Source organism: Methylosinus sp. PW1, from assembly GCF_000745215.1.
In the GTDB taxonomy this organism is placed as follows: domain Bacteria; phylum Pseudomonadota; class Alphaproteobacteria; order Rhizobiales; family Beijerinckiaceae; genus Methylosinus.
This window is the reverse complement of the sequence record NZ_JQNK01000009.1, coordinates 1968708-2084050: the sequence shown is the minus strand read 5'-3', so window position 1 is coordinate 2084050 and position 115343 is coordinate 1968708. Positions and strand designations below refer to the sequence as shown.

99 protein-coding genes, 2 tRNA genes and 1 pseudogene (2 of these 102 cut by a window edge) are annotated in these 115343 nt (G+C 64.8%); 66 read left to right on the top strand and 36 right to left on the bottom strand.

The window, feature by feature from the left end; all coding sequences use genetic code 11:
- Both K369_RS19495 and rpsA read left to right on the top strand, forming a co-directional pair.
- A protein-coding gene (locus K369_RS19495; RefSeq protein ID WP_036293465.1) for an outer membrane protein crosses the window boundary here: on the top strand, positions 1-298 show its final stretch. Its footprint begins 338 nt before the window's first position; the window shows 298 of its 636 coding nt (coding positions 339-636); the start codon falls outside the window, past its left edge; its stop codon occupies positions 296-298.
- 266 nt (positions 299-564) lie between these two features.
- Positions 565-2292, top strand: a complete 1728-nt coding sequence (gene rpsA / locus K369_RS19490) for a 30S ribosomal protein S1 (protein WP_036293463.1) — start codon at positions 565-567, stop codon at positions 2290-2292.
- A 221-nt stretch (positions 2293-2513) separates the two neighbouring features.
- Here the strand turns inward: rpsA and K369_RS19485 are convergent, their stop codons facing one another.
- Together K369_RS19485 and K369_RS19480 are read right to left on the bottom strand one after the other, a co-directional pair.
- The gene (locus tag K369_RS19485) at positions 2514-4232 is read right to left on the bottom strand and encodes an ATP-binding protein (protein ID WP_036293461.1); all 1719 of its coding nucleotides are present in this window, start codon (positions 4230-4232) and stop codon (positions 2514-2516) included.
- Entirely contained in the window at positions 4229-5839 is a 1611-nt protein-coding gene (locus K369_RS19480; protein WP_198033163.1) for a SagB/ThcOx family dehydrogenase, read from the bottom strand. The genes K369_RS19485 and K369_RS19480 overlap by 4 nt, the downstream gene beginning before the upstream one ends.
- A 212-nt stretch (positions 5840-6051) precedes the next feature.
- Here K369_RS19480 and K369_RS19475 point away from each other — a divergent pair, with 212 nt between their 5' ends.
- From K369_RS19475 to K369_RS19460, 4 genes are all read left to right on the top strand, one after another.
- A complete protein-coding gene (locus tag K369_RS19475) occupies positions 6052-6369 on the top strand; it encodes a hypothetical protein (RefSeq protein WP_036293458.1) in 318 nt (105 codons plus the stop codon).
- 303 nt (positions 6370-6672) lie between these two features.
- The gene (locus tag K369_RS19470; RefSeq protein WP_036293456.1) at positions 6673-8244 is read left to right on the top strand and encodes a 2-isopropylmalate synthase; all 1572 of its coding nucleotides are present in this window, start codon (positions 6673-6675) and stop codon (positions 8242-8244) included.
- Between the two features lie 231 nt (positions 8245-8475).
- Positions 8476-11202, top strand: a complete 2727-nt coding sequence (acnA, locus tag K369_RS19465) for an aconitate hydratase AcnA (RefSeq protein ID WP_036293454.1) — start codon at positions 8476-8478, stop codon at positions 11200-11202.
- 294 nt (positions 11203-11496) lie between these two features.
- A complete protein-coding gene (locus K369_RS19460; protein WP_036293452.1) occupies positions 11497-12411 on the top strand; it encodes a LysR substrate-binding domain-containing protein in 915 nt (304 codons plus the stop codon).
- A gap of 17 nt (positions 12412-12428) precedes the next feature.
- Here K369_RS19460 and K369_RS19455 read toward each other — a convergent pair whose 3' ends face one another.
- Positions 12429-13013 carry a L,D-transpeptidase gene (locus K369_RS19455; RefSeq protein WP_036293450.1) on the bottom strand — a complete coding sequence of 195 codons (585 nt, stop codon included), beginning with the start codon at positions 13011-13013 and terminating at the stop codon, positions 12429-12431.
- Positions 13014-13253: 240 nt separating this feature from the next.
- On the opposite strand from K369_RS19455, the gene mepA reads away from it, so the two are divergent.
- Entirely contained in the window at positions 13254-14168 is a 915-nt protein-coding gene (gene mepA, locus K369_RS19450; RefSeq protein ID WP_036293448.1) for a penicillin-insensitive murein endopeptidase, read from the top strand.
- A gap of 11 nt (positions 14169-14179) precedes the next feature.
- Here the strand turns inward: mepA and msrA are convergent, their stop codons facing one another.
- Both msrA and K369_RS19440 read right to left on the bottom strand, forming a co-directional pair.
- Positions 14180-14761 carry a peptide-methionine (S)-S-oxide reductase MsrA gene (gene msrA / locus K369_RS19445; protein ID WP_156967985.1) on the bottom strand — a complete coding sequence of 194 codons (582 nt, stop codon included), beginning with the start codon at positions 14759-14761 and terminating at the stop codon, positions 14180-14182.
- Positions 14762-14834: 73 nt separating this feature from the next.
- Positions 14835-15170, bottom strand: coding sequence for a hypothetical protein (locus tag K369_RS19440; RefSeq protein WP_245278246.1), 336 nt, complete (start codon positions 15168-15170; stop codon positions 14835-14837).
- 170 nt (positions 15171-15340) lie between these two features.
- Between K369_RS19440 and K369_RS19435 the strand changes: the two genes are divergently transcribed.
- The 5 genes from K369_RS19435 to K369_RS19410 all read left to right on the top strand — a co-directional run bounded on the left by K369_RS19435 (position 15341) and on the right by K369_RS19410 (position 21001).
- Positions 15341-15430 (top strand) — tRNA-Ser (locus tag K369_RS19435).
- Between the two features lie 165 nt (positions 15431-15595).
- Positions 15596-16651, top strand: a complete 1056-nt coding sequence (locus tag K369_RS19430; protein ID WP_036295935.1) for an acyltransferase family protein — start codon at positions 15596-15598, stop codon at positions 16649-16651.
- 340 nt (positions 16652-16991) lie between these two features.
- Positions 16992-18407 carry a site-specific integrase gene (locus tag K369_RS19420; protein ID WP_036293441.1) on the top strand — a complete coding sequence of 472 codons (1416 nt, stop codon included), beginning with the start codon at positions 16992-16994 and terminating at the stop codon, positions 18405-18407.
- Between the two features lie 507 nt (positions 18408-18914).
- Positions 18915-20357 (top strand): sigma-54-dependent Fis family transcriptional regulator, encoded by a 1443-nt coding sequence (locus K369_RS19415; protein ID WP_036295932.1) that lies wholly within the window; start codon positions 18915-18917, stop codon positions 20355-20357.
- A 200-nt stretch (positions 20358-20557) separates the two neighbouring features.
- The gene (locus K369_RS19410) at positions 20558-21001 is read left to right on the top strand and encodes a hypothetical protein (protein WP_198033162.1); all 444 of its coding nucleotides are present in this window, start codon (positions 20558-20560) and stop codon (positions 20999-21001) included.
- A 369-nt stretch (positions 21002-21370) separates the two neighbouring features.
- Here the strand turns inward: K369_RS19410 and K369_RS19405 are convergent, their stop codons facing one another.
- Positions 21371-21601 (bottom strand): hypothetical protein, encoded by a 231-nt coding sequence (locus K369_RS19405; RefSeq protein WP_036293437.1) that lies wholly within the window; start codon positions 21599-21601, stop codon positions 21371-21373.
- Positions 21602-22320: 719 nt separating this feature from the next.
- On the opposite strand from K369_RS19405, the gene kdpA (K369_RS19400) reads away from it, so the two are divergent.
- Entirely contained in the window at positions 22321-24030 is a 1710-nt protein-coding gene (gene kdpA, locus K369_RS19400) for a potassium-transporting ATPase subunit KdpA (protein WP_036293434.1), read from the top strand.
- A 14-nt stretch (positions 24031-24044) separates the two neighbouring features.
- Here the strand turns inward: kdpA (K369_RS19400) and K369_RS19395 are convergent, their stop codons facing one another.
- Positions 24045-24731: a response regulator gene (locus tag K369_RS19395; protein WP_036293431.1), complete on the bottom strand. Its 687-nt coding sequence runs from the start codon at positions 24729-24731 to the stop codon at positions 24045-24047.
- Positions 24728-27430 (bottom strand): sensor histidine kinase KdpD, encoded by a 2703-nt coding sequence (locus K369_RS19390; protein WP_036293429.1) that lies wholly within the window; start codon positions 27428-27430, stop codon positions 24728-24730. The genes K369_RS19395 and K369_RS19390 overlap by 4 nt, the downstream gene beginning before the upstream one ends.
- 236 nt (positions 27431-27666) lie before the next feature.
- On the opposite strand from K369_RS19390, the gene K369_RS19385 reads away from it, so the two are divergent.
- The 6 genes from K369_RS19385 (at position 27667) to K369_RS19360 (ending at position 35272) form a co-directional block, all read left to right on the top strand.
- Complete coding sequence (locus K369_RS19385) at positions 27667-28863, top strand: sodium:proton antiporter (protein ID WP_036293427.1); 1197 nt, start codon at positions 27667-27669, stop codon at positions 28861-28863.
- Positions 28864-29782: 919 nt separating this feature from the next.
- On the top strand, positions 29783-29872 hold the full coding sequence (gene kdpF, locus K369_RS25720) for a K(+)-transporting ATPase subunit F (protein ID WP_084570744.1): 90 nt from the start codon (positions 29783-29785) through the stop codon (positions 29870-29872).
- Between the two features lie 34 nt (positions 29873-29906).
- Positions 29907-31616, top strand: a complete 1710-nt coding sequence (gene kdpA / locus K369_RS19375; protein WP_036293422.1) for a potassium-transporting ATPase subunit KdpA — start codon at positions 29907-29909, stop codon at positions 31614-31616.
- Between the two features lie 17 nt (positions 31617-31633).
- Positions 31634-33754, top strand: coding sequence for a potassium-transporting ATPase subunit KdpB (kdpB, locus tag K369_RS19370; protein WP_036293420.1), 2121 nt, complete (start codon positions 31634-31636; stop codon positions 33752-33754).
- Positions 33755-33766: 12 nt separating this feature from the next.
- Entirely contained in the window at positions 33767-34366 is a 600-nt protein-coding gene (kdpC, locus tag K369_RS19365; protein ID WP_036293417.1) for a potassium-transporting ATPase subunit KdpC, read from the top strand.
- 159 nt (positions 34367-34525) lie between these two features.
- Positions 34526-35272 carry a response regulator gene (locus K369_RS19360; protein ID WP_051949551.1) on the top strand — a complete coding sequence of 249 codons (747 nt, stop codon included), beginning with the start codon at positions 34526-34528 and terminating at the stop codon, positions 35270-35272.
- A 13-nt stretch (positions 35273-35285) separates the two neighbouring features.
- On the opposite strand, the gene dapA is transcribed toward K369_RS19360, so the two are convergent.
- Positions 35286-36272 (bottom strand): 4-hydroxy-tetrahydrodipicolinate synthase, encoded by a 987-nt coding sequence (gene dapA / locus K369_RS19355; RefSeq protein WP_084570743.1) that lies wholly within the window; start codon positions 36270-36272, stop codon positions 35286-35288.
- 607 nt (positions 36273-36879) lie between these two features.
- On the opposite strand from dapA, the gene istA reads away from it, so the two are divergent.
- The 5 genes from istA to K369_RS28310 all read left to right on the top strand — a co-directional run bounded on the left by istA (position 36880) and on the right by K369_RS28310 (position 40775).
- Entirely contained in the window at positions 36880-38409 is a 1530-nt protein-coding gene (gene istA / locus K369_RS19350) for an IS21 family transposase (RefSeq protein ID WP_156967678.1), read from the top strand.
- Positions 38399-39181, top strand: a complete 783-nt coding sequence (istB, locus tag K369_RS19345) for an IS21-like element helper ATPase IstB (RefSeq protein WP_036286363.1) — start codon at positions 38399-38401, stop codon at positions 39179-39181. The genes istA and istB overlap by 11 nt, the downstream gene beginning before the upstream one ends.
- Positions 39093-39941: an alpha/beta fold hydrolase gene (locus K369_RS19340; protein WP_084570742.1), complete on the top strand. Its 849-nt coding sequence runs from the start codon at positions 39093-39095 to the stop codon at positions 39939-39941. Before istB ends, K369_RS19340 begins: the two co-directional genes overlap by 89 nt.
- A gap of 160 nt (positions 39942-40101) precedes the next feature.
- Positions 40102-40422 carry a hypothetical protein gene (locus tag K369_RS26680; protein ID WP_036293410.1) on the top strand — a complete coding sequence of 107 codons (321 nt, stop codon included), beginning with the start codon at positions 40102-40104 and terminating at the stop codon, positions 40420-40422.
- Between the two features lie 14 nt (positions 40423-40436).
- A complete protein-coding gene (locus tag K369_RS28310; RefSeq protein ID WP_371033329.1) occupies positions 40437-40775 on the top strand; it encodes a hypothetical protein in 339 nt (112 codons plus the stop codon).
- 17 nt (positions 40776-40792) lie between these two features.
- Here the strand turns inward: K369_RS28310 and K369_RS19330 are convergent.
- Positions 40793-40867, bottom strand: a tRNA-Gly gene (locus tag K369_RS19330).
- A gap of 220 nt (positions 40868-41087) precedes the next feature.
- On the opposite strand from K369_RS19330, the gene K369_RS19325 reads away from it, so the two are divergent.
- Together K369_RS19325 and mfd are read left to right on the top strand one after the other, a co-directional pair.
- On the top strand, positions 41088-41378 hold the full coding sequence (locus K369_RS19325; protein WP_024878041.1) for a succinate dehydrogenase assembly factor 2: 291 nt from the start codon (positions 41088-41090) through the stop codon (positions 41376-41378).
- Positions 41379-41435: 57 nt separating this feature from the next.
- Positions 41436-44957: a transcription-repair coupling factor gene (gene mfd, locus K369_RS19320; RefSeq protein ID WP_036293407.1), complete on the top strand. Its 3522-nt coding sequence runs from the start codon at positions 41436-41438 to the stop codon at positions 44955-44957.
- Positions 44958-44996: 39 nt separating this feature from the next.
- On the opposite strand, the gene K369_RS19315 is transcribed toward mfd, so the two are convergent.
- Entirely contained in the window at positions 44997-45716 is a 720-nt protein-coding gene (locus K369_RS19315; RefSeq protein WP_036293404.1) for a hypothetical protein, read from the bottom strand.
- An 80-nt stretch (positions 45717-45796) separates the two neighbouring features.
- Positions 45797-46966 carry a diguanylate cyclase gene (locus K369_RS19310; RefSeq protein ID WP_036293401.1) on the bottom strand — a complete coding sequence of 390 codons (1170 nt, stop codon included), beginning with the start codon at positions 46964-46966 and terminating at the stop codon, positions 45797-45799.
- A gap of 84 nt (positions 46967-47050) precedes the next feature.
- Here K369_RS19310 and K369_RS19305 point away from each other — a divergent pair, with 84 nt between their 5' ends.
- Positions 47051-48340 (top strand): dicarboxylate/amino acid:cation symporter, encoded by a 1290-nt coding sequence (locus K369_RS19305; protein ID WP_051949550.1) that lies wholly within the window; start codon positions 47051-47053, stop codon positions 48338-48340.
- Between the two features lie 8 nt (positions 48341-48348).
- On the opposite strand, the gene K369_RS19300 is transcribed toward K369_RS19305, so the two are convergent.
- Positions 48349-49209 carry a CoA ester lyase gene (locus K369_RS19300; RefSeq protein ID WP_036293397.1) on the bottom strand — a complete coding sequence of 287 codons (861 nt, stop codon included), beginning with the start codon at positions 49207-49209 and terminating at the stop codon, positions 48349-48351.
- Between the two features lie 307 nt (positions 49210-49516).
- Between K369_RS19300 and K369_RS19295 the strand changes: the two genes are divergently transcribed.
- The 3 genes from K369_RS19295 to K369_RS19285 are packed head-to-tail and all read left to right on the top strand — an operon-like array spanning position 49517 to position 51652.
- Complete coding sequence (locus K369_RS19295) at positions 49517-50236, top strand: carbonic anhydrase (RefSeq protein WP_026599717.1); 720 nt, start codon at positions 49517-49519, stop codon at positions 50234-50236.
- Position 50237: 1 nt separating this feature from the next.
- Positions 50238-51116 (top strand): TIGR01459 family HAD-type hydrolase, encoded by an 879-nt coding sequence (locus tag K369_RS19290; protein ID WP_036293395.1) that lies wholly within the window; start codon positions 50238-50240, stop codon positions 51114-51116.
- 59 nt (positions 51117-51175) lie between these two features.
- Positions 51176-51652, top strand: a complete 477-nt coding sequence (locus K369_RS19285; RefSeq protein WP_018267432.1) for a MaoC family dehydratase — start codon at positions 51176-51178, stop codon at positions 51650-51652.
- Between the two features lie 22 nt (positions 51653-51674).
- Here the strand turns inward: K369_RS19285 and tam are convergent, their stop codons facing one another.
- Positions 51675-52448, bottom strand: a complete 774-nt coding sequence (gene tam, locus K369_RS19280) for a trans-aconitate 2-methyltransferase (protein ID WP_036293393.1) — start codon at positions 52446-52448, stop codon at positions 51675-51677.
- 264 nt (positions 52449-52712) lie between these two features.
- On the opposite strand from tam, the gene K369_RS24915 reads away from it, so the two are divergent.
- Positions 52713-53345, top strand: a complete 633-nt coding sequence (locus tag K369_RS24915) for a hypothetical protein (protein ID WP_051949417.1) — start codon at positions 52713-52715, stop codon at positions 53343-53345.
- A gap of 2 nt (positions 53346-53347) precedes the next feature.
- Here K369_RS24915 and K369_RS19270 read toward each other — a convergent pair whose 3' ends face one another.
- A complete protein-coding gene (locus tag K369_RS19270; protein ID WP_051949416.1) occupies positions 53348-54244 on the bottom strand; it encodes a polysaccharide deacetylase family protein in 897 nt (298 codons plus the stop codon).
- A 94-nt stretch (positions 54245-54338) separates the two neighbouring features.
- On the opposite strand from K369_RS19270, the gene mgtE reads away from it, so the two are divergent.
- The 3 genes from mgtE to K369_RS19255 all read left to right on the top strand — a co-directional run bounded on the left by mgtE (position 54339) and on the right by K369_RS19255 (position 57189).
- Positions 54339-55751 carry a magnesium transporter gene (gene mgtE, locus K369_RS19265; RefSeq protein ID WP_036293390.1) on the top strand — a complete coding sequence of 471 codons (1413 nt, stop codon included), beginning with the start codon at positions 54339-54341 and terminating at the stop codon, positions 55749-55751.
- Between the two features lie 83 nt (positions 55752-55834).
- A complete protein-coding gene (locus tag K369_RS19260; RefSeq protein ID WP_036293389.1) occupies positions 55835-56794 on the top strand; it encodes a GH25 family lysozyme in 960 nt (319 codons plus the stop codon).
- Positions 56791-57189 carry a hypothetical protein gene (locus K369_RS19255; protein WP_051949415.1) on the top strand — a complete coding sequence of 133 codons (399 nt, stop codon included), beginning with the start codon at positions 56791-56793 and terminating at the stop codon, positions 57187-57189. Before K369_RS19260 ends, K369_RS19255 begins: the two co-directional genes overlap by 4 nt.
- 172 nt (positions 57190-57361) lie before the next feature.
- Here K369_RS19255 and K369_RS19250 read toward each other — a convergent pair whose 3' ends face one another.
- Positions 57362-58261 (bottom strand): AraC family transcriptional regulator, encoded by a 900-nt coding sequence (locus K369_RS19250; RefSeq protein WP_084570741.1) that lies wholly within the window; start codon positions 58259-58261, stop codon positions 57362-57364.
- A 103-nt stretch (positions 58262-58364) separates the two neighbouring features.
- On the opposite strand from K369_RS19250, the gene K369_RS19245 reads away from it, so the two are divergent.
- Both K369_RS19245 and K369_RS19240 read left to right on the top strand, forming a co-directional pair.
- Positions 58365-59198, top strand: a complete 834-nt coding sequence (locus K369_RS19245; protein ID WP_036295910.1) for an SDR family oxidoreductase — start codon at positions 58365-58367, stop codon at positions 59196-59198.
- Between the two features lie 533 nt (positions 59199-59731).
- Positions 59732-60130 (top strand): hypothetical protein, encoded by a 399-nt coding sequence (locus K369_RS19240; RefSeq protein ID WP_156967981.1) that lies wholly within the window; start codon positions 59732-59734, stop codon positions 60128-60130.
- A 101-nt stretch (positions 60131-60231) separates the two neighbouring features.
- On the opposite strand, the gene K369_RS19235 is transcribed toward K369_RS19240, so the two are convergent.
- Complete coding sequence (locus K369_RS19235) at positions 60232-62097, bottom strand: alkaline phosphatase family protein (RefSeq protein WP_036293387.1); 1866 nt, start codon at positions 62095-62097, stop codon at positions 60232-60234.
- A gap of 390 nt (positions 62098-62487) precedes the next feature.
- Here K369_RS19235 and K369_RS19230 point away from each other — a divergent pair, with 390 nt between their 5' ends.
- The 3 genes from K369_RS19230 (at position 62488) to K369_RS19220 (ending at position 65010) form a co-directional block, all read left to right on the top strand.
- Complete coding sequence (locus K369_RS19230; protein WP_036293386.1) at positions 62488-63300, top strand: uridine kinase; 813 nt, start codon at positions 62488-62490, stop codon at positions 63298-63300.
- An 8-nt stretch (positions 63301-63308) separates the two neighbouring features.
- The gene (locus K369_RS19225) at positions 63309-64142 is read left to right on the top strand and encodes a molybdenum storage protein subunit alpha (protein ID WP_036293385.1); all 834 of its coding nucleotides are present in this window, start codon (positions 63309-63311) and stop codon (positions 64140-64142) included.
- 238 nt (positions 64143-64380) lie between these two features.
- Entirely contained in the window at positions 64381-65010 is a 630-nt protein-coding gene (locus K369_RS19220; protein WP_036295907.1) for a hypothetical protein, read from the top strand.
- A gap of 8 nt (positions 65011-65018) precedes the next feature.
- On the opposite strand, the gene K369_RS19215 is transcribed toward K369_RS19220, so the two are convergent.
- Positions 65019-66452: an MFS transporter gene (locus tag K369_RS19215; RefSeq protein WP_036293383.1), complete on the bottom strand. Its 1434-nt coding sequence runs from the start codon at positions 66450-66452 to the stop codon at positions 65019-65021.
- Entirely contained in the window at positions 66449-67579 is a 1131-nt protein-coding gene (locus K369_RS19210) for a cobalt-precorrin-5B (C(1))-methyltransferase (RefSeq protein WP_036293381.1), read from the bottom strand. The genes K369_RS19215 and K369_RS19210 overlap by 4 nt, the downstream gene beginning before the upstream one ends.
- A gap of 95 nt (positions 67580-67674) precedes the next feature.
- Here K369_RS19210 and K369_RS19205 point away from each other — a divergent pair, with 95 nt between their 5' ends.
- From K369_RS19205 to K369_RS19195, 3 genes are all read left to right on the top strand, one after another.
- Entirely contained in the window at positions 67675-68226 is a 552-nt protein-coding gene (locus K369_RS19205; protein ID WP_198033161.1) for a YbhB/YbcL family Raf kinase inhibitor-like protein, read from the top strand.
- Between the two features lie 3 nt (positions 68227-68229).
- Positions 68230-69207, top strand: coding sequence for an adenosylcobinamide-phosphate synthase CbiB (cbiB, locus tag K369_RS19200; RefSeq protein WP_084570740.1), 978 nt, complete (start codon positions 68230-68232; stop codon positions 69205-69207).
- 167 nt (positions 69208-69374) lie between these two features.
- Positions 69375-70637 carry a polyhydroxyalkanoate depolymerase gene (locus tag K369_RS19195; RefSeq protein ID WP_084570739.1) on the top strand — a complete coding sequence of 421 codons (1263 nt, stop codon included), beginning with the start codon at positions 69375-69377 and terminating at the stop codon, positions 70635-70637.
- Between the two features lie 53 nt (positions 70638-70690).
- On the opposite strand, the gene K369_RS19190 is transcribed toward K369_RS19195, so the two are convergent.
- Positions 70691-71368: a DUF938 domain-containing protein gene (locus tag K369_RS19190; RefSeq protein WP_036295897.1), complete on the bottom strand. Its 678-nt coding sequence runs from the start codon at positions 71366-71368 to the stop codon at positions 70691-70693.
- A gap of 43 nt (positions 71369-71411) precedes the next feature.
- The gene (locus K369_RS19185; RefSeq protein ID WP_036293375.1) at positions 71412-72455 is read right to left on the bottom strand and encodes an alpha/beta fold hydrolase; all 1044 of its coding nucleotides are present in this window, start codon (positions 72453-72455) and stop codon (positions 71412-71414) included.
- A gap of 212 nt (positions 72456-72667) precedes the next feature.
- Here K369_RS19185 and K369_RS19180 point away from each other — a divergent pair, with 212 nt between their 5' ends.
- The 20 genes from K369_RS19180 to K369_RS19085 all read left to right on the top strand — a co-directional run bounded on the left by K369_RS19180 (position 72668) and on the right by K369_RS19085 (position 93909).
- Complete coding sequence (locus K369_RS19180; RefSeq protein ID WP_018267453.1) at positions 72668-72976, top strand: YdhR family protein; 309 nt, start codon at positions 72668-72670, stop codon at positions 72974-72976.
- A 246-nt stretch (positions 72977-73222) separates the two neighbouring features.
- Complete coding sequence (msrB, locus tag K369_RS19175) at positions 73223-73627, top strand: peptide-methionine (R)-S-oxide reductase MsrB (protein WP_036295894.1); 405 nt, start codon at positions 73223-73225, stop codon at positions 73625-73627.
- A 661-nt stretch (positions 73628-74288) separates the two neighbouring features.
- Complete coding sequence (locus K369_RS19165) at positions 74289-76013, top strand: formate--tetrahydrofolate ligase (RefSeq protein ID WP_036293369.1); 1725 nt, start codon at positions 74289-74291, stop codon at positions 76011-76013.
- An 87-nt stretch (positions 76014-76100) separates the two neighbouring features.
- Positions 76101-77294, top strand: a complete 1194-nt coding sequence (locus tag K369_RS19160) for an aminotransferase class V-fold PLP-dependent enzyme (protein ID WP_036293367.1) — start codon at positions 76101-76103, stop codon at positions 77292-77294.
- 117 nt (positions 77295-77411) lie between these two features.
- Positions 77412-78353, top strand: a complete 942-nt coding sequence (locus tag K369_RS19155) for a D-2-hydroxyacid dehydrogenase (protein ID WP_036293365.1) — start codon at positions 77412-77414, stop codon at positions 78351-78353.
- A 197-nt stretch (positions 78354-78550) separates the two neighbouring features.
- Complete coding sequence (locus K369_RS19150; protein WP_036293362.1) at positions 78551-79411, top strand: NADP-dependent methylenetetrahydromethanopterin/methylenetetrahydrofolate dehydrogenase; 861 nt, start codon at positions 78551-78553, stop codon at positions 79409-79411.
- Between the two features lie 20 nt (positions 79412-79431).
- Positions 79432-80061, top strand: a complete 630-nt coding sequence (gene fchA / locus K369_RS19145; protein ID WP_036293360.1) for a methenyltetrahydrofolate cyclohydrolase — start codon at positions 79432-79434, stop codon at positions 80059-80061.
- Positions 80062-80109: 48 nt separating this feature from the next.
- Positions 80110-81279 carry a malate--CoA ligase subunit beta gene (locus K369_RS19140; protein WP_018267461.1) on the top strand — a complete coding sequence of 390 codons (1170 nt, stop codon included), beginning with the start codon at positions 80110-80112 and terminating at the stop codon, positions 81277-81279.
- A gap of 22 nt (positions 81280-81301) precedes the next feature.
- Complete coding sequence (sucD, locus tag K369_RS19135) at positions 81302-82189, top strand: succinate--CoA ligase subunit alpha (protein WP_018267462.1); 888 nt, start codon at positions 81302-81304, stop codon at positions 82187-82189.
- A 70-nt stretch (positions 82190-82259) separates the two neighbouring features.
- Positions 82260-85007 (top strand): phosphoenolpyruvate carboxylase, encoded by a 2748-nt coding sequence (locus K369_RS19130; RefSeq protein ID WP_036293358.1) that lies wholly within the window; start codon positions 82260-82262, stop codon positions 85005-85007.
- A 27-nt stretch (positions 85008-85034) separates the two neighbouring features.
- Positions 85035-86009 carry a CoA ester lyase gene (locus K369_RS19125; RefSeq protein WP_036293350.1) on the top strand — a complete coding sequence of 325 codons (975 nt, stop codon included), beginning with the start codon at positions 85035-85037 and terminating at the stop codon, positions 86007-86009.
- A gap of 181 nt (positions 86010-86190) precedes the next feature.
- Positions 86191-86625 (top strand): endonuclease domain-containing protein, encoded by a 435-nt coding sequence (locus tag K369_RS19120; RefSeq protein ID WP_084570738.1) that lies wholly within the window; start codon positions 86191-86193, stop codon positions 86623-86625.
- Between the two features lie 212 nt (positions 86626-86837).
- Positions 86838-88115 (top strand): glycerate kinase, encoded by a 1278-nt coding sequence (locus K369_RS19115; RefSeq protein WP_036293347.1) that lies wholly within the window; start codon positions 86838-86840, stop codon positions 88113-88115.
- A 49-nt stretch (positions 88116-88164) separates the two neighbouring features.
- A complete protein-coding gene (locus K369_RS26675; RefSeq protein WP_156967980.1) occupies positions 88165-88338 on the top strand; it encodes a hypothetical protein in 174 nt (57 codons plus the stop codon).
- 11 nt (positions 88339-88349) lie between these two features.
- Complete coding sequence (locus K369_RS19110) at positions 88350-89108, top strand: metal ABC transporter ATP-binding protein (RefSeq protein WP_036295888.1); 759 nt, start codon at positions 88350-88352, stop codon at positions 89106-89108.
- On the top strand, positions 89098-89967 hold the full coding sequence (locus K369_RS19105) for a metal ABC transporter permease (RefSeq protein ID WP_036293345.1): 870 nt from the start codon (positions 89098-89100) through the stop codon (positions 89965-89967). Before K369_RS19110 ends, K369_RS19105 begins: the two co-directional genes overlap by 11 nt.
- A gap of 3 nt (positions 89968-89970) precedes the next feature.
- A complete protein-coding gene (locus K369_RS19100) occupies positions 89971-90906 on the top strand; it encodes a metal ABC transporter substrate-binding protein (RefSeq protein WP_051949412.1) in 936 nt (311 codons plus the stop codon).
- Between the two features lie 89 nt (positions 90907-90995).
- Positions 90996-91544, top strand: coding sequence for a DUF3617 family protein (locus K369_RS19095; RefSeq protein WP_051949411.1), 549 nt, complete (start codon positions 90996-90998; stop codon positions 91542-91544).
- A gap of 11 nt (positions 91545-91555) precedes the next feature.
- A complete protein-coding gene (locus K369_RS19090) occupies positions 91556-92686 on the top strand; it encodes a GTP-binding protein (protein WP_036293344.1) in 1131 nt (376 codons plus the stop codon).
- A gap of 173 nt (positions 92687-92859) precedes the next feature.
- Positions 92860-93909 carry an alpha/beta hydrolase fold domain-containing protein gene (locus K369_RS19085; RefSeq protein ID WP_051949410.1) on the top strand — a complete coding sequence of 350 codons (1050 nt, stop codon included), beginning with the start codon at positions 92860-92862 and terminating at the stop codon, positions 93907-93909.
- 12 nt (positions 93910-93921) lie between these two features.
- Here the strand turns inward: K369_RS19085 and K369_RS19080 are convergent, their stop codons facing one another.
- The 3 genes from K369_RS19080 to K369_RS19070 all read right to left on the bottom strand — a co-directional run bounded on the left by K369_RS19080 (position 93922) and on the right by K369_RS19070 (position 97406).
- Positions 93922-95544: an ABC-F family ATP-binding cassette domain-containing protein gene (locus K369_RS19080; protein ID WP_036293342.1), complete on the bottom strand. Its 1623-nt coding sequence runs from the start codon at positions 95542-95544 to the stop codon at positions 93922-93924.
- 114 nt (positions 95545-95658) lie between these two features.
- Positions 95659-96066 (bottom strand): bacteriohemerythrin, encoded by a 408-nt coding sequence (locus K369_RS19075; RefSeq protein WP_036293338.1) that lies wholly within the window; start codon positions 96064-96066, stop codon positions 95659-95661.
- A gap of 284 nt (positions 96067-96350) precedes the next feature.
- Entirely contained in the window at positions 96351-97406 is a 1056-nt protein-coding gene (locus tag K369_RS19070) for a hypothetical protein (protein WP_036293336.1), read from the bottom strand.
- Positions 97407-97562: 156 nt separating this feature from the next.
- Here K369_RS19070 and K369_RS19065 point away from each other — a divergent pair, with 156 nt between their 5' ends.
- Both K369_RS19065 and K369_RS19060 read left to right on the top strand, forming a co-directional pair.
- Positions 97563-97751: a hypothetical protein gene (locus K369_RS19065; RefSeq protein WP_036293334.1), complete on the top strand. Its 189-nt coding sequence runs from the start codon at positions 97563-97565 to the stop codon at positions 97749-97751.
- A 115-nt stretch (positions 97752-97866) separates the two neighbouring features.
- Positions 97867-99207: an IS1380 family transposase gene (locus tag K369_RS19060; RefSeq protein ID WP_036289779.1), complete on the top strand. Its 1341-nt coding sequence runs from the start codon at positions 97867-97869 to the stop codon at positions 99205-99207.
- 262 nt (positions 99208-99469) lie between these two features.
- Here the strand turns inward: K369_RS19060 and K369_RS19055 are convergent, their stop codons facing one another.
- The 3 genes from K369_RS19055 to K369_RS19045 form a co-directional block, all read right to left on the bottom strand.
- A complete protein-coding gene (locus K369_RS19055) occupies positions 99470-99982 on the bottom strand; it encodes a CAP domain-containing protein (protein ID WP_036293326.1) in 513 nt (170 codons plus the stop codon).
- A gap of 50 nt (positions 99983-100032) precedes the next feature.
- The gene (locus tag K369_RS19050; protein WP_051949409.1) at positions 100033-102684 is read right to left on the bottom strand and encodes a DUF3772 domain-containing protein; all 2652 of its coding nucleotides are present in this window, start codon (positions 102682-102684) and stop codon (positions 100033-100035) included.
- A 61-nt stretch (positions 102685-102745) separates the two neighbouring features.
- Positions 102746-103879, bottom strand: a complete 1134-nt coding sequence (locus tag K369_RS19045) for a lysine-2,3-aminomutase-like protein (protein WP_084570737.1) — start codon at positions 103877-103879, stop codon at positions 102746-102748.
- Between the two features lie 75 nt (positions 103880-103954).
- Between K369_RS19045 and K369_RS27780 the strand changes: the two are divergent.
- A pseudogene (locus K369_RS27780) lies at positions 103955-104863 on the top strand (acyltransferase family protein); the annotation flags it as partial.
- A gap of 62 nt (positions 104864-104925) precedes the next feature.
- Here the strand turns inward: K369_RS27780 and epmA are convergent.
- Positions 104926-105963, bottom strand: a complete 1038-nt coding sequence (gene epmA / locus K369_RS25705; protein WP_084570736.1) for an EF-P lysine aminoacylase EpmA — start codon at positions 105961-105963, stop codon at positions 104926-104928.
- 187 nt (positions 105964-106150) lie between these two features.
- On the opposite strand from epmA, the gene efp reads away from it, so the two are divergent.
- Positions 106151-106720, top strand: a complete 570-nt coding sequence (gene efp / locus K369_RS19030) for an elongation factor P (RefSeq protein ID WP_036293319.1) — start codon at positions 106151-106153, stop codon at positions 106718-106720.
- 84 nt (positions 106721-106804) lie between these two features.
- Here efp and K369_RS19025 read toward each other — a convergent pair whose 3' ends face one another.
- The 8 genes from K369_RS19025 to K369_RS18990 all read right to left on the bottom strand — a co-directional run.
- Positions 106805-107206 carry a very short patch repair endonuclease gene (locus K369_RS19025; RefSeq protein WP_036293317.1) on the bottom strand — a complete coding sequence of 134 codons (402 nt, stop codon included), beginning with the start codon at positions 107204-107206 and terminating at the stop codon, positions 106805-106807.
- A gap of 5 nt (positions 107207-107211) precedes the next feature.
- Positions 107212-108363: a DNA cytosine methyltransferase gene (locus K369_RS19020; protein ID WP_036293315.1), complete on the bottom strand. Its 1152-nt coding sequence runs from the start codon at positions 108361-108363 to the stop codon at positions 107212-107214.
- An 89-nt stretch (positions 108364-108452) separates the two neighbouring features.
- Positions 108453-108950, bottom strand: a complete 498-nt coding sequence (locus K369_RS19015; RefSeq protein ID WP_036295870.1) for a cytochrome c-type biogenesis protein — start codon at positions 108948-108950, stop codon at positions 108453-108455.
- A 167-nt stretch (positions 108951-109117) separates the two neighbouring features.
- Positions 109118-111079, bottom strand: coding sequence for a heme lyase CcmF/NrfE family subunit (locus K369_RS19010; protein ID WP_036293313.1), 1962 nt, complete (start codon positions 111077-111079; stop codon positions 109118-109120).
- 40 nt (positions 111080-111119) lie between these two features.
- Positions 111120-111566 (bottom strand): cytochrome c maturation protein CcmE, encoded by a 447-nt coding sequence (gene ccmE / locus K369_RS19005; protein WP_036295868.1) that lies wholly within the window; start codon positions 111564-111566, stop codon positions 111120-111122.
- A 1-nt stretch (position 111567) separates the two neighbouring features.
- On the bottom strand, positions 111568-112674 hold the full coding sequence (gene ccmI / locus K369_RS19000; protein ID WP_036293312.1) for a c-type cytochrome biogenesis protein CcmI: 1107 nt from the start codon (positions 112672-112674) through the stop codon (positions 111568-111570).
- A gap of 57 nt (positions 112675-112731) precedes the next feature.
- Positions 112732-114153, bottom strand: coding sequence for a deoxyribodipyrimidine photo-lyase (locus tag K369_RS18995; protein ID WP_036293310.1), 1422 nt, complete (start codon positions 114151-114153; stop codon positions 112732-112734).
- Positions 114154-114157: 4 nt separating this feature from the next.
- Positions 114158-115343: the 3' portion of an amino acid permease gene (locus tag K369_RS18990; protein ID WP_036293309.1), read on the bottom strand. 290 nt of this gene lie beyond the right edge of the window; 1186 of the gene's 1476 nt are visible here — the last part of the coding sequence; its start codon lies beyond the right edge, outside the window; the stop codon is at positions 114158-114160.

Genomic DNA, 115343 nt, shown 5'->3' with positions numbered 1-115343 from the left:
GCTGCCCTGGTTCGGGACGTTGCGCGGGCGCTTCGGCGTCACCGGCTTCGATTCCCGCGTGCTGTTCTACGGCACGGGCGGCTTCGCCTATGGCGACGTCGGCGGATCGGTTCGCGAAGGCTGGACCGCGGGCGGCGGCGTCGAATGGGCCTTCGCGCCGCGCTGGTCGGTCAAGACCGAATATCTCTTCACCGATCTCGGCGAGAACGGCGGCGGCGATCCGGGCGCCGCGCGCGGCGCGAATTTTCACACCGTCCGCGTCGGCGTGAATTATCATTTCGATCTGCCGTCGCGGTGATCAGACGCGTTCGCGCGGCTTGCTCGCGGCGCGCCGAATTGCTAGATAAGGCGTGGATGGCTGGCGGGGTTTCCCTTCCAGCCTCTCCGTTTTTTAAAAACACGGGCATTTTCGATCGGGCCGCGCCGGCCAGTTCTCTGAGCAGAACTCTCGTTTCCTCCAGGCCTCGCTTCGGCGGCGGGAGGGGACTTCCGATCGAGGAGGCCCGATCCGCAACGCCAACCCTATGCCGGCGCCGCGCCCGAAAGGGCATTCCAGGAGAACTCATGTCAACTGCAGCTGAGCGCGCCCCGTCGCGCGAGGACTTTGCCGCCCTGCTCGAAGAAAGCTACGGAGAAAACGAAGCTTTCGAGGGTTCCGTCATCAAGGGCCGCGTGGTCGCCATCGAGAAGGACGTCGCCGTCATCGATGTGGGCCTCAAGACCGAGGGCCGCGTCGCCCTCAAGGAATTCACTGGCTTCGGCCGCGACCCGGCCCCCAAGGTGGGCGAAGAGGTCGAGGTCTATCTCGAGCGCATCGAGAACGCGCTCGGCGAGGCCGTCATCTCGCGCGACAAGGCGCGCCGCGAGGAGAGCTGGGTCAAGCTCGAGAAGGCCTTCGAAAGCAATGAGAAGGTCGAAGGCGTCATCTTCAATCAGGTCAAGGGCGGCTTCACCGTCGATCTCGACGGCGCCGTGGCCTTCCTGCCGCGTTCGCAGGTCGACATTCGTCCGATCCGCGATGTCGGCCCGCTGCTGAACGTGCCGCAGCCCTTCCATATTCTGAAAATGGACCGCCGCCGCGGCAATATCGTCGTGTCGCGCCGCACCGTGCTCGAGGAGAGCCGCGCCGAGCAGCGTCACGAGATCGTGGCCAACCTCGAAGAGGGGCAGGTCATCGAGGGCGTCGTCAAGAACATCACCGATTACGGCGCCTTCGTCGATCTCGGCGGCATCGACGGCCTGCTGCATGTCACCGATGTGGCCTGGCGCCGCGTCAATCATCCGAGCGAGGTGCTCACCATCGGCCAGACCGTGCGCGTGAAGATCATCAAGATCAATCACGAGACGCATCGCATCTCGCTGGGCATGAAGCAGCTGCTCGAGGATCCGTGGCAGGGCATCGAGGCGAAATATCCGATCGGCGCCAAGTTCCACGGCCGCGTCACCAACATCACCGACTACGGCGCCTTCGTGGAGCTGGAGCCGGGGATCGAGGGTCTCGTCCACGTCTCGGAAATGTCCTGGACGAAGAAGAACGTGCATCCCGGCAAGATCGTCGCGACGAGCCAGGAAGTCGACGTTCAGGTGCTCGAGGTCGATCCGGTCAAGCGCCGCATCTCGCTCGGCCTCAAGCAGACGCTGCAGAATCCGTGGGAGGCCTTCGCCGAGAAGCACCCGCAAGGCTCCACCGTCTCCGGCGAGGTCAAGAACAAGACCGAGTTCGGCCTGTTCATCGGCCTCGATGGCGATGTGGACGGCATGGTCCATCTCTCCGATCTCGACTGGAACCGCCCCGGCGAGCAGGTCATCGAAGAGTATAAGAAGGGCGATGTCATCACCGCTCAGGTGCTCGACGTCGACATCGAGAAGGAGCGCATCTCGCTCGGCGTGAAGCAGCTCGCCAGTGATCCTTTCGCCTCGGTCGCCGAAGAGGGCGCAGGGGGAGAGGTGAAGAAGGGCGCTGTCGTCACCACCGAGGTGCTCGAGGTGAAGGAAGCCGGTCTCGAGGTGAAGATCCTCGGCACCGACCTCACCACCTTCATCAAGCGCAACGAGCTGGCGCGCGACCGCGCCGACCAGCGTCCCGAGCGTTTCGCTGTCGGCGAGAAGGTGGATGTCCGCATCACCCTCTTCGATCGCAAGGCGCGCAAGGTCGCCGTGTCGATCAAGGCGCTGGAAATGGCCGAGGAGAAGGAGGCGATCGCCCAATACGGCTCCGCCGATTCGGGCGCCTCGCTGGGCGACATTCTCGGCGCGGCCCTCAAGGCCCGCGAGGAAGCGCCGAAGAAGTAAGACGACGCGTAAACCTTCTCCCACTCGTGGGAGAAGGTGGCCCTCGCGTCAGCGAGGGTCGGATGAGGGTCCGTCGTGTCTCGTGGAAATCATGAGGACACGACGGATGCAAAGAAAAGGCGAAGCCGAGGTCGGACCCTCATCCGACCTCGCTTCGCGAGGCCACCTTCTCCCACAAGTGGGAGAAGGAAGCGCCCTTCCTCTCGAGACCTCGCCCGTTTCTACTCCGCGGCGGTCTTCAATTCCTCCCCGCGCACCACATCCAGCCCGCGGAAGATCGCGCAGCGCTGGAACACGGCGATGTCCGGCGAGACTTGCTTCTGATGGCAGAATTTCGCCGTCAGCTTGGCGAGGCCCTTGATGTCGCGGCCCGTCGCATAGGGGAAGACGGTGACGAGATCGTCGATCAGCGCATCGGCGAGCTTCAGCTCGAACTGATCCGACATCACGCGCCAGATGCGGCGCTTCGCGTCATCGTCCGGCGGGCTGTATTTGATGAGCGCGATGCAACGGGAGACGATCGCCTCGTCGATATCGTCGACGCGATTGGTCGTCAGGAACAGCAGGCCGTTGAAATATTCCAGCACGCGCAGGAACACGCCGACCACGGCGTTCATGGCGATATTGTCGTCGCGCCGCTTGATATAGACGTCGGCCTCGTCGATCAGCATCACCGCGCCCCAGCGTTGCGCGCGGGTGAGGATTTCCTTCAGCGCGGTCTCCATCGTCGCGACATTGAGGCCGAGCTGGCCGGAATGCACGCGATAGAGCGGCCGCTGAATGATCTCGGAATAGACTTCCGCCGTGAGCGTCTTGCCGACGCCGGGCGGGCCGGCGCAGAGCACTGTGGTGCCGCCCGACTTGCCGGCGACGATGTCGTCCATCAGCACGTCCATCTCGGCGGTCAGAATGTCGATGAGATCGGTCTGCTCGGCCGGCAGCACCAGCTTCTGCTTCAGCGCGGGCTTATATTCATAGAGCTTCATCTCGTCGACATGCACCCAGACATGGTGATGAAGATCGAGATGGAACATCAGAATGTACGGATGCACCGGAATGCGCTTGAACAAATGTTCCGGAATCTGCTGCTGCATCACAGCCAGCTCGTCCTCGACGGTGAACTTATTGCTCTTCGACGCTTTGCGAATGAAATTGCCGAGCACGTCGCCGGGCGATTCCAGCGTCAGGCTGCGCGCCGAGAGAATGGCCTCGTCATTGACGAGGCGGGCGTCGCCGCCGCTGGTCGACAGCACCACGACATCCTTGCGCGACCAATCCGTGTCGCGATGCGAGGCGTTGGGGTCCTCCGCGTGAAAGCCGGTGCCGCGGCCGGTGAACTGCTGGCCATAGCGGCCGCGCCAGTCGAAATAAGTCTCGGTGGCCGCATCGAAGGCTTCGACCAGCTCCGGCGTCTCGCGAATATAGCCCTTGGCGGCGAGGATCTCGTTGATCGTGCGCCCCGCGACCTCCGCCGCCATGATGCGGATGGCGTTGGTGGTCAGCACGCCCTTGGCGTTGGATTTCAGCTCGATCATCACCTTGCCCGCCTCGTCGTTGGAGGCCGGCACATAGTCGAAGCGGGTGATGACGTAAGGCAGAGGCTTGGAGGCGACGCTCGCCGTGAACAGCCAGCCGCGAATGGCGTCGGCGGTCAGATAACGCACCATCGCCGGCAGCACCTGCTCGAGCTCGGTGGCCTCGAAGCGCTTGCCGCCGGCCTTCAGCGCGTCGCGCAGCGTCGCGAGCTGCGCGGCGCGGGCGCGCATGTCCGGGCCGGCCGCGCGATAGAGCTCCTCGAGGAAGGTCAGCTCCTCGTCGGAGAGATGGGCGAAGTCGATTTCGACCCTGTCGCTGAAGCGCAATTGCTCGGCGAGCCCGGCGCGGGCCGGGAATCGCGCCATCAGCGATTCGACATATTGGCGTTCGATCTGAATATTCATCGCCGCTCTCGTCTGTCATCGGGATAGGGGGGAAGCGTCAGAATGCGCGTGTCTTCGACAGGCCCTCCGACGGTGAAGTGGTAGACGTCCTGGAACTGCATATCGCCCGGCGTCAGGCCCAGAAGCTCATGGACCGTGTCGTCGAAGAAGCAGCCGATGCCGGTGCCGGCGATCCCCGCCGCGGTGGCCCAGAGATAGAGAGCCTGGCCGATGAGGCCGGCCTCGAAATGCAGGCGCCGATAGGCGAAGGCGCCGTCCGCCGCCAGCGCGCGGTCGAATTCCGCGATCATCGCGACGCTGAAGCAGCCCTTGCCGGAAATGGGCTGGAGGCAGGCGAGCTTGGTCGCCTCTTTTTCCACCGAGCCGGCGTAGAGCCGATAGAGCGGCAGGCCTTCCAGCTCGACCAGCGACCATTCGAAGTCCTTGCGCGAGGCTTCGCGCAGCCGCGCGGCGACGTCGCTGTCGCGTTGCAGCGCATAGAGTCCGGGCTCCAGGCCATCGACGCGATGCACGAAGAGAATGAGCGTGATCGCCGCGCCCCAGGGGAAGGCGGAGAGCAGAGTGGATTCGCTCGGCAGCGTCGAGGCGATGAGCGCGGCGAAGGCCTCTCGCGAGATGGAGGTGGTTCCGTCCATCTTCTGCGCGCTGCGGCGCTTGCGCACGGCGGCGCCGATGGAGACGCCTTCGAAACCGGGCGCCGGCCATTGCGCGCGCGTCGGCGCCGGGGGCTTGGGCTGGCGTGGCTTGCGGCAGAATTGCCCGGCGAGATCGATGATCGGCCAGCCGTCGTGATCCTCGCTCAGCCGATTGGCCTGGCCGCGAAACTCGCGCGGCGCGTCGATGAGAGCGAAGAGATCGAGCGGCGTCGCCGGCCCCGGCTCGGTCGCGATCCACAACAGCAGATCGGGATGCTCCGGCTCGCGTCTGTGCCAGGCGTCGTCACGATCGAGGCCGATGAGCGCGGCGATCTCGCCGTCGGACGGATCGGCCAGCGCCTGCGCCCGCCAGCCGAGCGCGGCGGCGGCCTGAGCGACGGCGCCGATCGCATGGCCGGCGTCGAGCTGGCAGTAGCGAAAGGCGCGCTCGCCATATTTCCACGCCTCGCGCCAGGGAATGGAGGAGAGCGCGAGCAGAAAGCCGCCCTTGGGCAGCACGCGCGGCGCCGTATAGGTCGCGCGCTCCTCGAGCGCATGCAGCAGCGGCGCATAATGATAGAGCGCGGCGCCGGCCCCGAGCCCCTCCACCGCATCCAGCAGCACATAGGATTCGGTGGGATGCAGATTGCCGGAGGAGGGATTGTTGCGCAGCGCCCAGGTCGAGCCCTCATAGCTCTTCCACGCGCTTATGCCGAAGGACAGCTCGAGGAACAGGCCGAGGGCGCGAAGATCGAGCGCCGCCGGCTGCGGCGCCGGGCCGGGGAAGGCGGGTGTCTCCTCGATGATGGGCAGAGGCGTCTGCCGCACGCCCTCGAAGAGGCGGAAGGGCGAGGGCTGCGACGTCCAATCCAGAAAGCCCGGACCCATCGCATAGCGGTTCGGCGCATGCTTGGTGCGCCTATGGTAGCCGCGAATATCGGTCGGCATGGCGTCGCGGTCGTCGAAGCTCATTTGCGCTCCCGCTCCCCGCCGCAGGAGGCGGGGAAGGTATGGATTTTGATTGTCGGACGCTCGATCGGATCCCGACACGTGGCTTCGAGGGATTCAAGGATCGTGCCTTGTTCGCTGCGCCGCAAAAAAATGATCGGCGCCAGCAAAATCAGTCTGATAGTTAAATGCAGCCGTGTCGGTTTGGGAACGGCTCGAACAATAGGAGCCTACCGATGTCGCAAATTGTCGAAGTCGCAGCCGCCGATCATCGGCATTTTGGCGCATTGGTGACGATTCGCGTGGGCGAGCAGCCGCTGCGGCGGCTGACCCCGAACGAGGCCGGCATTCTCTCCCGCGCGCTGGCGGCGGTCGCCAATGGCTCCAGCGCGGAAAAGACCATTTTCATGAGCCCGATCGCCAGCGATCACGAATTCGAGGCGCAGGTCCAGGACGATGGCGTCACGGTGAAGGCCACGGACGGGCCGGAGATATTTCTGGACTGGACGCAGACCCGCATATTGGCCGAAGCGCTGGCGAAGCTGGCGGGCTGAGGCGGGCTTCGACCCGCTCGCGCGCTCATGCTTGCAACTCGAGCCGAAGGCGCGTATTTTCATGCCCAGATCGGCGCAGCGCCGATGAGACCGAGGAACTGAGCTTTGGCGGCAACGGCCACCATCACGAAAGACGCGGCGCGCTCCTCGGCGCTCGCCTCCGCGCGTCTTCTTTCGAGCCTGCTGCTTCTTAGTCGCCCCTGAACGCCCCCAGGGCCGCCCGGCCCAGGCATTCAGGGGAAGCCGAGCTAAGACGAAACGAGAGCGCCCGCGAGCTCGGGCCGAGCAGTTCAGGACGAAGCCATGACCGACAATAATCCTTCCGCCGCCCGCGACGCCGATCGCGTCGTCATTTTCGACACCACTCTGCGCGACGGCGAGCAATCGCCCGGCGCCTCCATGACCTTCGAGGAGAAGCTCGAGGTCGCCGATATTCTGGACGAGCTGGGCGTCGACATTATCGAGGCCGGCTTCCCCATCGCCAGCCAGGGCGATTTCGAATCGGTGTCCGAGATCGCCAAGCGCGTGAAGAACGCGACCATTGCCGGCCTCGCCCGCGCCGCCGCCAAGGACATAGACCGCTGCGCCGAGGCGCTGCGTCACGCCCGCAACGCGCGCATCCACACCTTCATCTCCACCTCGCCGGTCCATATGAAATACAAGCTCCAGATGGAGCCGGAAAAAGTATTGGAGATGATCGCCTCCTCCGTCTCGCGGGCGCGCAATCATGTCGCGGACGTCGAATGGTCGGCCGAGGACGGCACGCGCACGGAACATGATTTCCTGTGCCGCTGCGTGGAGACGGCGATCAATGCGGGCGCGACGACGATCAACATTCCCGACACGGTCGGCTATTCCACGCCGCAGGAATATGAGGCGCTGTTCCGCATGGTGCGCGAGCGCGTGCCCAATGCCGACAAGGCGATCTTCTCGGTCCATTGTCACGACGATCTCGGCCTCGCGGTCTCCAACTCGCTGGCCGGCGTGCGCGGCGGCGCGCGGCAGATCGAATGCACCATCAACGGCATAGGCGAGCGCGCCGGCAACGCCGCGCTGGAAGAAGTGGTGATGGCGATGCGCACGCGTCCCGACGCGCTGCCCTATCGCACCAATATCGACGCCAAGCTGCTGACGCGCGCGTCGAAGCTCGTCTCGGCGGTGACGTCCTTCCCGGTGCAATACAATAAGGCCATCGTCGGCCGGAACGCCTTCGCGCATGAGAGCGGCATCCATCAGGACGGCATGCTCAAAAACGCGCATACGTACGAAATCATGACGCCGGAGAGCGTCGGCGTGTCCAAGACCTCGCTGGTCATGGGCAAGCATTCCGGCCGCCACGCCTTCAAGGAGAAGCTCAAAGAGCTGGGCTATGAGCTGGGCGAGAATGCGCTGGAGGACGCCTTCAAGCGCTTCAAGGATTTGGCCGATCGCAAGAAGCTCGTTTATGACGAGGATATCGTCGCGCTGGTCGACGACGAGATCGTGACCGCCAACGACCACATAAAGGTCGCGGCGCTCACCGTCATCGCCGGCACGGCCGGGCCGCAGACGGCGGCGCTGACCTTGGACATAGACGGCGAGAAGAAGACGCATCAGGCGACCGGCAACGGACCCGTCGACGCCATCTTCAACGCCATAAAGGCGCTGGCGCCGCATGAGGCCGCGCTCGAATTGTTCCAGGTGCATGCCGTAACGGAAGGCACCGATGCCCAAGCGGAAGTCTCCGTGCGTCTTTCGGAGGACGGAAAATCGGTGACGGGCCGCGGCGCCGATCCCGATACGCTGGTCGCTTCGGCGCGCGCTTATGTCGCTGCGCTCAACAAGCTGATCGTCAAGCGCGCCAAGACCAAGCCCGAGGCCATGAAAGCGGGCTGAAGGCGGCGCATTCATCTTGTTCGAGGGACGCGGCGACGCGTCCCTCGTTTCGTTTTGCCGGCTGGCCCGAAATTCTCTACAAGGTTCGCGGATGGCGCGACGTCCCGTCATTGCGAGGAGCGAAGCGACGAAGCAATCCAGAGCCGTGGCCCACGGCTCTGGATTGCTTCGCTTCGTTCGCAATGACTTCTGTCCGCGCCTGTCATCGACTCCAAGCGAAGGAAGCGCGAAATGCCGTCACTCGACAGTTTCAAAGCCCTAGAGACGCTAAAGGTCGGAGACGACGCCTATCACTTTTTCTCGCTGAAGGCGGCCGAGGCCAATGGTCTCGAGGGCGTCTCGCGCCTGCCCTATTCGCTGCGCGTGCTGCTCGAGAATCTGCTGCGCAACGAGGACGGCCGCTCCGTCACCAAGGAGCATATCGAAGGCTTCTCGAAATGGCTGACCGAGAAGGGCAAGGCCGAGCGTGAGATCGCCTTCCGCCCCGCGCGCGTGCTGATGCAGGATTTCACCGGCGTTCCCGCCGTCGTCGATCTCGCCGCCATGCGCGACGCTTTCGTCGCATTGGGCGGCGATCCGCAGAAGATCAATCCGCTGGTGCCGGTCGATCTCGTCATCGACCATTCCGTCATCGTCGATGAATTCGGCACGAAGAAAGCGCTCGACGCCAATGTGGAGCTCGAATACGAGCGCAATGGCGAGCGCTATCGCTTTTTGAAATGGGGCCAGTCCTCCTTCGATAATTTCCGCGTCGTGCCGCCCGGCACGGGCATCTGCCATCAGGTCAATCTCGAATATCTCGCCCAGACCGTCTGGACGAAGAAGGAGAAGATCAAGACCGACGGCAAGAAGGAGACGATCGAATACGCCTATCCCGACACTCTGGTCGGCACCGATTCGCATACGACAATGGTGAACGGCCTCGCCGTGCTCGGCTGGGGCGTCGGTGGCATTGAAGCGGAGGCGGCCATGCTCGGCCAGCCGCTGTCCATGCTCATTCCCGAGGTCGTCGGCTTCGAGCTCACCGGCGAGCCGAAAGAGGGCGTCACCGCCACCGACATCGTGCTCACCGTCACGCAAATGCTGCGCAAGAAGGGCGTCGTCGGCAAATTCGTCGAGTTCTTCGGCAAGGGTCTGCCGCATCTCTCGCTCGCCGATCGCGCGACCATCGCCAATATGGCGCCGGAATATGGCGCGACCTGCGGCTTCTTCCCGGTGGACGAGGAGACGCTGGATTATTTGAAAATGTCCGGCCGCTCCAATTCGCGCATCGATCTCGTCGAGGCCTACGCCAAGGCGCAAGGGCTCTTCCGCGAGGCCGACACGCCCGACCCGGAATTCACCGACACCATCTCGCTCGATCTTTCGACCGTGGTTCCGTCGCTCGCCGGGCCGAAGCGCCCGGAGGGCCGCGTCGCGCTCGAGGATGTCGGAACCGCTTTCGCGAGCGCGCTCGCGAGTGAATATAAGAAGCCCGGCGATGTGACGCAGCGCTTCTCGGTCGAGGGAACGAATTACGATCTCGGCCATGGCGATGTGGTGATCGCGGCGATCACCTCCTGCACCAACACCTCCAATCCCAGCGTGCTGATCGGCGCCGGCCTGCTCGCCGCCAACGCCCATGAGCGCGGGCTGAAGGTGAAGCCCTGGGTTAAGACCTCGCTCGCGCCGGGAAGCCGCGTCGTCGCCGAATATCTCGACAAGGCCGGCCTGCAGAAGGATCTCGACAAGCTCGGCTTCAATCTCGTCGGCTTCGGCTGCACCACCTGCATCGGCAATTCCGGCCCGCTGCCGGCGCCGGTCTCCAAGACGATCAACGATCATGACATCGTCGCGGCAGCTGTGCTGTCGGGCAATCGCAATTTTGAAGGGCGCGTCAACCCGGACGTGCAGGCGAATTATCTCGCCTCGCCGCCGCTGGTCGTCGCCTTCGCGCTGGCCGGCTCGGTCGCCAAGGATTTGACCAAGGAGCCGCTCGGCCATGACAAGAAGGGCGAGCCGGTGTTCCTGCGCGACATCTGGCCGAGCAACGCCGACATTCAGAAATATATCCGCAAGAATGTCACCCGCTCGCTGTTCCGCGACACTTATGCGGACGTGTTCGAGGGCGACAAGCATTGGCGCAAGGTCGATGCCCCCTCGGGCGAGACCTATAAATGGTCGGGCGGCTCCACCTATGTGCGCAATCCGCCCTATTTCGAGGGGCTGACCAAAGAGCCCAAGCCCATCACGGATATTGTCGAGGCGCGGATTCTGGCGCTCTTCGGCGACAAGATCACCACCGACCACATCTCGCCGGCGGGCTCCATCAAGGCCGCCTCGCCCGCGGGGCGCTGGCTCACCGAGCGCCAGGTTTCGCCGGCGGATTTCAACCAATATGGCACGCGCCGCGGCAATCATGAGGTGATGATGCGCGGCACTTTCGCCAATATCCGCATCAAGAACCATATTTTGCGCGACGACGCCGGCAATGTGCCGGAAGGCGGCGCCACCAAGCATTTCCCCGATGGGGAGACGCTCTCCATCTATGACGCCGCCGCGAAATACGCCGAGGAGGGCGCGCCGCTAGTCGTCTTCGCCGGCGCCGAATATGGCAATGGCTCCTCGCGCGACTGGGCGGCCAAGGGCACAATGCTGCTCGGCGTGCGCGCGGTGATCGCGCAGAGCTTCGAGCGTATCCATCGCTCCAATCTCGTCGGCATGGGCATTCTGCCTCTGACCTTCGAGCCGGGAACGAGCTGGGCCTCGCTCGGCCTCACCGGCGCGGAGAAGGTGACGATCCGCGGTCTCGCCGGCGACACGCTGGCCCCGCGCCAGACGCTTCATGCGGAGATCGTCTATCCCGACGGCAAGCAGGTGAGCGTCCCGCTGCTGGCGCGCATCGACACGCTAGACGAGCTCGAATATTTCAAGAATGGCGGCATTCTGCCCTACGTGCTGCGCCAGCTCGCCGACTGACAAAGGCGGCGCCTCGACGTTCTCTCCTTCTCCCACTCGTGGGAGAAGGTGGCCCTCGCGTCAGCGAGGGTCGGATGAGGGCTCGAGGGACCGCTCGAGCTGCGGAAAAGCGCGAATGCTGCGAGGACCCTCATCCGACCCCGCTTCGCGGGGCCACCTTCTCCCGTGAACGGGAGAAGGGATCGTCTGTCCTGACAGATGAAATGAATTCATTCATCATCTTACGGCAAAGCTTTTGACAACCAGCGCATTCGCCTCCATGAGATGAATAAATCTCATCCATGAGAGGCGGCGATGCGGGCTCTGCCCTCGCTTGTGTCCTTGCGCGCTTTCGAGGCGGCCGCGCGGCGGGAGAGCTTCAAGCTCGCCGCCGCCGAGCTCGGCGTCACGCCGACGGCGATCAGCCATCAGATCAAAGGTCTCGAAACCGACCTCGGCCTGCGTCTCTTCACGCGCAAGGCCCGCGAGGTCGCGCTGACGCCGCAAGGTCTGGCGCTCTATCTCGATCTGCGCGTCGCCTTCGATTCCATGGCCGAGGCCATAGATCGCGCGCGGCGCCCGACCGAGCGCAAGCAGGCGGCGACCCTCTCCGCCACGGTCGCCTTCACCTCACGCGCGCTGGCGCCGCGCGCCGAATCTTTCCGCGGCCAGAATCCAGGCTGGGATTTGCGGCTGCACGCCTCCGACCGTCCGGCCAATCTGCGCGCCGGCGAGGCGGACGCGGCGATCCGCTGCGGCGTCGGCCAATATTCCGGCCAGGTGGCGACGCCGCTGTTCACCGATCGCTATGCGCCCGTATGCAGCCCGCGGCTCGACATTCGCCGCCCCAAGCATCTCGCCGGCGCGACGCTCATTCACCGAGAATGGGGGCCGCACGCCAATGGCCCGCGCCTGGCGAGCTGGCGCCGCTGGGCCGATGAGCGCGGCGCGAAGAGCTTCGACCCGGAGGTCGGAACCGTCGTCGCCGACGAGGAGAGCGCCATACGCGCCGCCGTCGCCGGTCAAGGCGTGGCGCTGGCCAGCCTGCCGCTGGTCGCAGCCGAGCTCGCCTCCGGCGCGCTGGTGCAGCCCTTCGGCCCCGTGCTCGACGGCCTGCAATATGACTTCGTCCATCCCCTCGGCGCGGAAGACCGGCCGGCGGTCGCCGCGCTGAAGGATTGGGTCGTCGCCGAATTCGCCGCCGAGCCGTCCAGCCTGTCGCGCGGCTGAAAATCAGCCGCGAAGCGTCAGTTGCCGAAGGGGCTCGTCATCGGCGCCGACTGCCAGCTCTTCACGCTGGTGACGGAGCGATAGCGCTGTCCCGGACCATAGGCGAGCGCATGGGAGCGATGCGGCCGATGCAGGCTCGCGACATTGGTCCGATGCGGCTTATGGGCGGCGTAGCGCGTCGCCGGCGAGGAGCCGGTGATGGATATCTGCGCGCCCTCCTCCTGCACCAGCTTGTAGAGCGTCGCGGCGTTGGCCGGGGAGACGCGCACGCAGCCATGCGAGGCGGGACGGCCCAGCGCGCCGGTCGCATAGGTGCCGTGGATCGCATAGCCGCCGCTGAAGAAGATCGAATGCGGCATGGGCGACATGTGATATTTGCGCGAATAATGCATTTTCTGCAGGCCGGTGGGCGCATAGGTGCCGCGCGGCGTCACATAGCCCGCGCGAGCGGTCGAGACCGGCCAGCTATAGGAGCCCTTGGAGGACTCGACCTGCATTCTCTGGGTGGAAAGATCGATATGGATTTGCACGGTCGCCTGCGCCGCGCCGATCGATGCGAACATCGCAACGAGAACGAGCCCGAGGGCTTTGAAACAACGCATCACAACACTCCCCCACGAACACGAGACACACGCCGCACAGTTAGGGCGGCATAAAATGGCGCCTCCTACCTAGGGGCAATCTATATCCGACGGTAAGGTTGACGCGAAAGCCAAAAAACGAGGCGAATCGATTCGCCTTCTCTTTCCGATGCTGCGCGGACTGGCGAAAAGACCGAAAAGCGCCCAGAATCTGTCCGATTCTCGCTTCCGCTCCCTCACTTCGCCACGAAAGCCGCAGAAATGATCCTGCAAAGATCGGCCGCACTGGTTCTCTGGCTCGCCGCGATCGCCCCGGCCTTCGCGCAGGACAAGGGCACGCTGGACCCCAAGCCCTTGCCGCCTCTCGCCCATCCAGACGATCCCGCGACGCCCGCCAAGGAGCTCTTCGGCCGCGCGACGAGCCCCGCGCCGCTCGATCCCGATCCGATCGGCTTCTATTCGCACGGCTGCCTCGCCGGCGCCGAGGCGCTGCCCGTGAACGGCCCGAATTGGCAGATCATGCGCCTGTCGCGCAATCGTTTCTGGGGCCATCCGGCGCTCATCGGCTTTCTGCAGCGCCTCGCCCCGGCGGCGTCGCAGGCCTCCGGCTGGCCGGGCCTGCTCATCGGCGATATTTCGCAGCCGCGCGGCGGCCCTATGCTCACCGGCCACGCCTCGCATCAGATCGGCCTCGACGCCGATATTTGGCTCACCCCCATGCCGCAGCGGGAATTGTCCCGCGCCGAGCGGGAGGAGACGTCCGCCACCGACATGGTGCGCGAGGATCGGCTCGATATCGATCCCAATGTGTGGACCGAGGGCCATCTCGCCGTTCTGCGCACGGCGGCGCGCGCGCCGGAGGTGCAGCGCATCTTCGTCAACGCCGCCATCAAAAGGGCGCTGTGCCGGCAGGCGACGGGCGATCGCTCCTGGCTCGCCAAGGTGCGCCCCATGTTCGGGCACAATTACCACTTCCACATCAGGCTCTATTGCCCGAAGGACGCGGAGAGCTGCAAGGATCAGGACCCCGTGCCGGCGGGCGACGGCTGCGATTCATCCCTGGCCTGGTGGTTCACCGACGAGGCGCTGCACCCCAAGAAATCCACAAAGACCTGGCCGCCCATGACCATGGCCAAGCTGCCCGGCGAATGCCGTGAGGTGTTGAAGGCGCGATAGATGAGCTGAATTCAGCCCGGATCGACGCCGAGCCCCACGGGGCAGGCGACGCCCGTGCCCCCCAGGCCGCAATAGCCGTCGGGGTTCTTGGCCAGATATTGCTGGTGATACTCCTCGGCGTAATAAAAGCGCGGGGCCGGGGCGATCTGCGTCGTGATCGGCCCGAAGCCTCGGCCCGCCAGCGCCTCGCCATAGGCGCGCTTGGACGCCTCGGCGATCCGCAGCTGCTCGTCGGAATAGCAGAAGATCGCCGAGCGATATTGCGTGCCGACGTCATTGCCCTGCCGATTGCCCTGCGTCGGGTCGTGGCTCTCCCAAAAGACGCGCAGCAACTCCTCATAGGAGATTTTCGCGGGGTCGAAGACGACGAGCACCACTTCCGCATGGAAGGTGCGGCCCGTGCATACCTCTTTATATGTGGGGTTTTCCGTGGTCCCGCCGGCATAGCCGACCGCGGTCGTGTAGACGCTCTCGCCGAGCTTCCAGAAGCGACGCTCCGCGCCCCAGAAGCAGCCGAGGCCGAAGACGGCCTGTTCCAGTCCCGGCGGAAACGGGCCTTCGATCGGATGATGATTGACGAAGTGATCGGTCATTTTTGTCGACCTTTCGCTCGAGATGGGCCGAGACCCCGATATGGCGCCCGCGGCGCCGGCGGCGAAAGGGCGTTCAGCGGAGCGGATAGTCGATCGGCCGGCGGCGCTTGCGGCTCAATGCAATGAGCAGGCCGCCGAGGCCGGTGAGCGTGAGGCTCAAAGGCGCGAGCAGCAGAGCGAAGACGACGGAGCCCCAGATTTGCGGGGCTTTCTGCTCCAGCGCGATACGAAAGGCCTTCATCTGCGCCGGAAAAAGATCGGTTGCGCCTTCGCTGAGCGGGGTGACATGCAGCCCGTCCCCGGCCAGCGAGCGTGTGCCGTCGACGATGAGGGCCGCGAATCCGCCGGCCAAAAGGAGGAGACCGAGAAATCGGACGATCAATCGCAGCATGGCGCTTTCGAGCCCCAAGGGAAGGCTCCTGAATAGAATGCGCCGGGCCGTCTGTCCACGCCGGGCCGCCACGAGGCGAGAGAATGTCGCTTCGGCGTGGATTTCCCTACGGAAAGATTTGCACTCTGGCCGCTTGTGAATATAGTGCGCGCCGATCCAGGGCCGATTCCGAGCCGGCCAGGGTCGTTGGAGGGGTGGCCGAGTGGTTGAAGGCGCACGCCTGGAAAGTGTGTATACGGGAAACCGTATCGCGGGTTCGAATCCCGCCCCCTCCGCCATTTCTCGTCGCCCCTGATCGCCCTTCGCCGAATGAGCGCGTCGCCCGCGGGCGAGCTGCGCCTTATGCGGAGACTTCCGTAACTTTCCTCGGCTATCCAGCGAATTCGCTCCGCGAAGCGCGCGCATTTCTGCTGCGTCCGCCAGCGGCGTGGAGGTGGGCGCCGATGAGAGAAGCTCGGATCGCGTGGATCGATAATGCGAAAGGGATCAGCGTCATCCTCGTCGTCATGATGCACTCCGCGCTCGGCGTCGGGGAGGCCATGGGGGGCGAGGGGCTGCTGCATTGGCTGGTGGCTTTCGCCAAGCCGTTTCGCATTCCCGGCTTCTTCTTCATCGCCGGGCTGTTTCTGTCGCGCGCCATCGATCAGGACTGGCGGAGCTATCTCGACAAAAAGGTCGCGCATTTCGCCTATTTCTATTGTCTTTGGCTTTTCATCCAATGGCTGTTCAAAAGCGCGCTGCGGCCGGGCGCCGATCCGCTGACCGCGCTCGGGCAATTGGCGCTCGCTTTGGTCGAGCCGTTCGGAACCCTGTGGTTCATCTATCTGCTGCCGATCTTTTTCGTCGCGACCAAGCTGCTGCGCTTCGTTCCGCCGCCGCTCATGCTGCTGGCAGCCGCTGCGCTGGAGGCGGCGCCGATCGAGACCGGCTGGGCCGTTCCCGACGAATTCGCCGCGCGCTATCTCTATTTTCTGTCCGGCTATCTTTTCGCGCCGCGGGTCTTCGCTCTGGCCGAATCGGCGCGGCGTTATCCCCGCGCGGCGCTGTGCGGGCTGCTCGGCTGGGCGATGGCCGATGCGGCTCTCGCCTTCTCGCCCACGCCCTTCGCCGATTATCCGACGCTCGCCTCGCTGCCGCTGATGAGCCTCGCCGCGGGCTTCGCCGGCGCGGCGGCGGTCGTCGCCGCAGCCGCTCTGCTCGCCGATCTTCCCTCGATGGAATGGCTGCGATATTGCGGCGCCAATTCGCTGGCCATTTATCTCGGCTTCTTCCTGCCGATGGCGGCCGCCCGCAAGCTCATCGTCGATCGTGATCTCGTGGCCAGCGTAGGCCTAGCCTCGCTGATCGTCACAGTGGCCGGCGTCGTCTTCCCGCTGCTGCTGCATCGCGTGACCGAGCAGGGCCGATTCCGCTTTTTGTTCGAGAGGCCCCGGTCTTTCCGGCTCGCGCCCCTCGAGACGCGCGCGGCCGAGCGTTCCGCGCAGCAGAAGGCGGCCTAGAGGCGGAAGTTTCGATATGTTGGGAGAAGGACGCTGTCGGCCTCGAGGCAGACAGCGAGAAAGCGCCCAGAGGGCTTCGCCTATCATCTGAAGCGATGATTTCTGGAGCGGGCGAAGGGATTCGAACCCTCGACCCCAACCTTGGCAAGGTTGGGTGTATCCTACGACGAAGCCACCTCGTCTTCTCCTGATTGCGATAAGCATATGTAATACGGCTATTTTTATGAAAGCGCTCTCGCCGGGCTACGCTCCGCTGCGCCTGAATTTTTCATCACGGTGGACACCATGTGGACACCAATATAATCTCGCACTCACGAGAAAGTGCGAACGGAGGCGTGTGATGGACCGATCATCCAGCGTCCGGTTGACCAAGCTGGTAGTCGAGAAGGCGGACGTCCGCGACGCCCGGTATGACCTGTGGGACCTTGAGCTCACGGGTTTCGGGGTGCGAGTCGAGAAGAGCGGCACGAAGACGTTCATCATCCGTTATCGCACCGATGGGGGCGGCCGCTCCGCGCCGAGGCGGTTTCTGACTGTCGGGCGCTTCGGAACGCTGACGGTCGAGCAAGCGAGGAAAAAGGCGAAAGTTCTGCTAGGCGCCGCCGCCAGCGGAAATGACCCCGCCGGCGCGGTGCAGGAGAAGCGTCGCGAGAAGACGATGCGGGAACTGCTCGACTTTTATGAAAGGAATGGCTGCTTTATCCAACGCGGCATCCACAAGGGTAAGCCTATGAAGCCGCTTACCAAGCAGTACACAATGGCGCGGCTGCGCAACCACGTCGAACCTCTTCTCGGCCACCGGCGAGCGAGCGAGGTCACGTCCGGCGATATCGAAACGTTCGTGGCCGATGTTACGTTGGGCAAGACGGCCAAGGACGAAAAAGTCGGCCCTCGTAAACGCCTCAAAGTGCGCGGTGGTGAGGGTGCGGCTCGAAAGGTCGTACGCGACCTGTCGGCGGTGTTCAGTTTCGGTGGCCGGCATGGCTTCGTGACAAAGAACCCTGTCGAAGACGCATCCGTTAGAAAGACAGATAATCGACGCGAGCGATTTCTGACGCTGGACGAGGTCTCTCGCCTGGGCGAAGCGTTCGACACCGTCGAGAAAGAAGGCGCCAATCCGAAAGGAGTGGCGATCGCCCGCCTATGGGCGCTGACCGGCTGCCGCCGGAACGAGATCGCTGCCCTCAAGGCTCACGAGGTCAAACTCGAGAGCAACCTCTTCGAGTTCGATGATACCAAGACGGGGAAATCGATCCGCCCCTTTGGCCCGGCGGCAGCGGCGCTGTTGCAGGAACTCTTGAACGTTCGCAAGGAAGGCTATCTGTTCCCGGCCGAAAGAGGCGACGGCTATTATCAAGGTACGCGTAATGTCTGGGCAGAGGTGACCAAGCTTGCCGGCTTACCGGGGGTCACTCCGCACACGCTTCGACACACGCTCGGATCAACTGCCACGTCGAGCGGTGAGGCATTGGCATTGACGGGCGCAATCTTGGGACATGCGAATCTCAGGTCGACGGCCATTTACGCCCATGTCCAACGCGACCCTTCGCTCGAGGCGGCCAAGCGCGTCGAAAAGCTGCTAGCGGCTGCATTGGAGGGGAAGGCCATTGAGGCGCAAGATGCCGAGAGCGGTGAGGCTCTCCCGGAGTTCGACGCCGACTTGATCCGTGTCCTGGCTGAACGACTGTCGAAGGAGGATTCAGATGCGGTCCGCCTTCGTGCGATTATAGCCCAGGTCGTTGCGCTCAACACGTGAAGGTCGGCGTCAGCCGCTTGCATCCTCGAAGCGGTCGGAATGGCGGTTTCATCACAGGACATCGAAACTCGAAGATGCTCCGCCGAAACACACACCTCGGACCGGAGCAGTTGCACACCAGGAAGAACGGAATGGCTGCATAGAGCTTCCGCTACAATCCGCACGGCCAAAGCCATCGAGTTGTCCAATTCTCGGTTCGCCTTGCAGAGGACGAGTCTCCTTTATGCTGCCCTTATGGGCGAGCGATCAAAGACATATGGAATCTTTATCCCATTTCGCCGCAGTTTGCGCCTCGCGTCGAACGAGGGACAGCATGAGCATGTTGCAGCCACAAAGGCATACGGCTGGGCCGTATAAGGCGCATGGGCGAGGGCTGACATATGATCTGCTCGGAGTCGCCTCCGCCATTCTGATTCTAGCGTTGTTACTGATAGTCCTCGAATTTGGCCAGGAAGAAACGCCCATCTTGTGGTGAAAGATCTCTCTCCGATATTCGAGGGCGGCGGAATGGCTCAGGGCGAAATTATCATTGCCGACGATAACGCCGCGGACCGGATCGCCGTAGCGCAGGCGCTCTCGAGCGCGGGTTACGAAGTGCGCGCGACTGCAGCGGCGGCGACCTTGTGGCGGTGGGTGCAATCGGGTGAAGGCGATCTCGTGGTGACCGACACTGCCACGCCAGAGCAGAGCGCCTATGAGCTGCTGCCACGCATCAAGAAGCTGCGGCCAGACCTCCCTATCATCGTGACGGGCGCGCAGAGTGATCTTGTGACCGCAATCCCCGCCTGCGAGCACAGCGCCTATGGCTATCTGCCCAAGCCGTTCGATGCAAAAGAACTGATTGGCGTCGTAGGTCGCGCTATTGCCGAGCCGCGCGAAAAGAACGAGCTGCGCCTTTACGATGAGATCGCGGGGATCCCGTTAAACGGATGCTCGCAAGCCATGCAGGACATTCATCGCTTGCTCGCCCATCTCGCTCGGACGGATTTCGCGGTAATGATCGAGGGTGAGTTCGGCACGGGCAAGGAGGCGATTGCGCGCACCCTTCAGGCGCAAGGCAAACGCAGCGGAGGCCCGTTCGTCGGCGTCAATTTGGCGGCTATTCCGCAAGAGCAGATCGAGAGCGAGTTATTCGGGCACGATCCGAGGGGATTCGGCTGCACTGAATCCTGCTGGGGCGGCCGTTTCGCGGAGGCCGAAGGTGGCGCCTTGTTTCTCGACGAAATCGGCGAATTGCCGATGGAGGCGCAGGCGCAACTCTTGCGCGTTCTCGAGCGGGGCGAATATGTGACCCTCGGCGGTCGTGCGCCCGTCAAGACGAGTGTCCGTATCGTCGCCGCTACCAGTAAGGACCTGCGCGCGCTCGTTCGGCACGGTCTGTTTCGCGAGGATCTATATTTCCGATTGAACGTAGCGCCTCTGCGCGTACCGCCTTTGCGCGAGCGCACAGAGGACATTCCGGATATCGTCCATCACTTCCTGAAAATCTTGGCCAGAGAAGGATCAGCGCCGAAACATGTCGATCCACGGGCCCTCGATTGCATGAAGCGCTATCGCTGGCCAGGGAATATACGCGAGCTGGAAAATTTCATTCGTCGCATCGCCATTCTTCATCCGCAGAGCATCATAACGGAGCAACTTGTCGAGCAGGAACTGCAATACGAGCTCGGCGGCGCTGTTGTTCGCTCACTGGTTGGCGAAGAACCGCCGTTCGCTGGCGCGGTCAAACCCGTCTTGAGAAAGCTATTTGAGGACTGCGGCGATCGCCTGCCCAGGCCAGGCCTGTATCACCGTGTCATCCGCGAGATTGAAGCGCCACTGATCACGGAGGCGTTAGCGGCCACTGGCGGTCACCAGATCAAAGCCGCCGAATTGCTCGGTCTCAATCGCAATACGTTGCGAAAGAAAATGATCGGCCTCGATGTTCATCCTAGGCTTTCCAAGCTCTAGTCGCTCGTGCGGAGCAGCCTGATAATTGTCCCCAGAAGCGACCTTTTTTATGCGGCTCTTATTTCGAGCGTCCATTTTCTGAATGGAACGTTTATGCGCGTTCGTGACAATGATCGCCATCGTCATCGCGGATGACGATGAGACGTCGATGGTCACATCGCGATCGTCTCTTCCTCAGCTCGCATTCAACAGGTGATGTCATGGCTGGTGTTCGGGTCGCTTCTGGTCACAGAATTATTGATCCGATGCTTGCGCTCGGCGACTGCACGAAGCAGCATCGCATCCTCATGGCTGGGTCGAATAGCATAGCTATGATGATCGAGCTGCAACGACGCGGCTACGCTCGAACGGCATCTAGCGGAAATTGCGGGTGCCCGGCGGGTCAATACGACATTGCGCTTATCGATTGGCGCGGGCGCACGCTTCATGATCTCGAGACGACGTTGGACTGGCTCCGCAAGTTTCTCAGCCCCGCTGGAGTCCTGGTCGTCTGGGTCGATGCTCAGAAACCAGCAGCCAATCAGAGCCTTCGCATGTTGCTGGAGACGCGGCGTTACGTGATCCAGCAGGACTCGATCCATGAGTGCGGCCGTGCGCTCGTAGCGCGGAGACTTCAACCCAATCCGCTAAAGAAGGCGGCGTGATGCGCCATCACGTGGGGAATGCGGCGTCGCAACATGACGCCGCATCCCATTGTGAGCCTTCCCGTCACCTCGACAATGGAGAGTCAGATGGCCCAATCGAATCCGAGGCGCACGATTATTCGAGAATGGACTTCGCTTGCGCGTGAGAAACGACAAACGATCCAGCAGGCGGCTGCTTTTGCGACGGTAGCCCTGCAGCGCCACAGTTTGCCTCGCAGCAGGCGAGAGCCGTACGATATCGTAATGGCATGGCTGCGGCCGCGTATCGGTCGGGCTTGAGAAATATGCAAAGTTCCTGACCGCCGACGAGCAAGAGTTCAAACGAACGCTGGCGCTCGTCGGCGGTTCAGAGTCGGATAATCATGAACACTACGCCGTCTCATGCTCGAGCGCCTCTATGAGCCGAGCGTGCCAGTCGAACAGCTTCTTTAACCACTCGTCAGACCTGTGGACGGATACGGTTCTCACCTGAATTGCGCCTTCCACCAGCTCGATCTCTTCGGCGAGCGCTTGCCGCATGGCGTTCCGACAGCCGGACGCCTCTTTCACTTTCATGGCGATCATGCCATCCCCCTCTTCGGCGCCGGCGCCTTTGGCCAAACGTCAGCCCTGCGTCGAGTTGCAGGGTACGAACAATATGCCTCATCTCGAGGTAAAGGATCGATACGAACCGAGGCCAGAGCGCGCAAGGATCGTATAAATGCGACCGCGCTTACCAACCCGCATCGATGAGTGGAAGCGCAGGAAATGCCGTCGTATGGCGAGTTGTCGCGTATTGGGCCGAATATTTTTGTCGAGCCTCGGTATGACCGAACCGGGATCTCTTGCTCGGCCGCAATGGTAGGGTCGTTGAGGCAACGCACCCGCTCCATCGTCATCAACTGGAGCGTGACAAAATCCGCGCTTCCAACTCATGCTCGAGGTCGGGCGCGGGGTGAGATCGAGGTCACGCTGAACGCCTAGAGCGACGTGGCGCATGGCGAAGTCGCCATACATCGGGCGCGAAGCTTTATGTGGTCCTAACGTCCGGGGAGCACATTCGGAATGGCGCCTTTACGAGGCCATCCAACATAGTTTGTCAGCTTCAACAGCGATAGGAGACGGACATGTTGGAACTGGTTCAATCGGAGCTGGGCGCTCTCGGTCAGCCGATCATTGCTCTCGGCTTCGGGGCTCTCTTGGTTCTCGCCGGAGCAAATGCGATATCCGGTCACTCTTATCCGTTTCGGGCTTGGCGCGTGCGGCCGCGATGCAACTCCGCCAAGCGAAGAATGTCCTGACGCGTCTATGAATGCAGTGCAAAGAGAAGCGAGGACATCATGAGCGCCTTCGGCTGGCTCGAAATCATCATCGTCTTGGCGCTCGTCGTCGTATGCGCCATTCCTCTCGGAAGCTTCATGGCGGCAATATTCGAAGGCCGTCGGACGTTTCTCAGTCCCATTGTCGGTCCGTTGGAGCGAGGTATTTACCGACTGTCCGGCATCGATCCAGATGAAGAACAAGATTGGTTGCGATACACGCTTTCGATGCTGACTTTTGTCGGCGGCTGCTTTCTCTGTCTATATCTGACTTTGAGATCGCAAGCCGTCCTTCCTTTCAATCCTCAGGGCCGCGACGGGCTTGCGCCTGACCTGTCGTTCAATACCGCGATCAGCTTTATCACCAACGCCAATTGGCAAGCTTACGCTGGCGAAACGACAATGAGCCATTTCGCTCAAATGGCCGGCCTGACCGCGCACAATTTTCTCGACACGGCCGTTGTCATGGCCCTCGCAATCGGATTGACGCGCGCCTTCGTTCGCAACGAATCCACGACGATCGGAAATTTCTGGGTCGACATGACACGTTCAGTTCTCTACGTGCTTCTGCCGCTGTCGATCTTCACGGCTCTGCTCTTCGTCGCTCTTGGCGTTCCGCAGACTTTGTCCGGATCGTTCGAGGCGATGACGCTCGAAGGCGCGAGACAGACGATCGCGATAGGACCTGTGGCGAGCCAGGAAGCGATAAAGTTGCTCGGGAACAACGGTGGCGGATTCTTTAACGCCAATTCGGCGCACCCATTTGAAAATCCGAGCGCATTGTCCAATATGGCCGAGAACTGGAGCCAGCTCGTGCTTCCGGTTGCCTTCATTTTCGCCTTTGGTCGAATGGTGGGCGATCTACGCCAGGGGCGTAGCCTCCTGATCACCATGTCGATCATTTTCTTCGTCAGTCTCGTGCTTCTCTATCGGAGTGAGGCGGCCGGTAACCCGCTCCTGACCGAGCTGGGCGTCGACGCTGCGGGCGGCAACCTCGAGGGAAAGGATCTGCGTTTCGGACTAGCGGGCGCTGCGCTCTTCGCCGCCGCTACGACGGGAACGGGAACAGGCGCAGCCAATGCCGTGCTCGATTCATTGACGCCCATCGGCGGGCTCGTGCCGATGCTCAATCTGCTGATGGGATGTATCGCTCCCGGCGGAGTAGGAACGAATCTCTACGTCATGCTTCTGCTCGCTATTCTCTCGGTCTTCATCGCCGGTCTCATGGTAGGCCGCACGCCGGAATATCTCGGCAAGAAGATCGAGGCGCGGGAAATTCGCCTCGCAATGTTGTCGCTGTTGCTCACTCCCGCATTGGTGCTCGGCTTTGCCGCTGTATCGGTCAATCTCAAAACCGCGCTCGACAGTCTCGGCAACGCAGGACCACATGGATTCAGCGAGCTCCTCTATGCTTTCGCCTCGACGAGCGCCGACAATGGCTCGATTTTCGGCGGGCTTTCGGTGAATACGGTTTGGTTCAATTCGTCGACCGGCGTCGTGATGTTGATCGGCCGTCTCGCGAGCATCATACCGATCATGGCGATCGCCGGGTCACTCGCCCCAAAGAAAAAGGCCAAGCCGTCAGCCGGCACATTCCCGACGGACGGCCTGCTGTTCTCCCTCCTTCTACTCGGTATCGCGCTGATCATCACGCTGCTCGATTTTTTTCCTGTGCTGACCCTCGGCCCGCTGGCCGAACAGGCGGCGATGTCGCACGGTCGGACGTTCTGACGAACTGCGAGCCGTCATGCCGTGACGAAACGATATCCGACGCCGGGCTCGGTCACGATAATCTTCGGCGCCGCAGGGTCATCCTCGATCTTTGCGCGCAATTGACCGACGAAAACTCGCAGGTATTGCGTATCTTGCCGATGGGCAGGGCCCCAGACCGCGGAAAGGATCTGACTATGCGTGAGCAGGCGGCCAGGATGCCGCGCGAGAGCCGTCAGGAGGTCGTATTCCTTGGGCGTCAATTTGATCGGTTTGCCATTCTTCGTCACGAGCCGCTTGTCCATATCGACACGGAGGCCGCAGCTCTCGACTTCTCGGAAGGCGCCCTCGGTCTTGGATGTGTGACGTAAGGCGGCGCGCAGACGCGCCAGGAGCTCGCCGATCGAGAATGGCTTTTCGATATAGTCATTCGCGCCGGAGTCGAGCGCGGCGATCTTCTCGGTCTCTCGTTCGCGGGCCGAAAGGATCAAGATCGGAACCTGCGAAAAGGCGCGCGCTCGCGCGAGCACGTCTTTTCCATCCATATCGGGAAGACCGAGATCGAGCACGACAATGTCGGGCGCGGAGGCTGCGATCGCCTCGAGGGCGTCTCTGCCCGTCGCCGCTTCGATGACTTCGTAACCGCAGGCGGCGAGAGCGGGTCGCAGGACCCTGCGAAGCTGCGGTTCGTCATCGACAAGGAGAATGCGAGGGCCGCTCATGCGAGCGCCCCTTGTCGCTGCTCGTCGGGAATGGGGAAGCGCAATATGAAGCGCGTGCCGCGCCGGCGTATTGCGGGGCTTTGCGCGACAATTGTTCCGCCCATCGCTTCGACGAGTCCTCGGCAGATCGATAGACCGAGGCCGGTTCCGGCCTTCCGTCCATCGACGCGTCCTCCGCGATAGAATTTTTCGAATATGCGCTCGAGGTCTGTGGGCTTCACGCCGGGCCCTTCGTCGGTGACGGTGAGGACGACTTCATTTCCGTCGGTTCTAGCGTAAAGGGAGGCGGAATCGCCGCCATATTTATGCGCATTGTCGAGCAGGTTGAACAGGATCTGGCTCAATAAATTAGAGTCGCCGCGAATGAGCGGCAAGTCCCGCGCCAAGCTAGCCGAGATTACGAGTTGCGGAAACTCCTTGCGGCTTCGTTCGACTGCATTGTGGACGACGTCGCCGATATCCATCAGCTCGCGGCGGGGCTTGAGAGCGCCCGCTTCGATGCGCGACATGTCGAGCAGATTGACGACGAAGCGCGAGAGGCGTCCGGATTCTTCCTCGATCGATGCCAATAGATCCTGACGATCAGCCGCCGTCATCCTATCTCCGAGCTGCCGCAAGCTCGTGACAGCCCCTGTGATCGAGGCGAGCGGCGTGCGCAGGTCGTGCGAGAGCGAAGCGAGGAGCGTCGTGCGGAGCTTCTCGTTTTCCTCGAGGGCGGCCGCTTTCACGGATTCGCCGACCAAGAGAGAGCGGTCGATCGCGATCGCTGTCTGCTCGAGGATCGAGGTCAGCATCCGTTCCGTTTGAGGCGACAGCGGCTCATCGGGCTTTTCCGGTTCGATGCCGAGCACGGCGACGACGCCCCTAGTCGTCGCAAGCGGACGAAATTGAAAACGGACATTCGGCAAGGTCGCGGTCCGCCATCCCGCGGGTTCGGCCTTTTGGTAGGCCCATCGGGCCGAGCTGGACTCACCGGGGTCCAATTGATCGATAGGAGGCCAAGCGGCGGATACGCGCAGCTCGCCATCGTCGGGCAAGAGCAGAACAGCGCATTTCGCGTCCAGCGCTTTTTGTGCATCGACCGCCGCGGCCCATAGCACATCATCGAGCTTGGGGGCGCTGGACAGCTTGCGCGAAAATTCGAACAGGGACTGAGCCGCCTGCGTCCGCATTCGCATATACTGGGCCTGCTCGCGCACGCGACCTGCGAGCGCCCCGATAATGATCGCCGCGACGAGGAAGACGAGCAACGAAAGGAATTCGACAGGCTGTGAAATCGTCAGCTGGTAGCGTGGCTCGGAAAAGAAGAAGTCGAAAGCGGCAAATGAGAGAATCGACGCTGCGATCGCGGAGGTCGTTCCGAAACGCAGCGCGCAAAGCGCGACGGAAATGAAGAAAAGGGTCGAACGAGCCGGCAGCGCCAGCCACAATTCCAATAGCCGCACGGCGCCGACCGCGCATGCCACCGAAGCCGCCGCGGCTCCCATGCCCACCCAAAATTCGGATCCGCGTAAGACGCGCCGTTGCATGCCGCCTTCTGCTTCCGGCTTTACTTGGCTATCCGGAATGACATGCACGGCGATGTCTCGCGAGCGCCGTACGATTTCTTCGGTCAAAGACCGATGCAGCAGCCTGGAGACGAATCCGGCGCGTGAATGGCCGATTACAATTTGCGTAATATTCTCGCGGCTCGCGAAACGAAAAACCTCGGTCGGCAGATCGGGACCGGAGAGCCGCTCGATCGCGCCCCCCAAGCGCTCTGCCAGCTTCAATACGTCGTCGATGCGCTCGAGGCGCTTGGGGCTTCGTTCTTCCTGTCCGGAGCGTTCGACGTATAGGGCGATCCAGGATGCATTGAGGCCGGTCGCGAGGCGTGCGCCCGCGCGGACGACGATCTCCGATAGTGTGTCGGGTCCGACGCATACGAGCAATCGTTCGGAGGTCGCCCATGGGCCTTCGATGGCGCTCTGACGTAGATAATCAACCATCTGGTCATCGACGCGCTCGGCCGTCCGGCGCAGAGCCAGCTCGCGGAGCGCGGTCAGATTACGGGTCGTGAAAAAATTCTGGATGGCGCGCTTGGCGGTTTCAGGAACATAGACCTTCCCTTCCTTCAGTCTTTGAAGGAGGTCGTCTGGCGTGACGTCGACCAGGATGACATCTGACGCATCCTGCAGCATGCGGTCGGGCACGGTCTCTCGCACCGCGACGCCCGTAATATTGGCGACGACATCGGCCAGGCTCTCGAGGTGCTGGATATTGAGAGCGGTCCAGACGTCGATGCCGGCGCCGAGGAGCTCCTCGACGTCCTGCCAGCGCTTGGGGTGCCGGCTCTCGGGCGCGTTGGTATGCGCGAGCTCGTCGACGACGATGAGCTTCGGTCTGCGCGTCAGCGCTGCGTCGATGTCGAACTCTTCGAGCTCGCGCCCGCGGTATTCGATCTTACGACGGGGGAGGATCTCAAGACCTTCCAGCAGCCCTTCTGTTTCGCACCGACCGTGACACTCCACGAGGCCGATCACGACGTCGACGCCGTCCATCTTCAGCCCCCGCGCCCGGGCCAACATGGCGTAGGTCTTTCCTACGCCGGGAGCCGCGCCCAAAAAGACGCGCAGCTTGCCGTCCTTTTCCTGGTCCGCCAGCGCGAGAAGCGCGTCGGGGTCAGGGCGCCGTTCGAAGTTCCTTTCCGTTTCGGCCATTCGTTCTACGAGTCCAATTGCTGTGCCGCTTCGAGTGGAAGCCAGATTGAACAACGGGCGCAGCGTGTGCAAGAACCACGAGACCTTCATGCCCGTCTCGGGTGAAGCATAGCTCCTGGCCATCGGGGCCGGCGCCGATTTTCGATGCTCGGCTTCGATTTTGGATGAAGGCGAGAGGACGAATCCTTATCATGGCCGAGGCAGAGCTGGAACTTCCCTCGCGGCAGAATCGCTAAATGGACAACTCGGTCGAACAAATCATCGGTGTGCTCGCGGTCGCGATGATCGTCGCGATAGCCGCGCGGCGATTCGAGCTCCCTTACACTGTCGGACTCGTCGCGACGGGGGCCGTTCTGGCCTTGTCGAAAGCGAATTTGGGCGTTCCGCTCACGCATGACCTCATTTTCCATTTGATACTTCCGCCGCTGCTGTTCCAGGCGGCGCTCACCCTGTCGGGCCGCGATCTGTTGCGAGACGCCCCGCCGATATTCGTCTTGTCATGCCTTGGAACGGTCATCGCCATGGGCGTTGTCGCGTGTGGAATGGCGCTGGCGCTTCATTGGCCGGCCCCGACCGCGCTCGTCTTCGGCGCCCTGATAGCTGCGACCGATCCGGTCTCGGTCATTGCGATGTTCAAGGATCAGGGGCTGAAGGGTCGCCTCCGAGTTCTCGTCGAGAGCGAAAGCCTATTCAATGACGGGGTCGCGGCGGTTCTCTTCGTCGTCGCGCTCGCGTGGGCGCAAGGCGATGGAGAGCCTGTGAGTCTTTCGACCGTGGGCGCTCTGGCGCGCATTGTCTTGGGCGGCGTCGCCGTTGGAGTGGTCTGCGCAGGCGCTGCTATGCTGGTCGCTTGGCGCACGTCGGAACATATGATCGAAGCCGCTCTGACCACCGTCGCCGCCTTTGGATCATTTTTCCTCGCCGAGCAATTGCATGTTTCTGGCGTGCTCGCCACTGTCGGCACCGGCTTTCTCATCGGCAATTTCGGGCCGCGGCGGGCGGACAGAAAGGGCTTTTTGAGCTCGAGGGGGCGAGCGTTCATTCTCCTGTTCTGGGAGTTCGCCGCTTTTCTCGCCGATTCCGTGGTTTTTTTGTTGATGGGCGCGGCCATCGCGAGCACGGCGTTCGAATCGAGAGAATTGGCTGCGCTGCCGATCGCCGTCATCCTGGTGCTCGTTGCGCGCGGGTTGACCGTCTACCCGCTGAGCCTGATGTTCTGTGGTTCGAATTGGGCGATATCGCTCCGCGAGCAACATGTGTTGTGGTGGGGCGGGTTGCGTGGCGCTCTGGCTCTCGCTCTGGCCTTGTCGCTTCCGGCGAGCCTGCCGCTGCGCGAGGAGGTCGTGGTCGTCACCTTCGGCGTCGTGGCGTTCTCTGTCGTCGTGCAGGGACTGACGATGCCGATCTTGCTGAAACGTCTGGGTCTTCGCTAGCGTGACCGCTTTTGCCTCGTGGGCGCGAGATCAGCCTTTCGATTATGTGATCCTTATGCGAGCGGGCGGCAATTCGTATAGCCTCTTTATGCCGGCTCGCGGCATTCTCCTGCTCGTACATCCAGAGTGGGAGGTGGACGTGCTCGGCTATATGGAAATCGCGGTCGCGTTGATCGGGCTGCTGGTCGCCTACGCTTTTGCTTGGCGAATTTATAGGGGCGCGTGGGATTCGGCGCCGGAATTGGAGTGGGAGCTCGCCAAGGATGAATGGCGCGCGCGGGCCTCGGCTCGGCTGAGGCGTCGTCGACATGCGTTCGAGAGGATGGGGCGACCCAGCGTCGATAGCCGCAGATCCGTGGAGCTTCTCGGCGATGTATATTCCACGAGATGGGTCGAGCGCCACCACTGATGGCGGTCTCAAGCTGCCTCTGGCGTCATTCTTTAGAGCGCTGCGGTTCTTCATCCTCCGCGGAGGATTATCCGCTCTGCGGGTGGATTTGCTACATTGGTCGCGCCGAGAGGCTGCGGACGTAACATTCGCTGATCGGGCTTGCAGCCGGAGCATTGTTCATCGTGATGGTGCGACGCGTCGACGTCGGCGCCGCGCAAAGGCGCGCTTCCGCGATGCCGGACTGCACAGCTCACGCGCTCGGCCATTATCTACTGAAATAACAAATATTTCTGCTTCGATCGATAACCCGGGCCTATGGCGGGGCGCGTCGATTTTTTTATGCCGTCCTTATACGCAAAGGCGCAAATCCGAATAGCGCCTTTATGTGCTTTGCGGGCATATCCCGACGCATTGTCGATATGGAGACAGACTATGCTCGACCTCGTCTATGTCGGCCTCGGCGCCTTTCTGTTCGTGCTGATGGGCCTTTACGCGCGCGCCTGCGGGCGGCTCTGAAAAAAGGAACGAATGATGTTCGAACCGATCGTCGGCTTGGGCGTCGCGCTGCTGCTCGGCGCCTATCTCGTCTACACGCTCCTTCATCCCGAAAAGTTCTGATCCGAGCATTTCGGGTTCCGCAAAGGAAAATATCATGAACGCCATTGGCCTGGCGCAAATCGCCTTCGTTTTGGCAGCCGTCATCGTCGCGGCCGTGCCGCTCAGCGCCTTCATCGCTCGCGTCCTCGCGGGCGAGCGCACATTTCTGACGCCCGTTCTCCTTCCGGTCGAGCGCGCGTTCTACAGGCTTTCCGGCGTGGATCCTGCGCGGGAGCAGAGCTGGTTCGTCTATACGATCGCCATGCTCGCCTTCAGCGTCGCGGGCTTTCTGTCGCTCTATGCGCTACAGCGGCTGCAGAACGTCCTGCCGCTCAATCCGCAGGGCTTCGATGCGGTCCCGTCCGATCTCGCCTTCAACACGTCGATCAGCTTCATCACCAATACGAACTGGCAGAATTACTCCGGCGAGACGACGATGAGCCATCTCGTGCAGATGCTCGGTCTCACCGTTCACAACTTCCTCTCGGCGGCGACCGGCCTCGCCATGGCCTTCGCGCTGGTGCGCGGCTTCGCGCGGGCCGAGTCGCCGACGGTCGGCAATTTCTGGGTCGATCTCACCCGCGGCACGCTCTATGTGCTGCTGCCCCTGTCGATCGTCGTTGCGCTCGTGCTCGTGGCGCTCGGCGTGCCGCAGACGCTTCTCGGCTCCGTCGAGGCGACGACGCTCGAAGGCGCCAAGCAGGTCATCTCGATCGGCCCGATCGCGAGCCAGGAGGCGATCAAGGAGCTCGGCACCAATGGCGGCGGCTTCTTCAACGCCAATTCGGCCCATCCGTTCGAAAGCCCCAACGCGATCTCCAATATGCTGGAGATCTGGTCGCTGCTCGTCGTCCCCTTCGCGCTCGCCTTCGCCTTCGGCCGCGCCGTGCTCGACTTTCGTCAGGGCCGCGCGATTGCGATCACTATGCTCATCGTGCTCGTCTCGGGCGTGCTCATCGCCTACTGGGCGGAAGCTGGCGGCAATCCGCTGCTGGCGTCGATCGGCGTCGATCCTTCGCCCGGCAATATGGAGGGCAAGGAAGTGCGCTTCGGCGTCGCGACCAGCGCGCTCTTCGCCGCGGCGACGACCGGCACCAGCACAGGCGCCGTCAACTCGATGCATGATTCGTTCATGCCGATCGGCGGTCTCGTTCCCTTGTTCAACATGCTCATGGGCTCGATCGCGCCGGGCGGCGTGGGCGCCGGTCTCTATGGCTTCCTGGTGCTCGCCGTCGTGGCCGTCTTCGTCGCGGGCCTGATGGTCGGCCGCACGCCGGAATATCTCGGCAAGAAGATCGAGGCGCGCGAGATGAAGCTCGCCATGCTGGCCGTGCTGATCTACCCGCTCTGCGTGCTCGGCTTCTCCGGGGCTTCGGTGTTGCTGCAGAGCGCGCTCGCGAGCCTCAACAATGCCGGCCCGCACGGCCTGTCGGAGATTCTCTACGCCTTCGCCTCGACGACCGACAATAATGGCTCGGCCTTCGCGGGCCTTACCGGCAATACCCCTTGGTACAACACCACGCTCGGCCTGGCGATGACGCTCGGACGCTTCGCCTATGTCATTCCCGTGCTGGCGATGGCGGGTTCCTTCGCCGCCAAGAAGAAGGCCCCGGCCTCCAGCGGCACGTTCCCGACGCATGGACCTCTGTTCGTCGGATTGCTGATCGGCGTCATCGTCATCCTCTATCTGCTCCAATATTTCCCGGCGCTCGCGCTCGGTCCCGTCGTCGAGCATCTGCTGCTCGCGGCCGGCAAGACCTTCTGATCCGGAGATCCACGCAAATGTCGTCCAAAGTCGCAGCTCCCGGCCTGTTCGATCGGGCCATCGTCGGCCGCGCGGCAATCGACGCTTTCAAGAAGCTCGATCCGCGCAGGCTGGCGCGCAATCCGGTGATCTTCGTCACCGAGGCCGTCTCGGCCGTCGTCACGATATTGTTCGTTCGCGATCTCTTCGCGCATGACGGAACCGCTCTGTTCTCGGGCCAGATCGCAGCCTGGCTGTGGTTCACCGTGCTCTTCGCCAATTTCGCCGAGGCGGTGGCGGAAGGGCGCGGCAAGGCGCAGGCCGACGCTCTGCGCCGCACGCGCACAGACACCAAGGCCAAGCGGTTGAAGAGCGGCTCGCGCGACGCCTTCGATCTCGTTTCGGCCCTCGATCTGAGGGTCGGCGATGTCGTGCTCGTCGAGGCGGGCGATCTCATTCCCGGCGATGGCGAGGTCGTCGAAGGCGTCGCTTCCGTCAACGAGTCGGCGATCACCGGCGAATCCGCGCCGGTCATTCGCGAGGCGGGCGGCGACCGCTCGGCCGTCACTGGCGGCACAACGGTCTTGTCCGACTGGGTGCGGGTGACGATCACTGCCGCGCCGGGCTCGACCTTCATCGATCGCATGATCGCGCTCGTCGAAGGCGCCGAGCGGCAGAAGACGCCGAACGAGCTCGCTTTGTCGATCCTGCTGTCGGGTCTGACGATCATCTTTCTGATCGTCTGCACGACGCTGTGGCCGCTCGCCAATTATTCGGGAACGGTGCTGTCGCTGACCGTGCTGATCGCGCTGCTCGTCTGCCTGATCCCGACAACGATCGGCGGCCTCCTGTCGGCAATCGGCATCGCCGGCATGGATCGTCTGATCCGCTTCAACGTCATCGCCACTTCCGGCCGCGCGGTCGAGGCGGCGGGCGACGTCGACACGCTGCTGCTCGACAAGACCGGCACGATCACTTTCGGCAATCGTATGGCCGACGAGTTCATCCCCGTCGGCGGCGTCGGCGAGCATGAGCTGGCGGAGGCGGTGCTGCTCGCGTCCCTCGCGGACGAGACGCCCGAGGGGCGCTCGATCGTCGCTCTCGCCAAGAGCCGCTACGGCCTCGCGGCCCCGGACCTCGGCGCCGACGCGCGCGTCGTTCCCTTCTCCGCTCATACGCGGATCTCGGGTCTCGATCTGCCCGGCCGCTCGCTGCGCAAGGGCGCGGTCGACGCGGTTCTCGCCCAGACGCAGCCTTTCGCCGGTCATGCCGATTCCGGAGCCGACCGGTCTGGCGGCGCGGTCGCCGGGATTCTCGAGCGCGCCGGCCTCTCGACCTTGCGCGCGCCGGAGGATTTCACCCGCGCGGTCGAGCGCATCTCGCGCGCCGGCGGCACGCCGCTCGCCGTGAGCGAGAACGATCGCCTGCTCGGCGTCGTGCATCTCAAGGACATCATCAAGCCCGACATCAAGGCCCGTTTCGCCGAGCTGCGCGCCATGGGCATCAAGACGGTGATGGTGACGGGCGATAATCCGGTCACGGCGGCGGCGATCGCTTCGGAAGCCGGGGTCGACGATTTTCTCGCGCAGGCGACGCCCGAGGACAAGCTCACCTATATTCGGAGAGAGCAGCAGGGCGGACGCCTCATCGCCATGTGCGGCGACGGCACCAATGACGCGCCGGCGCTCGCGCAGGCCGATGTCGGCGTCGCCATGCAGACCGGCACGCAGGCGGCGCGCGAGGCCGGCAATATGGTCGATCTCGACAGCGATCCGACCAAACTCATCGAGATCGTCGCCATCGGCAAGCAGCTGCTGATGACGCGGGGCTCGCTCACGACCTTCTCCATCGCCAATGACGTCGCGAAATATTTTGCGATCATTCCGGCGCTGTTCATCGTGACCTATCCCGAGCTCGGCGCGATCAACGTCATGAAGCTCGCCTCGCCGCAATCGGCGATCCTCTCGGCGGTGATCTTCAACGCGCTGATCATCATCGCGCTCATCCCGCTGGCGCTGAAGGGCGTCGCCTATCGGCCGATCGGCGCTGCGGCGCTGCTGCGGCGCAATCTGCTGATTTACGGCCTCGGCGGCGTCATCATTCCCTTCGTCGGCATCAAGCTGATCGACATCATCGTGTCGATTCTGCATCTCGCTTAAAGGAGCCTATCGATGCTCTCCCAAATTCGTCCCGCGATCGTCATGATCGTTCTGTTCACCCTTCTCACGGGGCTCGCCTATCCTCTGGCGATCACCGGCCTCGCGCAGATCGCTTTCCGCGATGAGGCCAATGGCAGTCTCGTCGAGCGCAAGGGCGTCATCGTCGGCTCGCGGCTGATCGGTCAGAACTTCGCCGCGGACAATTATTTCCACGGTCGCCCCTCGGCGACGAGCGCGCCCGACCCGAATGATTCAAGCAAGACGGTCGACGCGCCCTATAACGCCGCCAATTCGTCGGGCTCGAACCTCGGCCCGACCTCGCAAAAGCTCGTCGATCGAGTGAACGCCGCGATCGAGGCGGAGTTTGCGGCGGGCCGCGTCGACATGGTGGCCGCCGACGCGGTGACGACGTCGGCGTCCGGTCTCGATCCGCACATCTCGCCCCAATTCGCGTTGGCGCAGGCGCCCGCCGTCGCCGCCGCGCGCAAGCTTCCCGAAGCCCGCGTCCGCGCGCTGATCGAGAAGCAGATCGAGCAGCGTCTCGCCGGCTTCATCGGCGAGCCGCGCGTCAATGTGCTGGAGCTCAATCTGGCGTTGGACGAGCTTCATTGACGATTGTCGAGCGCCGGACTGGGAGCGCGAACAGCGTTTTCCGGCCCGGCGCGCATCGATCTATTCATGCACAGCTGGATTGCCTTTTCGGGCGAGCGCCCGAAGGCCGAGGAGTCCAGAGAGGCGGCAGGTCAGATGCCATACAATCACGGAGCTTCGATGGTCGGAGATGGGGAGGGAGAGGACGCGCGCCGATCGCGCCAAATTCGCGTTCTCGTTGTCGACGATGAGCCGGAAATCCACCGCGTTCTTCGTCCGGCCCTCAAAGCGTGCGGCTACGAACCGTTGAAAGCAATGACCGGCGGAGAGGCTCTGAAGATGATTGCAGCTTCGGCTCCCGACGTCACAGTGCTCGATCTCGGCCTGACCGACATGGACGGAAAAGAGGTTCTACGGGAGGCGCGGATCTTCTCGGATGCGCCGATCATCATATTGTCGGCGCGTGACGACGAGGCCGAGAAGATCGCTGCTTTGGACGCCGGCGCCAATGATTATGTCGAAAAGCCGTTTGCCATCGGAGAACTGATGGCGCGGGTGCGCGCAGCGCTTCGGCATACGCCCTGCAAAGAGCCGCCGCCGTCTCGAATAGAGGCGCTCGGCCTCATCGTGGATACCGTCAAGCATCAGGTAACGAAGCACGGGATCAAGATAAATCTGACGCCAAAAGAGTATGACCTTCTCCTCGTTCTGGCGCGTCGTCCCGGCCGTCTCGTCACCCACAACGAGATATTGAGGTCGGTGTGGGGACCGGCGCATCAGAACGATCTCCAGTACCTGCGCGTTTTCATCGGAAAGCTGCGCGCCAAGATCGAAGACGATCCGGCTGTGCCCCGCATCATCGAGACCGAATTGGGCGTCGGCTATCGATTTTTGGAGTCAGAAAAGCCGTTGTCTCGGGAGGAGTAGCGGTCTCGTTTGCTCAATCGATAAGCTCTAGCTCTCTGAGCGCCGCGACAACGGCGCTTCCGGTTTCATATTTGACCGGAACGAGCGGCAGTCTCACATTCGGATTGAACCAGGGGCGTAAATAGGACAGGGCGTATTTGATCGGCCCCGGACCGGCTTCCATGCGAAAGGCCGAAAGCAAAGGCAGCAGCTGTTTCTGGATCATCGCGGCGCGAGCCCAGTCTCCGCGCGTGCTCGCCTGTTGCATTTCTGACCAGATTTTCGGAACCGCGTTGGCGACGATCGAAACTGACCCATGCCCGCCGGCCATGCGAAACATGAGGCAGGCGTGGTCGTCACCGGAGAGCCGGGCGAATTCGGAGCGCAACGAAAAGGCGTGGCGCGGGAAGCGGTCGAAATCGCCGGTCGCGTCCACGAGCCCGACGATATTCTCTATCTCCGCCAGTCGCGCGAGCGTATCCGGGCCGATGTCGACGCCTGTCCTCACCGGATCGATCCCGACGATCAGGGGAATGTCTACAGAGCGGGCGATTTCGTAATAGTGTCGGAAAAGTCCGGCGGGACTCGGCTTGTTATAGGATGGGGTGACAATGAGCGCGGCCGTGGCGCCTGCGGACTGCGCCGCTCGCGTCAGAGAGACGCTTTCGCGGGTGCAGTCGGTTCCAGTGTCCGCAACGATCGAAGCACGATTTCCGGCGGCTTCAGTTGCGAGCCGGAGGACTTGAACCCGTTCTTGAGGCGTAAGCGTCCGCCCTTCGCCCGTCGCGCTGCAGACAACCAATCCCTGGACGCCTTCATCGATTTGCCAGGCGACGAGATCGGCGAATGTTTTTTTCGCGACGCCGTCATTGTCGAAAGGGGTCACGAGCGCCGTAAACGAGGCGTGGAACGCTGGCGGCGCTTCGAGTTTAGGGCCAGCGCTCGCCTCGGGCGTCGTCCGACTGTCTTGGACAGGGGACGACAGGCGGTCCAGCTCGTTAGATGGAATCACGGGCCACATCGACCTAGCTCCTGAAGCTCAGGCGTTTGTTCGTGAAGTGGACGGACTCCGGTGGCTGGCCGGTTTCGGAGGCGACGTATTGAAGAGCCGCCAGCCGACTGACGAAAATGCCTCCCCCGCGCCCGAGATCTTCGACGGCTATCCAGCGTCCGTGTCGATCTTGGCCGACGACAAATCGCAAGTCGGAAGCAATTCGTCGAAACGGCGGTTCGATCGGGGTATTCGGAGAAATAGTCATAAGTGCGCTCACGATGCCGCGATCCGGGGTATGGACCGCGAGGACAATGTGGATCGGCTCCAAGTAAAGGGTCGATGCGGAAGAAGGCTCGTGTTCGTAAGGATCGCATAAATGCGAAGAGCGGCGCCGATCGGTCTGGGCGCGCCGCTCGCTGCACGGCCTCGGGGAAACGTCGCCGACGTCTGCGAGGCGCGTCGGGCGAGCGCTTTCAGCGCCCTGACACTTTGAGGCGCTTGTCGCAGTCGATCCAATATCGGTGTTGATTTCCACTGAGAGCTGACCCAGGCAGCACGAGTTTTTCCACCGAGAACTGACCCATGTTCGAACCTTTCCCCCTCGACCGTCGTGGGGGACCTTGGAGTGATCGACATGGAGTTATTGAGCGTCATCCGACGCTGGCGATATCGGCAGGAGTTTTCGATCCGGGAGATTGCGCGACGCACGGGGCTGTCGCGCAATACGGTGCGCAAATACCTGCGCTCGGACAGCGTGGAGCCGGGGTTCGCCACGCCCGATCGACCGAGCCGGCTCGATCCGTTCGCCGACAAGCTGGCGCACATGCTGCGTCAGGAGGCCGCAAAATCGCGCAAGCAGAAGCGGACGGTCAAGCAGTTGCACGCGGATCTGGTCGCCCTCGGCTACGACGGCTCCTACAATCGCGTGGCGGCGTTCGCGCGCGAGTGGAAGGCGGCGCGGCATCGGGAGCAGCAGACCTGCGGGCGCGGCGCGTTCGTGCCGCTGACGTTTCTGCCCGGCGAGGCGTTCCAGTTCGACTGGTCGGAGGATTGGGCGATCATCGCGGGCGAGCGGACGAAGTTGCAGGTCGCCCAGTTCAAGCTCTCCTACAGCCGTGCGTTCTTCCTTCGCGCCTACCCGCAGCAGACGCATGAGATGCTCTTCGACGCCCACAACCACGCCTTCCGCGTGCTGGGCGGCGTGCCCCGGCGAGGCGTCTACGACAACATGCGCACCGCGATCGACAAGATCGGGCGTGGCAAAGAACGCCAGGTCAACGCCCGCTTCGCCGCGATGGTCAGCCACTTCCTGTTCGAGGCCGCATTCTGCAATCCGGCCTCCGGCTGGGAAAAGGGGCAAATCGAGAAGAACGTTCAGGATGCTCGTCATCGCCTCTGGCAGCCAATCCCGAGCTTTCCGTCGCTGGCGGCGCTCAACGACTGGCTGGAGGCGCGATGCCGCGAGCTGTGGGCCGAGATTCCGCACAGCGCGCAGCCGGGGACGATCGCGGAGGCTTGGCGCGAGGAGGTTCCGCAACTGATGCAGCCTCCGCGGCCATTCGACGGCTTCGTCGAACACACCAAGCGGGTCACGCCGACGTGCCTGATCCATCTGGACCGCAATCGCTACAGCGTGCCGGCTTCATTCGCCAATCGCCCCGTCAGCGTGCGGGTCTACCCTGAGCGCGTCGTCGTCGCCGCCGAGGGGCAGATCGTGTGCGAGCACGCCCGCGTCTTCGCCCGGTCGCATGACGACAAGAGCGTGACGGTCTACGACTGGCGGCATTATCTCTCCGTCATCCAGCGCAAGCCGGGCGCGCTGCGCAATGGCGCGCCCTTCGCGGAACTGCCGGTCGCCTTACGGACGCTGCAACAGCGCATGCTCGAGAAGCCGGGAGGCGACCGTGAGATGGTCGAGATTTTGGCTCTGGTCCTACAGCACGACGAGCAGGCCGTGCTGACCGCCGTCCAATTGGCGCTGGAGGCCGGCGCGCCGACCAAGACGCACATCTTGAACCTGTTGCATCGCTTGGTGGACGGCAAGCCGGTCGACGCGCCGCCCGTGAAACCGCCCAACGCGCTGACGCTCACCACCGAGCCGCAGGCCAATGTCGAGCGTTACGACGCGCTGCGCAAGGGTCGGGAGGCGCGCCATGCGTCATAATCCCGCCGCCGGCGCCATCGTCATCATGCTGCGCAGTCTCAAAATGCACGGCATGGCGCAAGCCGTCAGCGAGCTGACCGAGCAAGGCTCCCCGGCCTTCGAGGCCGCGCTGCCGATCCTGTCGCAACTCTTGAAGGCGGAAACCGCCGACCGGGAGGTGAGATCGATCGCCTACCAGCTCAAGTCCGCGCGGTTCCCGAACTATCGCGATCTCGCCGGCTTCGACTTCGCCAGCAGTGAGGTCAACGAGGCGCTCGCGCGCCAGCTTCATCGCTGCGAGTTCCTCGAGGATGCGCATAACGCCGTCCTGGTCGGGGGACCTGGCACGGGCAAGACGCATCTGGCGACAGCGATCGGCGTCCAGGCGATCGAGCATCACAGAAAGCGTGTGCGGTTCTTCTCCACCGTCGAGCTCGTAAACGCGCTCGAAGCCGAAAAGCACCAAGGCAAGTCGGGCCAAGTCGCGGCGCGGCTCGTTCATTCCGATCTCGTCATCCTCGATGAGCTCGGCTACCTGCCGTTCAGCGGCTCCGGCGGGGCGTTGCTGTTCCATCTGCTGAGCAAGCTCTACGAGCGAACCAGCGTCATCATCACGACGAATCTGAGCTTCGGCGAATGGGCCGCCGTCTTCGGGGACGCCAAGATGACGACGGCTCTGCTCGATCGCCTCACTCACCGCTGCCATATCCTCGAAACTGGAAACGACAGCTTCCGGTTCAAGGACAGCTCGGCGAAGGCGGACAAACCTGCAAAGGAAAAGACCAAAACTTGACGACCGACTGAGCCGCAAGCCATCTTCAACCCGGGTCACTTCTCAATGGAAATCCCGGGTCAAATCTCGACGGAAATCTACAGCCCTGGCGTTGGATCGTCCGGTGGTCGCGTTCGACAACGCCGGCGTCGGCCGTTCCACGGGCGAGACACCGGACAATGTCGCGGCCATGGCCCGCGACGCCGTGACATTTCTCGACCTTCTCGGCTTCTCGAAAGTCGATCTGCTAGGATACTCGCTCGGCGGCTGCGTCGCTCAGCAGATCGCGGCCGAACACGGCTCGCTCGTCCGGAAGCTGATCCTCGTCGGCACAGCGCCACAAGGCGGCGAAGAGCATTTGCTGGCGGTTCTCGAGGAGGCGTTCTCCCATACCGAAGCGCCGGATCCGCGGCTGCCGCTGTTCTTTACTCGATCGGCGGCCAGCCAAGCCGCTGGCAGGGCTTTTCTCGATCGAGTCTACGCCCGGAAGGAAGATCGGGACAGCGACAACGGCAGCGCCGTAACCGATCCACAGGCGAAGGCGCTGATCACCTGGTGCGCAACGCCAGATCCCGGGCACGCGCTCCTACGAGCGATCGAGCAGCCCAGTCTGGTGGTGAGCGGCAGCCATGACACCATGCTGCCAGCGGGCAACGCTTATGCGATGTTCAAAGCGATGAGCAATGCTCAGCTCATTCTATATCCCGACTCCGGCCATGGAGCACTCTTCCAGCACCACTCGCTGTTCGTGAGCCAAGCGCGAGCATTTCTGGACGCCTAGACTAGGAGCGTAATGAAGGTGGGCGATACGGAGCCCCGATTAAATTGGGACGCGCGACGCCGAATAGCTGTGACCGTTGTCGTGTCGCTCTCAAGGCGGCTCTGCTTCACTCTCGGTGCAAGCCGCGATTTTGCTCCCGCGCCTTCGATCTGGGCGAGAGTTGGCCGGCTTTCCGAGCGGCGGTTCGAAAGACGACGTTCTCGACGCACAGACAAAAGCCGACGCACTCGATCCCTTTCACGACGGCCTCGCCGGCTTCTTCGACCAATCAATCGATGACGCCATTTTCGGCAAGTCCTCGCCGATGGCTCTTACCGACAACCCCTTATCGGCCTATACAGAAACTCGGCGGGCTTCCCCCTTGCTGGCGCTTGGTTTCCTCGAATTTTACATCGACGACGTTCTCTCTGCTCAATTCGCTGACGGCGGTACTGGAGGTTGCATAGCCAACATCACAATCCGAATCTGGACGACGGCTTGAATCGCCGCTTGCGTGTGCGAGCGGCCGAACACAGCCACTCCGCGGGAAAAAAAGCGCGAGAAATCCGGCGGGAGGCCGTCAGCGGGGTGAGCGCACCGAAAAATGTCGGGCGATTCACACCCGCTTTGGCTATCGGCGGCGTGGAGCTGGAGCTTCCCGCACACGGCCAATGCAGGAACCGCCGACATTCTCGTGAACGATGCCGTCACCGCGGCTATATGGTCTCCGAGCCAAAGCGGCCGAAACCCTCGCCCGGCGGTTTTGATCCGAGTGCATGGATTCCGCTTCGAGCAGTCGAGAGTTCAGGTATTCTAAGCAGAAACGGCCCCGAAGGGCCGTTTTCAACTTTCTGATTTTAATTGAGATTTTTTGGAGCGGGCGAAGGGATTCGAACCCTCGACCCCAACCTTGGCAAGGTTGTGCTCTACCCCTGAGCTACACCCGCATCCGTGTCGCGGCGACGCGACGGGGGTCCTTATGCCGTAATCGAAGCGTGATTGCAACTGTCTCGACGACAGTCTCGCACGGCTTCGCACAGGCTGTGGATGATCTATCTTTTCCGCGCCGGCTGCGCTAATTCCTGCGGTCTCGCGCCGGCGCCCGAAATGGCGGCCCGGCGCGCGCATTCTTGTACTTAGCCCCTGTCCGCCCGCGGATTTCCGCCCTTGAGCCACTCGACGCCAGACGATTCCGACATTCGCCGCAAGCGCATAAAAATTCGCGCCTGGCGCCGCGGCATGCGCGAGATGGACATATTGATGGGCCGTTTCGTCGACGCCACGGTCGATTCTCTGCCCGAGGCCGAGCTCGACGATCTCGAAGCGCTGCTGGACGCCGAGGATGACGTGGTCTTCCGCTGGCTGTCGCGCGCCGAGCCGGTTCCCCCACGCTACGACACGCCCCTCTTCCGCCGGATCGCGGCTTTCCACACCCATGAGAAGCCGATCGATCTTTGAGAGCATGCTCCGCGAGAACATGCGAATTCGAACAGCGATAAAAAGCCCGACCTTCCGATGACCGATCTCAAATCCGCGGTCGCCCGCCTGGAAAAAGGCGACAAGCTCCGCTTCGTGAATGTCCCGGACGGTTTCGACGCTTTCGTCGCCGCCGATCTCACCCGCGCGCTGGCCCGCGTCGCGGAAGGACGGCCGGCCGTCTTCGTCCATGTGGCGCGCGATGCGCAGCGCTCGGCGGCCTTTCGCGAGGCGCTGCGATTCGCCGCGCCCGAGGCGGAGGCGCTGGATTTTCCCGGCTGGGATTGCCAGCCCTATGATCGCGTCTCGCCCAACGCAGCGATTTCCGCCCGCCGCATGACGGCGCTGGCGCGCCTCGCCCGCTCCAAATCCTCGGCAGAGCGGCCCCGCGTCGTCATGACCACGGTGGATTGCCTGCTGCAGCGCGTGCCGCCGCTGGAAAATGTCGCCGCCGACACATTTTCCGCCGCGCCCGGCAATGTCGTGCGTCTCGACGAGCTGGCGCTGTGGCTGGAGACAAACGGCTTTCTGCGCTCCTCGACCGTGCGCGAGACCGGCGAATACGCCCAGCGTGGCGGCATCGTCGATCTCTACGCGCCGGGAATGCCGGGGCCGATCCGCCTCGATTTCTTCGGCGACACGCTCGAATCGATTCGCAGCTTCGATCCCGAGAGCCAGCGCACCACGGGGCAATTGCGCTCGCTCGATCTCGTGCCGATGAGCGAATTGCGGCTCACCAGCGACACGATGCGGCGCTTTCGCCAAGCCTACACGACGCGCTTCGGCGGACAGACGCGCGGCGACGCTCTTTATGAGGCGATCAGCGAGGGCCGCCGTCATCAGGGCGCCGAACATTGGCTGCCGCTGTTCTATGCGCGCATGGGCAGCGTCTTCGATTATGTGGGCGAGGCCCCGCTGCTGCTCGATCCGCTGGTGGAGGAGGCCGCCGGCGAGCGGCTGACGCAGATCGCCGATTATTACGACGCGCGCAAATTCGCCTATGACGCCGCGCCGGCCGATTCCAATTACAAGCCGCTGCCGCCGGACCAGCTCTATCTCACCATGGAGGAATGGCGCGGCAAGCTCGAGGGGCGCAGCCTCGCGACCTTCTCGCCCTTCGCCGCGCCGGACGGCGCCGGCAAGGAGACGGTGGATTGCGCCGCGCGCGCCGGCCGCGATTTCGCGCCCGAGCGCAATGACGAGAACGCCAATGTCTTCGAGGCCGCCGTCGCCCATGTGAAATCGTTGCGCGCCGCCGGTAGAACCGTCGTCGTCGCCGGCTGGTCGGACGGCTCCTGCGAGCGTCTCGGCAGCGTGCTCGCCGAGCATGGGCTGCGCGATCTCAAGACGGTTTCCTCTCTGCCCGCCGCTCTGGCGCTCGGCAAGGGCGCGGCGGCGCTGGCCGTGCTCGGCGTGGAGCATGGCTTCGAGACGGAAGGCCTCGCCATTCTCGGCGAGCAGGACATTCTCGGCGACCGCCTCGTGCGGCGTCGGCGCAAGACCAAGCATACGGAAAATCTGCTCGGCGAGGTCGCCGCGCTCTCGGCCGGCGATCTCGTCGTGCATGTCGATCACGGCATCGGCCGCTTCATCGGCCTCGAGACGATCACCGCCGCCGGCGCGCCGCACGACTGTCTCGAGATTCACTATGCCGGCGGCGACAAGCTCTATCTGCCGGTCGAGAATATCGAGCTTTTGACGCGCTACGGCTCCGAGGATACGGAGGCGGTTCTCGACAAGCTCGGCGGCGTCGGCTGGCAGACGCGCAAGGCGCGGATGAAGAATCGCATTCGCGAGATGGCCAAGGGCCTCATCGCGATCGCGGCGCAGCGCAGCCTGCGGCAGGCGAATAAGCTCGTCCCGCCGGAAGGGCTCTACGACGAATTTTGCGCGCGCTTCCCTTACGACGAGACGGAGGATCAGGCCGCGGCGATCGAGGCCGTGCTGGACGATCTCGCCTCGGGCCGGCCGATGGATCGGCTCGTCTGCGGCGACGTCGGCTTCGGCAAGACGGAAGTGGCGCTGCGCGCCGCCTTTTGCGCGGCGATCAACGGCCGCCAAGTGGCCGTCGTCGTGCCGACGACCTTGCTCGCGCGCCAGCATTACCGAACCTTCTCGACGCGTTTCTCCGGCCTGCCGATTCGTATCGCGCAATTGTCGCGCATGACCAATAGCGCCGACACGCGCCTCGCCAAGGCCGGCATTGCGGATGGCACGGTCGATATCGTCGTCGGCACCCATGCCGTGCTCGGCAAGGCGATCTCATTCAAGGATCTCGGCCTCGTCATCATCGATGAGGAGCAGCATTTCGGCGTCGGCCATAAGGAGCGCTTGAAGGAGCTGCGCGCCGAGGTGCATGTGCTGACGCTCTCGGCGACGCCCATTCCGCGCACTTTGCAGCTCGCCATGACCGGCGTGCGTGAATTGTCGCTCATCGCGACAGCGCCGGTCGATCGCCTCGCCGTGCGCAGCTTCGTTTCTCCCTTCGATCCGCTCATCGTGCGCGAGGCGCTGCTGCGCGAGCGCTATCGCGGCGGCCAAGCCTTTTTCGTTTGCCCGCGCATAGAAGATTTGGAAGACGCCGCCGCATTTTTGCGCGAGGCCGTGCCGGAGGCGAAATTCGTCATGGCGCATGGGCAAATGGCGGCCGGCGATCTCGAAGAGCGCATGACGGCTTTCTACGAGGGGAAATTCGACATTCTGCTCTCGACGACGATCGTCGAGTCTGGGCTGGACATTCCGACGGCCAACACGCTCATCGTTTGGCGCGCCGATATGTTCGGCCTCGCGCAGCTCTATCAGCTGCGCGGCCGCGTCGGCCGCTCCAAGACGCGCGCCTATGCGCTGTTCACCACGCCCGCGAACAAGACGATCACGCCGCAAGCGCAGAAGCGTCTCGAAGTGCTGCAGAGCCTCGACACGCTCGGCGCCGGCTTCCAGCTCGCGAGTCACGATCTCGACATTCGCGGCGCAGGCAATCTCTTGGGCGAGGAGCAGTCCGGCCATATCAAGGAGGTCGGCTATGAGCTCTATCAGCAGATGCTGGGCGATGCGATCACTCTGCTGAAGGCCGGCATAGAGGAGCCGGAGGAGGAGGCGTGGTCGCCGACCATCGCCATAGGCGCGCCGGTGACGATACCGGAAGATTACGTTCAGGATCTGACGTTGCGCCTGCAGCTCTATCGGCGTCTCTCGACATTGGAGACGGATCAGGACATCGAATCCTTCGCGGCGGAATTGATCGACCGTTTCGGCCCGACGCCGCCGGAAGTGGAGCTGCTGCTCAAGATCGTCGCCATCAAGGCGCTGTGCCGCAGGGCGCATGTGGAGAAGCTGGAGGCGGGGCCGAAGGGCGTCATCGTCGCCTTCCGCGACGGCAATTTCGCCGATCCCGCCGGCCTCGCGCGCTATGTGATGGAGCCGAGCACGCAGGCCAAGGTGCGGCCGGACATGCGAATCGTCTTCATCCGCGATTTCGCCGATATGAAGAGCCGTCTCGAGGGCGCGCGCCGCATATTGCGCACGCTGGTGTCGATCGCGGAGAAGAAGAAGGCGGCGTGATCTCGTCGCGCTCATGCGCGACGAGCCCGACAGCCTCGGTCAGTGGCCGCCCTTGGCCTGGTGATAATTCTCCACATTGGTCTGGAAATCGGCGACGCATTTTTGCGGAATCTCGTCGGCGATCTCGGGCCGCGCGTCGAAGCAGTCGCCGAGCATTTCCGGGCCGGGCGCAAAGCCCTTGCAGAGCGAGACATAGATGGCGTTGCATTCGCGGGACAGCTTTTCCTCCAGCGTTCTGGCGACGAGCATGCCGTCGATCAGGTCGCGCGCCTCCTCATTCGTCTTCGCTGCGCCGATGACAACGGGCTCGCCGCGCAGATCGAAGACCATGAGCGTGGAGGCCGCGGCGCCGTCGGCGCGCTGATAGGCGACGCGCACGATCAGCCCGGCTGGCGCGCCGGCGGGATCGAGCCGCCACTCGGCCTGCTTCGCGCCCGTGACATTGGGAAAATTGCCGAGCGAGAAGGCCGAGGCCATGGGCCGCTCCAGCGAATAGAGCGTCTTGCCGCGCTCGAGCACGAGGAAGCTGCGCGGATCATCGTCCACGACATAGACGGAAAAGCCGCCGACGCCGGCGCAGCGGAAAATCGCGGTCCTGTCGCCCCTCGCCAGCGTGCGGCTCGCGAGCTTCAGCCGATCGACCGCGGGGCAGTTCTGGAGAGAGCTGTATTGCGACTTCGGCTCCGCGGCGGGGGCGGCGCAGACGCGCGAGGCGAGAGAGGCGAGAGCGAGAAGGGAAAGGGCTATTTCGCGGATCATTCCGGCTCGGCCTTTCGATGCGACATGGGGCGGCGACAATATAGCGAGCGACGAAGGGCGGCGCGACGATCAGCTCTCGTCTAGCTATGGATCTCCTTCACGCCCGCCCCGCGGGCGAGACAGACACGATCACGGCCCAGCGTCTTGGCGCGATAGAGCGCCTCATCCGCTCGGCTCATCGCCTGGGAGAAGGTTTCGTCCGCGGCGATTTCGGCGACGCCTATGCTGACGGTGATCTGTGGCAGGCGCGGCGTGGCGTGCAGCGCCGTCGCCTGTCGGATCGTCTCGGCGATGCGCCGTCCTCGAGCGAGCGGCGCGTCTGCCAGGAAAACGACGAACTCCTCTCCTCCCATCCGGCCGGCGAGCGCGCCTTCGGGAGTCGTCAGCCGTAGTAGCGCGGCGAAATATTGCAGAACCTCGTCGCCGACCGCATGGCCGAATCGATCATTGACCCGCTTGAAATGATCGAGATCGAGGAGAACGACGGTCGTCGGATAGCGCCCGGCCTTTGCGCTCGTGAGCCGGGGCGCGCAAGCGAGGTCGAATCCGCGCCGGTTCAAGAGCCCGGTCAATTGATCGGTCTCCGCCGCGCGGCGAGCCTCGGCGATCGCCTCCTGCGCGACGATGAGCAAGGTGAGCAGCCCGGCCGCGATCAGCAGAACGCCCGTCGCCGATTGCGAGGCGATCGCATAGGAGCTGGCGACATATTCGCTCGGCGTGCGGCCGACGCCGAAGGCGGCCGCGAAAAAGGGCTTCGCAATGAAATGCGCCGCGATCAGCCCATAGAGGCCGGCGAGCGCCACTTCGAGCGCCCCGCGTCGGCTCGCCAGCAGGATGATCCAGCCGCAGCAGGCGGTCGCCAGAGCATAAGGCGTCTGATAGACGAGGTTGAAGGCGAGACTGTCCTGCGGCCATTCGCCGATCGCCGCGCCGCTGAGCAGCGCGGCGAAATAGAGAAAGGCGATGGCGCTCCAGCGCGGGCCGCGACCATAGAAACGGGCGAGAGAGGCCGTCATCAAAAATAGGCCCGCGCAAAAGCCCACATAGTTCAGCGCGCCGAAGAAATCGGGCCAGAGGCCGAAGCGAATGACGAAAAGGCTCAGTGGGGCCACCATTCCGAGCATATAGCTCGCGGCGAACCACAGCGCCCGGCGATCGGCCGGATTGGTCAGCGCGACGAAGGCGAAGCTCGCGGCGAACAGCGCCGCGATCATTATGTTGACGATGAGAGCGAAGGACGCGCCGAGCATGGGACTCCCGAGACGCCGGGAATAGACCTATAAGGTTGACAATTCGCGTCATTTTCATGTCGGCGCTCATTGGAGGACGAAAGATTGCGATCGAATGAGACAGAGACGACGACCGGCCTCATCGCGCATTGGCGCGCCATTCCGCTCTATGCGCGCATCATTGTCGCGGTGGCGCTCGGCGTCGTCGCGGGCCTCGCGCTCGGCGATTCGGCGCATATCCTCGGGACGCCGGCCAAGCTCGTCCTGCGCCTGCTGGGCGCGCTGGCGCCGCCGCTCATCCTGCTCGCCATCGTGCAGGCGCTCATGCGCGCGCATCTCGGCGGCGGGCAGGCGCTGCGCCTCGTCGCTCTGCTTCTCACCAATACGCTCGTCGCGATTCTCATCGGCCTCGCCGTTGCGAATGTGCTGCAGCCCGGCGCCTGGACGACGGCGGCGCCCGCCGCCCCTGCGGAGAAAGCCGCGGCCGTCGGCGCCGATCCGCTGACGCAATTTCTCGACAGCGTGCCCAAGAGTCTTCTCGGACCTTTCGGCGACAATGGCGCGGTGATGGGCGTCATCTTCATCGCCGTCGCTTTCGGAATCGCGTTGCGTAGGCTGCGCACGCATGAGGTGCGCACGGTGGAGGATCTCGTGCATGTGGCGCTGACGAGCCTCATCGCCATTCTGCACTGGATCATCGATGTCGTGCCGCTCGCCGTCTTCGGCCTCATCGCCAGCATCGTCGGGGTGAAGGGCTTTCGCGATTTTTTCGCGCTCGGCGGATTCTTCATCGCCGTCGTCACCGCGCTGGCGCTGCAATTCCTCTATTACGCGCTGCGCATCAGGCTCGGCTCATGGGCGAGCCCGCTGCATGTGGTCGCCGGCATGCGCGATGCGCTGCTGATGGCTTTTTCGACCGGCAGCTCCACGGCGACCATGCCTTTGACCTATCAGCTTCTGCGTGAAAAAGTGGGGCTGCGCGAGCAATCGGCGAGCATGGGCGCGCTGGTCGGCTCCAATTTCAACAATGACGGCACGGCGCTCTATGAGGCGATGGCGGCGCTCTTCGTCGCGCAATTGCTGGGATTGCAATTGACGCTCGGCCAGCAATTTCTGGTGGTGCTGACCTCGGTCGTCGCCTCTGTGGGAGCGGCCGGCATTCCAGAGGCCGGTCTCGTGACCATGACCATGGTGTTCCGCGCCGTCGCGCTGCCGACCGACTATATCGCGCTGCTGCTGACGGTCGACTGGCTCTTGGATCGCTGCCGCACGGCGATCAATGTGATGGGCGATGTGACGGTGAGCTGCCTGCTGGACGGCAAAACGCGGGCGAGCGAAGCAGGGGCAGACGAAACAAAGGAAGGCGAGGGCGCGTCGCCCTCGCCTCTCCGATAGGCCGCCGCTCAGGCCGCGGCGTAGAGCGCCAGCGTGCGCCGCGCGCCGTCGAGGTGCAGGCGCTCGACCATGCGGCCGTCGATATGGGCGACGCCGATCGCCGCATTCTCCGGCGCGTCGAACAGCTCGACGATTCTGCGCGCGAATTCGATCTCGGCCAGCGAGGGCGCGAAGACCTCGTTCACCGTGGCGATCTGGCCCGGATGAATCAGCATCTTGCCGTCCATGCCGAGGTCGCGGCCCTGCTCGGCCTCGCGGCGCAGCCCGTCGAGATCATTGAAATCATTGTAGATGCCGTCGATGATGTCGACATTGTGCAGACGCGCCGCCAGCACCGAGGCGGAGAGCCAGGCGACCAGCGCCGGACGGCCCGGCGTCAGTCGCGCCCGCGTCGATTTGGCGATGTCGTTCGGCCCCAGCATCATGGCGGAGAGCGGCGCCTCCTCGGCTGCGCTGGCGATTTTCTCAATGTCGAAGAGCGCGCGCGGCGTCTCGATCATCGCCCAGAGCGTGGTGTGGGCGGGGGCGCCGGCGGCTTTCATATCGTGCGCGGCGCGCAGAATATCCTCTCGGCTATTGGCCTTGGGGACGACGATGGCGTCCGGTCCCGCCGCGGCGACGGCGGCGATATCGGCGGCGTACCAGGGCGAATCGAAGACGTTTACGCGCACGATGATCTCGCGGGAGCCATAGCCGCCGCCCTTCACCGCGGCGACGACCTGCTCGCGCGCCGTCTCCTTGGCGGCCTCGGCGACGCCGTCCTCGAGCTCGAACATCAGCACATCGGCTGCGAGCGTCTTGCCCTTCTCCAGCGCTCTGGCGTTGGAGCCCGGCATGGCCAGCACGCTGCGTCGCGGTCGCGAAATCATGGCTCTCTTTTTCTCCCCTTGCCTCGTCGGTCGCGCTCCACAATAAAGGAGCCGCCGCCGGCGCGCCATCGCCCGGCTGTCACGATCTGGCGATCACATGCGGAAGCCGGAAATGGAGCGCGCCACCCTCCCCTTCAGGGGGAGGGTCGGACGGCGAAGCCGTCCGGGGTGGGGTCGAGCCCGAAGAGTCGGGGCGTCACCCCCTCCCGAGCGCCTTCGGCGCTCGACCTCCCCCCTCGAGGGGGAGGTGGAAACGCCTCATCGGCCGATGATTCTGTTGATCGTTTGCGCGTCACGAGGAGCGAATATGACCGAAGCCGGCCCGACAGAGCAGCCCGGCGACATTCTCCCCGCCCATCTCGAGAAGGGTTACGAGACCTTTCTCGCCGGGCGGTTTCGCAGCGAGCAGCAGAGATTCCACGAGCTGGCGGCGGAAGGCCAGAAGCCGCGGACGATGGTGATCGGCTGCTGCGATTCGCGCGTCGCGCCGGAAGCGATCTTCGACGCCGGGCCGGGCGAGCTGTTCGTCATTCGCAATGTCGGCAATCTCGTGCCGCCCTATGCGCCGGACAATCAATATCACGGCACTTCCGCCGCGCTGGAATATGCGGTGATGGCGCTGAAGGTGAATCATCTCGTCATTCTCGGCCACGCTCAATGCGGCGGCGTGCGCGCCTATGCGGAGAGCCAGGCGGATCCCTATACGCGGCCGCTCTCGGCCGGCGATTTCATCGGCAGCTGGATCAAGCTGCTGGCCCCGGCGGCGGAGCGCGCGGGCGCCATTCCAGACCCTCTCACGCCCGATTATGTCGAGCGGCTCGCCTTCGAATCGATCAAGCAGGGCGTCGCCAATCTGCGCAGCTTCCCCTGGATCGCGACTTTGGAGCAGCGCCATTATCTCTCGCTGCACGGCGCCTATTTCGGCGTGATGGACGGAAGGCTGCTGGCGCTGGACGAGGCCACGGGCCAATTCTCGCAGGTCGCCCCGCAGGCCCACGCCGCCGCCTTCGCGCAGCCGCGGTTCTGACATGTCGATCCCGCAGATTTCCGGCCTGTCGCAGCTCGCCGATCGCTATGACGCGATCCTCTGCGACGTCTGGGGCGTGCTCATCGACGGGCGCACGCATTTTCCGGTCGCCGCCGAGGCGCTGGAAAAATTCCGCGCCCGCGGCGGCAAGGTGGCGCTCGTCACCAACGCCTCGCGGCCGAGCGAGGAGGTCCGCCGGCAGCTCGACGGGCTCGGCCTGCCGCGCGCCGCCTATGACGATCTCGTCAGCGCCGGGCAATTGACGCTGGAGCAGATGGTCGCGCGCGACGGCGAGGCCTGCCATCATCTCGGCCCGCCGCGCGACAATGGGCTTTTCGAGGCCGCCGATCGGCTGCTCGGCGGAAAATTCCGCCGCGTCCCGCTCGAGGCCGCCGATTATGTCGTCTGCACCGGGCTCATCGACGAGCGCCGCGAGACGCCGGACGATTATGCGGGAACGCTGGAGCGCATGCGCGCGCGCGGCCTGCCCATGCTCTGCGCCAATCCCGACATTGTGGTCGGCATCGCCGGCGAGCTGGTCTATTGCGCCGGCGCTCTGGCCGAGCGCTACGCCGCGCTCGGCGGCGAGGTGGTGATGGCCGGCAAGCCCCATCCGCCGATCTACGCCGCCGCTCTCGGCCGCATCGCCGCTCTCGCCGGCGAGGCTCCCGCCCGCGTTCTGGCGATCGGCGACGGCGTGGCGACGGATTTGCTGGGAGCTTCCCGCGCCGGCCTCGACTCGCTGTTCTTGACCGAGGGCGTGCATCGCGACGAGCTCTACCCGCCGCCGGACCGCCGGCTGGACGCAGCCGCAATGGGGGCGCTTCTGGCCGGGCCCGGAGTCAAACCGGTTGCATTTGCGCCGTTTCTGGTGTGGTAGATGGAGAAACGGCCCGGCGGCCTCTTCCGCCCGGGCGACAAATGCCGGTGACCGCATCCATGTCGACGCCCTTCAAGACCTATTATTTCGAAGACCTCGCCGTCGGAATGCGCGAGACCTTGATGAAGGCCGTCATGGACGACGACGTGATCGCCTTCGCCGATCTCTCCGGCGACCGCAATCCGATCCATCTGTCGGACCATTTCGCCAGCAAGACGCGCTTCGGCGAGCGCATCGTGCATGGTCTCTACACGGCCTCGCTGATCTCCACCGTCATCGGCATGTATCTGCCGGGGCCGGGCGCGGTCTATTTGTCGCAGACGCTGAATTTCCGCGCCCCGGTCAAGATCGGCGACGTGATTCACGTCGTCGTCGAGATCGTCGAGCTGATCGAGAAGGGCCGCCGCGCCCGCCTGCACTGCGAGTGCCTGGTGGACGGCAAGGTGGTGCTGGACGGCGAGGCCTGGGTCATGGTGCCGAGCCGCGAGCAGGCGACCCGAGCCGCGCAATTGGCCAAGCCCGCCGCCTCCGCCTGAGCCGCGGCGCGCTCGCGGCGGCTCATTTGCGGCGCGCCACGATGAACAGCCGCGGAAAGAGCAGCAGAATCTTTCCATCCGCCCGGCGCGGATAGGCGTCGGCGAGCGCCGCTCGATAGGCGGCGACGAAGCCGCGCGCCTCCTCCTCCGTCAGCGGCGCGAGAAGCGGGCGCAGCCCCGTCGCTCTCACCCATTCCACGATCGCGTCCGTCCCCGCCAGCGGATGGGCGTAGGTCGTGCGCCAAACATCGGTCTCGCAGCCCGATTCGTGCAGCAGATCGTAATAGGCCTCGGCGGAGAGGATTTTCGTCCGAATCGCCGAGGCGTCGCCGATCTTCTGCGCCCAGGGGCCGGCGGCCGCGGCCTCCCGCATCAGCCGATGGCTCGGCTCGTCCTGATTGTCGGGCATTTGCATGGCGAGGACGCCGCCGGGCGCGAGCGTTGCGACGAGGCGCGGAAGCAGCGCGCGATGATCGGGGAGCCATTGCAGCGAGGCGTTGGCGAAGAGGAGATCGGGCGCCGCGTCGGGACGAAAATCGGCGATGTCCGCCAGCGCGAAATCGGCGGCGGGGAGGCGCGCGCGGGCGGCGGCGATCATGTCCGGCGAAGAATCGACGCCGAGCAGACGGGCTGTGGGAAAACGCCCGGCCAGCAGTTCTGCGCTATTGCCCGGCCCGCAGCCGAGATCGATGATGAATCCCGGCGCCTCGAGCGGAATGCGAGCCAGCAGCTCGCGCGCGGGCCGCGTGCGTTCTGTCTCGAAAGTCGAATAGAGAAGCGCATTCCAGTCGGCCATGATCGAACCCGCTCATCCGTCGCGGCTTCTGCGAGCCCGGCTCGCTCGGCGCCGCTCGGCCGCATCCTCTTCCGCCAATGCGGCGAGGATGCGGTCTTCGGCTCTATCGCGCGCGAGCTTGCGCGTCGCAGACACGGGGCGGCCCTTCCAGCGCCGAACTCGCGCCCTTTTTCGCCGCCACGCTCACGTAGGAAACCTCTTCGGCGCCAGCATGATAGAAAACGAGACGCGGCAATGTGGGACATGAGGCGAGGAGACAGGGGCATGAGCGCGGGCATGAGCGTCGGACCTGCGCTGTCCGGCGCCCTATTGGCCGTCGGCCTCGCCGCCACCACGGCCATGGCGGGGGATCTCGGCTATCCGGCCTCGGCGCTCGGCGAATTTTCGAGCAAGCCGCGCAGCGCCTTCGACAATGCGCCGCCGCTCGCCGCGCCTTTCGTCCCGCCGGCGGACCCGGAGCCGACGGCGACCACGGCTCCGGTCCAAGCTCCAGTCCAAGCTCCAGTCCAAGCTCCAGCCCGAGCTCCCGTCCGAGCCCCGGTCCGAGTTCCCGCGCCGCCTCCGGCCGCCGCCGCGCCGGCGCCGGTCGCCGAGGCCGAGGAGCCGGCGCCGCCGCCCTCCGATCTGGCCCCCGCTCCTGCGGGCGCGCTCGAGGAATATGAGGCGCGCTGCTTCGTGAAGCTCCAGGGCCGTGTCGTGATCGCCAAGTCGTGCCGTATCCTGCGTGAGCCGAAGGAGGTCATCTTCGAGATCGACGAAGGCCCGCTGACAATCAAGCTGCGACAGGGCCGGGTCTGGACCGCGCGGCTCAAGGATCGCGATCTCGGCAATGTCTACCAGACCGGCCCCTGCTGGGGCGCGAAGGGCTTCTACGCCTGCGACCGCGGGAAGCTCTGATTTTACTGCGATTTGACGCCCCGGCCTTCTTCCTGCGGCTCGCTGCGCAGGCCCTTGGGGCCGAGCGTCTTGGCGATGATCGCCTCGGTCGCCGAGGTCCAGCCGGGCTTGGCGTGGACGATCGGCGTCGGTCCTTCGCCGGGGACGATGTGAATGAGGCGAAAGCCACGCGCTTTCAGCTCGCGGAGAAAATCCGGCATCATCGCCGCAGTCGAAGGCCGCGGATCGTGGAACAGCACGATGCCCTTGCCGGCCGCCTGCAGCCGCGACATCACCAGCTCCAGCTCGGCGCGCGGCGACATTTCCTGCCAGTCCGAGGCCCACAGATCGGCGCCGAAGACCGAGACGTCGCGGTCTTCCAGCCAGCGCACCAGCTCCGGCGTGTCGGCGAAGCCGGGAAAGCGGAAGAAGGGGAAATGCGGGCTATCCGCGGGCGGAAAGCCTGCGGCGGCGTCGACGGCGCGGAAGCCTTTTTCTATGTCCGCCTGCGCCGCATCCTCGTTCATCAGCCGCAGCGTGCGGGCGGGGTGGCTGTAGGAATGATGTCCGGCGTTGTGGCCTTCGGCCACGATGCGCCGGACCAATGCCGGCGCTTCCGCCGCATGTGAGCCGACGAGAAAGAAGGTCGCCCGCGCGCATTCCGCCTTCAGCGCATCCAGCACGCGCTCGGTCGCGCCATGGGCCGGGCCGTCGTCGAAGGTGAGGACGACCTCGTGATCGGCGAGCGCCAGCGTGCGCGGATAGGTCTGCAGGCCGAGCGCCAATCCCTCGCTTCCGTCGATCGCGATCGTCCGCGAGACGCCCAGCGCCTGCGCGCCGCATTCGGCCGCGCCGGCGGCGGCGGGCGAGAAGGCGAGCAGAGCCGCAGTAAGACGAAAGAGAGTCGAAAGAACATGCATAGGCGGTTTGCTTTCCCGGCGTGGCGCGTTATGGGAGCCCTGTCCCGGTCTCGCCGGCCCGTTGGCTCCCCTCGCGCATCGATCAGGCCCCCATATGTCGCAAGACCATGAAAAATCGGCGCCTGCGGAAGGAAATTTTCGCGATGAGGAAACCGGCGAGCCGCGCGCCGATTTCGTCGCCGCGGTGGAAGAAGCCATCGCCGAAGGCGATTCCGGCCATGTGAAGGAGCTGGTCTCCCCGCTCCACGAGGCGGATGTCGGCGCGCTGATCGAATTGCTCGATCATGAGGAACGCCCGCGCCTCGTCGAGCTGATGGGCGACGAGTTCGATTTCGCCGCTCTGACCGAGGTCGGCGAGACGACCCGCGAGGAAATCCTCGAGGAGTTGCCGGTCGCGACGCTCGCCGAGGCGATGCGCGAGCTCGAGAGCGACGACGCCGTCGCCATTCTGGAGACGCTGGAGCCCAAGGAGCAGGCCGAGGTCCTGGAGGCGCTGCCGGCGCAGGAGCGCATCATTCTGCGCCGTTCGCTGGAGGCCGCCGAGGGCACTGCCGGGCGCCTGATGCAGACGACGCTGATCGCCGTGCCGCCCTTCTGGTCGGCGGGCGAGGTGCTGGATTTCTTCCGCGCCACCGAGCCGGACGAGCTGCCGGACAATTTCTTCGAGGTCTTCGTCGTCGATCCGGCCTATCGGCTGCTCGGCACGGTTTTTCTCGACGCGCTGGTGCGCGCCCATCCCAAGACGCGCGTCGAGGAGATCATGCAGGCGGACCGCCGCCGCGTGCAATTCGACGAGGACACCGAGGAGGTGGCGCGCCTCTTCGAGCGCTATAATCTCGTGTCCGTTCCCGTGGTGGACGAGGCGGAGCGGCTCGTCGGCGTCATCACCATCGACGATGTCGTGGACGTCATTCAGGAGGCGGCCTCCGAGGAGATCAAGGCGCTCGGCGGCGTCAGCCCGGACGAGGAGCTGACCGACAGCTTCTGGTGGATCGTCAAGAGCCGCTTTCTCTGGCTGCTCATCAATCTCGGCACGGCCTTCATCTCGGCGAGCGTGCTGAAGACCTTCGAATCGCAGCTGCAGCAAATGGTGGCGCTGGCTGTGCTCGCGCCAATCGTCGCGAGCCAGGGCGGCAATTCGGCGACGCAGACGATGACGGTCACGGTGCGGGCGCTGGCGACGCGCGAGCTCTCCCGCTCCAACGCCATGCGCATCATATTGCGCGAGCTGGCGACAGGGGCCTTCAATGGCGCGGCTTTCGGCCTGATCACTGGGCTCGTCGCGGCCAATTGGTTCCAGAGTGTCGGGCTCGGCCCGGTGATGGCGATGGCCATGTTCACCAATCTCGCCGCCGGTGCGCTGGGCGGCATTCTGGTGCCCATGCTGCTCGAGCGCTGGAAGGTCGACCCAGCCGTCGCCTCCAGCGCCTTCGTCACTACCGTCACCGATGTCGTCGGCTATGGTTCCTTTCTGGGCATAGCCACGTTATGGTTCCGCCTGGGATGAGTCGCGCGGCTGAGCCGGTGGCGAATCGCGCCGGCTTTGGGGAATTAACGCTTCGTTACCGGCTTGCGGGATATTTTCGCGCAATGCGATCGAACGAGATTTTCGCGGCTGCGGCCGCCGTCCTCCTCTCCACGGCCCTCTCCGGCTGCGGCAGCGCCGTGGATCCGTCCTATAGCGCGCGCCCGCGCTTTGCGACCAGCGCGCCGCTGGTCAACGCGCGCAAGGACCCGACCTATCTCGCCTATGCGGTGCCTGAGTCGCAGCTGCACGCCTATCCGGCGACGCGCAGCGCCGAATTCTCGGTGCACGGCGTCGATGTCTCCAAATATCAGGGCGACATCGACTGGCAGGCGGTGAAGGAATCCGGCGTCGGCTTCGCCTTCATCAAGGCGACTGAGGGCGGCGACGCGCTCGACTCCAAGTTCCAGCGCAATTGGGCGGCGGCCAAGGCGGCCGGCGTGCCGCGCGGCGCCTATCATTTCGTCTATTGGTGCCGGCCCCCGCATGAGGAGACCGGCTTCTTCAAATCCGTCGTGCCGGTGGAGCCGGACGCGCTGCCGCCTGTGCTGGACGTGGAGGCGACGCCCACCTCCCGCAGCTGCAAGCGCACGCTCTATCGGGACGAGGTGCTGCGCGACATGCGCGTCATGCTCCAGGATATGGAGCGGCATTACGGCAAGAAGCCGATCATCTACAGCTCGGTGGATTTCTATCAGGCGATCCTGCATTCCGGCGCGCTGGCGGAATATCCGATCTGGGTGCGCTCGACGAAATATCATCCGGCGGTGCGCTATGGCGACCGCAAATGGACCTTCTGGCAATATCGCTCCGACGGCCATGTCCCCGGAATTTCCGTCGCCGTGGATCAGAACACATTCAACGGCAGCCATGCGCAATGGCGGGAATGGCTCGCCGATCAGACTGGGCTGAAGGCGCAGCCGGTCGCCACGGCGGCGGCCAAGCCGATCGACGATCGCAGCCTGGAAAAGCTGATCGAGGAAGACCCGGCGATGCTGCCCTCCGCGATGAAGAACGCGCAGTGATCCCCCGCCGGGCGGCGCGCGCGCGACCCTTTTGGCTCGCCCTCGCGGCGACGTTCCCCGCCTTCGCGGCGTCCGGCTGCGAGGCCGGCGATCCTTCGCTCGCCGGCCATTATTATCTCAGCGGCGTGATGGAGACCGGCTCCGAGCTGCTGCTGCGGCCGGACGGGCGCTTCGACTATATGCTCGCCTATGGCGCGCTGGACGAGATCGCCTCCGGCTGCTGGTCGCGCCGGGGCGATGTGGTGACGCTCGCCGTCTCGAAGTTCGAGGCGAGCATGGACGATCCGATGAAATTCGATCGGCTCGAGCTCGCCGTCACGCCGCGTGGCGGCCTATCGCGGCGCTTCGAAGGCGGCCGAACCGGCGTCTATTCGCGGCCGCGCGGCGGACGTTGAAAGCGCTCGGAGCTGCGGGGCCGTTTTGAAATTCGCGTTTTGACCCGAAGCGGACTTTCGGCTGACAAAAACTTACGCGATCGGTGTCGCGATCTCCGCGTTCGCTGGCTAGCGCCACGAGGGGCGTGAAATTTGCGGCCGAGCAACGACCTATTTCCTTTGCAACCGGCTATCAGGCGGCTGCAATGATGCGATATTTGCTGGGCGGCACGCCATGATACTTCCTGAAGGCTCGGCTAAATGCGGCCTCTGACTGATACCCGACTTCCGACGCCACGACCCCGAGTGGCAGTTTGCCGGCCTCGAAACGCCGAGCAGCCAAAGTCATGCGCCAAGCTGTAAGATAGCCCAACGGCGTTTCGCCAACCCGTTCGGTGAAACGCCGTGCAAAGGCCGCCCGAGATAGTCCGGCCTGCTCTGCCATCGCTTCGACGGTCCAATCGGACTGAGGGGCGGCGTGAATGGCGCGGAAAACTCGGGCCAGTTGCGGGTCGTGCATCGCAGACAACCAGCCGGGGCCGTGTCCTGCCTTTGCCGCGGCGTTACGAAGGACGTAAATCAGCAAGCCGTCGGCCAGTCTTTCAACCAACATTTCATTGCCCTGGCGATCACTATCCAGTTCGTCAGTCAGAAGCGCCGAGAGCGCTACGATTCCGCGGTCGTGCTCAATGTCGGCTGCCTTGAGATGCACAAAGGGGAGCAAGGCCGCCGCACCGATCTGGGCGCGGATCGCATCGGGCCGAAACTGTCCGCAAAAGATTTCCGTCGCTCCATCAGGCTCGGCCACATCGAAACGACGGCGGGCGAACTGCTCGACAGGTTCGGCCAACGTCTGCGGACTGTCGACGACTTCGTGCGCAGCGCCATCGCTCAGGACGACCAGGTCGCCCTCGGCGAGCTGCGTAGTGGGATGCCCGTCGATCCGCAGCCAGGCTTCGCCTCGCCGGATCAGATGAAAGGCGAGCGCCGAGCCGGCTTCAAGCCGAAAGCCCCAGCGGCCGCAGGTCACACTCCGCGCCAAGTGATATTTTGGATGGGAGAACATCTGTAGCCAGTCGTCGAGCACATTCACAATGACCTCCTTGGCGAGACGATCTGCAATTATATCGAGCGTTTATATCATTGCACGTCTTCCTGCTGCAGTTCAAATTGGAATGGCAGACACGGAGGCAATCATGGCGAAGACGATTTTGGTAACTGCAGCGACGGGTACAGTGGGCCAACACCTGGTCCCGAGACTGCTCGCCCTTGGGCATCGTGTAAAAGCGGCGTCGCGGAGCGGCTCAAGTGGCCAGCACAACTCGGTCGTGCTCGATTTCGCAAAGCCGGAAACCTTTGAAAGTGCTCTGGCCGGCGTTGACGCTGCCTACATCGTGATTCCCACCGGAACCGCGGATCCCTTGGCGCTCGCTGGCTTCATCAACGCTGCCGCTGCCGCCAGTGTTAAGCTCATTGTGCAGACGGCTATCGGTGTCGACGCCAGCGAGGACATACCCTATCGCAAGCTGGAGCGACTCGTCGAAAAGTCCGGCGCGCCCTATGTCTTGCTGCGCCCGAACTGGTTCTTCGACAATTTCCATCACTATTGGCTCAAAGGTATCCTCGATCACGGGTTGATTGCCTTACCCGCCGGTGACGCCAGGACGAGCTTGATCGACGCACGAGATATTGCAGACGCCGCGATCACCGCTTTGACGACTTCGGAACATGACGGACAGGCGTTTACGCTCACGGGCTCCGAAAGCGTCAGCTATGGTGAGGCCGCCGAAATACTCTCCGCCGTGTTGCGCCGCCCCATCCGCTATGAAGCCGTCGACACCGCAGGCTTCCTAGACTTTGCTGCAAAGTCCGGGCTTTCCGAAGGGCATGCGCAGATGCTTGCGTCGATCTTTTACCCTGTTGCCCAAGGCTGGACGAGCGCCGATAGCGGAGAGACCGCACGCCTCACTGGGCGTCCACCTCGCCGATTTGTCGACTATCTCGCTGATAACGCTTCGCGCTTCCGCTAAGAGGGACCCCGGTTCAGGCCTTTCGGGCGCAAGAGACTGGCGGGCGATGATCTCCACATTTTGGGGTGACAACGTCGGATATCGACACCGGCGCTTCGCAGCCAACTGTCAGCTAAGTCCTAACTTAGGCCCGCCGGAAGCTGCCTCGAGCAAGTTATCGATCCAGGATCGACGTCACCCACACGTCGTCAATTGCCCGATGGCTCGATTATTCCAAACTGCTGCATGGCCGAAAGCAGGCAGAACAATCGTCGAGCTCGGCTATGCGGCATGAAATCAGGAATGTCCGCTCATAGCGCATCCGCGAAATTCGACATGCCCGCCGCCACTCTGCCGCCCCCTTGCCCAATCGCTGGCCAAGGCGGGCGAAATCGTCTAGTGTGCCGGTACATTCGAGAGCGTGAACGCTTTTGAAGGGTTCTCGGCGTCGTAATATCGACGCGGTTTCGAGCGTGTGCGCCGTTCAACGTAATTTCCAAAGGTCCGGGCGGGGAACGTCCGAGGCGACGTTTCATAGACGAAAGGATGAGGCCATGCGGCTTGCTGCGGCGATCTTCGCCACTTGCGTATCTTTTTCCGCACTGGCGCTCGAATTGCCCGCCGCATCCCCGGCGGATATGGCGCCCGCCGCCGTCGCCCAGCTCGACGTCCGCGTCCCCGAGACCGCTCCGGTCGCCGATGTCGCGCCTCTTCCGCCCGTGATCGAACGCGCGGTCGTCGCGCGGCCGGCGCCGGCCGCCACGCATCGCAAGGTCAGGCGCATCGCTAGGCGGCCCGGCGCGCTCGCGCATCATTCGGCGCCGCCGCGCCGCCACATGGAAGCGCGCGCGCCGCTGCTTCCGACGCCTGTGGCGGAAGCGCTGCGTCCCGCCCCGCGGCGTTGCGACACCATCGCCTGCCCTCGCTTCGTGCTCGTCGGCGTCGGCTTCTGAAGAGAAGCAACCTCACGAAATGACGCGGCCGCGCCCGATAGGCGCGGCCTTTTTTCGTTTCATGAGGCCGCGTCGCTGCGGACGCGGCCTCCACTCATGCTTCAGCGGTCACGGCGGTGATCGTGATGGCCGTGATGGTCGTGATCATGATCGTCGTCGTGGTCGCGATCGGCGAAGACGAAGAGATCGACGAGATCGCCGATCGCCGGCCGATTGGCGGGAATATAGGGATTCTCGCGCGAGGGAATCGGATTCGGCAGATTGTCGCGGCTGAGATGCGAGACCGTCGGCAGCTTCCAGTTCCGCTCGATGAATTTCAGCAGCGAGACATGGTCGTAATAAGTGTGGTCGACATAGCCCTTCTTGGCGTAGGGCGAGACCACGATGAGCGGAATGCGCGTGCCGTCGCCGAAGAAGTCCACCGGCTGAATATAGCCCGAATCATAGTAGCCGCCGCCTTCATCCGTGGTGATGAAGATCGCGGTCGAGTCCCAGGCGGAGGAGTTCTGCACGCGCGCGATAAGCGTCTTCAGGAATTGCTCGTAGAGATGGCTGGTCGAATCGGCAGGATGCGCGGCGAAGGCCTCGAAGGGACGCACGAAGGAGACGGCCGGCAGCGCGCTGTCGGTCAGATCCTTCAGGAAAGCGCCATAGTTCTGCAGCTTGGCGTATTCGCTCGTCGTCATCACCTGCAGATAGCCGGTGAGCGGATCGCAAATGCCGCAATAGGCGTGGAAGGGCGCACCGCCGGCGACGGGGAAATTCACGCCATCGACCGAATTGGCGAAGACGGTGGAATCGTCGCCGCGATCGGCGCTGTAATATTTCCACGACACATTATGCGCGGTCAGCACATCGACGATGGTCGAGGCCTTCTGCGGCGGCAGGGTGAACTTCGTCGCGCCGAGCGTGCGCGTCACCGAGGGCTTCTCGTTCCAATACATGTTGTAATTGTTGACGAGATAGTAATGCCCCGGCGCGCATTTGCGCTCATAGGTCCCGTTTTTGCGCAGCTGCTGATCGACAGCGGCGACGCCCGGCTGCGAGAGATCATGGCAGTTCACATAGGAGCCGCCGCTATAGCCGTCCTGTGTGTAATAATTATTCGTGCCGCTGACCGGATCGGGATTCTCGATCTGATTGACGGGCGGCGTCGCGGGCGAGCCGTCGAGACGCGCGGGATCGGTATAGAAGGCCGCATGGCCGGTGACGATCGCCTGGAAATTGGCGCCCGTGCCGCCCATCACCGCCTGATGAAAATTGTCGCTGATCGCATAAGAATCGGCGAGCGATTTGAAATAGGGCGCGTCGCCGGTCTGCGCGACGCCATGCGCATCCGTATAGGCGTTCATGTTGAAGAAGCCCATGGAGATCGCGCCCTCCTTGGGATCGAAGCCGGCGGGGGGCTTGCCGTTGGAGCCGGTGCCGATCGTCTTCTCCACCCAGACGAATTTGTCGAGCTTGCCGCCGTCCCACTGCTGCCACATCTGGAAGAAGCGATGCACGGGGTCGCCGGTGTAGGCGGCGTAGGAGACATATTTGCTGATCTGATAAGGCCCGTTGGGCAGATCGGTCGGGAAGCGCGTATCCGGTACGCCCTGGGGAACGCCGGCCGCATAAGTGGTGTAGGGCTGCGGCAGCGTGGCGTAGGCGCCGGTCGAAGGCGTCACCACCTCATAATGATGGAGATCGGAGCCGATGTTCTGCGCCGCCTCGGAGAAATGCGGGCCGGGCGTTCCATCCGCCTTGATGATGCCCTTGCTCAGCAGATTGTCGACGCTCTGACCGGCGACGGGACGATAGCCGCCGAAGAGATTGTCGAATGTGCGATTCTCGCCGACGACGATGATGACATGCTTGATCGGCGTCCGCGTGGACGAATCCGCCTTGGCGACGATCGCGATCGACGTCGCGGTGAGCGCCGTCGTCGCGAGACAGGCGCTCTTCAAAAGCAGACGTATGTTCATGTGGCCCTCGCATTTTCAAAGGAAAAACACTTTTCCAATCTCGAGGCCGGCGCTCGCCGTGAGCGTCGCGGCATGCCAAGCTAGCGACGCCCGATCTCAGCGCGATGGCTGCGCAATGAAGCTACGATGACTGCGGCCGCTCGTTCGGACTTCGCGCGCCGAGGCGCGGCGTGCGACTTTGCCGCATGCTTGACGCGCCCCGCTCCGCGACTAGCTGACAGTCGAGAAATGCGCGTTTTTCGTTGTTTTTTCCGACAAAGTAGAAGAGGTCGGAAATTTGCGGCTTTCCCGCCAAGCACGCACCGTTTTCGCATATTGCGAGACTCTTCGACGCGTTCTACCTACACGCATGTAGTCGACGACAGCAGCAAATGACGAAAGGCGTCACTGATGGCACATACGACAGCGGAGCTCGAGGCGATCCTCATGCAGCGCTCGCTCACCGACGCGGAACTTCTCGCGGCGGCGGACAAGGCCGATGATTTTCGCATCCTGCCGGACGCGTCGGTGATCAAGATCGGCGGCCAGAGCATCATCGATCGCGGCCGCTCGGCGGTCTATCCGCTCGTCGATGAGATCGTCACCGCGCGCAAGGCGCATCAGATGCTGATCGGCACGGGCGCCGGCACGCGCGCGCGTCATCTCTATTCCATAGCGGCGGGCGTCGGCCTGCCGGCGGGCGTGCTGTCGCAGCTCGGCGCCTCTGTCGCCGATCAGAATGCCGCGATGCTCGGCCAGCTGCTCGCCAAGCATGGCATTTCCGCGGTGGAAGGCGGCGGCCTCTCGGCGGTGCCGCTCTATCTGCAGGAGGTCAACGCCGTCGTGTTCAGCGGCATGCCGCCTTATAATCTGTGGATGCGTCCGGCGGCCGAAGGCGTCATTCCGCCCTATCGCACGGATGCGGGCTGCTTCCTCATCGCCGAGCAATTCGGCTGCAAGGCGATGATCTTCGTCAAAGACGAGCAGGGCCTCTTCACCGCCAATCCCAAGACCGACAAGAATGCGAAATTCATCCCGAAGATCACGGTCGATGAGATGAAGGATCAGGGCCTGCAGGATTCGATCCTCGAGTTCCCGCTGCTCGATCTGCTGAAATCCGCGCGTCACATTCGCGAGGTGCAGGTCGTCAACGGCCTCGTCCCCGGCAATCTGACCCGCGCTCTTTCTGGAGAGCATGTCGGCACCATCATCACCGCGAGCTGAGACGGATCATGACCCATACCTACAACATCAAGCATGTCGCCTCTCCGCTCGCGCGGCAGACCCTTCTCGACTCCGAGCTGACGCGGCCCGTCGCCGGCAAGCGTCCGATCCGCGTGCTGCCCTGGCTGCAGGTGGTGAAGATCGGCGGCCGCGCCATCATGGATCGCGGCGCCGAGGCGATCCTGCCGCTGGTGGAGGAGATCCGAAAGCTCATGCCCGAGCATCGGCTGCTCTTCCTCACCGGCGCCGGCGTGCGTGCGCGCCACCTCTATGGCGTCGGGCTCGATCTCGGCCTGCCGGTCGGCTCGCTGGCTCCGCTCGCCGCGAGCGAGGCCGGGCAGAACGGCCATATCCTCGCCTCGCTGCTCGCGCCGGAGGGCGTCTCCTATATCGAGCATCCGACCATCGCCAATCAGCTGGCGATTCACTTGAGCGCGACCCGCGCCGTGGTGGGCAGCGCCTTTCCGCCCTATCACCATCACGAGTTCCCGGGCTCGCGCATTCCGCCGCATCGGGCCGACACGGGCGCCTTTCTGCTCGCCGACGCCTATGGCGCCGCCGGCCTCACCATCGTCGAGGATGTGGATGGCCTCTACACGAGCGATCCCAATGGCCCGGACGGCGAGAAGGCGCAGCTCATCCGCGAGACGAGCTTCTCCGAGCTCGCCGATCACAAGGGCGCGCTGCCCTTCGACCGCGCCATGCTCGAGGTGATGGCGACCGCGCGCCATATCGACCATGTGCAGATCGTCAACGGCCTCGTCCCCGGCCGCCTCACCGCCGCTCTGCGCGGCGAGCATGTCGGCACGATCATCCACACGGCGGCGCGCCGGAACAGCTGAGACGCCGCGCATCATGTGAATGCGCGTGATCGAGGAAAAGACCGGCCGAGCGGCGTGACGCGCCGCTCGGCCTTTTTCATTGCGCCCGCCGCGTCGAACGTCGCGACGGGCGCCGCTGTGCTCCAACGCACAGACGCGGCCACTACGCGCGGTCTCAATGACGCGATGCTGTCCATTTCACATGGCTTTCGACGGGCGGCGCGATTTTTTGATTTCCATATTCGAAAAGGAAAGCACCATGTCGCTGACATCTCGCGTCATCGCGATTCTCGAAGGCGCGACGGTCGCGCGCATTCGGTTTCGTTTTCCCGTCGCCGGAAGCAATGTGACGATCGCGCCGCAGACTTTTCAGCGTGTCGCGCGCGCGATCCGCGCCGGCGCCGTCCATGTCGCCGTTCCCACCGATCTCCCGGCGGGCGTCGCCGCACAATACAATGACGTCGCGCGCACCCGCGCCGATGGGACGGTAGTGGCGGCCAACACGCTCGAGGTGAATACGACGGCGGGCCGCCTCGACGCCAGCTACGTCGTCCACGAGAGCCTGCATTGCGCCTATGATCTTTTGCGCACGGGGATCGACGGCAATTCGGAGGAGGCGTCCGCTTATGTCTGCGCAGCGCTCTATTGCCGCATGACCGGCCTGCCCAAGCCGCGCTGGGTGGGTCCCGGCATCTACGCGCAGGCGGAGAAGGTGGCGCAGGGGCTGCTCGCGCATTATCAGCGCGGCGACGTCGCCGTGCCGACGGTGGGGCTCACGGAATGGGCCGCGCTCCGCCTATCGGTGGCGCTGCATCCGGTCTATCCAGCCGCCGCGCCGGGCGGTTTCTCGGGAATATTGACCGGCGCGCAATATACGCATGACGGGTGAAGAGGCTCTCACCTCTCCCGGTGCAAATCTCTCTCCTCCATTCGCGCCAGGAAGAAGAAGCACAAAGCAATGAACATCGCGCCGATCAGAAACGCCGTGCGGAAGGTCTCGCGCAGCGCTTCCACGCTCGCTCCGGCGACGAGCGCGCCATGGCCGGCGCCGATGACGATCGCGCCGATGATCGCCACGATCAGCGCCGACCCCAGCTGACGCGAGAATTGCATCACCGCCGTCGCCGTGCCGAGATTATGCCCCGGCGCCGCGCTCTGCACGCAGACGGTCGTCACCGGCAGCATGGCTCCGACGCCGAAGCCGACGATCGCCAGCAGCGCATCCAGCGCCGCGAGCGGCAGATCGGCGAGAAATTGCCGCGCAATGAGCAGGGCGACGAAAGCGAGCGCGAGCGCCGCCAGCGGCGGCGCCTTGTAATGGCGTAGACGGCTGAGCAGCCGTCCCGAGGTGGCGGCGCCGGTCACTGTCGCCACGGTGAGCGGGATCAGCGCGAGGCCGGACTGGTCGGCGGAGAGGCGCAGCGCGCCCTCGAAATATAGGGGCATGTACATCGTCAGCGCGACGAAGGTTCCGAGGCCGAAGCCGCCCGCGAGAATGGCGTTGCGAATGACGTCGTCGGCCAGCACGGCGAGCGGGATCAAAGGCTCCTCGGCCGTCTTGGTGCGCCAGGCGAAGATCGCCCAGCCGGCGAGCGCCGTGGCGATCAGCGCGAGAATGGGGGGCGAGCCCCAGGGATAGCGCACGCCGCCCCAGGAGAGCGCGAGCAGCGAGGCGACGGAGGCGATGATGAGCAGCGTCGCGCCGCCGATATCGACGCGATGCGGATGGCGGCGCAGCGGCAGCCGCGCCAGCTTGAAATAGGTCATGAAAAAAGCCGCGAGGCCGAGCGGCAGATTGATCCAGAAAATCAGCGACCAATGCAGATATTCGGCGAAGACGCCGCCGAGGATCGGCCCGCCGACGCTGGCGCCGGCGAAGACGATCGAGAAATAGGCGAGGGCGCGGCCGCGCTCGCGCAGGCTGACGAGATCGGCGATGATCGTCTGCGCCAGCGCGATGAGCGCGCCGCCGCCCGCGCCCTGCGCCGCGCGCGCGATGGCGAGCCAAGTGAGATTCGGCGACACGGCGCAGGCGACGGAGCCGAGCACGAAGGTGCTGATGCCGATCAGCAGCATCACGCGCACGCCGTGAATATCGGCGAGCTTGCCATAGAGCGGCGTCAGCGCGGTGGCGGCCACGAGATAGGCGGTGACGATCCAGGGCAGATGCTCGAAATCGCCGAGATCCTGGCCGATCGTCGGCAGAGCGGTGGCGACAATGGTCTGGTCCAGCGCCGACAGCAGCATGGCGAGGCCGAGCCCGATCATGATCTGCAGCATCTCGCCTCTGGTCAGATCGGCGCGCGAGAAGCCGGCGGCGGGCTTGTTCACTTTTGTCGGTCCTCTCCACGAATGGCTGGGCGAAAGCCCGAGCGTGCGAGCACGGCGCCGTCGCGGCCGACGACGATGATCTCGAGCGCGGTCGCCGGATTGGCGAGCGCCGCGGCGGCTGTGTCCCATGCGCGACGCGCGATCGGCGCGGCGAGGTCCACTCCCGCGGCGCGGGCTGTCGCCTGCGCCTCCAGCGCGCTATTGGCCTTTTCGATCGCCGCGCAGAGCCCCTCGCCGGCGCCGGCCTTGCGGGCGGTCGCCGCGAGATCGGGTAGATCGATCGAGGAGCGGCTGGAGTGAAGATCGAGCCGCCCCTGCGCCAGCTTGGTCAGCTTGGCGAAGCCGCCGGCGATGGTCACGCGCGGGACCGTATGCTTGCGCAAATATTTCAGCAGGCCGCCGGCGAAGTCGCCCATCTCGATCAGCGCCTCCTCCGGCAGGCCGTAGAGCTTGCGCACGGCGTCCTCCGAGGTGGAGCCGGTGGTCGCGGCGATATGGTCGAGGCCGCAGGCGAGGGCGACGTCGACGCCGCGGTGGATGCTGTCGATCCAGGCGGAGCAGGAATAGGGCACCACGATTCCCGTGGTGCCGAGAATGGAGAGCCCGCCGATAATGCCGAGCCGTCCGTTGAGCGTCGAGCGGGCGAGCTCCTCGCCATTCTCCACGGAAATCTCGATTTGCGCATCCGCCGGCGCGCCGAGCTCGGCGGCGGCTTCCGCTATCGCCTGCCGCATCATGGCGCGGGGAACGGGGTTTATGGCCGGCTCGCCCGGCGGCAGCGGCAGGCCGGGGCGCGTCACCACGCCGACGCCGGGGCCGGCGGCAAAGCTCACCCCTGCGCCCGCCGGCGCGCGGCGGACCTTTGCTCGGATCAGCGCGCCATGGGTGATGTCGGGATCGTCGCCCGCATCCTTCACCACGCCGGCCTCGGCATAGCCCTCGCCGCGGGTGAATTGCGCGAGCGCGAAGGCGACGCGCCTTCCACCCGGCAGGCCGATCTCCACCGGATCGGGCGGCTCGCTCCCCGAGACGAGCGCGACAAAGGCCGCCCGCGCCGCCGCAGTGGCGCAGGCGCCGGTGGTCCAGCCGCGGCGCAGCGGGGGTTTCGTCGAATCCGCGTCTGTCATGGGCGACACATAAACCGCATTCTCTCCGCGCGACACTGCGCGCGCTTTGGACTAGAAGTAGCCTCCCATACCGAGCAGCGAGACAGGGGGCCGAAATGACGCGCAATCTCCTCGATTTTCACATTCTCCTCGCGCCGGCGGAGGCCGCAGGCGGCGGCTTCTCGCTGTCCAGCCCGGATATCGCCGAGGGCGCGGCCATCGATCGCAAATTCGTTTTCGACGATTTCGGCGGGACGGGCGACAATGTCTCGCCGCAGCTGAATTGGAGCGAGCCGCCGGCCGGAACCAAGAGCTTCGCGCTCTTCTGCCACGACCCGGACGCGCCGACCGGCGGCGCCGGCTTCTGGCATTGGCTCGTCGTCGATATTCCCGCCTCGGCGCGCGCGCTGGCGCAAGGCGCCGGAGCGGCGGGCGGCGCAGGCCTGCCCGCGGGCGCGAAGCCGATCCGCAACGATTACGGCTTCTCGCATTGGGGCGGTCCTTGCCCGCCGGTCGGCGATCCGCCGCATCGCTATGTCTTCACTGTCTATGCGCTGAGCGTCGAGAAAGTGGAGGCGCCGGAGGGCGCGACGGCTTCGCTCGTCGGCTTCATCGTCAATCAGAATGTCCTCGCCAAGGCGAGCCTCACCGGCCTCTACGGCCGCTGAGCCTTGCTCGCTGCTCTCGCGGATAATCTGGCGCTCGCCGCGCTCGGTCTGTCGATCGAGGCGGCGATCGGCTATCCGCAATGGCTCTTCGCGGCGATCGGCCATCCGGTCACTTGGATCGGCGCGCTGATCGCGACGCTGGATCGCTCGCTCAATCGCGATGGCGCGCCGCCTGCGCTGCGCCGTCTCGCCGGCGTCGGCGCGATCCTGCTCATCGTCGCCGTCGCTTTCGCGATCGGCCTTCTGCTGCAGGCGGCCTGTCTCGCTCTGCCTTTCGGGATTGTGCCGCTGGCCGTGCTGACCTCGAGCCTCTACGCTCAGCGCAGCCTCTATTCGCATGTGAAGGATGTGGCGGAGGAGCTCGATCGCTCGCTCGAGCGCGGCCGCGCCAGCGTCGGAAAAATCGTCGGCCGCGACGTCTCGCGGCTGGACGACGCGGGCGTGAGCCGGGCGGCGATCGAAAGCCTCGCCGAGAATTTCTCGGACGGAGTCATCGGCCCGGCCCTCGCCACGGTCTTGTTCGGACTGCCCGGCGCGCTCATATACAAAAGCGTCAATACGGCCGACAGCATGATAGGCCATAGGACGATGCGACACCAAGCGTTCGGTTGGGCGAGCGCCCGATTGGACGATCTCCTCAATCTCCCGGCCGCGCGCCTCTCGGCGGCGCTCATCGCCACAGGCGCAGCAATGACGGGAGGCTCCTTCCGGGCCGCGATCTCGACCTGTCTGCGCGACGCGGGCGCGCATGCCTCGCCCAACGCCGGCTGGCCGGAGGCGGCGATGGCCGGCGCCCTGGATTTGCGGCTGGGCGGCCCGCGCGCCTATGGCGCGCATGAGGTGAAGGGCGCCTGGCTCGGCTCCGGGCGCAGCGAGGCGACGCCGGCGGATATTCGCCGCGCCTTGCGGATTTTCAGCTGCGCCGCGGCGACGGCGATCTGCGCTTTCGCAGGCGCCGCTCTGGTGATGCTCAGTAATTGAGCAGATTAGCTGGTGCTTGGGCGGGTGGAGTGAAAAATTTTTGGCGCCTAGCGCAAAACATCACCAGATTTCATTTCAGGAGACATTGACTATGCTATAATTTCTTTTTTGTGCGTCGCAGCACAGCTCGAAGAGCGGCCGCTGCGCATGAAGGGGAGCGTGGAGAGATGGACCGGATATCGTACCAGTTCTATGAGATGATGCATCTGGCTTTCGCCCCGGCGCGGGCGATGTCGGACGCTACTCTCACGACCTTCAAAAATCCGTTCAATCCCTTCTCGCATACGTCGGTAGGGCGCAGCGTCGCGGCGGCGGCGGAATTGTTCGAGCGCATGACGCGCCGCTATGGCAAGCCGATCTTCGACCTTCCCGAGACGCTGATCGACGGCGTGGCGACGCCCATCGTCGAGGAGGTGGTGTGGGAGCGGCCCTTCTGTCGGCTGCTGCATTTCCAGCGAATCTTCCAGGGCGAGGCGCCGCGCCAATCCAAGCTGCTGATCGTCGCGCCAATGTCCGGCCATTACGCCACTCTGCTGCGCGGCACGGTGGAGGCCTTTCTGCCGAGCCATGACGTCTACATCACCGATTGGTCCGACGCGCGTGCTGTGCCGACCGAGAAAGGCGTCTTCGGCCTCGACGATTATGTCGATTATCTCATCGACGCGCTGCGCTTCCTGTCGAAGCGCGACGATGGCGTTCCCTTGCATACGCTCGGCGTCTGCCAGGCGTCCGTGCCGCTCGTCTGCGCCATAGCGGCGCTGGATGGCGAGGGCGGCGTCGACGCCCCCGAATCCATGGTGCTTATGGGCGGGCCGATCGATCCGCGCCGCAGCCCGACCGCGGTCAATCGTCTCGCCGTGGAGCGCGGCGTCGACTGGTTCCACCGCAATTGCATTCATTCGGTGCCCTTTCCGCACGCCGGGCTCGGGCGCAAGGTCTATCCGGGCTTTTTGCAGCTCTCGGGCTTCATGGCGATGAATCTCGAGCGCCATGTCGCCGCGCATTTCGATATGTTCAACCATCTCGTCGAGGGCGACGGCGATTCCGCCGAGAAGCATCGCGACTTCTACGACGAATATCTCGCGGTCATGGATCTCGCCGCCGAGTTCTATCTCGAGACGGTCGAGAAAGTGTTCATCCGCCACGAGATTCCGCAGGGTGTGCTGCGTCATCGCGGCGAGATCATCGATCTTTCGGCCATACAGCGCACCGCGTTGCTGACGGTGGAAGGCGAGAAGGACGATATCTCCGGCGTCGGCCAGACCTACGCCGCGCAAGAGCTGTGCGCCAATATTCCAGACGTCCGCAAGCAGCATTATCTGCAAGAGGGCGTCGGCCATTACGGCGTCTTCAACGGCTCGCGCTTCCGCCGTGAGATCGTTCCGCGCATCCGCGATTTCTTTGCGCGGGTGGAGACCTATTCCAGCTGAGCGGCAGGCGTTTCTCCCCGCGCGTTTCGCGGCGGGGAGAAGCGTCGAAATCGTCAGGCGCGGCCGAAGATCAGGATGAAATTATTGGCCGGAAGATCGAGGATCTTCTTCAGCGCGATTCCATGCGGCGCCGCCGCCTTCTCGAGGTCCCGTACGTCCTTCAGCCCCCATTCGGAGACCTTGGCGGCGAGGATTTCCTTGTCGAAGGCTTCATTGGAGGCGGTCGTATATCCGCCCTCCACCTTGAACGGGCCATAAATGGCGACGAATCCGTCCTTGGTCAGCAGCTTCGCCGCGAGCTGCGCAATGCCGTCCGCTATGGAGACGGGCGCGACCTGGAACAGATTGACGACGAAGATCACGTCATAGAGGCGATCTTTCGCATCGGGCCAAGTCTCGGATTTGGTGAGATCGATCTTCAGCGGATCGGCGACATTGGCGGCGCCCGCTTCGGCGCGCTTGGCTTTGATCGTCTCGAAGACATCCGCGTCGTAATCGGAGGGCTGCAGGAACAGCTCCTTGAAGTGCGGCGCGAAATAATTGATGTGATTGCCCGCGCCGCTGGCCAGCTCGAGCACATTGCCGCTCTTTGGAAAAATCTCCTTGAACACGTCGAGGATCGGATCGCGATTGCGATTTCCCGCCCAGGCGACATAGGGGCTGAGCGGATAGGGATCGATCGGCGGACGGTCGGCGGGAACGACGACGGCCTCTGCGGTGACGTTCGACATTGCATGCTCCTCCATTACGCTCGCACAGGGAATTCGCGCGCCGTCAGGCGCCGAGCAGCTCGGCGAGATGACGATCGATCGCCGCATTGTAGGCGGCGTCCGCTCCGAAGAGGGCGAGATGGCCCCAGGACGACGACACGCGGCGCAATCGGCTATTGGGAATGAGCTTCTGCTCGGCCTCTATGTCGGCGAGCGGGAAGAAGCCGTCCTCGTCGATGGCGATGACCGTTGTGTCGGCGCGAATTCGTCCGAGCGCCGCCGAAAGATCGCCATTCGCGCCGCGCGAGACATCGGCGTCGCGCCACTTGCGCAGCAGCAGAAGAAGATTGTTGGGGTCCTGCGGCAGGAAGTGATTTTCGACGAAGCCGGTGACGAAATCATCCGTCGTCGTGAAGCCCAGCTCCGCAAAGCCGCGCCTGTTGTAGAGCGCCGGCGAGAAGCCGGAGGCCGCGAAGACGCGCGCATGTCGGCGCAGGCCGCGATGGACGCGAGAGGCGCTCTCGTACCAGCCTTCCTCGAAGGCGGGATCGGAGGCGATCGCATCGATGAATGTCTGCACCAGCAGACGATTGTGCGGCGTGCCGCGCGCGAGGCCGGCGATGGGCGCGGCGCGGCGCACGGCCTCGGGAAAACGCACGGCCCATTCATAGGTCTGCTGCGCGCCCATGGAGCCGCCGAGCACGAGGGCGAGGCGCTCGATTCCGAATACCTCCGTTACAAGACGATGCTGCGCGCGCACGTCGTCGGCGATCTCCACCTCGGGAAAGCGCGCGGCGCCGAAAGGCGCGCGCGTGTTGCTCGGCGAGCTGGAGAGGCCGGCGCCGATCTGATTGACCAGGATGATGAAATATCTTTCTGGATCGAGCGCGCGGCCGGGGCCGACGTAGGCGAGCTCGAGGATTTTCGACGAGCCGGAATACCAGCTCGGAAACAGCACGGCGTTGTCGCGCGCCGGCGAGAGCGTTCCAAAAGTGGCGTAGGCAATCTCGAGGTCGCGAATCTTCTCTCCGCTCACGAGATCGAAATCGCCGAGCGAATGCGTCTCGAAAGGGCCGTGGATCTTTTGCGAGTAGTAAGCCTCGGTCACGCATGCCTCCGCATCGGGTCGCGCAGAGGCTGCTAAATCATATCGAAAAGATCAAGAGATAAAAATTGGGCAGGCGAATTGTCGCATATAAAACAAAAACGTCATATTGCTATGCTGCCGCTGTGATGAAATTACCATTGTTAGACTAGTGGGATTATGATTTTAATTGCCGCCGAATGCGCGTGAGGCGCGAGAGGTTCGCGGAGGCCGGCATGGGTGAGAAGATATTTCTCTACGCGGAAATTCAGGTGTCGATTCCTTTCGAGCAAATCCCCTGGAAAGAGATCGATGTCGCGATGAAGAAAAATCCCGGCATAAAGAGCAAGACTTGGCTCAGCGGGATCAACACCAACACCATCGGCGGCTTCTACGAGTTCGACTCGCTCGAGAACGCCAAAGCCTACGCCACGGGCTATCTCGCCGAGGCGGCGCAGCAGCTCGGCGGCTCGCTGACGGTGCGGCTCTACAATGGCGATGTCGTCGCCGAGGCCAGTAAGGCGATCTACTCGCCCTTCTACTAAAGATGCGCCGCTCGCGAGGTCGAAGGCCGCGAGCTTCGCGGCCTCCGCGCCCGAGCATGCTTCTCTCGCGCCGCGCGCGAGACATCATAGATTGCGCCATGTCCATAGAAGGCGGCCCGCGGGGCGCCGCGCTTTTCCGCATGGAATCGCCCCACTGGCGCGGAAACGATCTTCTCCGTGACGCCTGGTCCCGATAAGCTTCGTCATGTCGCCGGCGGCGAACCGAACGCTTTCGAGGAGGACGCCATGACCAGCGGAGATCAATTCCCCGTCACCCGCACCGAGGAGGAGTGGCGCGCGCGCCTCACTCCCGATCAATATGTCGTCATGCGCCGCCACGGCACCGAGCCGCCGGGCAGCTGCGCGCTCGAGCATGAGAAGCGCCCTGGGGTGTTCTCCTGCGCCGGCTGCGATCAGCCGCTCTTCGCCACGCGGCAGAAATTCTCGAGCGGCTCGGGCTGGCCCAGCTTTTTCGATCCGCTCGACGGCTCCATCGCTACCTCCGTCGATCACTCCCACGGCATGACCCGCACAGAGGTGCATTGCAGCCGCTGCGGCTCGCATCTCGGCCATGTCTTTCCCGACGGCCCGCCGCCCACTGGCCTGCGCTATTGCATCAATGGCCTCGCCCTGACTTTTTTTCCCGAGTGACGGCGGGTAGGCGCTATCCCATTCGTCTTGCGACCCTCCCCTCCCCCGCTCGAAGGGGTACGGGTGGGCCGTGGCGACGATCCAATGCAGGCTCCCACGCTCCTTTCGATCGGGGCCGCCGGCGTGGTCGGCCTGATTTCACGCTCGAGCCCTTGCATTTTAACCGCATTGAGTGAAGAGCCGTCGGCGTCATGCGCGTCGTGAAGATCGATATCACACGCTCCGATCGGATAGGCAAAGGGTGGGCGATCGGTCCCGGCTATTCGAATATGCGAAGCGCGCCGGGCGCGTCTCCGAACGAAGAGGAGAGCGCCGCAATCACGCGTTTTCCGCGGAAACTCTGGGCGATATCGCCTGATAATTTCGCTTGACGAGGAATTTCGATCTCTCCATAGCCACGGGGCCGCGGATATCGATCGGCGTCTTGCAGGCAGGAGACGATGTCGCAGGGCCGAATGTCCGCCAGCCGTGGTTCTTGATGAAACTATCGGAAGGTTCTAGTTTCGCGGAACAATGACGGCGAAGACCGGGTTTCTCGGTCTTGGCCCGACGGCCGTTGGCGGCGCGCGCAGGGATTTCCACTGCGCGAGGCATGGCCATTCGGCCCGGATAAATCTTCGAGGGCGGACGAAACGCTTTCTGCGAGGGGAGAGAAATTGTAATGTCCGATACGTCCATCCCGGCCAGCGGGAAAGGCAACCAGCATCTTTCTCCCAAATCCGATATCGAGATCTCTCAAGCGGCGTCCATGCGTCCGATCGTCGACGTCGCGCGTGAGAAGCTCGGCATCCCCGCCGAACATGTGTTGCCTTACGGACATTACAAGGCGAAAATCTCCCTCGATTATCTCAATTCCCTGCAGGACCGCCCGGACGGCAAGCTGATCCTCGTCACCGCCATCACGCCGACGCCCGCCGGCGAAGGCAAGACGACCACCACGGTGGGCCTCGGCGACGCGCTCAATCACATCGGCAAGAAAGCCATCATGTGCCTTCGCGAGCCGAGCCTCGGCCCCTGCTTCGGCGTGAAGGGCGGCGCCGCCGGCGGCGGATATGCACAAGTCGTGCCTATGGAGGACATCAACCTCCATTTCACCGGCGACTTCCACGCCATTGGCGCGGCCAATAATCTGCTCTCCGCGCTCATCGACAATCACGTCTATTGGGGCAATTCGCTCGGCGTCGATCCGCGCCGCATCTCCTGGCGCCGCGCCGTGGATATGAACGACCGCTCGCTGCGCTCGATCGTCTCCTCGCTCGGCGGCGTGGCCAATGGCTTCCCGCGCGAGGACGGCTTCGACATCACCGTCGCCTCCGAGGTGATGGCGATCTTCTGCCTCGCCACCAGCCTCGCGGATCTTCAGCGCCGGCTCGGCGACATCATCGTCGCCCAGACGCGCGACAAGAAGAGCATTCGCGCCTCCGAGCTGAAGGCGCAGGGCTCCATGGCCGCGCTGCTGAAGGACGCCATCGCCCCCAATCTGGTGCAGACGCTCGAGAACAACCCGGCCTTCATCCACGGCGGGCCTTTCGCCAATATCGCCCATGGCTGCAATTCGGTCATCGCCACCAAGGCGGCGCTGAAGCTCGCCGATTATGTGGTGACGGAGGCCGGCTTCGGCGCCGATCTCGGCGCGGAGAAGTTCTTCGACATCAAATGCCGCAAGGCCGGAATCAAGCCGGACGTCACCGTCATCGTCGCGACAATTCGCGCGCTGAAGATGCATGGCGGCGTCGCCAAGGACGATCTGAAGGTCGAGAATGTCGCGGCGCTGGAGAAGGGCTTCGCCAATCTGAAGCGCCATATCGCCAATGTGCAGAAGTTCGGCGTGCCGGTGATCGTCTCGGTCAACCGCTTCAGCACCGACACGCAGGCGGAGATCGAGCTGCTGCAGAAGCTCAGCCAGGCCGAGGGCGTCGATTGCGTGCTCGCCGATCATTGGGGCTCCGGCGGTCCGGGCGCGGCGGAGCTCGCCCATAAGGTCGTCTCGACGATCGAGGCCAAGCCCTCGCAGTTCAAGCCGCTCTACGCCGACGATCTGCCGCTCGTCGAGAAGGTGCGCACCATCGCCCGCGAGCTCTATGGCGCCTCCGACATCGCGCTCGATCCGTCGGTGAAGACGCGCTTCGCGGAGCTGGAGAAAGAGGGCTTCGGCCATCTGCCGGTCTGCATCGCCAAGACGCAATACAGCTTCTCGACCGACGCCAACGCCAAGGGAGCGCCCTCGGGTCATGTGATCCCGGTGCGCGAGCTGCGGCTGTCGGCGGGCGCGGAATTCGTCGTCGTCGTCTGCGGCGACATCATGACCATGCCGGGCCTGCCCAAGGTTCCCGCCGCCAATAATATCGAGGTCGGCGCGGACGGGCGGATCGCCGGCCTGTTCTGACGCGGCCGCCGCGGGAGGAAGCTGCGGGCGCAAATCGCGTCCAGCGAAAACAAACTCGAACCGATGAGCTCGAAGGGAGCCCAAGACATGTCGAATTCCAGAATTCCGGGCCGCAATTTTCTGTTCGTTCCCGGCCCGACCAATATTCCGGACCGTATCCTGCGCGCGATGAACGTCGTTTCCGAGGACCATCGTTCGCCGAAGTTCCCCGAGCTGACGCTGCCGCTGTTCACCCAGCTCAAGAAGGTCTTCAAGACCGAGACCGGCCAGGCCTTCATCTTCCCGGCTTCGGGCACGGGCGGCTGGGAAGCGGCGATCACCAACACTCTGTCGCCCGGCGACAAGGTCATCGCGCAGCGCTTCGGCCAGTTCACCCATCTTTGGATCGACCTCGCCAAGCGCATCGGCCTCGATGTGATCGAGCAGGACGAGGAGTGGGGCGTCGGCAACAATCCCGACCGCATCGAAGAGACGCTGAAGGCCGACAAGAATCACGAGATCAAGGCCGTCTTCGCCACGCATAACGAGACCGCCACGGGCGTGACCTCGGACATCGGCGCGGTGCGCAAGGCGATCGACAACGCCAAGCATCCGGCGCTGCTGTTCGTCGACGGCGTGTCCTCGGTCGGCTCGCTCGACTTCAAGCAGGACGAGTGGGGCGTCGACGTCGCAGTCTCCGGCTCGCAGAAGGGCTTCATGCTGCCGGCGGGCCTCGCCCTCCTCAGCGTCAGCCAGAAGGCGCTGAAGGCCGGCGAGACCGCCAAGCTGCATCGCGCCTATTTCGACTTCCAGGATCATGTGAAGGCGAACGCCACCGGCTACTTCCCCTACACGCCGGCGCTGCCGCTGCTCTACGGCCTGCGCGAGTCGCTCAATGTTCTGTTCGAGGAAGGCCTCGATCAGGTCTATGCGCGTCATCACCATCTCGCCGAGGGCGTGCGCGCCGCGGTCGCGGCCTGGGGCCTCAAGCCCTGCGCCAAGGAAGCCAAGTGGAACTCCGACACTGTGACCGCGATCGTGGTGCCGGAAGGCTTCGACGCCGCCAAGGTCATCGAGATCGCCTATAAGCGCTACAATCTCGCGCTCGGCGCCGGCCTCAACAAGGTCGCGGGCAAGGTGTTCCGCATCGGCCATCTCGGCGACCTCAACGAGCTGATGCTGCTCGGCGCCATCGCGGGCGCGGAAATGGCGATGCTCGACGTCGGCATTCCGGTCACGGCCGGCAGCGGCGTCGCGGCGGCCCAGGCCGTCTATCGCGCCAATCCGATCCTCCAGGCCTGATGATTCGCGGCCTCGCCCCATTGCGGGCGAGGCCGCTTCTTCAAAACGGGACGCGACGAATTACGTCGCAAAATGTCGAGCCGAAACGGCCGAGCGACTTCGGGGGAAGCAGCAAACATGTCGCACAAAATCGTCTTTCTCGATCGCGAGACGCTCGACGCCGATTTGCGCAAGCCGAATTTCCCGCATGATTATACGGAATATGCGCAGACCTCTCCGGCCGATGTGGTCGAGCGCCTGAAGGGCGCGACCATCGCCATCACCAATAAGGTGCCGCTGCGTGAGGAAGCGCTGAAGCAGCTTCCCGATTTGAAGCTGATCGCCGTCGCCGCCACCGGCACCGACGTGATCGACAAGGCCTATACGACGGCCAATGGAATCACCGTCTCCAACATCCGCAATTACGCCTACAACACGCTTCCCGAGCATGTGATCGCGCTGATCTTCGCGCTGCGCCGCAATCTCGTGAACTATGTGGATTCGGTGCGCCACGGCCGTTGGCAGGAGTCGAATCAGTTCTGCTATTTCGACTATCCGATCTACGACATCGCCGGCTCGACGCTCGGCATCATCGGCTATGGCGCCCTCGGCAAGTCGATCGCGACGCGCGCCGAGGCGCTGGGCATGAAGCTGCTCATCAATGACGTCGTTCCCGGCCCCGGCATCGTCGACATTCCGACGATTCTGCGCGAGGCCGATGTCGTGACGCTCAATCTGCCGCTGACGCCGCAGACGAAGAATCTCATCGGCGCGAAAGAGCTCGCCTCGATGAAGAAGACGTCGATCATCATCAACACCGCGCGCGGCGGCATCGTCGACGAGCAGGCGCTCGCCGATGCGCTGCGCAATGGCGTCATCGCCGGCGCCGGCTTCGACGTGCTGACCGTCGAGCCGCCCAAGCAGGGCAATATTCTGCTCGATCCGACGATTCCCAATCTCATCGTCACGCCGCATGTCGCCTGGGCCTCCAAGGAGGCGATGCAGGTGCTGGCCGATCAGCTGATCGACAATGTCGACGCTTTCGTCGCCGGCGCGCCGCGCAATCTGGTGACGGCGTAAGCGCAGTTGCAGAACGTCTCGCGCCCGACCCGCGCGTCATGGCCGGGCGCGTCCCGGCCTTCCACGCCGAGAGGCGGCGGAGCGGACGAGATGAAAGTCGAAACGCATCAGAACGCCTCCGGCGCCGCGCGTGATCTCGCGGCGTGGATGGCCGGGACGAGCCCGGCCATGACGGGCGGCCTTTCACGGGAACTGCTATGACCCAGAAGCTCCTCTTCCTTCTCGACACCGATCCGGTCCCCAGCGTGTTCGACACGGTCGTCGCTTATGACGGCGGCGCGGATCATGTCATCGGCTACGCCAATGTGACGCCCGCCAATGTCGGCGCGCTGGTCGATGGCGCGATCTACACGCGCGGCCCGAAGGAGAAGCAGTTCACCGCGCTCTTCGTCGGCGGCGGCGATATGGTCGCGGGCGAGACCTTGTTCAAAGCGGTGCGCAAGCGCTTCTTCTCCAATTTCCGCGTCTCCGTGATGCTCGACTCCAATGGCTCCAACACGACGGCGGCCGCTGGCGTGGCGCTGCTCGCCAAGGCCAAGCCGCTCGCCGGCAAAAAGGCCGTCGTTCTCGCCGGCACCGGCCCGGTGGGCCTGCGCGCGGCGGCCTTCCTGCATTCGGAGGGCGCCGAGGTCGCCATCACCTCGCGCCAGAAGTCGCGCGCCGACGCTGCGGCCGCCGCGCTGCAGGAGCGTTTCGGCTTCACGCCCACGGCGATCGAGGCGGTCGATAACGCCGCCCGCGCCGCGGCGGTGAAGGGAACCAATATCGTCTTCGCGGCCGGCGCCATCGGCGTGCAGCTGCTGGAAGAGCAGGACTGGCAGAACGATCCGACGATCGAGCTGCTCGCGGACGTCAATGCGCAGCCGCCGCTCGGCATCGGCGGCGTCGAGGCGACCGACAAGGCCAAGGAGCGTCACGGCAAGATCGTCATCGGCGCGCTCGGCGTCGGCGGCTTGAAGCTGAAGCTGCATCGCGCCTGCATCGGCCAGCTGTTCGAGGCGTCCGACAAGGTGCTCGACGCCGAGGAAATCTACGTGCAGGCCAAGGCCAACGCCTGACTTTCGAGGGATCGACGAGAATGACCAAGGACGAAACGATCGGCAAATTTCTCGACGATCTCGCCAGCGAGCGCCCGACGCCGGGCGGCGGCGGCGCCGCCGCGGTGATGGGCGCGATCGGCGCGGCGCTGGTGTCGATGGTCGCCAATCTCACCATCGGCAAGAAGAATTACGAAGCCGTCGAGGAAGACCTCAAAGCCGCGCGGACCGAGGCGGAGCGCGTCCGCGCCGAGCTGACCGCGGCGATCGACGAGGATGTCGTCGCCTTCAATTCGGTGATGGGCGCCTATGGCCTGCCGCGCGCCACCGATGAGGAGAAAGCCGCGCGCTCGGCCGCCATTCAGGCCGCGCTGAAGGACGCCACGCTCGCGCCGCTGCGCGCCGTGAAGGCCTGCTTCGAGGTGATCGTCCTGTCCGAGGCCGCCGCCGACAAGGGCAATCTCAACGTTATCAGCGACGCCGGCGTCGCCGTTCTCGCGGCCAATGCCGGATTGCGGAGCGCCGCGCTCAACGTCTACATCAATGCGAAGGCGATCAAGGATCGCGAATTCGCCGAGAAGCAGATCGCCGAGGTCGAGGCCCTGCTGGCCGCGGCCGCCGAGAAGACCGAAGCGGTCTACAAGGTCGTGAGAGGCAAGATCGGCTCGTAAAATTTCGCCGCTCGCGGCGGCGACAAAAACTGCAAGGGGAGAGGAAACATGGACGTCCATGAGTATCAAGCCAAGGAATTATTGGCGAGCTGCGGCGTCGCGGTGCCCCCCGGCACCGTCGCTTTCAGCCCCGACCAGGCCGTTTACGCCGCCACCGAGCTCGGCGGCTCGCATTGGGTGGTGAAGGCGCAGATTCACGCCGGCGCGCGCGGCAAGGCGGGCGGCATCAAGCTGTGCCGCACCTATCACGAGGTTCAGCAGGCCGCGCGCGAATTGCTCGGCAAGCGTCTCGTCACCAAGCAGACCGGGCCGGAAGGCAAGCCGGTGCAGCGCGTCTATGTCGAGCTCGCCGACCCCTATGAGCGCGAGCTCTATCTCGGCTTCGTTCTCGACCGCAAGCTCGAGCGCGTGCGCGTCATCGCCTCCAAGCATGGCGGCATGGAGATCGAGGAGATCGCCAAGACCGATCCCGACGCCATTCTCCAGGTCATCGTCGAGCCGGCCGTCGGCCTGCTGCCCTTCCAGGCGCGCGAGCTGGCCTTTCAGCTCGGCCTCAATCTCAAGCAGGTGTCGCGCGCGGTTCAGTCGATCCTCGGCGCCTATCGCGCTTTCCGCGACAATGACGCGACCATGCTGGAGATCAATCCGCTGGTCGTTACCAAGGACGACAAGGTTCTCGCGCTCGACGCGAAAATGTCCTTCGACGACAACGCCCTGTTCCGTCGCCGCAACATCGTCGACATGAACGATCCCTCGCAGTCCGACCCGCGCGAGGCGCAGGCGCTCGAGCATTCGCTGAACTACATCGGCCTCGACGGCGAGATCGGCTGCATCGTCAATGGCGCGGGCCTCGCGATGGCGACGATGGACATGATCAAGCACGCCGGCGGCAATCCGGCCAACTTCCTCGATGTCGGCGGCGGCGCCTCGGCCGAGCGCGTCGCGACGGCCTTCCGTCTCGTGCTCTCCGACGCCAATGTGAAGGTGGTGCTGGTCAACATCTTCGCCGGCATCAATCGCTGCGACTGGGTCGCGCAGGGCGTCATCGACGCGGTGAAGGCGACGAACATCACGGCGCCGCTGGTCGTGCGTCTCGCCGGCACCAATGTCGAGGCCGGCCGCAAGCTGCTCGACGAGAGCGGCATCAATGTCATCACCGCCGATTCGCTGGCCGACGCCGCCCAAAAGGCCGTCGCCGCTTGGCGCTCCGTGAAGTGAGCGGCGAGGCCGGGAGGAAACAATGAGCATTCTCATCGACGAAAAAACGCCCATCCTCGTCCAGGGCATCACCGGCGACAAGGGCAGCTTCCACGCCAAGGAGATGATCGACTACGGCACCAATGTCGTCGCCGGCGTCACTCCGGGCAAGGGCGGCAAGACCGTGCATGGCGTGCCGATCTTCGACACGGTGCGCGAGGCGGTGAAGCAGACCGGCGCGACCACCAGCATCACCTTCGTGGCGCCGCCCTATGCGGCGGACGCGATCATGGAGGCGGCGGACGCGGGCATTCGCCTCATCTGCTCCATCACCGACGGCATTCCGGCGCAGGACATGATGCGCGTGAAGCGCTATTTCCTGCGCTATCCGCGCGAGAAGCGTCCGACCATGGTCGGGCCGAACTGCGCCGGCATCATCAGCCCCGGCAAGGCCATGCTCGGCATCATGCCCGGCCATATCTACAAGCAGGGCAATGTCGGCCTCATCTCGCGCTCCGGCACGCTCGGCTATGAGGCGGCCTCGCAGCTGAAGGAGCTCGGTCTGGGCATCTCGACCTCGGTCGGCATCGGCGGCGATCCGATCAATGGCTCGTCCTTCCTCGATCATCTCGTGCTGTTCGATCAGGACCCGGAGACGGAAGCCGTGCTCATCATCGGCGAGATCGGCGGTCCGCAGGAGGCCGAGGCCGCGGCCTGGATCAAGGAGAACTTCTCCAAGCCCGTGGTCGGCTTCGTCGCCGGCCTCACCGCGCCGAAGGGCCGCCGCATGGGCCATGCGGGCGCCATCATCTCGGCGACCGGCGACAGCGCCGCGGAGAAGACCGAGATCATGAAGTCCTACGGCCTCGCCGTGGCGCCGAGCCCGGCCGAGTTCGGCTCCGCCGTCGCCGCCGTGCTGAAGCGCGCGTGACACGACACTCGCCTCTCCCCGCGTCGCGGGGGGAGGCGCCCATCCGCCTCACCATAGCCAGGGAGACTGCATGACCGCCGACCAGAAGGTCTTGTCCGAATCGACCTCGTCCGCCGCCCCTTCGGCGCTGGCGACGCGATCGGTCAAAGAGGCGGCGGCCTTTCTGCTCGACCAGCTCGTGGGCGTGGTGAAGCGCCACCAGCCGGAGATCGCCCCGGTTCTGAGCGGCTTCGGCTCTTCCTCCGGCCTGCCGCCGGCGCTTATGGCGCGCGCGCTGCAGGCGCAGGGCATATGGTTTCAGCTGCTCTCCATCGCGGAGCAGGCCTCGGCCATGCGCCGCCGCCGCACGATAGAGCGCGCCAAGGGCCGCGACGAATTGCTCGGCTCCTTCGCGCATGTTCTGGCGGACGCGGCCAAGGCCGGCGTCACCGCCGACGAGATTCGCGCGCAGCTCAAATCGCTGCGCATTCGCCCGGTCATCACCGCCCATCCGACCGAGGCCAAGCGCGTCACCGTCCTCGAGAAGAATCGCAAGATCTATCTGCTGCTGAAGGATCTCGAATCCTCGCGCTGGACCGATCGCGAGCGCGCCAGCCGCATCGGCGCGGTCGGCGATCAGATCGAGCTCTTGTGGCTCACCGGCGAATTGCATCTCGAGAAGCCGACCGTCGAGCACGAGGTCGCCTGGGGCCTGCATTTCTTCGCCGAGAATCTCTTCGATCTCGCGCCGGAGATGCTCGCCTCCTTCGAGAGCGCGCTCGCCGCTCATTATCCCAATGAGCGCTTCGACATCACGCCCTTCTTCCAATTCGGCTCCTGGATCGGCGGCGACCGCGACGGCAATCCTTTCGTCACCAATGCGGTGACGCGCGAGACGATGATCGTCAACGCGCTCGCCAGTCTCGACTATTATCGCCAGCGCATTCTCGATCTCGCCCGCGTATTGTCGATCAGCGAAGGCTCGGTGACGATCCCGGCCGAGTTCCGCGCCGCGCTCGAGGCGGAGCTGGCGCAGGTCGAGGACGCCGACAGAATCAAGACGCGCAATCATGGCGAGGCCTTCCGGCAATATCTCACCTGCGTGCTGCGCAAGCTCGACGAGACGATCCGCGCCACCAAGGGCGAAGGTCGCGGCAAGGCGCGCTACGGCAACGCCGACGAGCTGATCCGCGATCTGCGCATTCTCGAGCAGGCGCTGACCGAGAGCCGCAGCCCCTCGCTCGCCAATGATCTGGTGCGGCCGGTGCGGCGCGCGGTGGAGATTTTTCGCTTCAGCACCGTGCGTCTCGATCTGCGCGAGAACACGACTCGCACCAATAATGCGCTGCGCGACATTCATCGCGTGAAGACCGGCAAGGATGCGCCGGAGGTCGACTCGCCCGAGTGGCAGGCTTGGCTCATCGCCGAGCTGGCGCAGCCGCGCAATGGCGTTCCGCTCACAGGCCTCGCGCCGGAATCGCAGGACACGCTCGACATGTTCGCGCTGGTCGCGGATATGCGCTCGCGGCTGGATCGCGAAGCCTTCGGCAGCTTCATCCTGTCCATGACGCATTCGGTGGCCGATGTTCTCGGCGCCTATGTGCTGGCCAAGCATGGCGGGCTCTATCTCGACGACGCCGGCCTCGAGCTGTGCACATTGCCCATCGTGCCTCTGTTCGAGACGATTCCCGATCTGCGCGCCGCGCCCATCATCATGCGCGAGCTGCTGCGCGTGCCGGTCGTGCGTCGCAGCACGCGCTGGCAGGGCAATGTGCAAGAGGTGATGATCGGCTATTCCGACTCCAATAAGGACGGCGGCTTCATGTCGTCCAACTGGGAGCTCGCGAAAGCGCAATTCAAGCTCACTCGCCTCGGCGAGGAGCTGGGCGTCGCCATCGCCTTTTTCCACGGCCGCGGCGGCTCGGTCAGCCGCGGCGGCGCGCCGACGGGACACGCCATCGCCGCGCAGCCGGCGGGCTCCATTCGCGGCCGCTTCCGTGTGACGGAGCAGGGCGAGGTCGTCTCCTTCAAATACGCCAATCGCGGCACGGCCTCCTATCAGCTGGAGCTGCTGGCGAGCAGCGTCTTCGCTCATGCGCTGAAGTCCGAGCGCGAGGATGCGCTGGTTCCGCGCGCGGAATTCGACGATGCGCTGGAGGCGCTCTCCGGCGCCTCGCTCGCGGCCTATGGCAAATTCATCGCCGATCCCGATCTCGTGGCCTATTTCCAGGCGGCGAGCCCGCTCGAGGAAATCTCGCTGCTCAATATCGGCTCGCGGCCGGCGCGGCGCTTCGGCGCGCGCAGCCTCGCCGATCTGCGCGCCATCCCTTGGGTCTTCGCCTGGGCGCAGAATCGTCACGCCATCACCGGCTGGTATGGCGTCGGCTCCGGCCTCACCAGCTTCATCGAGGTGCGCGGCGAGCGCGGCCTGCAGCTGCTGCATCGCATGTTCGAGGATTCGCGCCTCTTCCGCCTCATTCTCGACGAGGTGGAGAAGACGCTGGCGATGGTCGATCTCTCCATTGCGCGGCAATACGCCTCGCTGGTCGCCGACGAGGCCGTGCGCAAGAAAATCTTTTCGGCGATCGAGGCCGAATATCACCTCACTTGCGAGAGCGTGCTGCGCATCACCGGCGGCGGCGAGATCGGCGCGCGCTTCATCGACTATCAGGCGCGGCTCGCGCATCGCCTCGCCACCATCAACGAGGTCAACCGCGAGCAGGTGGAATTGCTGCGCCTGTTCCGCACCACCGAAGAGGAAGCGCTGAAGGAGGAATACAAGTCGGCTCTGCTGCTGTCGATCAGCTGCATCGCCGCCGGCCTCGGCGCCACCGGATAAGCTCTTACACAGGGAAAGGGAGTCATCATGAGTTTCACTTTGATCGAGCAGGCGACGCCGCGTCTCCATCGCTCCGAGCTGGCCGTTCCGGGCTCCGCCCCCGGCATGTTCGAGAAGGCCGCGGCCTCCAAGGCCGACCAGGTCTTCCTCGACCTCGAGGACGCGGTCGCTCCGGACGACAAGGAGCAGGCGCGCAAGAACATCATCCAGGGCCTCAATGAGATCGATTGGGGCACGAAGACGCTGACGCTGCGCATCAACGGCTTGGACACGCACTACGCCTATCGCGACGTGGTCGATGTGGTCGAGAACTGCCCGCGTCTCGACGTTGTGCTGATCCCCAAGGTCGGCGTGCCTCAGGACGTCTATGCGATCGACGTGCTGGTCACGCAGATCGAGCAGTATAAGAAGCGCACCAAGCGCATCGGCTTCGAGCTCTTGATCGAAACCGCGCTCGGCCTCGCCAATGTCGAGGCGATCGCCCAGGCGAGCAAGCGCAACGAGGCGCTCTCCTTCGGCGTCGCCGACTATGCGGCCTCGACTCGCGCCCGCACCACTGTCATCGGCGGCGTGAACCCGGATTACGGCATTCTCTCGGACAAGGACGCCGAGGGCAATCGCCAGTATTTCTGGGCCGACCAGTGGCATGCGGCGCAGACGCGCTTCCTCGTCGCCGCGCGCGCCTATGGCCTGCGTCCGATCGACGGCCCCTTCGGCGACTTCGGCGATCCCGATGGCTATATCGCCGCCGCCAAGCGCGCCGCGGTTCTCGGCTTCGAGGGCAAGTGGGCGATTCATCCCTCGCAGATCGATCTGGCCAATCAGGTCTTCACCCCGTCCGAGGCGGAAGTGAAGAAGGCTCGTCGCATTCTCGAGGCGATGGAGCAGGCGGCGAAGGAAGGTCGCGGCGCGGTGTCCCTCGACGGCCGCCTGATCGACATCGCCAGCATCCGCATGGCCCAGGCGCTGATCGACAAGGCGGATCAGATCGGCGCTGCGTAAGGTCTGGCGTTCGGCCCGGCCCTCATCCGACCCCGCTTTCGCGGGGCCACCTTCTCCCGCCCTACGGGAGAAGGGAGAACGGCGAGGGTGGGGGATATTACGAGAATCGTCGGGCGAGATTCCTTCTCCCACTCGTGGGAGAAGGTGGCCCGGCGAAGCCGGGTCGGATGAGGGTCCTCGCATGCCGACGCGAGTCTCGAAGTCCAAAACTGCTTTCGCAAGACGGCTTCGGCGCGAGATGACGAACGCGGAGGAAATCCTCTGGCGTTCGTTGCGCAATTCTGGGCTCGACGGTCTGAAATTCCGGCGGCAAGTCCCGGTCGGGAATTATGTCGCGGATTTTCTCTGCACCGAGCACCGGCTGATCGTCGAGCTGGACGGCCGGCCGCATGAACAAGAAGACCAACGCCGCCATGACGCGATTCGTGACCAATGGCTGCGTGACAATGGCTACCAAGTGCTCCGCCTCGACAATGACCTCGTCATCGGCGGTGGCAATATCCCGCTGGAGCGGATTCGGGAGGCGATCGCAAATCGTCGCGGACCCTCATCCGACCCGGCTCCGCCGGGCCACCTTCTCCCACAAGTGGGAGAAGGGAGAACACGACGGTCGTAGCGCTCTCTTCCTTCTCCCGCAGGGCGGGAGAAGGTGGGCCTCGCGTCAGCGAGGGTCGGATGAGGGCCGGCGCGGGGACCCGGATTCCGTTGGAAACTCTTCGTGACGCGGCTAAAACGATCGCAAATCGGCCCGAGCCCTCATCCGACCCGACTTCGTCGGGCCACCTTCTCCCACGAGTGGGAGAAGGGAGAACACCGAAGGCGTAGATAATGTCTGACGACTACCGCACGCTCCTCCGCGCCATGTTCGACGCCGCTGTCGGCGCGGCGCATCCGTCCGTCTGCCTGCCGGCCTTCCTCGAGAAGATCGCGCCGCCCAAAGGCCGCACCATTGTCGTCGGCGCGGGCAAGGCGGCGGCCTCCATGGCCGCGGCGGTCGAAGCGCATTGGCCGCATCCGATCGAGGGGCTCGTCGTCGCCCGTTACGAGCATGGCGCTCCCACCTCAAAGATCGAGGTGATCGAGGCCTCCCATCCGGTGCCGGACGCCGCCGGCCGCGCCGCCGCGGGCCGCATATTGCAAAAGGTGCAGGGCCTCACCGAGGACGATCTCGTGCTCGCGCTGATTTCGGGCGGGGGCTCGGCGCTGATGGCGCTGCCGGCCGATGGCGTGACGCTGGAAGAAAAGCAGGCCGTCAACAAGGCGCTGCTGAAGAGCGGCGCGACCATTTCCGAGATGAATTGCGTCCGCAAGCATCTCTCCGCCATCAAGGGCGGACGCCTCGCCCGCGCCGCCGCGCCGGCCAAGGTCGTCGCGCTGATGATCTCCGACGTGCCCAATGACGATCTCTCCGTCATCGCCTCCGGTCCCACAGTGCCGGACCCGACGACGCGCGAGGACGCGCTCGCCGTCATCGCCAAATATAAGATCGACGCGCCCGCCGCCGTGCTCGCCTATCTCGCAACCGACGCCTGCGAGACGCCCAAGCCCGGCGACAAGATTTTCGACCGCGTCGAGAATATTCTCATCGCGACGCCGCAAGGCTCGCTCGACGCCGCCGCCGCAGTGGCGAGCAAGGGCGGCTTCACGCCGCTCATCCTCGGCGATCTCGAGGGCGAGTCGCGCGACGTCGCGCTGGTCCACGCCGGCATCGCGCGGCAGATCGCGCGCCATGCGCAGCCGATCGCGCCGCCTGTGGCCATCATCTCCGGCGGCGAGACGACCGTCACCGTGCGCGGCAATGGCAAGGGCGGCCGCGACGCCGAGTTCCTGCTGGCGCTGACGCTGGCGCTCGAGGGCTTCGGCGGAATCTCCGCCATCGCCTGCGACACCGACGGAATCGACGGCAGCGAGGACAACGCCGGCGCGATCATGACCGCCGATTCCTTCGCGCGGGCGGCCGCGCAGGGCGTCGATCTCAAGGCGCTCTTCGCCAATAATGACGCCTATACCGCCTTCGAGAAGCTCGGCGATCTCCTCGTCACCGGCCCGACGCGCACCAATGTGAATGACTTCCGCGTCATTCTCGTGCCCGGCCGGGCGAGCTGAGGGCATTCCGCGCTTGCCGGCTGCTGCTGTTATAATATAACATCTGGAAATGAACCGACAGCAATCGGCTATTTTTCAAAAGGTCGCGCTCGCCGCTCACGCGCATGGCGAGCGCGCCGGCGATCGCGTCTCCCTGCTGCGCCTTTCGGCGGGCGAGCGGCTTCTCGGCGCCGTCGCCGTGCTGGCGCTGCTCTGGGCCGCCGTCTATTGGGCGCTGAGCTGAAGGCGCGATCGATGACCGCTGGCGCGATCCGGCTGGAGAATGTGACGCTCGGCTATGAGCGCCGCCCGGCCGTTCATCATCTTTCCGGCGTCGTCGAGGCCGGCGCCGGGCTCGCCGTCTGCGGACCCAACGGCGCCGGTAAATCCACTCTGCTCAAAGCGCTCGCCGGCCTGCTGCCGCCGCTCGGCGGCCGCATCGTCTATGACGGCCTCGCGCTGCGCGATATCGCCTATCTGCCGCAATCGGCGGAGATCGATCACGCCTTTCCGATCGATGTGCTGGATTTCGTCTCCATGGGCGCGATGCGCCGCATCGGGCTTTTCGGCCGCGTCGGCGCCGGAGAGCGCACGCGCATCGCATCGGCGCTCGCCGCGGTCGGGCTCGAGGGTTTCGAGGACCGCGCGATCGGCGCGCTCTCCGGCGGCCAGATGCAGCGCGTATTGTTCGCGCGGCTGCTGGTGGAGGATTGCCCGGTCATTCTGCTCGACGAGCCTTTCGGCGCCATAGACGCCCGGACCATCGACGATCTGGTGAAGATCATCGCCCGCTGGCGGGAGGAGGGCCGCACCGTGGTCGCGGTTCTGCACGAGCTCGATCTCGCCCGCCGCGCCTTTCCGCAGGCGCTGCTGCTGGCGCGCGAGCCGATCTTCTGGGGCGCGACGCAAGAGGCGCTGTCCGAGGCGCGTCTCGCGCAGGCGAGCCGCATGGTCGAGGCGTACGATCGCGAGGCCGAGGAATGCCGGCGCGACGAGACTCCCCATGCTGCATGAGCTCTTCATCGCGCCTTTCGTCGATTACGAATTCATGCGCCGCGCGCTGGTCGGCGCAATCGCTTTGTCGATCTCCGGTTGCCCGCTCGGCGTCTTTCTGATTCTGCGCCGCATGTCGCTGGCCGGCGACGCGCTCTCGCACGCCATTCTGCCGGGCGCGGCGCTCGGCTATCTCGCCTGCGGCCTGTCGCTGCCGGCGATGACTTTTGGCGGCCTGCTCGCCGGCCTCGCGGTCGCCGTGGCGTCGAGCGCGGCGGCGCGCTGGACGGCTCTGCGGGAGGACGCCTCGCTCGCGGCTTTCTATCTCGTCTCGCTGGCGCTCGGCGTCGCGCTCGTCTCGGTCAAGGGCTCGAATGTCGATCTGCTGCATGTGCTGTTCGGCTCGGTGCTGGCGCTCGACGACGCCACGCTGATCTTCCTCGCCGCCATTGCGAGCTTCACCCTCTCGGCGCTCGCGCTCGCCTATCGGGCGCTGGCGCTGGACACTTTCGATCCGCTCTTCGCCCGCCGCGTCAGCCCGCTGGGCGAGTGGATTCCCTTCGCCTTTCTGGCGCTGGTGGTGCTCAATCTGGTGGCCGGCTTCCATGCGCTCGGCACGCTGATGGCGGTCGGAATCATCATGCTGCCGGCCGCCTCGGCGCGGCTGTGGACGCGCGACCTCACCGGGGCGCTGCCGCTGGCGGCGGCGATCGGCGCGGTCTCCTCCTACTTCGGCCTCGTCCTGTCCTTCCGCACGGGCCTCGCCGCTGGACCCGTGATCATCCTCATGGCGGGCGGCGCTTATTTCCTCTCTTTGATCTTCGGAAAGACCGGCGGCGTGATTCGCTTGCGGAGGCCCAAGCGACATTTGGAGGGGTGACGCATGGATTCTTTGCGCGCGACGTCCTCGAATCTTTCCCGTCTCATAGGGTTTCCGTCTCGCCGCGCCACGCTGGCGACGCTCGCGCTCCTCGTCTCGCCGCTTCGCGCCCAGCCTGCGCCGCCGCCGCCGCCGAGGCTGCCTGTCGTCGCGAGCTTTTCCATTCTCGGCGATCTCGTCCGCATTGTCGGCGGCGACCGCATCGACGTCACGACCATTGTCGGGGCGAACGGCGACGCCCATGTCTATCAGCCGAGCCCGCAGGACGGGCGTCGCCTCGCCGCGGCCAAGCTCGTTTTCGTCAATGGCCTCGGCTTCGAAGGCTGGATCGACCGGCTCGTTTCCGCCTCCAAGACCAAAGCGCGCATCGTCACCGCGAGCCGAGCCGTCACGCCGCGCAAGGAGGGGGAAGGCGTCGATCCGCACGCTTGGCAGGATGTCGCCAATGTCAAAATCTATGTCGCCAACATAAGAGACGCGCTCGTCGAGGCCGATCCGGACGGCGCCGCGCGCTACAAGGCCAATGCTGCGGAATATCTCCATGCGCTCGGCGGGCTCGACGCCGAGATCGTCGCGGCGATCGACGCCATTCCGCGCGCGCGCCGCCGCGTCGTCTCCACCCATGACGCTTTCGGCTATTTCGCGGCGCGCTATGGCGTGGAGTTCATCGCGCCGCAGGGCGTCTCCACCGACGCCGAGGCGAGCGCGCGCGATATCGCCCGCATCGTCGACGCGGTGAAGACGCATAAGGTCGCGGCGGTGTTCCTCGAGAATATCGTCGATCCGCGCTTCGCCCAGCGCATCGCCGCGGAGACCGGGGCCAAGGTCGGCGGCGCGCTCTATTCGGACGCGCTCTCCCCGCCGGACGGTCCCGCGCCGAGCTATGTGCGGCTCATGCGCTTCAATGTGAAGCAATTGAGCGAGGCGCTGGCGCGCTGAGGCTTGCGGTCGCCCGACGACTTTCGGCCGGATTTTCGTCTATACTATTTTCAGGCGCGCTGGCGGTCCCGCGCCCTGGAGCCTGTCCCATGCGACTTCATCTGTCTCTCGGCGCCGCTTTTTGCGCGCTCTGTCTTCCTGCCTTTTCGCCTGTCCTTCCGGCCGCCGCGGATGAGACGCCGCGCCGCAAGCCCGGCCTTTGGCGCATGGAGCATGTCATGCAGGGCGCGCCCTCGCCGAGCGGCGGGGTGGAAATGTGCATCGACGAGAAGACAGACGACATCATGCGCCAGAACATCGGCGAAAACGGGCCGAAATGCGAGAAGCTGAGCTTCACCCGCGACGGCGATAAATATCGTGTCAGCTCGGTCTGCAAGCTCGACAAGTCGGTGACGAAGACGGAAGGCGTTTTCACCGGGAGCTTCGATTCCGCCTATCGCGGCGAGCTCCACATCACTTATACGCCGCCGATCCATAATCTCGCTTCCGCCGATATGGTGCTCGAGGCGAAGTGGCTCGGTCCGTGCAAGCCGGGCCAAAAGCCGGGCGACATCGTCATGCCGGGGCTGCCGGGCGGACAAATGAACATGCAGGAGCTCATCAAGAAGCGCGAGCAGCTCCGCAAAGGCGCGCAATAGGAGCAAGCCCCTTGACCGACAAGATTCCCGTCACCGTCCTCACCGGCTATCTCGGCGCCGGCAAGACGACTCTTCTCAACCGCATCCTCACCGAGCAGCACGGGCGGCGCTACGCCGTCATCGTCAATGAGTTCGGCGAGATCGGCATAGACAATGACCTCGTCGTCGGCGCCGACGAAGAAATCTTCGAGATGAACAACGGCTGCATCTGCTGCACCGTGCGCGGCGATCTCATCCGCATCATCGAAGGTCTGCTGAAGCGCCGCGGCAAGTTCGACGCGATCATCGTCGAGACGACCGGCGTCGCCGATCCCGCGCCGGTGGCGCAGACATTCTTTGTCGATGCGGATGTGAAGGAGGCGGCGCGGCTCGACGCTGTGGTGACGCTCGCCGACGCCAAATTTCTGGCGCAGCGCCTCGCCGATGCGCCGGAGGCGAAGAATCAGATCGCCTTCGCCGACGTCATCGTGCTGAACAAGACCGATCTCGTGACGCGCGAGGAGCTCGCCGAGGTCGAGGGCCGCATTCGCGCCATCAACCCTTATGCGACTCTGCATCATGCGGTGAAGGCAGATGTTCCGATTGCGGCGGTGCTGGAGCGCAATGCTTTCGATCTCGATCGCATATTGGAGATAGAGCCGCGTTTCCTCGAGGCGGAGGATCACGATCATCACGATCATGATCACGGCCATCATGAGCATGAGCATGAGCATGAGCATGAGCACGAGTGCGGGCCGGATTGCGGCCACGATCATCATCACGAGCACGCGCATCATGATCATGATGAGCACGGGCGTCACGACGATCACGGCCATGGGCTGAAGCATTATCACGATGAGGAGATGGGCTCGGTCTCCATCCTCCACGAGGGCGAGCTCGATCCCAATGTCTTCGTGCCCTGGCTCAACGAGTTCGTGCAGCGCGAGGGCGCGGATATTCTGCGCTGCAAGGGCATCGTCGCCTTCACCGACGAGCCGAAGCGCTTCGTCTTCCAGGGCGTGCATATGATCCTGGACGGCGATCTGCAGCGCGACTGGCGCCCCGACGAGAAGCGCAGCGCGCGCCTCGTCTTCATCGGCCGCAAGCTGAAGGAAGAGACGATCCGCGAGAGCTTCGAGACGGAAGTGCTGCGGCGCAAGTGATCTTTCCGCAATTTTGCGCGCGGCGAGGGCGTCTCGCCGCGCGGTTCCGTCGGCGCCGACGAGTCATCGGATAGAAACGATCGTCGCGATCCAGCAAAGAATTAGAAAATCGTTTCGCTCATTCTGGTCCGCTCGAGGCGTGACGCCGCCCGTCTTGCGATCGGGGTGAGAGCTTGAAGGAATCGCTCGCGCATTGCGCCGTGGCGGGATTGCTGCTGGTCGCGCTGCTGCGGCCGACATCGGGAGCCGATCCGGCCCACGCCTCCGCCTATGCTTGGGTTCCCGAAACGATTTCGACGGACGGCAGGCGGCTGCTGGCGAAAATCGGCGGCGATCACGCCATCATCCCCACTCTGCCGGAGCCCGGCGATCATGATGGCTGGGCGCGGCTGCAGGCCGCCGCGGCGGCGGCGCGCGCGGTCGACCTCGCCGCGGTGCGGACGCAAGGAGTCGCCGTCTCGCGGATCGAGACGGACGGCGCCTCCTATTTCGACATTGCGCCGAACGGGCTCGTCGATGATGGATCGGTCGTCGTCTATCTCCATGGCGGCGCCTTCGTGTATTTCGACGCGCGCGGCGCGCTCGAGGGAATGGCCAAGCTCGCGCGCGTCTTCCGCCGTCGCATCGTCGTCGTCGATTATCGCCTCGCGCCTGCGGCGAAATGGCCACAGATCACCGGAGACGTGGTCGCTGTCGTGAAGCGCCTGCTCGCCGGCGGCGCGCAAATGCGACGCATCGCCATGTTCGGCGATTCCGCCGGCGGCAATCTCGCGGTCGCGACGACGCTGAAAATGCGTGACGAAGGCCTCGGCCTGCCGGCCGCTGTGGCGACCTGGTCGCTGCTGGCCGATTTCCGCAACGCCGCCGACACCCGCGTCACGCTGCGCGACGCCGATCCCATCATGTCCTATGAGCGCCAGATCAAAAACGCCATGCTCGCCTATGCGGATGCGAAGGATTGGGCGCATCCTCATGTGTCGCCGGTCTATGGCGATTTCGAGAAAGGCTTTCCGCCTGCTCTTATTCAGGCGGGCACGCGCGAAATTCTGCTCAGCGATTCTGTGCGGCTCTATCAGGCGATCGAGGCGGCGGGCGGGACCGCCAAGCTCGACGTCTATGAAGGAATGCCGCATGTGTTCCAGGGGCAGATTCCGAACGCGCCGGAGTCGCGCCTCGCCGTCGCCAAGATGAAGGCCTTTTTCGACCAGCATCTTTCGCGGTGAGCGCGGCTTCGCTCACCCGTGCACGCCCGGCGCCTCACGCCCGGTGCGCGCGACATATTCTGTATAGCCGCCGCCGAACTGCTGCACGCCTTCCGGCGTCACCTCCAGCACGCGATTGGAGAGGGCCGCCAGAAAGCGCCGGTCGTGCGAGACGAACAGCATGGCGCCCTCATAGGCCGCGAGCGCCTCGACCAGCATCTCCTTGGTGCCGAGATCGAGATGGTTGGTCGGCTCGTCCAGCACCAAAAAATTCGGCGGATCAAAGAGCATTTTCGCCATCACCAGCCGCGCCTTCTCGCCGCCCGAGAGCACGCGGCATTTCTTCTCCACATCGTCGCCGGAAAAGCCGAAGCAGCCGGCGAGCGTGCGCAGCGCGCCTTGCCCGGCTTGCGGGAAAGCGTCCTCCAGCGCCTCGAAGACGCTGTGCTCGCCGTTCAGAAGCTCCATGGCGTGCTGCGCGAAATAGCCCATCTTCACATTGGCGCCGAGCGCCGCCGCGCCTTCGTCCGGCTGCGTCGCGCCGGCGATGAGCTTCAGCAGCGTGGATTTGCCGGCGCCATTGACGCCCATCACGCACCAGCGCTCCCTGCGCCGCACCTGAAAATCCAGCCCCTCGTAAATGCTGCGCGAGCCATAGCGCTTGGAGACGCGCGCGAGCGTCGCCACCTCCTCGCCGGATCGCGGCGCCGGCGCGAATTCGAAAGCGACCGACTGGCGCCGGCGCGGCGGCTCGACGCGCTCGATCTTGTCGAGCTTCTTCACGCGGCTCTGCACCTGCGCGGCGTGCGAGGCCCGCGCCTTGAAGCGCTCGATGAATTTGATCTCCTTGGCGAGCATGGCCTGCTGCCGCTCGAATTGCGCCTGCTGCTGCAATTCATTCTGCGCGCGCTGGCGCTCGTAGAATTCATAATCGCCGGAATAGGAGTTGAGCGAGCCGCCGTCGATCTCGATGATCTTGCCGACGATGCGATTCATGAACTCGCGATCATGCGAGGTCATCAGCAGCGCGCCGGGGTAGCCTTTCAAAAATCCCTCGAGCCAGATCAGGCTTTCGATGTCGAGATGGTTGCTCGGCTCGTCGAGCAGCATGGCGTCCGGGCGCATCAAGAGAATGCGCGCCAGCGCGACGCGCATCTTCCAGCCGCCGGAGAGCGCGCCGACGTCGCCGTCCATCATCTCCTGGGAAAAGCCGAGGCCGGCGAGAACCTCGCGCGCGCGGCCGTCCAGCGCATAGCCGTCCAGCTCCTCGAAACGCGCCTGGACCTCGCCATAGCGCTCGAGGATCGCGTCGAAATTTTCCGCCGCGTCCGGGTCGGCCATGGCGGCCTCCAGCTCGGCGAGCTCCGCGGCGACGGCGCTCACCGGGCCGGCGCCGTCCATCACCTCGGCGACGGCGCTGCGGCCGGCCATCTCGCCGACATCCTGGTTGAAATAGCCGATGGTGACGCCGCGATCGACCGACACTTGGCCTTCATCCGGCCGTTCCTGGCCCGCGATCATGCGGAAGAGCGTCGTTTTGCCGGCGCCATTGGGGCCGACGAGGCCGACCTTCTCGCCGGGAAGCAGCGCCGCCGACGTTTCGATGAAGAGGAGCTGCTGGCCGTTCTGCTTGCTGATGTTCTCGAGGCGTATCATGTCCGCGCGCTTATCGGTGAATTGCGCGGGTCTTATGACATAGCGAGGCGGATTCCCGAAACCGGGATCTCGTCCTCTCCCCGCCAGGGCGGGGAGAGGAAAAGCGCGCGCGGCTTACGCCACGCCCTTCTCATTGAGGAAGGAGCCGTAGAGCTTGTCGATTTTCGGAATATGGTCGGTCAGCCAGCCGACGAGAAAGGCCGCCGTGTCGGCGGTCACTTCCGCCTCGCCGGCGTGGAACTTTTTCTGCAGATCGAGCGCGGTGGCGACGAGCTTGTCGTGCTCGGCCTTGTGGCCGGGATAGGCGGGATAGCCATAGGCTTCGAAATTCGCCTCCTCCGAGGCGAAATGCTCGGCGACATAGGCGATGAGCGCGTCGAGATCGCGGCCGACGGCGTCGCGGTCGCCGCTCGCGACGGAATCGCCGAGAACATTCAGCAGACGGAAAATTTCCTGATGCTCTATGTCATGCTTGGAGACGTTGGTGGCGAATTGCTCGGACGACCAGGTGATGAGCGACATGCCTTTTCCTCCATCGAATGATTGGTCCGACCGAGGCGCGCCGCGATCGAACGAGTGATCGCGTAAAGGGCGCGTCGCCGCGCGTCATTGACGAGCGTCAATAAAGGACGAATTGCCGCTGCGGCATGATGAGGCCTTAGGGGCGCGACGCCCCCTCCCCAGCCCTCCCCCGCTGCGCGGGAGAGGGAGCAGATTCCGCGCTTCATCGAGATTTTGCGTAAACGCCTGCCGCCCCCCTCTCCCGCAAAGCGGGGGAGGGTGAGGGAGGGGGCCGCGCAGCGCATTCACGCCTGCGCTTTGACGGCGTCTTTCCTCTGCTTGCGCCTGCGCTTCTGCTCCAAGACGCCGGGGCGCGCGGAGGCGGCGGCGGCGCGCTCCTTCTCCTGGCGCAGCGAGCCGGTCATGGCGGCGACGAGCCTCTGCGCGGCGCGCGGCGGCGTCGATCGCATCAGCGCGACGAGCGAGCGGATGCGCTCCACATCCGGCGCGGCGCGCTCGGCGCCGAGGAAGATGCGGATCGCCGTGTCCTCGCCGACGCCGAGGGCGAGCAGGGCGAGCGCCAGCGCCTCCCCGCTTTTGTCCATGAGAATGGCGCGCGCGCGCGACTTGCGGCAGTCGAGCGCTTCCGCCAGCGCCTCGGCCAGCGCCTCGAAATCGCGGGCGACCGCGCAGGCGTCGATCTCCTCGGCCAGCGCCGGCGCCGGCCGCGCGACATATTCCGGCCCATTCGAGACAAGGGCCTGCGTCGCCGCCTCCAGCAATATGCGCGAGCGCTCGCCGGAATCGGCGGCGAGGAACAGCGCTTCCGGGTCGAGCGCGAGATCGGCGCGGTCCAGCAATATGCGCGCGAGCCGCAGATCGTCGCGCGCCGCCTGCAGCAGCGAGCGCCGCGCCGCTTGATCGAGATGCAGGCGCCGATTGGCGGCGAGCGCGCAGAGCACCTCGCTCTCGCCGCGCGAGGCGAGGCCGGCGATGATCTTGCGTTCCAGCGAGGAGCGGCGGGCGATGGCGACGGCGAGCTCGGCCGAGCCATGCTCGGCCAGCGCGCGCACGAGGCCGGCGTGAATCACCGGCGCATATTCTACGGCGATGCGGGAGACGCGTCCGCCCTTGTCCAGCAGCCGCGCGACGATTCCGCGCGGCGTGTCCGGGTGGCGGCACAATTCCAAAGCCCGCTCGGCGACCACATCGGCGTCGAGCACATCGATGAAGCCTCCGACGAGCGTCTCGAACTGGTCGATATCGGCCGCCGGATGCAGCGGACGCGCGACGAACTGGTCGACGATCTCGCGGAACAGAGCCGCCTCGGCCTTCCGATTTTCGCTTTCGCCTCGTGGCATATACGCACCAATCGCAAACTTAATACACGAACGGCGAATTTAGCGCGTGGACATTGACGCAACATTAACCCTCGGCGGCCCCTAATCGCCCTATCGACCGAACGCGCGATTTGCGCGCTTCATTGCGGGGGCCGGTTCATTGCGGGGGCCGATGAAATGGGCGAGCTCATAGCCTTCTCCTCGAAGGCGAGGTCGGCGCCACGAGCGCCGTCCGTCGTCGGCGAGGCGCAAATACTTTTCTTTCTCGGCGTGCGTTATGTGCGGCCGGAGGATGCGGCGACGAAAACGCCGGGCGGCGGCGGCACGGCGACGAGCGGCGGCCGCAAGCGCAAGCGCCGGGCGTGAGCCTTTAGCCCGGAAAATTCACCGCAGGTTGGCGGGAGTGGTACAGCCTTTTGATTTAGCGTAGAGTTCGGGTGTCGAATCCAACTCGCGCCATTTCGAAGCCGCCACGCCCGCCATGAACGATTTTACCCTGCCGCTTTCCGGCCTGTCACCTGTTTCCGGCAAGACCGTCGTCGCCAAATTCGACGGCGGCCTCGTGTCCTCCGATGGCGGCGTGCTGCTGCTGCGTGAGATCGAGCAGCGCCTGCGCGTCGCCGAGCGGCTCGCCGGCTGCATCCGCGATCCGCGCGATCCCGATCTCGTCACCCACACGCTCGCCGACATCATGCGCTTTCGCCTGCTCATGATCGGCGCCGGCTATGAGGACGGCAACGACGCCTCGGCTCTGCGCAGCGATCCGATCTTCAAGATGGCGCAAGGCGTCGCGCCGTCCGAGCGCGAGCTCGCCTCGCAGTCGACGATCTCGCGCTTCGAGAATCTGCCGGACGCTCGCGCTCTGCTGCGCATGGGCCGCGCCTTGGTCGATCTCTATTGCGAGTCGTTCCATCGCGTTCCAGAGCGCATCACGCTCGACATCGACGACACCTTCGACGCTGTCCACGGCGGCCAGCAACTCCGCCTCTTCAACGCGCATCATGACGAATATGGTTTTCAACCGATCGTCGTGTTCGACGGCTCTGGCCGCTTCGTCTCGGCCATGCTGCGGCCGGCAAAGCGCCCCAGCGGCAGGGAGGCCGAGCGCTTCCTGCGCCGCCTGCTGCGCGCCATTCGCACCAATTGGCCGAGAACGAAAATTCTGCTGCGCGCCGACAGCCATTATTGCACGCCCGAGACGATCGACTTCTGCCGCGCCAATGGCCTCGACTTCATCTTCGGCGTCGCCCCGACGACGACGCTGAGATCGCATATCCTCGGCCTCGAAGCCAGAACCAAGGCCGCGTTCGAGGCGACGCCTTCGGCCGGCAAGGCGCGGCGCTACAAGGAATTCCTCGACGGCGCACAGAGCTGGAGCCGCGTCGAGCGCATCATCGCACGAACCGAAGCAGGGCCCGACGGCGTCGACACGCGCTTCGTCGTCACCAATCTCGAAGCCCGCAATGCCCGCCGTCTCTATGAAGATGTCTATTGCCGACGCGGCCAAGCCGAGAACCATATCAAATCCTGGAAGACGCATCTTTGCGCCGACCGAACCTCATGCATGAAGGCGACAGCCAATCAGCTTCGCCTGTTCCTGCACGCCGGAGCCTATTGGATCATGTGGGGCTTGCGCATGGCGGCGCCCAAGCGCTCGGCTTGGCGGACGGCTCAGTTCGACACTCTGCGTCTACGTCTCGTGAAAATCGCCGCGCGTGTCGTCGAGATGAAGACCGCCATCAAAATCCATCTGCCGACGAGCTGTCCCGACCAGCGATTCCTTCGCATCGCGCTCGCGCGCATTCCGCGCCTCGCGACATGACCGGCGGGGCGAGCGCCCCCGAAATCCGAACCCTTTTCCGTCCACCCGCAAGCCTTCGCCTTTCGAAACTCCGGCCCGCCGCCAGAGCCGCTGGTGCTGCGCGCGCGTCATCTGGAACCAAAAAATGTTCCACTTCACCGCGAAAGCCGGTCAAGCGCTGCATAATCGCGGTTAGAGCGTCATCCAATCGATGACGCTCTCATTTCTCTTTTGGAAGCGAATTCTGATCGATCGAACGATTCCGTTCGATCGGAAAGCGCTTCTAATCGGCGAGAATCAAAGCCCAATAGACCTTGTATTTCGCATTGGGCGCATAGGCGGTCGCAATGCCCATGCGCGTCGCTTTCTTCATCAGCAAATTCTTATTGTGCGGCGGCGATTGCCGCCATCCCGAGAACGCCTCGGCGAGCGTGTGATAGCCGGCCGAGACATTCTCCGCGGCGCTGACGCTGCGCATTCCGCGCGCGGTGAGGCGCATGTCCAGCGTTCCGCGCACCACATGGCTCAGCGAATTGGCGGAGGCCATGGCGCTCGCCTGCGCCTGCGCGGCCTCTTGCAGCGCGGGGTCCAGCGCCAGCGCCGAGAGCCCATTGTTGCTGCGATAGAGCGAGATCATGTCCCGCGCCGCCTGCGCGTCGACGCGCGCATTCGGCGCGGCGAGCGAGCGATAGAAGCTCGGCTGCTCCGGCTCTTTCGGCAGGCGGCTCTCGCTCGTGCAGGAGGCGAGCGCGAGAAGCGCCGCGGCCGGCGCGAGGAAGCGAAGGGAAGGAGACATGCGCTTTCGTCTGTGAGCGAGATGAAGCGGAACGCGCGCGCCTTCTACACTCATTCGCCGGCGACCGCATAGTCCCGCTCGCGCCCGCTCTCCAGCACGCGCGGCGCGGGCGCGAAAGGCTCCAGCCCCATCACCTGCACCACCGCCGGCGCCGGCGCGGGGGCGGAAATCTTCACGCCCGCCTCGGCGAAGCGGCGGTAGATGTCGAAGAGCAGATCGCTCTTCACCCGCGTTGCCTGCTCGACATCCTCGACATAGCACCAGAGCTCGAAGCGAAAGGCGCTCTGCTCCATGGCGAGGAACATAACTTGCGGCGCCGGGATGCGTAGAAGCCCGTCCTGCGCCTTTGCGGCGGCGAGCAGCAGCTCGCGAATCTGCTCGGGATCGACGCCCGAATGCGGGGCGATGGCGATCTTGATGCGGCCGATGCGGTCGTTGCGCAACCAATTCTTGACCACGCCGGAAACGAGATTGGAATTGGGCACGATCATCGTCGCGCGATCGAAGGTCTCGATCTCGGTCGAGCGCACATTGATGCGCTTCACATAGCCTTGCTCGTCGCCGAGCACGACCCAGTCGCCGACGCGGATCGCCCGCTCCCACAGCAGGATGAGGCCGGAGACGAAATTATTGACGATCGATTGCAGGCCGAAGCCGATGCCGACCGAAAGGGCGCCGGCGACGATGGCGAGGCGCTCGAGGCTGAGGCCGAGCTCGGCCAGCGCCACGGAGACGGCCAGAATGAATCCGGCGTAGCCGAGGCTGGCGCCGATGGAGTGGCGCAGGCCCATGTCGAGCCGCGTCAGCGGCAGCAGGCGCTGGTCGAGCCAGCGGCGCAGCGCCTTGGTCGCCCCATAGGTGAGGGCGAAGAGGGCGAGCGCCGTCGCCATGCCGGCCGGCGAGATGGTGACCTCGCCGATCTTGAAGCCGGCGAAGGCGGTTTGGAGATTGCCCAGGAAATCGCCGGACTGGAAACCATAAGGGACGAGCGCGACGAAGAGCGCGAAGCCGTAGAGAGCGAGCGTCGCGACGCCGGTCGAGAGCACGGCGAGCTGGCAGAGCGATTCGCTGCGCACGCCGAAGCCGGAGACGAGCGTGCGTCCGAGCGTCGTCTCCGGCTGGAAGAGATGTTGAAGGCCGGTCTCGACAAAGGCGAGCAGCAGATAGAGCGCCGCACCGACGGCCGCGAGCCAGGCGAGCTGCAGCACCAGGAAATTGGCGAAAGCCACATAGCCGGCCGCCAGCGCGCCCGTGATGACGACGATCTCCACCCAGGCGAGAAGGCGCAGCGCATAGATGCGGTCGCGTCCGTCGAGATCGGCGCCGGGGTCGTCGTCGCATGTCTCATGGCGCGTCGCCACGGTGACGATGAGAAAGACGATGGCGATGAACAAGGCGCCGCCGCCGCGCGTCAGCACGATGACCGGAAGGCTCGCCTGCACGAATTCGGCGATCTGCTCGAGAACGCGCGTCGCCGCGGCGACGAAGCCGACGAGAACCGCGAGATAGAGCAGCCGCAGCGAGAGCCGGTTGCCCAAGCCGACGAGCCGCCATTGCGGCAGGCCCGGCGCCAGCAGCCCGCGCGCCAGCCCCAGGGAGACCGCGACGAAAGTCACCGATTCGGACAGACGCCGGCCGAGCGGGGCGAGAACGGCGTCCTCGAGCTGAAAAGCGTCGAGCGCCAGAGCGATGGCCGCGACGATGGCGATCGGCAGCGCCGCGGTCACAATGGTCGTCGTCACCGCCGCCGTGGCCTTGTGGAATTGGTCCGGCGCCTCGATCGTGGCCTCGCGCTTCGCGAAGCGGCGGGCGAACAAGGTCGCCGGCACGGCGAGCAGCAGCACGAAAAATATCGTCGCCAGAAAGCTCTCGAGCTGCCCATTGCGCAGCCGCGCCGAGACGGCCTCGGCGCGCTGCTCCAGCAGCAGGCCGAAGATCTTGGCGTCATAGGGCAGCTCTTGCAGAGCGGCGCTCCACAGCGCCGGGGAGAACAGACCGCTGGTGCGCAGGAACAAGGTCTTGGCGAAGAGCGCCCGTTGCCGCGCGCGGATCACCAGAGCGGTCTGCCGCGTCTCGATCGACAGCGCCCGCGCGCGCTTCAGCGTCGCGTCCACCTCCTCATAGAGCTTCTTCTGCTCGGCGAATTCGGCGTTGACGCTCGCCGTCGCCAGCGAGCCGCTATCCACCGCCGGAGCGGGGGCGGGGGCTGGCGCAGCGGGGACGGCCGTGGGCAGGGAGCGCGTCTCGGCCGAGGCTCTGGCGATAACCGCTCTGCCATTGCCGGGCGCGCGCGCGCCTTTGCCGGGGGCGGGCTCCTCCTTCTTGGGCGGCGCTTCGGTCGGCGGCGCGGCGGCGGGCGCCTCCTTCGTCTCGCCGGCGGGCTTGGCCGGGCCGGACAGCTCGTCGAGCCGCGCCTGCAAGGCGGCGAGGCGCGGCGTCAGCCGGTCGATCACATCCTGCAGCTCGGCCGGCAGCGTATCGACGCGATCGCGCAGGCTCTTGAGCGTCGCGTCATTGAGCGAGGGATCGGCGAGGGCGGTCTCCACTTCCTCGAGCGTCGCGCGGGCGGCGTCGAGCCGCGCATTGAACTGCTCGAGCGTGGAAGAGGGCTCCGCGGCGACGGCGGCGCCGGCGAAGAAGAGGACGAGGCAGAGAGCGAGAAATCGGCGCAAGGCGAAGCTTTCGTTGGTGAGACGAGCCATATACGCGCAATGAGACGAACAATTTGCCAATCTTGCGGCGACGCCGCCAGCGGCGCGGCGGCTATCGGTCGCGATCTTGCGCCGGATAGGGCCTTCGCTCTCCCGCGCGGTCGCGGACGAGCCAGCCGCCGTCCACGTCGCGCTCGATGTAGGATTGCTGAAGCGGAACCTTACCGTAGCCGCCCGGAATGTCGAGAACGTAAGAGGGAAGCGCGACGCCGGAGACCCGGCGCGCCAGCTCCGCATAAAGCGCCTGTCCGCGCTCCAGCGGGAGGCGAAAATGGCCGGTGCCCGGCGCGAGATCGGGATGGTGGAGATAGTAGGGCTTGATCTGCGCCGTCACCAGAGCGCGCATCAGCTGCTCGAGCGTGTCGGCGGAATCGTTGACGCCGGCGAGCAGAACGGTCTGCGCCAGAGTCGAAATCCCCGCCCGTTGAATGTCGGCGACCGCCTCCCGCGCCGCGGTCGACAGCTCGCGGGCGTGATTGACGTGCAGCACCATATAGACGGCCTTGCCGCTCGCCTTCAGCGCCGCCAGCCGCTCCTGCGTGACGAGGCGCGGCGCAGCGGTCGGCGCGCGCGTGTGGATGCGCAGAACGGCGACATGCGGAATGGCGGCGAGCTTTTCGGCGACCATGCGCAGCCGCCGGGCCGAGAGCGCCAGCGGATCGCCGCCGGTCAGAATGACCTCGAAAATCTGCGGCCGCTCCGCGACATAGGCGAGCGCTTTGTCCACGGCCTCGTCGGAGAGCATGGCGCCCTTGCCGAGACCGACGGTCTCGCGGCGAAAGCAGAAGCGGCAATAGACCGGGCAGACCGAGAGCAGCTTCAGCAGCACGCGATCGGGATAGCGATGCACCAGCCCTTCCACCGGGCTGAAGGCGTCGTCGCCGATCGGATCGGCCAGCTCCTCCGGGCGCGTCTCCAGCTCGCGCAGGTCGGGCAGAAATTGCCTCGCGATCGGGTCCGCCGGATCAGCGCTGTCGATCAGCGCGGCGATTTCCGGCGTCACGGCGACGCTATAGCGCGCCTCGACGGCCGCCAGCGCCGCCGCTCGCGCCGGCTCCACCAGCCCGGCGGCGGCGAGATCGGCCACGGAGGTCGCGGTCGCGGCGCGCGGCGCGCCGGAGCCCTGGGGCTCCAGAATCGTCTCGTCGCTCCGCTCCAGGCGATAACGGGCGCTGTCCTCGGTCATCGGGCCGCTTATAGTGGCATAACCGCATGCGGCAACGGATTTCGCAGCGGGCTCGCCGCCGCCGACAGGAAGACTATGCCCGTCACCACCCAAAGCGCGCCATGGGAGATTCTGGCGCTGCTGCGCTTCTTCCTCGCCTTCGTGGTCCTTTCCGGGCATCTGAGCTGGTATCCGGCGGCCTCCGGCGGCTTTGTCGAGACATTCGACGATTTCGGCGGCAAGGCCGCGGTGCTCGGCTTTCTGCTGATGTCCGGCTTTTCCATCGCCGCCTCGCTTGAGCGCGAGGAAAAAGGCTTCTATCTGAGGCGTTTGCTGCGTATCTATCCGCTCTATCTCGGGGCGGTGGCGCTGTCGCTGCTGGTCGAGGCCGCCACTCACGGCCATGTCCAGATCGGCGGCTTCTCGATCGAGGGCGAGAAATATTCGGCCGCGCTCGGCAATCTGTTTTTCTTGCAGGCTTTTTTCGTGCGGCCTCTGCAATTCGACGGGCCGCTGTGGTCGCTGGCGATAGAGGTCTTCTATTATCTGCTCGCGCCCGTCTTCCGGCGCCTCGATCAAAAGCGCCTGCTCGCGCTGATGGCTCTGTCTCTCTTCTGCTTTCTGCTGCCGCGCGGCGCCGATTTCGGCCTCGCCTATCGGGCGCTGCTCGAGACCAATGCGCTGGATTATCTCTGGTGTTGGCTGCTCGGCTTTCTTTTGTGGCGGGAGCGGTCCGTCGCGACGCTGGGCTTCGCCGTCATCGGCGCGGCGGCGGTGCGCTTCGGGCCGATGACGCCGGAGCCCTTGGCCGTCGTCACCTTTCTCGCGCCGCTCGCTGCGCTTCTCCTTCGCGGCAGGATCGCCTTTCCGCAGCGGCTACGCGGCGCGGCGGCCTATCTCGGGGCCTTCTCCTATCCGCTCTATCTCTTCCATTTTCCGGCGATGATCATGGGCTATGCGATCTTTGGCCTCCGCGCGCCGGAGGCGCTGCTGGCCCTCGCGCTGGCGACGGCGCTGCTCGCATTCCACGCCATCGATCGGCGCCTCGAGCACAAAAGGCGCGGCGGCTACGTCCCCTTTTCCGCCACCGGCGTCCACAGAACCTGCTCGATGCGCTCCGCCCCGCTGGCCAGCATCGCCAGCCGATCGAAGCCGAGCGCTATGCCGCTCGCCGGCGGCATATGGGCCAGCGCTTCGAGGAAATCTTCGTCCACCGGATAGCGGTCGCCATAGATGCGGGCGCGCTTTTCCATCTGCTCTTCGAAACGGCGGCGCTGCTCGGCCGGGTCGGTCAGCTCGCCGAAGCCATTGGCGAGCTCCACCCCGCAGGCGAAGAGCTCGAAACGCTCGGCGAAACGCAGGTCGTCGGCCTTGGGCCGGGCCAGCGCCGCCTCGCTCGCCGGATAGTCGCAGAGCAGCGTCGCGCGCGCCCGGCCGAGCTGCGGCTCCACTTTCTCGGAGAGAATCTTGCTGAAGAGGTCGGACCAATCATCGTCCTCGGCGACGCGGATCCCGTCCAGCGCGGCGGCGCGGGCGAGGCCGTCGCGGTCGCCGAGCAGCGCGGCGAGGTCCATGCCGGCGTAGCGATCGAAGGCCTCGCGGCAGGAGATCGCCTCCGGCTCCTCATAAGGATCGACGCTCGCGCCCCTATAGGCGAATCGCTCGACGCCCAGCGCCTCGGCCGTTGCGGCGAGCAGGCCGGCGCAATCCTCCATCAGCCGCTCCGGCGGCTCATGCGCCCTATACCATTCCAGCATCGTGAATTCGGGATGGTGGAGGGCGCTGCGCTCGCGGTTGCGGAACACGCGGGCGAAGGTGAAGATGCGCTCCTCTCCCGCCGCCAGCAGCTTTTTGCAGGAAAACTCCGGCGACGTATGGAGATAGAGCCGGCTCGCCTCACCCGCGTCGGAGACGAGATCGACGCCGAAAGCCGATATATGCGTCTCATTGCCCGGCGAGAGCTGAAGGGCCGCCGTCTCCACCTCGGCGAAGCCTTGGGTAGAGAAAAACTGCCGCAGGGCGGCGGCGATCCGCGCGCGAGCCTTGAGAAATGGCTTGCGATCGGCGTAAACATCCCTGGCCCACCAGGGCGACACTCGCGTCATTCGTCGAGCCATCCATGGGTTCGAGGGCGGCGGCCGAGTCCCGCGCGAGAGGCGCGGACGAGCCTTTTTTCGAGCGATCTGATCGCTCCAATGCGAATCGGACCCTTTTTTGATCCGACCGGATCAGAAAAGGGTCCGAGCCGTTCATAGACCGGCCGAACGCGGCCAGCAATCGAGGATAAACAACGTGAAAGTCATCGCCAGCTCGATCCGCAAGGGCAATATCATCGAGAAGGAGGACGGCCATCTCTATGTCGTTCTGAAGGCCGAGAGCTTCTTCCCCGGCAAGGGCACGCCCACGACGCAGATCGACATGCGCCGCCTCTCCGACGGGGTGAAGGTCGCCGACCGCTACAAGACCACCGAGCAGGTCGAGCGCGCCTTCGTCGAGGATCAGGACTTCAGCTATCTCTTCGGCGATGACGATGGCTTCACCTTCATGAACACCGCGAGCTACGACCAGGTCATCGTGCCCAAGGATGTGCTCGGCGATCAGGCCCAATGGCTGCAGGAAGGCATGGTCTGCATTCTGTCGCTGTTCAATGGCGTGGCGGTTGGAATCCAGCTCCCGGCCCGCGTGACGCTCGAGATCACCGAGACCGAGCCGGCGATGAAGGGCCAGACGGCCTCCTCTTCCTACAAGCCCGCCATCGCCTCCAACGGCGCCCGCGTGATGGTGCCGCCGCACATCCAGGCCGGCACGCGCATCGTCATCCAGACGGAAGACGGCTCTTACGTCGAGCGCGCGAAGGATTGACCTTCGTCATTGCGAGCCGAAGGCGAAGCAATCCAGAGCCGTGAGGCGGCCCCTGGATCGCTTCGCTCCGCTCGCGATGACGGCTCACGCCAAAAACTCTCGCAGCTTCGCTTCCAGCGCCGCGCGGTCCTTCAGCTCGCATTCCCACACGATGAGCGCGCGCCAGCCGATGCTGGCGAGCTTTTCCTGATGCGCAATGTCGCGCGCGCGATTGCGCGCGATCTTGGCGCGCCAATAATCGGCGTTGGTCTTCGGCGTTCGCGCGCCGCGCGCGCAATCATGTCCGTGCCAGAAGCAGCCATGCACGAATATGGCGCGCTTTCTCCCCACATAGGCGATATCGGGATTGCCCGGCACATCCTCGCGATGCAGCCGGTAATGCGGCGCAAAGCCGCGCAGCAGCGCGCGCACCACTTTCTCGGGAGAAGTGTCGCGCGATTTGACCGCGCGCATGATGGCGGAGCGTTTGGCGGGGTCTTCCGCCATGGCCGTCAGGCGGCGGCTCTCGAGAGGCCGCGCAGCGTGATGAGCAGCGGCTCGAGAATATGCGCGGCGAGATGGCGCGCCACGGGCGCGACGACGCCGTCGCCGGTGAGGTGATAGGCCTCGTTGTAATTGCGCGGCAGCTGGTAATCCTCGGGCAGGCCCATCAGCCGCGCCGTCTCGCGCGCGGAGATCAATCGCGAGCGCATGCGGCCCTTCTCGACGATCAGCACGATTTGTCGGCTGGAGCCGCCGGCGGGCGTGCGCAGGCAGCCGGCGATATCGTCGAAACGCGCCTCGGCGCGCTGAATTTTCTCGCCATCGGCGCCATAGCGTGTGCGCCGATAGAGCGTTCCCACCATGCGCCGCCCGGCGCGTTTCGCCGCCTCCACCTTGGCGCGATTGAGATCGCTCATTTTGGCGAGCAGCGCTTGCGTCTCCTCGCGATCATGCCAGGCGACGCCCTCCGGCCTGTCGTCGATGAGATCGGCGAGGCGCGTGTTGCGCGCGGCTGGCGCGGCGAGGCGCCACCAGATCCACTTCTCGCGCAGCGCGCGCGGCAGACGCTCCTGCGCCGCGAGCAGCGCGCGCGTATGCCAGAACGGCGAAGGCTCCGCCGTCGTCAGCTCGGCGGGAGCGCTGAAATCGCCATGCAGCGCGACGATGAACAAGCGCGGCCGCGATTGCGGCACGAACAGCGCGGCGTCGATCACCAGCGCGCCGAAGCGATAGTTCTCGCTGGCGAGCGCGGCGCAGAGCGCCTCGAAATCCTTTCCGCCATGCGAGGTCAGCGCGCCGCAGACATTCTCCAGCACCAGCAGCGGCGGATGGCGTCCCTCCTTGCGCAGCGCTTTGACGATCTCGAAAAACGGCCAGAAGGTTCCCGAGCGCTCGCCCTTCAGCCCCGCGCCGGCGCCGGCGAGCGAGAGGTCCTGACAGGGGAAGGACGCCCAGACGAGATCGGCTCTACCGGGCAGATTGGCAGTCGTCACCTTGCGCACGTCGCCGGGGAAGAGCTCCTCGTCCCCCCAATTGGCGCGATAGCTCTCGCATTTCTTCAGGTCGAAATCATTGGCGAAGAGGCATCGCCAGCCGGCCCCTAACCCGGCGCGCGCCATGCCGCCGCCGGCGAAGAATTCGTAATAGCTCGGTCTGTCCATGCAGCGAGTCTAGCGCGATTCGAGAGGCGGCGACATGCCCCCTCCCCAGCCCTCCCCCGCTTCGCGGGAGAGGGGGCGGACTCGGCGCTTCATGAAGGGTTCGCGCTGCCTCTGCCGCTTCCCTCTCCCGCGTTAGCGGGGGAGGGTGAGGGAGGGGGCTCCACGCCCAGCGCCTGCAATTGCGCGCGCTCTTCCGCGGTGAGGGCGGCGGCGCCGGCGCGGCGGTTGCGGCGCGTGGCCGCGAAGATCGCCCAGACGCCGCCGATCAGCGCCAGCGCCGGAGCGGCCCACAGCAGCAGCGTCTCTCGCTTCACTGGCGGGCGTAGCAGCACGAAATCGCCGTAGCGCGCCACCACATAATCGCGCACCTCGGCGTCGCTCGCGCCGTCCTGCAGCCGCTCGCGCACGATGACGCGCAGGTCCTTGGCGAGCGGCGCGTCGGAATCGTCGATCGATTGATTCTGGCAGACGAGGCAGCGCAATTCGGTCGCGATGGCGCGCGCGCGGGCCTCGAGCTTGGGATCGGCGAGCTTTTCGCTCGGTTCGACGGCGAGAGTGGGAGTGAGCAGCGCAATGCTCAAAAGCAAGGCCGAAACAATGCGCGCGTCTCCCCTCTCCCGCTTGCGGGAGAGGGTGGCCCTGCGAAGCAGGGTCGGGTGAGGGCTCGTGGGACCCTCATCCGTCGCGCATTCGCGCGACACCTTCTCCCGCGAGCGGGAGAAGGGGCGCTCTCCGAGATTCGACAAAATTCCCATCACTCCGCCGCCTGTGGCTGCGCAGCCGTGCGGGCGCGGCTGGCGACGCCGATGCGCAGGCGCCGATCGGCGAGCGACAATCCGCCGCCGAGCGCCATCACCACCGCGCCGAGCCAGATCAGCAGCACCAGCGGCTTGTAATAGAGCCGCGCGTCCAGCGTGCCGTCCTCATGCTGCTCGCCGAGCGCGGCATAGACCTGGCCGAGGCCGAGCGTGACGATGCCCGCTTCCGTGCGCGCCATGCGCCGCGCCTGATAGAAGCGCTTCGCCGGCTCTATATGCGCGATCGTCTCGCCGCCCTTGCGCAGCGCCATCACGGCGTAGGTTTCCGCATAATTGGGGCCGGCGCGCGAGGCGATGTCCTCGATCACGATCTGATAGGGGCCGACCTCTTGGGCGACGCCGGGCTTCATGGCGACGATCTGCTCGACGCCCCAGCCGGTCGCGGCGAGGCCGAGCAGCGACAGGCCCATTCCCGCATGGGCGATCGAGGTTCCCCAGGCCGAAAGCGGCAGGCCTTTCAATCGCGCGAGCGCGTTGCCTTGCGCGGCGCGTTGCGCAATGTCCGAAAACGCGCCGACGACGAGATAGACGGCGAGGCCGGCGCTGACGATGGAGAGAACCGGCGCGCCATAGAGCGCGCCGAAAGCCGCGAGCGCCGCGACGCCTGCCGCAAAGGCCGCGCGCAGACGTTGCAGCGCGGCGGCGAGATCGCCGCGCTTCCAGGCGAGCATTTGGCCGATCGGCATCAGCAGCACGAGCGGCAGGGCGATCGGGATCAGCACCGTGTCGAAGAAAGGCGCGCCGACGGAGATTTTGTCGCCGGTCAGCGCCTCCAGCGCCAGCGGATAGAGCGTGCCGATGACGACCGTCGCGCAGGCGACGGTCAGCAGCAGATTATTGACGACCAGCGCGCCCTCGCGCGAGATCGGCGCGAAGAGGCCGCCCGTCGGCAGAGCGCTGGCGCGAAAGGCGAAGAGCGCCAGCGCGCCGCCGATGAAGGCGACGAGGATGGCGAGAATGAACACGCCGCGCTCGGGATCGCTGGCGAAGGCGTGCACCGAGGTGAGCACGCCGGAGCGCACCAGGAAAGTGCCGAGCAGCGACAGCGAGAAGGCCAGAATGGAGAGGAAGATCGTCCAGACCTTCAGCGCCTCGCGCTTCTCCATCACAGCGGCGCAATGCAGCAGCGCCGTGCCGGCGAGCCAGGGCATGAGCGAGGCGTTCTCGACCGGATCCCAGAACCAGAAGCCGCCCCAGCCCAAAGTGTAATAGGCCCAATACGAGCCCATCGCGATGCCGAGCGTCAGGAATATCCAGGCGGCGAGCGTCCACGGCCGCACGAAGCGCGCCCAGGCGGCGTCTATGCGTCCGCCGATCAGCGCCGCAGCGGCGAAGGAAAAGACGATCGAGAAGCCGACATAGCCGAGATAGAGCAGCGGCGGATGAATGGCGAGGCCGGGGTCTTGCAGAATGGGGTTGAGGTCGCGCCCCTGCCAGGGCGGATCGGCGACGCGCGCGAAAGGATTGGAGGTCAGCAGGATGAAGGCGAGAAAGGCCGCGCCCATCAATCCCTGCACGGCGAGCGTGTCGGCGCGCAGCAAATCCGGCATGGCGCGCGAGAGCAATGCGATGGCCGCGCCGCAGGAGGAGAGCACGAGCACCCACAGCAGCATGGAGCCTTCGTGATTTCCCCACACGCCGGAGATTTTATAGATCATCGGCTTCAAGGAGTGGGAATTCTCGATCACATTGACGAGCGAGAAATCCGAGACGACATGCGCATAGGTGAGCGCGCCATAGGCAGTGGCGACGAGGAGAAATTGCGCCACCGCCACGGGGCGCGCGACGCGCATCAGCGCGACATCGCGCAGCCGCGCGCCGACGAAGGGAAGAATGGCCTGCGCCAGCGCGAGAGCCAGCGCCAGAACGAGCGCGAAATGGCCGGTCTCGACGATCATATCGCCTCCGCGCGTTGGGTGTGAAGGAGAGCGAGCCGCGTCATTTCTTCGTCCCTTCGCCCTGCCACACGCCCTGCTTCTTCAGCGAGTCGGCGACTTCGCGCGGCATGTAGCGCTCATCGTGCTTGGCCAGCACGCTGTCGGCGCGAAAGGCGCCGTCGGCGCCGAGCGTTCCATCGACGACGACGCCCTGTCCCTCGCGGAACAAATCCGGAAGCAGGCCCTTATAGGCGACGCCGAGGTCCGCCGTTCTGTCGGTGACGGTGAAAACGACATTGCGGTCGTCGCCGCGCTGCACTGAGCCTTCCTTCACCAGCCCGCCGATGCGCAGCCTGGTCCCCGGCGCGACATGCTTTTGCGCGAGCTCTGCGGGCGAATAGAAGAACACGATATTGTCGCGCAGTGCGAACAGCGCCAGCCCGACGGCGATAGCGAGAACCGCGAGCGCGCCGGAGATGAGCGCGAGCCTCTTGCCCTTGCGAGTCATGTCAACCTCCAACGCCCAATTCGCGCGCCAGCGCATCGACGCGGGCGAGACCATCCTTGTCCTGCGCCAGCGCCTTGTGGGCGCCGTCGAGCGCGGTCTTGGCCTTTTCGGTCTCGGCCAGCACGCTATAGGCGCGGATGAGCCGCAGCCAGCCCTCGACATCGGCGCCGTCCTGCTCGAGCTTGCCGCGCAGCCGCTCGACCATTGTGCGAATGGCGTCCATTCGCTGCCCCTCGGGCATTGCGGCGATCTTCGCGCCTTCCTCGCTCGCCGGCGCGGATTCGGGCGCGGGCGCGCCGCGCAATTGCGCCAGCAGCGTTTCGACGCGCGGACGCCAGGGGGCGTCGGACGGGCCGTCGGCGAGGAGCTTCGTCCAGACGTCTTCGGCCTTCTCGCGCGCGCCGGTCTGCGCCGCCTCGAGGCCGAGGTAGAAGCGCGCCATGGCGGATTGCGGATCGAGCGCGAGCGCCGCCTCGAACTCGCGCATGGCCTGCGGCGTCACGCGGCCTTCCGAGGCCAGCACGCGCGCTTCGCCGAGCGCATTGTGGCGATGCGGCGTCGGCCCCAGCAGGCGCAGCGCCTTCTCATAGGCGTCGGCGGCGTCCGCCGCGCGGCCATTGCGCATATAGAAGGGCGCGATCACCTCATAGCCGCGGCCATCCTCGGGATGCTCGGCGAGATGCGCCTCTATGCGCGCAACGGCGGTCGCTATGTCGGTGTGGCCGGGCTTGGCCTCGAGCCGCGCCTCGAGCGAGGCGTCCGGCAGATCGGGACGGCCGAGCTTGCCATAGAGCGGCAGAGCGAGAGCGGGGATCAGAATGATCGCGCTCGCCGCCGCGACAATGGCGTTGCGTCGGGAAGACGCGGCGGCGCCGGCGCTCGCGCCGCGGGCGCGCAGCAGGCGGCGGGCCGCCTCAGTCCGCGCGGTCTCGGCGTCGGCGGCGGACAGGCGCCCCTCGGCGCTCTCGCGCGCGATCTCGGCGATCTGCTCCTCGAAAAAGGCGATGTCGGTGGCGGCGGCGTCGGCGACGCCGTTTTTGCGGGCGAGCGGCCACAGCACGCTCATGACTGCGGCGCCGGTCAGTAGAGCGAAGATAAGCCAGATCATGGCCCGGCTGTTTAGAGGGAATCCGACTGAGAGGGAAGGGAGATAGAATTTCCCGCCTCACCCGGCGCGCGCAGAAGCGTAAGCTTCGAGCGCTCTTTGCCGCGCGGCGGCGTGATCGACGATGGGGCGCGGATAGGTCTCGCCGAGAGCAATCCCCGCTTCGCGCAGCGCGCGCTCCGGCGCGGCCCAGGGCTTGTGAATATATTTCGCCTCGAGCCGCGCCAGCTCGGGGACGAAGCGGCGGACAAAGGCGCCATCGGGATCGAATTTCTCACCCTGCAGCACGGGATTGAAGATGCGGAAATATGGCGCGGCGTCGGCGCCGCAGCCGGCGACCCATTGCCAATTGCCGGAATTATTGGCGAGATCGGCGTCGACCAGCGTGTCCCAGAACCAGCGTTCGCCCTCCCGCCAGGGCAGCAGGAGATGCTTCACCAGAAATGAGGCGGCCACCATGCGCAGGCGATTATGCATGAAGCCGGTCCGCCACAGCTGGCGCATTGCGGCGTCGACCAGCGGATAGCCGGTCTCGCCCTTCTTCCAGGCTTCGAGGGCGCCTGCGTCATTCGCCCAGGGGAAGCGCGCGAAGGATTTATCGAGCGGCGCCTCCGGCATATCGGGATGGGCGGCGAGCAGATGGCGCCAAAATTCCCGCCAGCCGAGCTCGCGCAGAAAGGCGAGGCGGCCTTCTCGCGGAGCGGCGGCGGTCGCGCTCCAAATCTGCATCGGCGAAATCTCGCCCCAATGGAGATGCGGCGAGAGGCGCGAGGCGCCGTCCTTCGCGGGAAAATCCCGCAGCAGAGCATAGGCGCCTATGCCGTCGCGCAGAAAATCGGCGAGGCGCCGCTGCGCTCCGGCCTCGCCCGGCCGCCAGCTCTCGCGCAGGCCTTGCGCCCAATCCGGCGCCTTCGGCTGCAGCCGCCAATCGTCGAGCCGATCGCTCGCGGGGGCGGGCGCGGCGCGGAGCTTCTTTGGTGCGGGCAGAGGCGGCGCCGGCTGCAGAAGCTCGGCGAGCGCGCGCCAGAAGGGCGTGAAAACGCGGAAGGGCTGCCCTTGCGCATTGCAGACCGAGCCGGGCTCGGCGAGCAGCGCGCCGGCGAAGCTTTGCGTCGTGACGCCGCGCTCGCGCAGCTGCGCCTCTAGCTCCGCGTCGCGCTTTGTCGCCCAGGGCTCATAGATGCGGTTGCAATAGACGGCGGCGGCGCCGGTCTCCGCGGCGAGGCGCAGCAATTCCGCCTGCGCGTCGCCGCGCCGCAGCGTCAGCGGCGCGGCACGCTTTTCGAGATCGCGCGAGAGGGCGGCGAGGCTCTCGTGCAGCCACCAGCGCGCGGCGCCGCCGAGCCGCCATTCGCCGCCTTCTTCCTCGTCCAGAATAAAGGCGGGGATCAGCGGCGCGCCGGAGGCGACGGCGGCGCTCAGGGCGCGATTATCGGTGAGCCGAAGGTCGCGCCGAAACCAGATTATGGCCGGCGCGCTCAACGCCTCACCTGCGGCGGGTGCGCAGGCTGCCGTAGAAATAATAGAGCGCGAGCCCGGCCGCCATCCAGACGAAGAGGCGGATCCAGGTTTCGATCGGCAGCGCGCCCATCAGCGCGAGGCAGGAGAAAATGCCGCAAAACGGCACCCATGGAATGCCCGGCGCGCGGAAGGGGCGATGCAGCTCCGGGTTCTTGCGACGCAAATAGAGCACGGCGCCGCAGACGAGCGCAAAAGCGGAGAGCGTGCCGATCGACACCATCTCGTCGAGAATCTCTATGGGGAACAGGCCGGCGGCGATCGCCACCAGCACGCCGACGACGATCTGGCTGATCGCCGGCGTTTTATAGACCGGATGCAGCCTGGCGAAGACGGGCGGCAGCATGCCGTCATGCGCCATGGAGTAGAAGACGCGCGTCTGGCCGAAGAGCAGCGCCAGAATGACGGTGGTGAGGCCGGCGAGCGCGCCGATCTTGACGGTCCAGGCCATCCAGGAGGCGCCGGTGGCGTCCATCGCCACGGCGATCGGGTCCGGCACATTGAGCGCCGTGTAGGAGACGACGCCCGTCGCCACGCCGGCGACGCCGACGAACAGCACGGTGCAGATGGCCAGCGAGCCGATGATGCCGATCGGCACGTCGCGCTGCGGGAGCTTCGCCTCCTGCGCCGCGGTCGAGACGGCGTCGAAGCCGATATAGGAGAAGAACACGACGGAAGCGCCGCGCAGCACGCCGCTCCAGCCGAAATGGCCGAATTCTCCGGTGTTCTCGGGCACGAAAGGCGTCCAATGCGCCGTGTCGATATAGGAGACGCCGAAGAAGATGACGATCAGCACCACGCCGAGCTTCACGAAGACGATGAAATTATTGAACATGGAAGATTCGTGCGTGCCGCGCGCCAAGAGCAGAGAGAGCGCCAATATCACCAGAGCCGCCGGCAGGTTGAAGAATCCATGGCCGGCCGCGGCGCCGACATGACCGGCTTCCGAGAAATAGGCCGTCGTCCATTGTGGCGGCAAATCTATGCCGATTCCATGCAGCACGCGGTTGAAATAGCCCGCCCAGCCGACCGCCACCGTCGCGGCGCCGAGCCCATATTCCAGCACCAGATCCCAGCCGATGATCCAGGCGAAGATCTCGCCGAGCGTGGCGTAAGTATAGGTGTAGGCGCTGCCCGAGACGGGAATGAGCGCG

Bases quoted from the DNA above. Each gene is read 5' to 3' on its own strand.
- K369_RS19260 (WP_036293389.1), top strand. From the start codon at position 55,835: ATGCGATCGAACGAGATTTTCGCGGCTGCGGCCGCCGTCCTCCTCTCC.
- mfd (WP_036293407.1), top strand. From the start codon at position 41,436: ATGACCGATCTCAAATCCGCGGTCGCCCGCCTGGAAAAAGGCGACAAG.
- K369_RS19120 (WP_084570738.1), top strand. From the start codon at position 86,191: ATGCCGACGCGAGTCTCGAAGTCCAAAACTGCTTTCGCAAGACGGCTT.
- K369_RS19045 (WP_084570737.1), bottom strand. From the start codon at position 103,879: ATGACCGAGGACAGCGCCCGTTATCGCCTGGAGCGGAGCGACGAGACG.
- K369_RS19065 (WP_036293334.1), top strand. From the start codon at position 97,563: ATGGGCGAGCTCATAGCCTTCTCCTCGAAGGCGAGGTCGGCGCCACGA.
- dapA (WP_084570743.1), bottom strand. From the start codon at position 36,272: ATGTGGCCCGTGATTCCATCTAACGAGCTGGACCGCCTGTCGTCCCCT.
- K369_RS19210 (WP_036293381.1), bottom strand. From the start codon at position 67,579: ATGACAGACGCGGATTCGACGAAACCCCCGCTGCGCCGCGGCTGGACC.
- K369_RS19195 (WP_084570739.1), top strand. From the start codon at position 69,375: ATGGACCGGATATCGTACCAGTTCTATGAGATGATGCATCTGGCTTTC.
- K369_RS19310 (WP_036293401.1), bottom strand. From the start codon at position 46,966: ATGCTCGGCGCGTCCTTCGCTCTCATCGTCAACATAATGATCGCGGCG.
- K369_RS19190 (WP_036295897.1), bottom strand. From the start codon at position 71,368: ATGTCGAACGTCACCGCAGAGGCCGTCGTCGTTCCCGCCGACCGTCCG.
- K369_RS19020 (WP_036293315.1), bottom strand. From the start codon at position 108,363: ATGGACAGACCGAGCTATTACGAATTCTTCGCCGGCGGCGGCATGGCG.
- K369_RS19225 (WP_036293385.1), top strand. From the start codon at position 63,309: ATGACCCATACCTACAACATCAAGCATGTCGCCTCTCCGCTCGCGCGG.
- epmA (WP_084570736.1), bottom strand. From the start codon at position 105,963: ATGACGCGAGTGTCGCCCTGGTGGGCCAGGGATGTTTACGCCGATCGC.
- K369_RS19165 (WP_036293369.1), top strand. From the start codon at position 74,289: ATGTCCGATACGTCCATCCCGGCCAGCGGGAAAGGCAACCAGCATCTT.
- K369_RS19485 (WP_036293461.1), bottom strand. From the start codon at position 4,232: ATGAATATTCAGATCGAACGCCAATATGTCGAATCGCTGATGGCGCGA.
- K369_RS19150 (WP_036293362.1), top strand. From the start codon at position 78,551: ATGACCCAGAAGCTCCTCTTCCTTCTCGACACCGATCCGGTCCCCAGC.
- K369_RS19480 (WP_198033163.1), bottom strand. From the start codon at position 5,839: ATGAGCTTCGACGACCGCGACGCCATGCCGACCGATATTCGCGGCTAC.
- K369_RS19430 (WP_036295935.1), top strand. From the start codon at position 15,596: ATGAGAGAAGCTCGGATCGCGTGGATCGATAATGCGAAAGGGATCAGC.
- K369_RS19010 (WP_036293313.1), bottom strand. From the start codon at position 111,079: ATGATCGTCGAGACCGGCCATTTCGCGCTCGTTCTGGCGCTGGCTCTC.
- K369_RS19110 (WP_036295888.1), top strand. From the start codon at position 88,350: ATGACCGCTGGCGCGATCCGGCTGGAGAATGTGACGCTCGGCTATGAG.
- msrB (WP_036295894.1), top strand. From the start codon at position 73,223: ATGACCAGCGGAGATCAATTCCCCGTCACCCGCACCGAGGAGGAGTGG.
- K369_RS19235 (WP_036293387.1), bottom strand. From the start codon at position 62,097: ATGAACATACGTCTGCTTTTGAAGAGCGCCTGTCTCGCGACGACGGCG.
- K369_RS19315 (WP_036293404.1), bottom strand. From the start codon at position 45,716: ATGATCCGCGAAATAGCCCTTTCCCTTCTCGCTCTCGCCTCTCTCGCC.
- K369_RS19455 (WP_036293450.1), bottom strand. From the start codon at position 13,013: ATGCGTTGTTTCAAAGCCCTCGGGCTCGTTCTCGTTGCGATGTTCGCA.
- K369_RS19420 (WP_036293441.1), top strand. From the start codon at position 16,992: ATGGACCGATCATCCAGCGTCCGGTTGACCAAGCTGGTAGTCGAGAAG.
- K369_RS19095 (WP_051949411.1), top strand. From the start codon at position 90,996: ATGCGACTTCATCTGTCTCTCGGCGCCGCTTTTTGCGCGCTCTGTCTT.
- K369_RS26675 (WP_156967980.1), top strand. From the start codon at position 88,165: ATGAACCGACAGCAATCGGCTATTTTTCAAAAGGTCGCGCTCGCCGCT.
- K369_RS19105 (WP_036293345.1), top strand. From the start codon at position 89,098: ATGCTGCATGAGCTCTTCATCGCGCCTTTCGTCGATTACGAATTCATG.
- K369_RS19395 (WP_036293431.1), bottom strand. From the start codon at position 24,731: ATGAGCGGCCCTCGCATTCTCCTTGTCGATGACGAACCGCAGCTTCGC.
- K369_RS19155 (WP_036293365.1), top strand. From the start codon at position 77,412: ATGTCGCACAAAATCGTCTTTCTCGATCGCGAGACGCTCGACGCCGAT.
- kdpA (WP_036293422.1), top strand. From the start codon at position 29,907: ATGAACGCCATTGGCCTGGCGCAAATCGCCTTCGTTTTGGCAGCCGTC.
- mepA (WP_036293448.1), top strand. From the start codon at position 13,254: ATGATCCTGCAAAGATCGGCCGCACTGGTTCTCTGGCTCGCCGCGATC.
- K369_RS19410 (WP_198033162.1), top strand. From the start codon at position 20,558: ATGGCTGGTGTTCGGGTCGCTTCTGGTCACAGAATTATTGATCCGATG.
- kdpC (WP_036293417.1), top strand. From the start codon at position 33,767: ATGCTCTCCCAAATTCGTCCCGCGATCGTCATGATCGTTCTGTTCACC.
- K369_RS19360 (WP_051949551.1), top strand. From the start codon at position 34,526: ATGGTCGGAGATGGGGAGGGAGAGGACGCGCGCCGATCGCGCCAAATT.
- K369_RS19100 (WP_051949412.1), top strand. From the start codon at position 89,971: ATGGATTCTTTGCGCGCGACGTCCTCGAATCTTTCCCGTCTCATAGGG.
- K369_RS19220 (WP_036295907.1), top strand. From the start codon at position 64,381: ATGTCGCTGACATCTCGCGTCATCGCGATTCTCGAAGGCGCGACGGTC.
- ccmI (WP_036293312.1), bottom strand. From the start codon at position 112,674: ATGATCTGGCTTATCTTCGCTCTACTGACCGGCGCCGCAGTCATGAGC.
- kdpA (WP_036293434.1), top strand. From the start codon at position 22,321: ATGAGCGCCTTCGGCTGGCTCGAAATCATCATCGTCTTGGCGCTCGTC.
- K369_RS19055 (WP_036293326.1), bottom strand. From the start codon at position 99,982: ATGTCTCCTTCCCTTCGCTTCCTCGCGCCGGCCGCGGCGCTTCTCGCG.
- K369_RS19285 (WP_018267432.1), top strand. From the start codon at position 51,176: ATGTCGACGCCCTTCAAGACCTATTATTTCGAAGACCTCGCCGTCGGA.
- K369_RS19240 (WP_156967981.1), top strand. From the start codon at position 59,732: ATGCGGCTTGCTGCGGCGATCTTCGCCACTTGCGTATCTTTTTCCGCA.
- K369_RS19385 (WP_036293427.1), top strand. From the start codon at position 27,667: ATGGACAACTCGGTCGAACAAATCATCGGTGTGCTCGCGGTCGCGATG.
- mgtE (WP_036293390.1), top strand. From the start codon at position 54,339: ATGTCGCAAGACCATGAAAAATCGGCGCCTGCGGAAGGAAATTTTCGC.
- K369_RS19470 (WP_036293456.1), top strand. From the start codon at position 6,673: ATGACCGACAATAATCCTTCCGCCGCCCGCGACGCCGATCGCGTCGTC.
- K369_RS19205 (WP_198033161.1), top strand. From the start codon at position 67,675: ATGACGCGCAATCTCCTCGATTTTCACATTCTCCTCGCGCCGGCGGAG.
- K369_RS19140 (WP_018267461.1), top strand. From the start codon at position 80,110: ATGGACGTCCATGAGTATCAAGCCAAGGAATTATTGGCGAGCTGCGGC.
- K369_RS19060 (WP_036289779.1), top strand. From the start codon at position 97,867: ATGAACGATTTTACCCTGCCGCTTTCCGGCCTGTCACCTGTTTCCGGC.
- kdpF (WP_084570744.1), top strand. From the start codon at position 29,783: ATGATGTTCGAACCGATCGTCGGCTTGGGCGTCGCGCTGCTGCTCGGC.
- K369_RS19080 (WP_036293342.1), bottom strand. From the start codon at position 95,544: ATGATACGCCTCGAGAACATCAGCAAGCAGAACGGCCAGCAGCTCCTC.
- istB (WP_036286363.1), top strand. From the start codon at position 38,399: ATGCGTCATAATCCCGCCGCCGGCGCCATCGTCATCATGCTGCGCAGT.
- K369_RS19245 (WP_036295910.1), top strand. From the start codon at position 58,365: ATGGCGAAGACGATTTTGGTAACTGCAGCGACGGGTACAGTGGGCCAA.
- K369_RS19290 (WP_036293395.1), top strand. From the start codon at position 50,238: ATGTCGATCCCGCAGATTTCCGGCCTGTCGCAGCTCGCCGATCGCTAT.
- sucD (WP_018267462.1), top strand. From the start codon at position 81,302: ATGAGCATTCTCATCGACGAAAAAACGCCCATCCTCGTCCAGGGCATC.
- K369_RS19050 (WP_051949409.1), bottom strand. From the start codon at position 102,684: ATGGCTCGTCTCACCAACGAAAGCTTCGCCTTGCGCCGATTTCTCGCT.
- K369_RS19295 (WP_026599717.1), top strand. From the start codon at position 49,517: ATGACCGAAGCCGGCCCGACAGAGCAGCCCGGCGACATTCTCCCCGCC.
- kdpB (WP_036293420.1), top strand. From the start codon at position 31,634: ATGTCGTCCAAAGTCGCAGCTCCCGGCCTGTTCGATCGGGCCATCGTC.
- K369_RS19115 (WP_036293347.1), top strand. From the start codon at position 86,838: ATGTCTGACGACTACCGCACGCTCCTCCGCGCCATGTTCGACGCCGCT.
- K369_RS19125 (WP_036293350.1), top strand. From the start codon at position 85,035: ATGAGTTTCACTTTGATCGAGCAGGCGACGCCGCGTCTCCATCGCTCC.
- fchA (WP_036293360.1), top strand. From the start codon at position 79,432: ATGACCAAGGACGAAACGATCGGCAAATTTCTCGACGATCTCGCCAGC.
- tam (WP_036293393.1), bottom strand. From the start codon at position 52,448: ATGGCCGACTGGAATGCGCTTCTCTATTCGACTTTCGAGACAGAACGC.
- ccmE (WP_036295868.1), bottom strand. From the start codon at position 111,566: ATGACTCGCAAGGGCAAGAGGCTCGCGCTCATCTCCGGCGCGCTCGCG.
- K369_RS19130 (WP_036293358.1), top strand. From the start codon at position 82,260: ATGACCGCCGACCAGAAGGTCTTGTCCGAATCGACCTCGTCCGCCGCC.
- K369_RS19025 (WP_036293317.1), bottom strand. From the start codon at position 107,206: ATGGCGGAAGACCCCGCCAAACGCTCCGCCATCATGCGCGCGGTCAAA.
- K369_RS24915 (WP_051949417.1), top strand. From the start codon at position 52,713: ATGAGCGCGGGCATGAGCGTCGGACCTGCGCTGTCCGGCGCCCTATTG.
- K369_RS19460 (WP_036293452.1), top strand. From the start codon at position 11,497: ATGCGGGCTCTGCCCTCGCTTGTGTCCTTGCGCGCTTTCGAGGCGGCC.
- K369_RS19230 (WP_036293386.1), top strand. From the start codon at position 62,488: ATGGCACATACGACAGCGGAGCTCGAGGCGATCCTCATGCAGCGCTCG.
- K369_RS19300 (WP_036293397.1), bottom strand. From the start codon at position 49,209: ATGATTTCGCGACCGCGACGCAGCGTGCTGGCCATGCCGGGCTCCAAC.
- msrA (WP_156967985.1), bottom strand. From the start codon at position 14,761: ATGACCGATCACTTCGTCAATCATCATCCGATCGAAGGCCCGTTTCCG.
- K369_RS19475 (WP_036293458.1), top strand. From the start codon at position 6,052: ATGTCGCAAATTGTCGAAGTCGCAGCCGCCGATCATCGGCATTTTGGC.
- K369_RS19160 (WP_036293367.1), top strand. From the start codon at position 76,101: ATGTCGAATTCCAGAATTCCGGGCCGCAATTTTCTGTTCGTTCCCGGC.
- K369_RS19180 (WP_018267453.1), top strand. From the start codon at position 72,668: ATGGGTGAGAAGATATTTCTCTACGCGGAAATTCAGGTGTCGATTCCT.
- K369_RS19390 (WP_036293429.1), bottom strand. From the start codon at position 27,430: ATGGCCGAAACGGAAAGGAACTTCGAACGGCGCCCTGACCCCGACGCG.
- istA (WP_156967678.1), top strand. From the start codon at position 36,880: ATGGAGTTATTGAGCGTCATCCGACGCTGGCGATATCGGCAGGAGTTT.
- acnA (WP_036293454.1), top strand. From the start codon at position 8,476: ATGCCGTCACTCGACAGTTTCAAAGCCCTAGAGACGCTAAAGGTCGGA.
- rpsA (WP_036293463.1), top strand. From the start codon at position 565: ATGTCAACTGCAGCTGAGCGCGCCCCGTCGCGCGAGGACTTTGCCGCC.
- K369_RS19270 (WP_051949416.1), bottom strand. From the start codon at position 54,244: ATGCATGTTCTTTCGACTCTCTTTCGTCTTACTGCGGCTCTGCTCGCC.
- K369_RS19075 (WP_036293338.1), bottom strand. From the start codon at position 96,066: ATGTCGCTCATCACCTGGTCGTCCGAGCAATTCGCCACCAACGTCTCC.
- K369_RS19415 (WP_036295932.1), top strand. From the start codon at position 18,915: ATGGCTCAGGGCGAAATTATCATTGCCGACGATAACGCCGCGGACCGG.
- K369_RS19070 (WP_036293336.1), bottom strand. From the start codon at position 97,406: ATGCCACGAGGCGAAAGCGAAAATCGGAAGGCCGAGGCGGCTCTGTTC.